The following is a 111,474-nucleotide window of genomic DNA, read 5'->3' as shown; positions in this document are numbered from 1 at the left end:
GGGGGCGCTGGATTTCGGCCTCGACGGCATCCGGCACCTGGTGCAGTGGGCCGGCTGGGACACGCGCTTCGTCGATGCCCTGCCGACCGCCATGGTCAAGCCGTTCTCCGGCAGCGCCGCCCGGGCGATGCTGATCGAGACCATGAAGACTTCCGGCGTGGACAGCTTCCCGGCCCTGGTGGCGGCGACCATCCAGGGCAGCACCGAGACCACGTTCTACGTGCTGGCGGTCTATTTCGGCGCCGTGGGCATCCAGCGGGCGCGCCATGCCGTGGGGTGCGCGCTGCTGGCGGAGTTGGCCGGGGTCGTGGCGGCGATTGGCGTTTGCTACTGGTTCTTCGGTTGACCTGAGTCGCCCGGCGGACCCTAGGGTTGGGTCGGCGTTGCGAAACGCTGGCCTTGCTCCACTGCCCAGGCCACCACGTCGGCCGTCAGCCGGTCACCGGCCCGACCGAAGCCGTCCACCACCGCCGGCACTTTCACATCGCTCAGCGGCTGGCGCACTTCAAAACGGCGACTGGCCAGGATGCGCTGGTCGAAGCTGCGCACCAGCAGCGCGTCCAGGCGAATCACCACGCTGGCCGCAGTGCCCTGGTATTCGGTCTGGAACGCCTGCAGTTGCCCGCCTAGCTCCAGGTCCGCTTGCAGGTTGCTGTCGGCAACGCTCAACAACCTGACGCGTCCATCCTGGGCGAAGCCATCGAGCAGGCGGTTGCGCAACAGCACCGGGGCTGGGTCGCTCCAGCGCGAGGCGGCGTAGCTGCTGAACAGATTGCCCTGGGGGATTACCGCGATTTTCGGGCTGTTGAGCACTTCGCTGGCCTGGGGGTTGGCCAGGCGCAGCGACCAGCTCACCGCCGTGCCCGCAGACGCCGGGGCCTGGGTGGCGGGCAAGCGATACACATCCGAAGGTTCGGCCTTGGGCAAAATCGAGCAACCGCCCACCAGGACAAATCCTGCCAGCAGGAAAAGAGGGCGGATAAACCGGTTGGACGGCTTCATGGCGTGAACTCCTTGTCCTTGTCATTGCCCAGCAAATAGCCGCTGGGGTTGGCATCCAGGCGTCGGGAGATGCCCCGCAGGGCGCTCAGGGTCTCGCGCAGTTCACGCACGGCTGGCGCCAGGGCATTGAGGCCCTGCATGCCGTTATTCAACGAGTCGCGGTTGTCGTCCAGCAGCTTGTCGAGGGTCGCGGTGCTGCGAGCCAGGGACTGCATGGCCTGGCCGGCGTTGCCGAACGCCTGTTTGCCCTGGTCGTTGAGCAAGCCATTGGCGTTGCGCATCAACGCCGTGGTCTGTTCCAGCGTGGCGCTGGCCTGTTTGCCGATGGACGCCAGTTGCTGCATGGCCTGGCGAATATCGCCGCGCTGCTCGGCAATGACCCCGGTGGTTTGTTCCAGATGCTCGAGGGTCTTGCCCAGGCTTTGGACGTTGTCCGAGGAAAACACCTCATTGGCGTTGTGCAGCAGCAGGTTGATGCTGGTCATCAAGTCATCGCTGTTGTTGAGCAGGCGGGCAATAGGCGAGGGCGCAGCGATGATCACCGGCGGTTCCCCGTCGTGCCCGGTCAGTGCCGGGCTCTGGGGCGTGCCGCCACTGAGCTGGATAATCGAGGTGCCGGTGATGCCGGTCAGTGCCAGCTTGGCCTGGGTGTCTTGCTTGACCGGGGTTTCCCCGCTCAAGCGCACCCGCGCCAGCACCCGGCGAGGGTCGTTCGGGTCCAGGCGCAGGTTGACGACGTCGCCGACCTTGATCCCGCTGTATTCCACCGAGCTGCCCCGGGACAACCCGCTGACCGCCTCGTTGAACACCACTTCGTAATACTTGAATTCGCTGTCCACGTTGGACTTGGCCAGCCACAGGCCAAACAGCAGGGCGCCAGCCACCACAATGACGGTGAACAGGCCGATCAGCACATGATGGGCTCGGGTTTCCATGTCAAACCTCGTTGGATTGTGTAGCGGCCGATAACGCCGCGCGGCCGCGAGGGCCATGGAAGTATTCGTGAATCCAGGTGTCGTCGGTTTCCGACACCTTGTCGATAACATCGGCCACCAGTACTTTTTTCTGCGCCAGCACCGCCACCCGGTCGGTGATGGTGTAGAGAGTGTCCAGGTCGTGGGTGACCAGGAACACGCTCAGGCCCAGGGCATCGCGCAGTGTCAGGATCAACTGGTCGAACGCCGCCGCACCGATGGGATCGAGGCCGGCGGTGGGTTCGTCGAGAAACAGGATGTCCGGGTCCAGGGCCAGCGCACGGGCCAGGGCGGCACGCTTGATCATGCCGCCGGACAGCGAGGCGGGGTACTTGTCGGCGGCCGATAACGGCAGGCCGGCCAAGGCCAGCTTCACCGCCGCCAGGTGCTCGGCGTCGGCCCGGCTGAGCCCGGCGTGTTCGATCAGTGGCAGGGCGACGTTTTCTGTCACGGTCAGTGACGAGAACAGCGCGCCTTTCTGGAACAACACGCCAAAGCGCCGTTCCACCCGCGAACGTTGTTCCGGGGGCAGGCTCGGCAAGTCCTCGCCGAACACCCGTACGGAACCTTCGCTGGGCCGGTTCAGGCCGACGATGCTGCGCAGCAGCACCGATTTGCCGCTGCCGGAACCGCCGACCACGGCCAGGATCTCGCCCTTGTACACGTCCAGGTCGAGGTTTTCATGCACGCTCTGGCGGCCAAAGCGATTGCACAGGCCGCGCACCTGAATCACCGCCTCGGTGGGTGGTCGCAAGGGTTGGCTCACCAGTTCATCTCCATGAAAAACAGCGCGGCCACGGCATCGAGCACAATCACCACGAAAATCGACTGCACCACGCTGGACGTGGTGTGAGCCCCGACCGATTCGGCGCTGCCACTGACCTTGAAACCTTCCAGGCAGCCCACGGCGGCGATCAGGAAGGCAAAGATCGGCGCCTTGACCATCCCCACCAGGAAATGCTGCACACCAATGTCCGACTGCAACAGCGTCAGGAACATGGCCGGGGAAATACCCAGCGACAGGGCACACACGACACCGCCGCCGATAATGCCCGAGAGCATGGCCAGGAAGGTCAGCATCGGCAGCGCCACCAACAGCGCCAGCACCCGTGGGATCACCAGCAACTCGACCGGATCGAGGCCCAGGGTGCGGATCGCGTCGATTTCTTCGTTGGCCTTCATCGAGCCGATCTGCGCGGTGAACGCGCTGGCGGTGCGGCCCGCCATGAGGATCGCCGTCAGCAACACGCCGAACTCACGCAGGAACGAGAACGCCACCAGGTCCACGGTAAAGATGCTGGCGCCGAAATCGGCCAGCACCGTTGCGCCGAGAAAGGCCACCACCGCGCCCACCAAAAACGTCAGCAGGGCGACGATGGGGGCTGCGTCCAGGCCGGTCTGTTCGATGTGAACGACCATCGGCGTCATGCGCCAACGCCTGGGGCGAAACAGGTTGCGGGCCAGGGTTTCCAGGATCAGGCCGACAAAACCCAGCAGTTGCAGGGTGTCTTGCCAGACTTTTTCCACGGCGCGGCCAATACGCGTCAGCAGTTGTGTCAGCACGCTGACCTGCGGCTCTTTCACCGGCACACAGAAGTCCGTCAGCGAGCAATAGACCGTCTGCAACAGCGCCCGCTCGGCGGCCGGCAAGCTGCAATCGGGGTGCTCGGCGGTCTTGCCCAGCCGTTCGGAGCCCAGCAGTTCCACCAGCAACGAAGCCCCGGCGGTGTCGAGGGCGCCGAGGCCGTTGAGGTCGATCAGGGTGTTCTCGTCGTATTGGCCGCGCAAGGATTCGCTCAAGCGCTTGAGCTGCGCGTAATGGGCCAGCGTCCAGTCGCCGCCGACCCAGAGCTGCGCCGGAGAGCGAGACGTGTCCAGCCGGGCTGTGCCGGTGTGGGATCCGGGGGTCATAAGCTCCATGCTCGTTCGACTTGAACAGCGCTACCTAATAGCACGACCGCCGTTATTTTGCCTCGGGTGCGTCAGCGCTCACGTTGAAACGCAGCACGCCGATCATCTGGCCATTTTCCGTCAGCACCCGCACTTGCCATTTGCCCGTCGGGTCTTGCGGGAAGTTCTGCTTGTGGGTCCAGGCGCGATAGCCTTCCTTGCGCCCGCCGTGGATGTCCAGGGCGATGCGGTCGACTTCTTTACCGTTGAACTGCCAGACGTGATAAATCCGCTCATCAAGCCCTCGCGGCGCGTTGATGGCGGTGTAGGCGTACAGGCCGTTGCCACGAATCTGGGCCGCGCTGACTTCCTTGAGGCTGGCGCCCGGCGTGCGATCTTCCAGTTGGGTGCTGATCGCCACTTCGGTCATCCACAGCGTGGCCGGTGGCACCCAGGAGCGCAGCACCCAGCCGGCGGCGCCAATCCCCAGGGTGATGCACAGGATCGCCAGGGCGTTGCGTACGGTGCGGATCGGGAAGATCGAGGCCAGGCTGGGAAACGACAGCAGCATGGCAATGCCCAGCGCCAGCTTGAAGCTCTGGTCGGTGGTCAGGTGCAGGATCACCGGCAGCGCAGTGAGCAGGGCGGCGAACAGCGTCAGCGTGTGCAACGCCAGGAACGCCCAGCGCCGGGGCGCCAGCCATTTGTAGTACAGCGGGTCGGTGATCGAAATCAGCGCCGCGATCGTCAGCAGGCCGGTGAAAATCAGCTGGCTGCTGTTCCAGGTGGTGGTAATGAAGAAAAACGGCAGGACGAAAAACAGGCTTTCCTGGTGAATCATCTGCGTGGCGTAGCGCAACAGCGGCTGGGGGATTTCCCGTTTGAAAATCCGCGCGAACAGCCGGGTCATGCTGTTCTCGACCATCAGCCAGAGCCAGCTCACCAGCATCATGATGGCGATCCAGGTCGCCAGGCCCTGCTGGCGGTCGACCAGCATGAAACTGCCGACCCCGGAAATGAAACCACCGAGCGCGATGACCCCTGGATAGCGCTTCATCAGTTCAAGGATGCGCTGGATGTAGAGAGTCAGGTTTTGCATTCAGTGGTTTCACAGTAAGTCGTAGGAAATATCCCTGACAGAGTATCGTCAGGACATCGATGTGACGAGCATTGTTGTGGCTTGGCACCGCCCTGTAGGAGCTGCCGAAGGCTGCGATCTTTTGATCTTGATCTTTCACTTGAGATTCAAGCGCCAGGGGAAAGATCGCAGCCTCGTTGCACTCGTCAGCTCCTACGTCGGCGGCGTACCTGCCACATCACCATTGCGAGCAACAGCAACCCCAGCAGACCGCTCAGCCCCCAGACGAGCTCATCGTCACTGAGCAACGGTTTCTCGATGCGCAGGTAACCCGGGTCCTTGAGCAGTTCGCGCAGGGCCACGTTGGCCTGTTCCAGGCTTACCTCCTGCAGGCGCAGGGCCGGGTTGGCGAAACGGCCGTCTTCATAATCGCCCAGGGCACCCCAGTAGTAATCGGCCAGTGCGCTGTTGCCTTGAACCGCCCAGGACTGATGGGCAATGGCCGCGCGCTTGATCCGCACGAAATCGGCGGGGTCCAGGCCGTCCTTGAGCAATCTCTTGCGCAGTTCTTCCAGCGCCTGTTCGGCTTCGGGCAAGTCTTCGCGGGACAGGTCGGCGTTCAGGCTGAAGAAGCCAACGCCGCCGAACACCTCGCGCTCGGTCCACGGTCCGTAGGACAAGCCACGGGCCAGGCGCAATTGACGGTAGAGCGCCCAGTCCAGGTAATCCTTGAGCAGGTCGAAGGTTTCGTCATGCTGCTCGTCCAGCACCGGCTCTGGGAACAGCCAGTGAAGCTTGGCGCTGTTGCCGACCAGGCCATGGATCAGGTTGCGCTTGGTGACCGCTTTGTAGCGAATCTGCGGCAGCGCCTCGTGTGGGCTGGGCTCCACCGGCTCGAGTTCGCCAAAGGCGCGCTCCAGGTAGGCCGGCAGCAGTCGGTCGAGGTCGCCGACCACGATCAGGGTCATGTTGTTCGGTGCATACCAGTCCTTGCGCACTTGTTCGAGGCGGGCGAGGGTATGGCGCTCGACCTCGGCCCGTTCCGCGCAGCGCAGGCCCAGTTCAACCGCCAACTGGTTGCTGGCCTTGTGGCCCAGGTCCTGGTGATCGAGCCAGCGTTGCAGGTGGGTGTAGTGGCCACCGTCCTCGCGTTCCACCACCCGCTTGGCCGCCTCCAGGGCTTTTTCATCGATACGGGTGCGGGTCAACAGCGCCAGCAGCAGGTCCAGGATCTTGCGTTGATTGCGCGCTGGCGCCTCTATGACGAACGTGGTGTCGGCGTTGCTCGTGAAGGCATTCCACTCGCCACCCAAGGCCTGCATGCGCTCTTCCAGGCCGCCTTCACCGCCCTCATCGACGCCGCTGAACAGCAGGTGTTCGAGCAGATGCGGCAGTTCCTTGTCGGCGCAACTGAAGTCGTCCAGGCCCACGCCGACCACCAAGCGGATCGCCACATGCCCGCGCTCGCTGCCCGGTTTGAGCATCAGTTGCATGCCGTTGGGCAACGTATAGCCTTCGACCTGGAACCGGTCCAGGGCGAACACGGGCAGTGAACCGAGCAAAAGAAAGGCGAACAACAGACAACGCATAAGGGCTTCCTGGCGGCTGAGTGGAGGTCCATGGTGCCGGGCAGGCCGTCATTGGCGGATCGTCGCCCGGAGTTGGCTCGCTCCCCCTATCGAATCTATGCGGTGTTCATGACAACGGGAGCAGGCGGGCCAGCGAACGGTTTCAGGCCCGAGCCATTGTTACTGACTGACCAATGCGCCAGTCGTTCACGGCGAATGGGTAATGTCGCTAATTTCATCCGCCACCAGTGCGCCGATCTCGGCGGTCTCCAGGACCACATAGGCACTGCCGCAAAACAGCGAATTGAGGCGTCTCATGTCGGCGATCAGCTCCAGGTGCAGGGAACTGGTCTCCAGGCTTTGCACGACCTTGCGCTGCAGGCGGCTGACATGGGCATGGGCCATGCGCCGTTCCTGCGCCCGAAAGCGACGTTTCTCACGCAGCAACTGACGGGCGCTTTCCCGGTCGGCACTGAGAAATACCGACAGCCCCAGCCGCAGGTTGGCGATCAGGTGGCTGTGCAGCCCCGCCAGTTCCTCCAGGCCCACCTCGGAAAAGGAGCGACGTTGCGAGGTCTTCTGCTGCTGGACCTTGCGCAACATGCGCTCGATCAGGTCGCTGGCCAGTTTCAGGTTGATCGCCAGCTCGATGATTTCCGCCCAGCGGCGGCTGTCCTGTTCGCTGAGGTCCTCGCGGGGCATTTGCGCCATGTACAACTTGATTGCGCTGCACAACGCTTCGACGTCGTCACTCATGCGCCGCACGTCCTGGGTCACCGCCGTCTGAGTACCCCGCAGCACGTCCAGCATGGCTTCGAGCATGCTTTCGATCAGATCGCCGATGCGCAAGGTTTCCCGGGCCGCGTTCGCCAGCGCCAGGCTTGGGGTGACGAGGGCGGTAGGGTCCAGATGTCGCGGCTTGGCCGTGCCGTTGGTGTCTGGACGTTCCGGTAGCAACCAGGCACAGAGCCGCGCCATGGGGGCGACGCTGGGCAGCAGCACCAGGCAACGCACGGTGTTGTAGAGCAGATGGAACCCAATCACCGTTTCCTGGGGGCTGAAATCCAGGCTGTCGAGCCAGCCCACCAGCGGGTCGAGCACTGGAATGATCAACAACAGCCCGATCAGCTTGTACAGCAGGCTGCCCAGTGCCACCTGGCGCCCGGCGGTGTTCTGCATGCTGGTGCTGAGGAACGCCAGTATGCCGCTGCCGATGTTGGCGCCGATCACCAGGCCGATGGCCACCGGCAGGCTGATTACCGCGGCGCCGGCCAGCGTCGCGGTCAACAGCACGGCGGCCAGGCTGGAATAGGAGATCATCGCGAACAACGCGCCGACCAAGGCATCGAGCAGGATGTCGCCGGTCAGCGAGGCGAAGATCACTTTCACGCCCTGGGCGTGGGTGATGGGCGCCGCGGCTTCGACGATCAATTGCAGGGCCAGGATGATCAGGCCCAGGCCGATGCCGACCCGACCCATTTGCCCGACGCGGGTCTGTTTGCGCGAGAGGAAAAAAATCACCCCGAGGAAAATCAGCAGCGGCGACAGCCACGACAGGTCGAGGGTCAGCACCCGTGCCATCAGCGCGGTGCCGACGTCGGCGCCGAGCATGGTCGCCAGGGCCGGGGTCAGCGCCATCAGGCCCTGGCCGACGAACGAGGTGACGAGCATGGCCGTGGCGTTGCTGCTCTGGACCATGGCCGTGACCATGATGCCGGCGACAAACGCCAGCCAGCGCCGGGACATGTTCTGGCCGATGACATGGCGCAGGTTCGAGCCATAGACCCGCAAGATCCCGGTACGCACGATATGCGTGCCCCAGATCAGCAGGGCGACGGCGGAGAGCAAATTCAGCAGGGTCAGCATGAGGAGCCCCCTGTTAGCGTCCCAAAGGGACAAATTGGCGATGCCACATTCTTCTTTCTTGTACTTAAGCTGTAGTTGGCGAACGGTTCGGGCGCCAGCATTGCACAGCTAAAGAATCGTTTGAAACAAAACTGTCATAAAAATACATCCCTCGAAAACCACCAAACCCCCTGTGGGAGCGAGCTTGCTCGCGATGGCGGTAGGTCAGTCACATTAATGCTGTCTGATCCACCGCGTTCGCGAGCAAGCTCGCTCCCACAGGTTTTGCATCCGGCCACTTTTTCGCGGGCATGAAAAAGGGGCTCCAAGAGCCCCTTCATTCATTGCCCTGTACAGTTACTGACCAGGAACGTCCTTGCGCAGTTTCACCGGGTCCTGCTGCTTGCGCTTGCGTGCAATCGCAGTGCGCATCTTGATGTTGATGGCTTCCACCGCCAGGGAGAACGCCATGGCGAAGTAGACGTAGCCTTTTGGCACATGCACGTCGAACGACTCGGCGATCAGCACGGTACCGACCACCAGCAGGAACGACAGCGCCAGCATCTTCAGCGACGGGTGCTTGTCGATGAACTCACTGATAGTGGCCGAGGCCAGCATCATCACCAGCACGGCGACGATGATCGCTGCCACCATCACCGGTACATGGGAGACCATGCCGACGGCGGTAATGACCGAGTCCAGGGAGAACACGATGTCGATGATCGCGATCTGGACGATGGTGTAGATGAATTTGCCGCCCTTGCCCGAAGGTTCGTCGTTGGTTTCATCTTCGCCTTCCAGCGCGTGGTACATCTCCTGGGAGCTTTTCCACAGCAGGAACAGGCCACCGAAGAACAGGATCAGGTCACGACCGGAGATGCCCTGGCCGAACACTTCGAACAAATCGGCGGTCAGGCGCATGACCCAGGTGATGGACAGCAGCAACAGGATCCGCGTGACCATGGCCAGAGCCAGGCCGAAGATCCGGGTGCGCGCCTGCATGTGCTTGGGCATGCGGCTGACCAGGATCGAGATCATGATGATGTTGTCGATGCCCAGGACAATTTCCAGGGCGGTCAGGGTAAAGAAGGCAACCCAGATTTCCGGGTTGGTCAGCCATTCCATGTGAGTTCCTTTGAGCGAGTGTTAGGCCGCGCCGCCGATGGCGGCGCAGCGGGCATTGCTTTTATAGAGTGCTGAACAGCGGAAAGATCCCCATCAGCAAGGCGGCGAACATTATGCACAGGCAAACCAGTACTGCCCACTTCAGGGTGAAGCGCTGGTGATCACCGAATTCGATCCCGGCCAGGGCTACCAGCAGGTAGGTCGACGGAACCAGCGGGCTTAACAGGTGGACGGGCTGGCCGACGATGGAGGCACGGGCCATTTCAACGGCGGTGATGCCGTAATGGCTGGCTGCCTCGGCGAGAACCGGTAACACCCCGTAATAAAATGCATCGTTCGACATGAAGAACGTGAACGGCATGCTCACCAGCGCGGTAATCACTGCCAGGTACGGGCCGAGGAAGTCCGGGATCACTGCCAGCAGGCTCTTGGACATGGCGTCGACCATGCCGGTGCCGGACAGGATACCGGTAAAGATACCGGCTGCGAAAATCAGCCCGACCACCGCCAACACGCTGCCGGCGTGGGCCGCAACGCGGTCTTTCTGCTGTTGCAGGCAAGGGTAGTTGACGATCATCGCGATACTGAAGGCCACCATGAACAGCACCGGCAGCGGCAACAGGCCGGCGATCAGGGTGCCCATCAGGCCCAGGGTCAACGCGCCGTTGAACCAGATCAGCTTCGGACGACGGGCGTCCGGGAACTGGGAAACGCTGATTTCGCTGTGGTCGATTTCATCGCCGACCAGATGCAATTCACCCAGGCGTGCGCGCTCGCGCTTGCCGTACATGTAGGCAATCAGCAGGATCGCCACCACACCGGCGGCCATCGCCGGAATCATCGGCACGAAGATGTCGGACGGGTCCACGTGCAGGGCACTGGCGGCACGGGCCGTCGGGCCGCCCCACGGGGTCATGTTCATCACGCCGCCGGCGAGGATGATCAGGCCAGCCATGATGCGTGGGCTCATGCCGATGCGGCTGTAGAGCGGCAGCATCGCGGCCACGCAGATCATGTAAGTGGTCGCGCCGTCACCATCAAGGGAAACGACGAGCGCCAGAACGGCGGTACCGACCGAAACTTTCAACGGGTCGCCCTTGACCAGCTTGAGGATCTTGCGCACGGCCGGGTCGAACAGGCCGGAGTCGATCATCAGGGCAAAATACAGAATCGCGAACATCAGCATCACCCCGGTCGGGGCGAGCTTGGTGATGCCTTCGAGCATCATCGGGCCGATCTTCGGCGCAAAGCCGCCGAACAGGGCGAACAGGATCGGGATGATGATCAGGGCGATCAGCGCAGACAGGCGCTTGGTCATGATCAGGAACATGAACGTGATGACCATGGCGAAGCCAAGGAAAGTCAGCATAGGAAATACTCCAGGCGTGGCGCGGCGGGCAAAGGCGAACCGGACAGGTCAGCGCGAGATGCAGGGCACGGGACGGACGGATGGAGTGGGTGCAGCGGGACGGGTAGCAGCGGACATCAGAATCACCATTGTTGTTGTTAAAAGGGCCGAACGAGCCTTGAAAACTCGCTTTGGCCGACCGGTCTTTTGCCGGTAGTGGGGGTGATCCTAATCGCGCTAGCTTTCAGCAAGCTTTCGCCGGTGATATTGGTTGGTCCAGCTTTTGTGGCGAGGGAGCTTGCTCCCGCTCGGTTGCGCAGCGACCGCAAAATCCTGGGGCCGCTTCGCAGCCCAGCGGGACTCCCTCGCCACAAAAGCCGTCAGGTGCTTGCTTTGAATGCTGAAAGATTCAACGGCCGCACCGCGCCCATCCAGATCGCATGCTCGGTGTGGTCCGTCAGGTCATCGCCGGTCTCCGGGTGCAGGAAAATCACCAGGCCCTTGCGATTGAGCGCCAGCCACGGCAGGACCACGCCGATGTACTGTGGATCGAAGGCCAGCTGACAGCTCCAGTCCGGGTGCGGGCCGACTGGGCGTTGATGGACGCGGCCCATTTTCAGCGGAAACAGTTGCGCCGCTTCCTCACACAAGGCCCGCGCCTGGTCGAGGGTGCTGGCGTCGAAATACACGTGGACGTGGTAGCCCTTGATCCGCTGCATCTGTCACTCCTTGAAAAGAGGCCGAACCCTCGCCGTTTGCCGCGGGTCAGAGCCTTTACACGCGGGATAAAGAGGAAAGCAGCCATGAAAAACGCCGAAACCCCGGTCATCAAAGTGGTGCTCTATGGTGCCATGAGCAGCCTCGGCAGTGCGTTGATGGCTGAAATGCTGCGGCGCCAGCACGAAGTCATCGCCATTCTCGACGATCTTACTGCCCTGGCTCCACGCCCGGGCCTGCGGACCAAGACCGGTGATCTTTTCGATCCCGAGCGGGTCAAGCAAAGTGTTGCCGGTGCCAGCGCCGTGGTGTGTCTGCTCAACGCGCCGGGGTTGCCGATGAACAGCGAACAAGTGGAGCGCACACTGATTCCCGGCCCGGTGGAGCAAGTATTGGCCGTGGATGCACTGATCGCCGGCATGCAGGCGGTGAATATTCCCCGGCTGTTCCTGGTGGGCGACTTTGCGGTGCTCGATGAGGAGCCGACGGACGACGATTTGCAGTGCCATGCCGCCGAAGAAGTGCTCGATGCCCTGAAGAACAGCACCTTGCAGTGGACCTTGATCAATGCACCCTATGCCGCGCCTGGCCTGGGCATCGAACATTTCAGCCAGGTCAGCACCAGCCTCGAACCCGGCATGGCCGAATCCCTGGAGCGACTCAACCGGGTGGCGGTCGGCATCGCCGATGAGCTGCGCCTGAACCTGCACGTGGGCGAGCACGTCAGCTTTGTCGCCGCCAACTAGCTGTGGACATCCTGTGGCGAGGGAGCTTGCTCCCGCTGGGCCGGTCCGACGCTTCGGGCGAAGCAGCCCCAAAAAAACGGCCACATACTCAAACAGCAATCGACGGCAACGGCAGCCCCGTGAGCGATTCGGCACTGTTGGCCTGTTCTTCCATCAGCCAATCGACGAATTGCCTGATCAACACACCGCGGCGTTTACGCTGGGGCAAGACCACGTAATACCCCAGCCGCGACAGCACCGTTTCAGCGATCGGGCGACACAGCAGCCCTTGCGCCAATAAGTTATCCACAAGGTGCCGCCAGCCGATGGCGACGCCCTGGCCGCCAATCGCCGCCTGGATGAGCAGCGTGTAGTTGTCGAAGCGCAGTTGCCCGGGTGCTGGCGGCGAGGTGATGCCCAGCTCGCGGAATACGCCGCTCCAGTCGAACCAGCTGTTGCTGTTGCCTGCGCGCAGGTGCAGCAATGGAAACTCCGCCAAGGCCTGGGCGGACAAGGGCAGGGGACGTTCCTTGAGCAGCAGCGGGCTGCACACCGGAAAGACTTCTTCGCTGAACAGCCAGCGACTTTCGCCCTGTTTGAAGCGACCGTCGCCGAACAGCACAGCAACGTCGATATCAGTGCGCAGCATGTTGTGGTTGCGTTCGCTGGTCACCAGGCTGACGTCCACCTGCGGATTGGCGGCGTGGAAGCGATGCAAGCGCGGCATCAACCAATAGGCGGCGAAGGCGAAGTCCGTGGCGACTTGCAGCACCTCATGCTGATGCTGGGCAGTGATCGCACTCAGCCCGGCATCGATGCTTTGCAAGCCGGCCTGGACCTGCTCGAACAGGATCGTCCCGGCCTCGGTCAGTTCGATGCCGCGATAGATGCGGTCGAACAACCGCGTGCCCAGTTGCTCTTCCAGGCGCTTGATCTGCTGGCTGATGGCCGGTTGCGTGGTGCCCAGCTCAATCGCCGCCGCCGTAAAGCTTTGTTGGCGTGCTGCGGCTTCAAAGGCACGGAACAGTTCCAGGGACAGGTTACCCAGGGCGTCATACATAAGCGGTGCTTATCCTAGTCATTATCCTGCATGGGCTTTACCCCAAAACCCGGGGGCTACATGCTCAATCGCAGCAATATCGCATAACTGTCTACTATGGAATGCCGCGAATACATGAAGCGCAAGAACATTCTTTTCATCATGGCCGATCAAATGGCCGCGCCAATGTTGCCGATCTACGGTCCTTCGCCGATCAAGCTGCCGAACCTGTCGCGCCTCGCCTCTGAGGGCGTGGTGTTCGATGCCGCCTATTGCAACAGCCCGCTGTGCGCACCGTCGCGTTTCACCCTGGTGAGCGGCCAGTTGCCGAGCAAGATCGGTGCGTACGACAACGCGGCGGATTTCCCGGCGGACGTGCCGACCTACGCCCATTACCTGCGTCGCCTCGGCTACCGCACGGCGCTGTCCGGCAAGATGCACTTTTGCGGGCCGGACCAGCTGCACGGCTACGAGGAGCGCCTGACCAGCGACATCTACCCGGCCGATTACGGCTGGGCGGTGAACTGGGACGAGCCGGACGTGCGGCCGAGTTGGTACCACAACATGTCGTCGGTGTTGCAGGCCGGGCCCTGTGTGCGCACCAACCAGCTGGATTTCGATGAAGAAGTGGTATTCAAGGCCCAGCAGTACTTGTTCGACCACATTCGCGAGGACGGTGACCAGCCGTTTTGCCTCACCGTATCGATGACCCACCCACACGACCCGTACACGATTCCCAAGGCGTTCTGGGATTTGTATGACGACAGCGACATCCCTTTGCCGCAGACCCCGGCGCAAACGACGCTCGACCCCCATTCCCAGCGGCTGCTGAAGGTCTATGACCTGTGGGACAAGCCAATGCCTGTGGATAAGATTCGGGATGCCCGCCGCGCCTATTTCGGCGCGTGCAGCTACATTGACAGCAACGTCGGCAAGCTCCTGCAAACCCTGGAAGACACCGGTCTGCTGGACGATACGATCATCGTGTTCTCCGGCGATCACGGGGACATGCTCGGCGAAAAGGGCCTCTGGTACAAAATGCACTGGTTCGAAATGGCTGCCCGCGTCCCGTTGCTCATCAGCGCACCGGGGCAGTTCGCCAGCGGCCGGGTGGGCGCGGCCGTGTCCACCGCCGACTTGCTGCCGACCCTGGTCGAGCTGGCCGGCGGCACGTTGGAACCGGGCTTGCCGCTGGATGGCCGTTCGCTGGTGCCGCATCTGCAAGGGCAGGGCGGGCATGACGAAGTCTTCGGTGAATACATGGCCGAAGGCACCATCAGCCCCGTGATGATGATCCGTCGCGGCCAGTGGAAATTCATCTACAGCGAAGATGACCCGTGCCTGCTGTTCGACCTGCGCAACGATCCCAAGGAACTGGAAAATCTCAGCCAATCCCTGGAGCATCAGGCCCTGTTCGCCGATTTTCTCGCTGAAGCGCGTGCCAAGTGGGACATCCCGACCATTCATCAACAGGTGCTCGCCAGCCAGCGCCGCCGTCGTTTCGTCGCCCAGGCGCTGACCCTGGGCAAACTCAAGAGCTGGGATCACCAGCCGCTGGTGGACGCCAGCCAGCAGTACATGCGTAACCACATCGACCTCGACGATCTGGAACGCAAGGCCCGTTATCCACAACCCTGCCAAAACCAATAACGTAAGGGGCAAGCCATGCAAAAGTTATCCACAGTACTGACCGCTGGGCTGTTGGCGTTGAGCAGTGTTTCGGCCTGGGCCGAGCAAAGCTGCGAAACCGTGAAGATGGCCGACCCGGGTTGGAGCGATATCGCCGCCACCAATGCCATCACCGGGTTCCTGCTGGACGGGATGGGCTACAAGGCCAAGGTCGACACCCTCGCGGTGCCGATCACCTTCGGTGGCCTCAAGGATGGCCAGGTGGATGTGTTTTTGGGTAATTGGATGCCGGCGCAGCAGGGCTTTTATGACAAGTTCGTCGCCAATGGCGACGTCACGCAACTGGCCAAGAACCTCGACGGTACCGAGTTCACCCTGGCGGTCCCGGACTACGTCTGGGATGCCGGTGTGCATAACTTTGCCGACCTGAACAAATTCGCCGACAAGTTCGACAAGAAGATCTACGGCATCGGCTCCGGCGCTCCGGCCAACCTCTCCCTGAAAGAAATCATCAAGACCAATGACTTCGGCATGGGCGAGTGGAAACTGGTGGAATCCAGCGAGCAGGCGATGCTGGCGGAAGTCTCCCGGGCGGTGAAGAAACAGAAGTTTGTGACCTTCCTCGGCTGGACCCCGCACCCGATGAACGTGCAATTGAAAATGCACTACCTCAAGGGCGGCGAGAAATACTTCGGCGACACCGGCAGCGTCTACACCCTGACCCGCAAAGGTTATGCACAGGCCTGCCCGAACGTGGGCAAGCTGCTGACCAACCTGAGCTTCACCCAGGACATGGAAAACAGCATCATGTCTGAGGTGGTGAACAACAAGGTCAGCAACGCCGATGCGGCCAAGGCCTGGATCAAGGCCAACCCGGCGGTCCTGGATAAATGGCTGGACGGTGTGAAGACCCTCGATGGCAAGGATGCGCTGGCGGCGGTGAAGGCCAAGCTCTGACGGCGGAGCACTGTCGCAAGGGGATTTATGTGGGAGCAAGGCTTGCCCGCGATGAAGACGACTCGGTCTTTCAGAGACCGAGGTGCCTGTTTCGCGAGCAAGCTTTGCTCCCACATAAATCCCCTCGCCACAGGGAGAACGGTGCCTTGTCCTGATACCCTTGTTTGCAAACCCCATCCTTGAGGCCCCATGGCAATCCCCACGCGCCGTTCACTCTTGCCTTTCCTGAGCTGGCTGCCTCGGCAGACCCGCGCCAGTGTCGGCCGTGACCTGATCGTCGGCCTGAGCGGCGCGATTCTCGCGTTGCCGCAGTCCATTGCCTACGCCCTGATTGCCGGTCTGCCACCGGAATACGGCTTGTATGCGGCGATCGTGCCGGTGCTGATCGCCTGCCTGTGGGGTTCGTCGTGGCACCTGATCTGCGGGCCCACGGCGGCGATTTCCATCGTCTTGTACGCCACCGTCAGTCCGCTGGCCGTCCCCGCCAGCCAGGACTACATCACCTTGATCCTGCTGCTGACGGTGTTGGCGGGTATTTTCCAATGGTTGCTGGGGTTGCTGCGTTTCGGGGCGCTGGTGAATTTCGTCTCGCACTCGGTGGTGCTGGGTTTCACCCTGGGCGCGGCGGTGGTCATCGCCCTGGGGCAGTTGCCGAACCTGCTGGGCCTCGACCTGCCGAACGAAGCCACGGCGTTGAGGGGCCTGCTGATGCTGGTCGACCACATCGGGGCTGTGGATAAGCCGTCGCTGCTGTTGGGGTTGGGGACCCTGGTCCTGGGTGTGGTGCTCAAGCGCTTGCTGCCGCGCTGGCCGAGCCTGTTGATAACTTTAGTCATCAGCAGCCTGGTGGTCTGGTTGTGGCCGGCGATGTTCGCGCATGTGGCGCTGGTCAGTGCCTTTGCCGGACGCCTGCCGCCGCTCACGTTGTTGCCGTTGGACCTGGAGCTGATCCTGCGCCTGCTGCCCGGGGCCGTCGCGGTGGGCATGCTCGGGCTGGTCACCAGCCTGTCCATCGCCCGCTCGCTGTCGGTACGTTCCGGGCAATTGCTCGATGCGAACCAGGAGGTGAGGGCGCAGGGACTTTCCAACATCGTTGGCGGATTTTTCTCCGGATCATTGTCGGCCGGTTCCTTTACCCGTTCCGGCCTCAGCTATGAAGCCGGGGCCTGCTCGCCCCTGGCCGGGGTGTTCTCGGCCTTGTGGGTGGCGTTGTTTGCGGTCGCCGGGGCGAACCTCATCGCGCACATCCCGATTCCGGCCATGGCCGGCAGCATTCTGCTGATCGCCTGGGGGCTGGTGGACCATCGCGGTATCCGGGCGTTGTACCGCGTGAGCCGCGCCGAATTCGTGGTGATGGGCCTGACCTGCCTGGCCACGTTGCTGCTGGAGCTGCAAACCGCCATCTACGCCGGCGTACTGGCTTCGCTGTTCTTTTACCTCAAGCGCACTTCACAGCCGCGAGTGCAGCATTTTCGCGAAGGGGAGGCGGAAATCCTGCGGGTCGGCGGCTCGATCTTTTTCGGCGCCAGCCATTACCTGCAAGCACGTCTGCAACGGTTGCAGGCGCAGCGGGTGGTCATCGATGCCCAGCAGATCAACTTCATCGATTATTCCGGGGTGGAAATGCTCCACCAGGAAGCCCGGCGCCTGCGCAGCCAGGGCCGTAGCCTGACCTTGCGCATGGCCCGGCCGCAGGTGGTGGAGGAGTTGTTGAAGCTGGAGGGGGCGCAGAAGTGCCCGATTCATTTCGAAGACTGAATTGAATCAACCCCTGTAGGAGCTGCCGAAGGCTGCGATCTTTTGATTTTGATCTTTCGCTTGAGATTCAAGTGTCTGGGGAAAGATCGCAGCCTCGTTGCACTCGACAGCTCCTACACAGCTCCTACATAGGTCCTACAGCGCCAACTGGCGGCGCAGCTCGGCCAGCACCGGCGCGGTGTCCGGGCGTACCCCGCGCCACAGGTAGAACGCTTCGCCGGCCTGTTCGGCGAGCATGCCCAGGCCATCCATCGCCACCGCCGCGCCGTGTTCCTTGGCCCAACGGCAGAACGAGGTCGGTTCCTTGCCATACATCATGTCGTAGCAAACCGTCTTGCCGGGCTCGATCAGGCTGGCGGCAATCGGCGGTACATCCCCCGACAGGCTCGCGGAAGTGGCGTTGATGATCAGGTCCACCGGCTCTTGCAGCCAGTCGAACCCGCTGGCGGAGACCGGGCCCAGGTCGGCGAACAACTCGGCCAGCAATTCGGCCTTTTCCACCGTGCGATTGGCGATGATCACCGAGGCCGGCGCTTCGGCCAGCAGCGGTTCCAGGGCACCGCGCACCGCGCCGCCAGCCCCGAGCAACAGGATGCGCTTGCCCTTGAGGCTGAAGCCGGCATTGACGGTCAGGTCCCGGACCAGCCCGGCGCCGTCGGTGTTGTCACCCAGCAGACGACCGTCGGCCAGTTTGCTCAACGTATTGACCGCCCCGGCCCGCTGGGCCCGCTCGGTCAGGCTATCGGCCAGGCGGAAGGCGTCTTCCTTGAACGGCACCGTGACGTTCGCCCCACGTCCCTGGCGGAAAAATGCTCGGGCGCAACCTACGAAATCCTCCAAGGGCGCCAGCAGCGTGCTGTAGTCCAGGGTTTGCCCGGTCTGCTCGGCAAACAGGCGATGGATCAACGGCGACTTGCTGTGGCCGATCGGGTTACCCATTACAACGTAGTGGTCCATGGACAATCCTCGTTCAGGCCGTCGCCAGCCAATCGCGATCCTGCAGGAAGTACTCGGTCAGCCGCGCTTCTTCGCTGCCCGGCTCGGCTTTCCAGTCGTAGCCCCAGCGCACTTGCGGTGGCAGGGACATCAGGATCGACTCGGTACGTCCACCCGATTGCAGCCCGAACAGGGTGCCGCGGTCGTAGACCAGGTTGAATTCCACGTAGCGCCCACGGCGAAACTCCTGGAATTCCCGCTGTTTGGCGGTGAACGCGTCGTGCTTGCGGCGGCGCACGATCGGCAGGTAGGCATCGATGTAGGCGTCGCCGATGGCGCGGATGAAGGCGAAGCAGGTGTCGAAATCCCACGCGTTCAGGTCGTCGAAAAACAGGCCGCCGATGCCCCGGGGCTCGTTGCGATGCTTGAGGTGGAAATAGCTGTCGCACCAGGCTTTGTAGCGCGGGTACACCTCAGGGCCGAACGGCGCGCAGGCCTGCTCGGCGACACGGTGCCAATGGACGCAGTCTTCCTCGACGCCGTAGTAAGGCGTCAGGTCGAAGCCGCCGCCAAACCACCAGACCGGCTCTTCGCCTTCCTTTTCGGCGATGAAAAAGCGCACGTTGGCGTGGGAGGTCGGCACGTGCGGGTTGTACGGGTGGATCACCAGCGACACGCCCAAGGCTTCGAAGCCGCGTCCGGCCAGTTCTGGCCGATGGGCACTGGCCGAGGGTGGCAGGCCGCTGCCGAAGACGTGGGAAAAGTTGACGCCGCCCTTTTCGATCACCGTGCCGTTCTCGATCACCCGCGTGCGACCGCCGCCACCGGCCGGCCGGGTCCAGGCATCTTCGACGAAGCGCGTGCCGCCGTCTTCGGTTTCCAGGGCGGCGCAAATACGGTCTTGCAGGTCGAGCAGGTAGGCTTTCACGGCCTCGGTGCGAGTGGACATGACATCACCTTGATCAGGGCTACGCTACGCGGCGTATGGCGGGCCGGTGGCAAATGGGCGCACAGGATACCACCGCACTTGCCCACACCACAGTTGACGACGGTCAAGCTTAGGAGTCCGATAGCAGGCTTGGTAAAAGTCATGCGACAAGGAGAAAGTGAAGATGGCCAAACGTATCCAGTTCAGTTCCCACGGCGGTCCCGAAGTGCTTGAGTACGTCGATTACTCGCCTGCCGAGCCCGGCCCGCAGCAGGTGCGCGTCAGCAATAAGGCGATCGGTCTGAATTTCATCGACACCTACTACCGCAGCGGCCTTTATCCGCCACCGGCGTTGCCATCGGGCCTGGGCGCCGAGGGCGCGGGCGTGGTCGAGGCGATCGGCTCGCACGTCACGCGGTTCAAGGTCGGTGACCGGGTGGCGTACGGCAGCGGCCCGCTGGGGGCCTACAGCGATGTGCATGTCTTGCCTGAGGCCAACCTGGTGCATCTGCCCGAATCCATCAGTTTCGAACAGGCGGCGGGCGTGATGCTCAAGGGCCTGACCGTGCAGTATCTGCTGCGCCAGACCTATGAACTCAAGGGTGGCGAAACCATTCTGTTCCACGCCGCCGCTGGTGGTGTGGGTTCCCTGGCCTGCCAGTGGGCCAAGGCCTTGGGCGTGAAGCTGATCGGCACCGTCAGCTCGCCGGAAAAAGCCGCCATCGCCAAATCCCACGGTGCTTGGGAAACCATCGACTACAGCAAGGAAAACGTCGCACAGCGGGTGCTGGAACTGACTGACGGCAAAAAGGTGCCCGTGGTGTACGACGGGGTTGGCAAGGATACTTGGTTGACGTCGCTGGACAGCGTCGCCCCCCGTGGCCTGGTGGTGAGCTTCGGCAACGCCTCGGGTGCGGTGGACGGTGTGAACCTCGGGATTCTCTCGGCCAAGGGCTCGCTCTACGTCACCCGCCCGACCCTGGCGACTTACGCCAACAACGCCGAAAACCTGCAGCGCATGGCCGATGAACTGTTCGCAATGATCACCAGCGGCAAACTCACGGTGGACATCAACCAGCGTTACCCACTGGCGGAAGCGGCCAAGGCCCATACCGAGTTGTCGGCGCGGCGCACGACGGGGTCGACCGTTCTCCTGCCTTGAATTACAGGGTGTTTGTGATGGCCTCATCGCGGGCAAGCCATGCTCCCACAGGGTATGTTCTGTGGAAGTAGGCCATGTTCCCACAGGCCATGCTCTGTGGAGGTAGATCTCCCACAGGCTATGTTCTGTGAAAGTAGGCCTCACTCCCACAGGTTTTACTCTGTGGGAGCAAGGCTTGCCCGCGATGAACGATGACGCGGTATCAGTCCGGGCGCACGACCTTGCCAGTCGCCAGGTCGCGAATCACGCTGGGGTTCCTGCGTCCGCCCAGGTTGCCGCCCAGCACCAGGTCGATCTGTCCGCGGAAATACTGCTCGACGCGAATCCGCGTGCGCGCCGCCGGGCGTCCTTGGGGGTTGGCCGAGGTGGACACCAGCGGCCCCACCAGCGAGCACAAGTCGCGCACGGTGGGATGATCGCTGACCCGCAGCGCGACGGTGTCGTGCACCCCGGTGATCCATTCCGGCAGCAGGTTCTGGTGCGGCACCAGCCAGGTATTGGGCCCCGGCCAGGTGCTGGCCATGCGGTCCATCCAGGTTTCGGGGAAGTCTTCGAACAGAAAGTCGAACTGGTGGATATTGTCAGCCACCAGGATCAGGCCTTTGTCGGGCAGCCGTGACTTGATCGCCAGCAGGCGTTCCACCGCCTCTTCGTTCCATGGGTCACAACCCAGGCCCCAGACCGCTTCGGTTGGATAGGCAATCACCGCCCCGGCGCGAATTTCTCGCGCGGCTTGTTGCACACGCCAACTGTTGACCATGAAAGATTCTCCCGCAACGCAAATAAGGCTGTGGGCAGTTTACCGATCTTCCCCATAAAACCTAGCGCGCAAACCAGCGTCCGTTGTCACAGGTGGCGCGGCCTTCCATCTCCAGTTCGGTCAACGCCGCCAGCACTTTGGGCAAGCCCCAGCCACTGGCGTCGGCCAGCGCCTCACTGCTCAGCGGCGCGGCATGCAGCAGGCGCAACAGCGGATGGGTCACGGGCACGGGCTCCGAGGCCGGCGGCAACCGCTGCCAACCGCGCAGCGCTTCGAGGATGTGCTCGACGGTTTCCACCAGCGCCGCCCCGTCGCGGATCAACTGATGGCAGCCCCGGGCCCCGGGGTGATGAATCGATCCAGGAATGGCATACACCTCGCGGCCCTGTTCCGCCGCCAGTCGCGCGGTGATCAGCGAACCGCTGGCGACACTGGCCTCCACCACCAGCACACCGAGGGACAAGCCGCTGATGATCCGGTTGCGCCGCGGAAAGTTGCTGGCGTGGGGCGGTGCGTCCAGCGGGAACTCCGACAACACCGCGCTGCCCTGGGCAATCATCGCGTCCGCCAGCCGACGATTGCGCTGTGGATAAAAATTTTCCAGGCCGGTGCCCAACACGCCGACGGTGCGCCCGCCAACATCCAATGCCGCCTGATGGGCTGCCGCATCGATGCCCAGGGCCAGGCCGCTGGTGATGACAAAACCGGCCCCGGCCAAGCTTCGGGAAAACGCCGCCGCAGTGTCCATGCCCGGCCGCGATGCCCGCCGACTGCCGACCATCGCCAGCTGGGGTTTTTCCAGGATCGAAGTGTCGCCAGCGACGAACAGCAGCGGCGGCGCGTCGCTGATCTGCGCCAACAGCGCCGGGTAGTCGGGTTGGTCCCACATCAGTAAATGCTGGCCCGCAGGCTCCAGCCAGGCCAGTGCGTGGGCAGCACCGTCACGCACATCCGGGTTGCGCCGCGCCTCGGCACAGGCCAGCGGCAAGCCCAGCGCGCGCCAGGCGCTGGCCGGTGCACTGATGGCCTTGGAGGCCGAGCCGAAGGCCTCCATCAGCGTCATGAAACGTTTGGGTCCCAGCTCCGGCAAGCGGTGAAGGCGTAGCCGGGCCTCCAGTTCCGCAGGGGAAACCGGCGCAGATTCAGGCAGTGGCATGTGATCAATCCTTGATCGTTATAAGCCCCGTACAAACGGGAACAAGCTGTGGATAACTCTGTTGGTAACTTGTGAGACCCGTTACGGATTACGGACCTTGTCGAGCACTGCCAACGAGCGCGATGCGTACAGCACCAGGCCATAGCTGAGCTTGTCGTAGGTGCGGAAAACCATCAGCAGGCCGGCCTGCTCGTCGGGGATCTTCACCCGCTCGCCCGTGATGCGGTCGCGTACGGTTTCACCGGTCTTCATCACCGCCAGCACATTGCCTTCGGTCAGCCCGTCGCGCCGGCCCTTGTTCAGGGTGACCACGTCCAGCGCGCCGATCTGGGTCACGCCTCGCGGCACGTCCAGGATCAACCCGTGGATGTCCGATTTCGGCGCGCTGGGCATGAAGGTCGAATTGATCGAGCGCTCTTCGCCGCTGAACAGGCGATCACCCAGGCGCACTTCCTGGGTGGTGCGTTGCAGGACCAGGGTGGTGACGTCGCCCTCGGTGGCGACCACCTCGCCGCCGCCGATGTCGTCGGCGTTGATGCCCAGGAATTCCTTGGTCTCGGGGTCGGTGTAGACCTTGCCCTGGCGGAAGATGCCGTACGCCGTCTGGTTCGCATCGAACGAGCCACGGGCGAAGACCCGATCCCCCATGCCACTGAGCACCCGTTCGGCATTGCCGGCGACGACGTAGGGAGCCTTGTTGAAATCCTCAGGCGTGTCGACGATGCGGTTGCTCAGCAGGAAGCTGTTGATGGCTTGCAGCGGAATGCTCGGGATGGCGTCGGCCACTGGCGAACTGCGAATGCGCGGCGACAGCTTGATGGTGCCGCGCGAGGCGCCGCGATTGAGGGTCAGGCGCGGCTGGCCGTTGACGTAGACCAGCGACAGGGTGTCGCCCGGATAGATCAGGTTGGGGTTTTCGATCTGCGGGTTGGCCTGCCACAGCTCCGGCCATTTCCACGGCTCGCGCAGGTACTTGCCGGAAATGTCCCACAGTGTGTCCCCCGTCACCACCGTGTATTGCTGGGGAAAACCTTCCCGAAGTTGCACTTGCCCATGCGCGATACCGGCCGAGGCCAGGAGCAGCAGGGCGAGTAGTGATTTCCTCATGCGGTGAATCCCTTTATTATGTGCGTTCGCGTAAAACGCCAGAGCCCCCGTGGCTCGCTGCTTAAGGAGCTATTCTCCACAAGCGCATCGTTTTACAACGGTAGCCTGCATCCCAAGACACGCCAGGCCAGCCACCCGACTTTACCTCACACGTGCATTTATCAAGCTTATGGCCATTTTGAACATTCTCGAATTTCCGGACCCGCGCCTGCGCACTATCGCCAAACCAGTGGCCGTAGTGGACGACGAAGTGCGTCAGTTGGTCGATGACATGTTTGAAACAATGTATGAAGCGCCAGGCATCGGCCTCGCCGCGACCCAGGTCAACGTGCACAAGCGTATCGTCGTCATGGACCTCTCCGAAGACCGCAGCGAGCCGCGGGTGTTCATCAACCCCGAGTTCGAAACCCTGACCGACGAGATGGACCAATACCAGGAAGGCTGCCTCTCGGTACCGGGCTTCTACGAAAACGTCGACCGCCCACAGAAGGTCAAGATCAAGGCCCTGGACCGTGACGGCCAGCCTTATGAACTGATCGCCGAAGGCTTGCTGGCGGTGTGCATCCAGCACGAGTGTGACCACCTCAACGGCAAGTTGTTCGTGGATTACCTGTCTACCCTCAAGCGTGACCGCATCAAGAAAAAACTGGAAAAACTTCATCGCCAGAATGCTTGATGCCCCCCTTCAAAGGCTTGCCGCGGCAAGCCTTTTTCTTTTTGCGACTGCTTTGTAATTGAGAGCTACCCATGACTGAGCCACTGCGCATCGTCTTTGCCGGCACTCCCGAATTTGCCGCCGAACACCTCAAGGCCCTGCTGGCCAGCCCCCACGACATCGTTGCGGTCTACACCCAGCCGGACCGGCCGGCCGGTCGCGGGCAAAAACTGATGCCCAGCCCGGTCAAGCAGCTGGCCCTGGAGCACGGCATCGAGGTGTTGCAGCCGCCGACCCTGCGCGATGCGCAAGCCCAGGCCGAACTGGCGGCGCTCAAGCCGGACTTGATGGTGGTGGTCGCCTACGGCCTGATCCTGCCCCAAGTGGTGCTGGACATCCCGCGCCTGGGTTGCATCAACAGCCACGCTTCGCTGCTGCCGCGCTGGCGCGGTGCCGCGCCGATCCAGCGCGCCGTGGAAGCGGGCGATGCCGAGAGTGGCGTGACCGTGATGCGCATGGAAGCCGGCCTGGACACCGGGCCGATGCTGCTCAAGGTCAGCACCCCCATCAGCGCCGACGACACCGGTGGCAGCCTGCACGACCGCCTCGCGCTGATCGGCCCGCCAGCGGTGGTCGAGGCGATTGCCGGCCTGGCCGCTGGCACGCTGGAAGGCGAGGTGCAGGACGACAGCCTGGCCACATACGCGCACAAACTGAACAAGGACGAAGCCCGCATCGACTGGAGCCGCCCAGCCGTTGAGCTGGAGCGCCTGGTGCGGGCCTTCAACCCTTGGCCGATCTGCCACAGCACCTTGAACGGCGAAGCCCTGAAAGTGCTGGCGGCGAGTTACGCCGAAGGGAAGGGCGCACCGGGTGAGATCCTCAGTGCCAGCAAGGACGGCCTCGTCGTTGCCTGCGGTGAACAGGCGCTGTGCCTGACGCGCCTGCAACTGCCCGGTGGCAAGGCACTGAATTTCAGCGACCTGTTCAACAGCCGCCGTGAGAAATTTGCCGTCGGCATCGTCCTCGGCCAAGCGGCGGACGCCTCATGAACCCACGTCTGGCCGCCGCCAAGGCACTTGCCGCCGTCCTCAGCGGCAAAGCCTCCCTCAACAGTTCCCTGCCGACCCAACTGGACAAGGTCGAAGACCGTGATCGCGGCTTCACCCAAGACCTGGCGTTCGGCACCGCCCGTTGGCAGCCGCGGCTGTCGGCCCTCGCGGCCAAGCTGTTGCAGAAGCCGTTCAAGGCCGCCGATGCCGACGTCGAGGCGCTGCTGCTGGTGGGGCTCTATCAACTGCTCTACACCCGCGTCCCGGCCCATGCCGCCATCGGCGAAACCGTGGGCTGCGCCGACAAGCTGAAGAAGCCCTGGGCCAAGGCCCTGATCAATGCCGTGTTGCGCCGTGCCCAGCGGGAAAGCGAAACCCTGCTGGCCGAGCTGGAGCACGACCCGGTGGTCCGCACGGCGCACCCGCGCTGGCTGCAAAAATCCCTCAAGGCCTTCTGGCCCGAGCAATGGGAAGCCATCTGCGCCGCCAACAACGCCCACCCGCCGATGATCCTACGGGTCAACCGTCGCCACCATACCCGCGACGCCTACCTGGCGTTGCTGGGCGAGGCGGGCATCCCGGCCATCCCGTGCCAGTACAGCCGCGACGGCATCGTCCTGGAAACCCCCGGCGATGTGCGCGCCTTGCCGGGCTTTGCCGAGGGCTGGATCAGCGTCCAGGACGAAGCCGCCCAACTGGCCGCCGACCTGCTGGAACTGGCGCCCGGCCAACGGGTGCTGGACGCCTGCTGCGCACCGGGTGGCAAGACCTGTCACATCCTCGAGGTCGAGCCGAAGCTGGCTGGCGTGGTGGCGGTGGACCTGGAAGCCAAGCGCCTGGTGCGCGTGAAGGAAAACCTCGAACGCCTGGGCCTGGAGGCCGAGCTGATCGCCGCCGATGGCCGCGACACCGCGACCTGGTGGGACGGCAAGCCGTTCCAGCGCATCCTCCTCGACGCGCCATGCTCGGCCACCGGCGTGATCCGTCGCCATCCGGACATCAAGCTTACTCGCCAGCCGGACGACATTGCCGCGCTGGCCGTGTTGCAGGGCGAACTGCTCGATGCCCTGTGGCCGACCCTGGAAGTGGGCGGCATGCTGCTCTACGCCACCTGCTCGACCTTGCCGACCGAGAACACCGAAGTGATCGAAGCCTTCCTCGCCCGCACCCCAGGCGCCCGGGAGCTGGACCTTGCCAGCCAGGCCGGCCTCAAGCAGCCTCACGGCCGGCAGTTGCTGGCCCAGGAAGGTGGTCACGACGGGTTCTACTACGCCAAGCTGATCAAGATCGCCGCCGCACGCGGTTAAGACCGATTCGATAGGAGTGACTGGATGAAAATCATCATCCTCGGCGCAGGACAAGTCGGCGGTTCGCTGGCGGAACATCTGGCCAGCGAGGCCAACGACATCACTGTGGTCGACACCGACAGTGAACGCCTGCGCGACCTCGGCGACCGTCTCGACATCCGCACCGTGCAAGGTCGCGGCTCGTTGCCGACGGTGCTGCGCCAGGCCGGTGCCGACGATGCCGACATGCTCGTCGCCGTGACCAACAGCGACGAAACCAACATGGTCGCCTGCCAGGTTGCCCACACGTTGTTCCACACCCCGACCAAGATCGCCCGGGTGCGCGAAGCGGCCTACCTGACCCGCGCCGACCTGTTCGACAACGAAGCGATCCCGGTGGATGTGCTGATCAGCCCCGAGCAAGTGGTGACCAACTACATCAAGCGCCTGATCGAACACCCCGGTGCCTTGCAGGTGATCGACTTTGCCGAAGGCAAGGCGCAACTGGTGGCGGTCAAGGCCTACTACGGCGGGCCGCTGGTGGGCCAGCAACTGCGCCAGTTACGCGAGCACATGCCGAATGTGGAAACCCGCGTTGCGGCGATCTTCCGCCGTGACCGGCCGATCCTGCCCCAGGGCGACACAGTGATCGAAGCCGACGACGAAGTCTTCTTCATCGCCGCCAAGGCGAACATTCGCGCTGTCATGAGCGAAATGCGCCGCCTGGACGAGAACTACAAGCGCATCGTCATCGCCGGCGGCGGGCAGATCGGCGAACGCCTGGCCGAAGCCATCGAAAGCCGCTACCAGGTCAAGATCATCGAGATGAACCCGGCGCGCTGCCGCTACCTCTCCGACACCCTCGACAGCACCGTGGTGCTGCAGGGCAGTGCCTCGGACCGCGACCTGTTGCTGGAAGAAAACATCGCCGACGCCGACATCTTCCTGGCCCTGACCAACGATGACGAAGCCAACATCATGTCGTCGCTATTGGCCAAGCGCCTGGGGGCGAAGAAGGTCATGACCATCATCAACAACCCGGCCTACGTCGACCTGATCCAGGGCGGCGACATCGACATCGCCATCAGCCCGCAACTGGCAACCATCGGCACCTTGCTCGCCCACGTACGCCGCGGCGACATCGTCAGCGTCCACTCCCTGCGCCGCGGCGCGGCCGAGGCCATCGAAGCCATTGCCCACGGCGATGCCAAATCCAGCAAAGTGATCGGCAAAGCCATCCGCGACATCGGCCTGCCACCCGGCACCACCATCGGCGCGATCATCCGCGACGAAGAAGTGCTGATCGCCCACGACGACACCATGATCCAGACCGGCGACCACGTGATCCTGTTCCTGGTGGACAAGAAGCACATTCGCGACGTCGAGAAGCTGTTCCATGTGGGGTTGAGTTTCTTCTGACCACCACGGATCGTTCCCACGCTCTGCGTGGGAATGCCTCTACGGACGCTCTGCGTTCGGCTCTTGAGGGGACGCAGAGCGTCCCGGGCTGCATTCCCACGCAGAGCGTGGGAACGATCTTAGTCATGAGGAGTTTTTAAAATGCTCGACTCCCTGGAAAAAATGCTCGCCAAGGGTGTGGATAACTCCCTCCTCCGCTTCGGCCTCGGCAAAGGCTACCTCGACCTAGGCGAGTTCCCCCGCGCCGCCGAACACCTCCAACGCTGCGTCGAATTCGACCCCAAGTACTCAGCCGCCTGGAAACTCCTAGGCAAGGCCCACCAAGGCCAAGGCAACCTACCGGCAGCCCGCCAAGCCTGGCAACAAGGCCTTGAAGCCGCCCGAGGCCACGGCGACAAACAAGCCGAAAAAGAAATGACCGTGTTCCTAAAAAAACTGGACCGCCACCCCTGAACGCCACGCACCTGTGGCGAGGGAGCTTGCTCCCGCTTGAGTGCGCAGCACTCACAAAAAAGCCCACCCCCAATCCACTGCCAATCCGCTAAAAGCCCAGCCGGCGCAAAATCTGTGGGAGCAAAGCTTGCTCGCGATAGCGATAGACCAGCCAAACCAGTTGTCGACTGACTTGCCCCAATCGCGAGCAAGCTTTGCTCCCACAGGGTTTGCGGCTGAACTGACCGACATTCCCCGCTCCCCGGTCCAGTAAAATGAAACAATCTGAACCCAATCCGCTCGTTGTAGTGACGCGCTAGTCAGCATCGAGGCGCAGGTAAACGGCGGCATCGGCCCGCAACGCACCCTCTCGACACTGATCATCAAGACCTGACTGGAGACGTACATGTCCGAAATTACTCAATTGGTTATTGCCTTGGTGTTGTCCTTTCTGCTCGATCGATTCCTCAAACCCTATCTGCTACGCAAGTGGCTAGGCGTGGTGATGGTGGTCGCGGGTGCGGTTGGCTGCGTTTTGGCCGCTCAGACCCGCTTGTTGGGGTTTGATCTGGGGTTGCTGTCGGTTTTTGCCGTGCCGATAGGGATGGGGTTGTTCATGAAGCGGCGGCGGTTTGAGGAGGTTGGTGTAGGGAAGAAAGGGGCTGATTGAACCTGAAAATAAATCTGCCCCCTGACTCCTAGTAAAAGTCGTAATAAAGCGCCCACTCTCCAGTTTCATTGTGCTTCCAGAACATCAGGCTCCCACTGTCGACCACGTTCAGATTGATCTTCGAGTCCGATGAAATCTGGAACACAAACTCGAAGCCTTCACCCGGATCAACACCCGACTGGCAGAACGAAGGGTAACCGCCGATCTTGTGTTCGTAGGTGTGGGTGACCAAGTCGTAATAGCTCTGGATCTTGCCCGCGCGTTCCAGCGTAAGGATTGCTTGCTCAAGGTCCTCCGGAACACCACCGCCATCCCACAATGGAAAGTCCTCCGGCACCGCTTGCGCTGTCAGTGGGAAGGGTTTGAGGAGTGTACCTGCCACCGACAGAGACTTGCGCACCAACACATCATCCGGCCCGTACTCGCGGATAACCCAATTATCCCCCATCGGCTCAAAGTGCTCGGGGAACGGGTTTGAAATGAACACCGTCAGCACACGAACCCCTGCTAGCAGAGGGCTGTTGATGGGCAGGGCGGGTAGGTAAAACTGCGCATAGGGGAGCAACGGTTGCCCCGCCTGATTAGTGGGCACCTCTTCATCCGGTCGGAACAGGAAGACATTGCCCAGCCAGCTTTCTTCATCGGTGCCGGCAGGACGAAAGCCGCCGGCAATGAGCTTCACGGCGGGGCGGGCCAGGCGTTGCTTGATTTCCTGGATTTCCATGGCGATGTAAACCTCCTTTTTACTACAAGTATTAAGACCGCAGATTGGCAGTGTACGAGAGTGGATAGCAGCGCTTCTTTGCCCGAGCTAGACCACATTAGCGTCCTTCACGGATAAGAGATTGGACCTCCTCCCACTTCCTGGGCCAATGACTTTCGAGGGCTCCTAGCGTGCCAGAGTGTCATCGATACGGCTCGGCCAGTGGAAGGAAACGATAGAGCTCGAGGGCAAGGCTGCAAAGCCGGCGGATTCTGATGCAGTTGTAGGCAAAGGCGCGAGGATACGTGGCTTGGAGGTGCGGTGGTCAGGTCCTGGCTTGGCCCACGGAAGGTGGAGAAGCAGGAGCAAGCATCCATTGCGAGTGCTATTGAAGGGGCAAATCTACGGAAAATAAATTTGTCCCCTTATTCGTCCCCTTATCCCCGCTGGGCTGCGCAGCGGCCCCAAACAGTCACACGATCTGACTGATATATTGAAAACTAACTGAGACTATCTTCCTGATAGATATCTACTTTCGGCCAAAAGTAAACGGTTGCTCAAACTGCCCGCAGGCAACCTGCTACGACGTCTCCGGCGAGTTTCGCAAATCGATCCTTTTTTTCAGTCAAGCAGCATTAGTGGCGTTTCGATTGCACGCCTTAGCTGGTAATCTCAGTTTCAATGGGGGCAGACCTTCGCCCTTTTCGCTCGTTGTGCTCTATCGAAAGGGATTTCCGAATGAATGACGTTGCTTGCGCCTATGCCACTTCTGGCTATCCGACTACAACTGCGGGGGCTTCGGAATGAAGCTTTATACGCGGTTCACCAAGCTCGTGTTCAGGTTCGACGAGGAGATTGAAGATTCTGGTATCGGAAAGCACCCGTACCATCTCAACTATGAAAGCGGGGTTTACAGGGAAGATGATCTGGTAAAGATCATTCGAGGCGCGATGCCACATTTCGCCCTTACCCCAGAGGAATACACTCGATTAAAAGACCAAGACGACATCGATGAAATGTACAGACTGGCCTTTTCCAGAATATCTAAGGCAAAAAAGAACAAGAAGGGGGATTATGGCGAGCTGCTGTTATTTCTCTTATTGCGGTCTTTTTATAAAGCCGAGAGACTGGTCACCAAAGTGAAACTAAGGAGTTCGGTTAAAGACCAGATTAAAGGGTTTGATTGCGCTCACTTTACAGTCAATGATGCGGGTGAAGTGCTCCTTTGGCTAGGTGAGGTAAAATTTTATAAGTCTTTTTCTGGCGCATTAGATGATATTGCCGAAGAGATTGTCGCGCATACGAAAGGAGAGTATCTGAAGAATGAGTTTTCGATACTCTGCCCAAATGTTGAGTTCAATAGCAATGTCGACATACCTGAATCAGTGATCGAAATTCTTGATGGAACGGTCACACTTGATGATGTAAAGATAGTGATACCTGCTCTAGTTACCTATGAGACTACGGTTCTAAAGGCATATACCTGTATTGATCAGAGCTTCAAAGAAAATATAAAGAAGCAATTCGCGAAAAAATACGAACTTATAAACTCTCGAAATATTACTATCCCATCCAATGTTGAAGTCTTCTTTTTGTTGCTCCCGTTGTCGGATGTAGACTCAATAAAATCAAAGTTGGAACAAATTGAGGCCGTCTACCAATGAGTATGTTGCTAAGGATCGCGCAGAACGCCTACGAAAGGCTGAAAATAGACGAGGAGGCGATAACCCTTGCCGACGATACTTTTGAGTTCGCGAGGCATATACGAGACATATACAAGGTTCTTCAGTCAGAGCGCTTCTATACCTTTGGCGTACAAAAACTTTGTTTCGCTTGCGAAGCCGCGACGAGCGATCCAATGATTGTTGCTCTTTTAGAACAGTGCATAAACTCATCGCGCATATTCCTTTACGAAGAGATGCTGCGAAAACGCTTGCAATACCCGCCCTCAATTGAGGGCTTTTTAGAAATAGCCCAAAAGGCATTTTATTCGCTAGAAAGCGATGTCATTTTAACAAAAGAGCAAAAGGACTTGTACGACCTTTTCATGAAGAAGAGGCGGCTAATCATAAGTGCGCCAACATCTTTTGGAAAGTCTAGAATTGTTAGGGAAATCATCTCCCATAGCTCATACGAGTGTGTGGCAGTAGTTGTACCCACCAACGCACTTTTGAACGAAACATACCAGGCCTTCAAAGCGGACGTTGGGCTTTCAAAATACTCGTTGGTATTCTCCACGCATACTGAACCTCCTGAAGGGAAGGCTATTTATATATTTACTCCTGAAAAATTTGACTTATATACAGATGAGTATGGAATTGAGTTCGATTTTTTTGTCTTCGATGAGGTCTACAAGGTAGGAAATTATGACGGGCGCTCGTCCGTTTTTTCAAGTTGTTTATACAAGGCGTACAAGCGCAGATGTGACTATTATTTGATTGGTCCCTATTTCAAAAGCTTTAGCAGGCGCTATCTAGAGCGAACATCGGGACACTTCGAAAGATTCCAGACAGACATCGTCCAAAAAGAAATAATAAATTATTTCGATGGGCAATCACCCAATTATCGAAAAATATCATTACCCGCCAGAGTCAATAAAGACGCGAGACTTAAACAAGTTCTTCAAAAAATCACAGGACCCACTATTGTGTACGCTGGTCGAAAGGATACAGCGGAGACACGCGCGAAGTTAATTTGCGAAATGCAAACTAGTTCATCGTCACGTACAAGAGAATCTGTATGTGAGCTGATTGACTATATTAAAAAAACAATATCTACGGAGTGGCGATTAATCGACTTCCTCCGCTCAGGAGTTGCGTTTCACCATGCAGGAATCCCGAAATATATACAGTCCGAAATAGTAGATTTGTTTAATGCTGGCGAATTGGATGTAATTGTTTGCACTCCGACACTAACTGAAGGGGTAAACACGACTGCTAAAAATGTAGTGTTTTTTGACACCACAAAGGCTGATCAAGATCTGACGGGCTTCGAGATCAAGAATGTAGTAGGTCGGTCGGGTAGATTTGGTCAGCATTTTGTCGGGCGTGCGATATTCCTAGAGCCGCACGCTGAGCAGGATGATATTGCCGAGATACCCTTTCCTATATTCGATTCGGAAAATCTGAGGGCAGAGGATAATATTCAAATTTCGTTAGATGATCTTAATGAAGCGGGTCGTGCCCAGAGAGATCAAATCACTGGCCTGGCTCGGTCGTTGAGTATTCCATTGGAGATTCTAAAAAAGAACAAGTATGTGCCGTTTGATAACCAAATTCGACTAATAAAGCACCTTAGGGAAAATCCCTCGATAAGACACAGCTTGTTGGGTGCTCATAACCCACCAAAGAAGGATCAAGTAGACTCAATAATTTATCTAGCTCATGACTTTCTATATTCAGATTCAGATAAACGACAGAGCTGGACTGCAGGGAATATTTCTCGGTTCGTCAAGTACCACATCTATTACAGCCCATCAATAAAGCAAATGATACAAGAGCACAACGCAGTAAAGGAAGATACAAAAATTAGGAATGTGCTTGATCTGATTTACACTTATTTTGAATATTCACTTCCCAAATATATAACTGCGTTAGAAACGATATTTAATTTTGTTTACTCGGAGAAGGTTTCCTTTTCGCTATTCGTCACCAAGCTTCAGTATGGAAGTACTGAGCCGCAAGATATACTTTTGGCAGATGCTGGCCTACCGCGATCTATCATAGCGCAGGTATCGAAAAGCTTAGAAGGAGCCGTCACTATAGAGTCGATAAAGGATCGTCTTAACCGTAACCCTGCGATTTTAAGCAAGCTAAGTGGGATTGAGATAAGGATGCTCAAGAAGCGGATTTAAATGTTAGCCATTCGCTTTCGTAGGAATCAGAGCGACAATACCAGGCAGATCGGTTCCAGATCTGCCGGTGCGGATGATTGAGAGCTATAGGATGGTTTTTCTAGCTAGGAGCATATGTGCGGTGCAGACGAATTTCTACGCACTCCATTCCCGAGCAACTCTAAAAATCAGAGCGCAATGTTGATGTTTGCAATTATTTCGATGAGTTTTCACCTTTTGCTTCAGGTGGTTTTAAGGATAAACGAACCCCAATGAATATTAATATGATGATCGTTTGTGACACCTGTGGGGCTGAGACTCATTGTCGTATAGGTATGTCCAACAGAAGATTTCAGCCTCTATCTTTTCTTTGTGAGGGATGTGGGGTAGCTATTGAGATAGATATTAAAGATATGGGCGGAAGTGTCCTACGCAACGCCAAAGAAATACCGTTCGAAAGAGATTCTATAGAAAAAAACAATCGATTTTTTATTGATTTACATTTGGATTTTCCAATCTGGAGCCAAACCTATGTGATGGGTAGAACTCCATATTTGGTAGCGTCCGGAATGGTCGACAAAGACAAAATTCTTATCAATGGAATCCCAGCTGTAGAAATATTTCGGATCAGACTCGATTTTTTGAATCACTTCGGCGAAAGATTTAATGAAGTTAAGCAGCTACTTAAATTATATTCTCGAAGCAACAAGGAGCTTTTTAGAAGGAAAGCGGTAGAGTTTTTGAAGGAGGAACATACCAATTCTCTAGCGCCGCAGGATATTAATGCTTTACTTTATACGGTACTTTCAAGGGTTACACTGGCTTTTCTTGAAGAGGAAACTGTCCGAGAAGTCTCCTGTCGTTACCCTGAAATAATAATTTACCTCGCGCAAAATCAGCGAGAGAAGCTGGATGAGTTTTATAATTATATAAAAGAGACGGGGTTCCTCAATGGTCTACAGCGGGACTGTCTAAATCTTTATGGGCGTATTTTCGAGCTAGAACTCTATTTGCGGCCAGCCATATTTCTTGATTTTTGTTCGGGTCAGGAAAGCAAAAAAAGCTCCGCGAAAATTTCAAAGCTAGGATTTGATACCTGCAAAGATATGTATAAGGATCTATCGGAAGTTGTAGGGAGGCAACTAGCTCTTGTGGCTGGAATAAACAATTTAATCCATCGCGGGGACCATAATGCTTTCTTGCCAAGCAAAGATGGCCCGGCGCTTTCCAGTCTCGACAAATTTGCAAATAAGGTGCTCTCTGAAAAACTGAAATACCTAGATGACTGCTGGTATAAGCTTGATGATGGACTATTGGATACAGATATTAGAAACTCAATTGCCCACCATACCTTTGAGTTTAATGATTCAACGCAGATGATCACTTGCTATCCTAGTAAAGAAGGGCTCCGCCAAGAAAATAAGATCGAAATAAATTTCTTAACTTTTATGCGCATGATATTAATTCAGTTTCGTGAGATGCATTACTTGCATCATCTTATTAAAGCTCTTTATTACTATGAGTATCTTATTATTAATAGGTGACGACCGCGGCTCGATTCGTGAGGGCTAAGAATAGCAGTCGACGATTAGTTGAAATGAATGCTCACGCGATACTGTGAACTCGGTTGTGTGAGTGTTGGCTTTTGGCTGTTTTCAGCTAATAGCTAGATATGACAGTGATGGGATGCGCGAAAAAAATTGAGGGTGTTTCGAGATTATTCGTCCACTTCTACGGATAGAAGCACCAAAACCCGACGCAAAACGTCGGGTTTTTTTCATTGGGGAAAAATCCTACTGCCGCGGCTCCACGTTATCCAACACCCGATTTGCCAACAACGAACTCAGCTCAATCAACTGCTGAATCCCCTGCGCCACATGACGCCTCGATCCCTCCAGATCAAACGCCAAATCACTCACCATCGCATCAGCCGAAGCCAACGTCTCAGTGAGGTTGGCAAGCAAACATTCGTTATCGAGGCCTTTCACGACGGCGTACAGCTGCCCCGGTTTGGGGTCGTCTTTGGATTTATCCGGTTTCGGTAGCAAGTAGTGATCGAGCACCCGTTTGGTGGTTTCGTCTTGCTGCTTGGCTTTGGATTTTGCGGAGGTAGAGCTGGAATCTGCTTCTGGCGGATTCGGAGTTATTTTGAACATAGGTATGTCTTCTCAGTTAGGCCGCAACCATTTCGCTACTAAACGATAGGGTGGCGGCTGTGCGCAGGTTAGTAGACCGGTGACATACCTAAAACCGGCGCGCCCGAGGGCGCCATGCGCACAGCCACCATCGAGTGCAGGCGAATGCCTAACTGATGAGACTCATGCAACCGGATGTCATCTGGGCTACTAAACCCGACCACTGATGGGCAGTGGCAGGAAGACAATAAAACCGAGGGACAAGGCGCACAAGCGGGCGGATTCTGGCGTAGTTGTAGGCAAAGGCGCAAGGATGCGTAGCTAGATGGGCGTTGTAGGCGGGGGCTGTAGGAGAGGAGTGTTTTGGCGATGCAGGTGGGTTGTTTTGCTCAATTCAGCGATACGAAATGATTTGAATCCGATCCGCCCGTTGCAGAGAATTGCCACCTTTACCCCAAAAGGATACGGGCGATGAAGTTCGAAGGGACTTTCCAATACATGGGCAATCACGGGATCGTCTTCAACGTCTCGCAGATCACCCTCACCGACAGCGAACGCGGACGCTTGCGCGAGCTGCATTTTGGCGAAGCGAAAAGCGCCCACTATGAGGTCAACAGCAAGGTCGTCGAGGTATACGACAAGATGCAGGCCAAGGGCCTGCCTTGCGTGATGATGATCGGGATCTCCAAGCCGCTCACCCGGCAACAGGGCGACGCCCTCAACGCCCAGCGCACCACGATCGCCAATCTTGCAACCACGGCCTCGACTACCGCCGCCAAGGCCGTGGCCCCCTATTACGTGGCGGCGTCTGTAGGGGCCGGTGTGCGCATGTATGCCAATGAAATCCTGCCCACCTACCATGCGGGCGACGTACTGGTCAGCATCGAGGCGCAGGTCAACGGCGGTATCGGCCCGCAACGCACCCTCTCGACATTGATCATCAAGACCTGACCGGAGACGTACATGTCCGAAATTACTCAACTGGTCATTGCCTTGGTGGTGTCCTTTCTGCTTGATCGATTCCTCAAGCCGTATCTGCTACGCAAGTGGCTAGGTGTGGCGTTGGTGGTGGCGGGTGCGGTTGGCTGCTTTGTGGCAGGTCAGAACCGCTTGTTGGGGTTTGATCTGGGGTTGCTGTCGGCTTTTGCCGTTGCGATAGGGATGGGGTTGTTCATGAAGCGGCGGCGGTTTGAGGAGGTTGATGAAAGGAAGAAAAGGGCAGATTGAATCTGAAAATTAATCCGGCCCCTTATTCATTACTTCTTCAACAGAATCGACCCAAAGCAGCCGTTCGACCTGCGTAACAGCGTACTGATAGAGTTGAATCTACCCACTGATGGTAATTGGTTGACCGGATTGTTTTTGGAGCTTGATGATGGGGTTCTCCACAACGCTGTGGGAGTGGTACGGCCAAGATGAATACAAACGAGTTATCGCGGTGTGCGAGGCAATCCCGGCTCTTGAGTTCCTGGCACTGACCTCGGACATGCAGCAGAGAACCATCCCGGATTGCCCAGCATGTGAAGCCTGGTCAGGGATGATCCTTCCGTTGAGCGAGGTTCTTTCAATCTGTGGCAGCGCGCTACCGGAGGAAATCAAGACACGGCTGCAAGACATTTGGGAGCGATGCAATAGCCTTACTGAGGCTGCATTTCACTGTCATGATCGGCTGATATTTGATCATGACGAGTGGCGACCGATCAGGGCGGCCGCCGCAGAGCTGCTGGATCTAATGGACTCGCAGGAAATCAATCCATTCCTGGATGACTTGCTATTGGATTGCATAAACGTTACTCGCGGAATAAAGCGTTGAGCATTTCTGCAATTCTATGATGGTGTATTGAACATACTCAGCCGCGTGCCCTAGAGACTTACCGCTTTTGGCCGTTTGTGGCCTATCGCTAGGAAGGACGATGACGGGGATATTCGTGAAAAGATCTCGAGGACACTTAAGGATTATTCGCCCGTTTCTCAGGCGTCAGACCCTTGGAGGAAGCTCCTTCGCTACCAGGAGGTCCAACACGTGACCGATTCCAACGTCATAATTTTCGATATGGACGGTACTGTCCTCGATTCGGCTCCCGGAATCCTTGAGAGTTTGACGTATGCCATCCGTCAACTGGGCCATGATTTTATTCCCGGCGCTGAGACGCAGAAGCTATTTGGCCCCCCGATGAACCAAATCGTCGCAAAACTCCTGGCGCCTTTTGCAGACGATCGAGTCGACGAGTGCGTCCACTTGTACCGCTCCCACTACAGGGAGCATGGGCTCTACAAAAGCCTTCCATACGCAGGCATAAGCAATGCGCTCCGTTATTTTTCGGACCGTAATTACTCGCTCTTTATTGCGACTTCGAAACGACAAGAGTTTGCTGAAAAAATGCTTACCTACAACGGATTGTTCGATGCTTTCCAGTCGACCTGCGGTACTTCGCCTGACGGTAAACTGGATGACAAGGCTGATCTGGTAAAGACGCTGCTGGCATCCCTTGCGAAGCCGCCATCCAGCGTGTTCATGATTGGCGATAAACGTGATGACATGCAGGCAGCGCAGCGAAATGCAGTAATCCCGGTGGGCGCACTGTGGGGCTATGGTGCCGTCGACGAGTTGAAAAACAGTGGGGCCCTGGCCTTGGCCGATACACCCTGGGCGTTACCCTCCATAGTTGACGGTCTGCTGCCGGCAGCTGGATATTCGGCTCGACACTAACCCCTGTGGCGAGGGAGCTTGCTCCCGCTGGCCTGCGCAGCAGGCCCCTGCATTTTTCCAGGCAAACTGCATTGTCCGGTTTTGCGGCTGCTGCGCAGCCGAGCGGGAGCAAGCTCCCTCGCCACGGGGGTGTCTGGGCTGGCGTCATCGCGAGCTTGCTCGCGATAGCTATCTAGCGGAAATGACGGTGTTCCTGAAAAAACTGGGTTGGTAGGAGCTGGTAGGAGCTGTCGAGTGAAACGAGGCTGCGATCTTTTGATTTTGATCTTTCACTCATGACTCAATTGTCTGGGGCAAGATCGCAGCCTCGTTTCACTCGACAGCTCCTACACAGCTCTTCACAGCTCCTACAGGTGGAGCGAGTCCCGCGCTACAAAGGTTGCGCCGTTATTTACGCTTGAGCATCTCCGGCAACTGCGCCACCAGCTTCTGGTTATTCAACGGCGCACGAATAAATCCGCGCTGGGTGCCGTCCGGCCCGATGACCGCGAGGTTGCCGCTGTGATCAACCGTGTAGTTGGGCTTGCTGGTGTCCGCCGGGATGAACGGGATGCTCACTGCATTTGCCAGTTTCTGCAGGTCTTCCACCGATGAAGCCGTCAGGCCTTTGAACTGCGGATCGAAGTAGCCCAGGTACTGTTTGAGTTGCTTGGGCGTGTCGCGGTTGGGGTCGACGCTGACCAGTACGATCTGCAACTTGGCCACAGCCTCGGGCGGCAGTTCGCTTTTGATCTGGCGCAGTTGGGCGAGGGTGGTCGGGCAGATGTCCGGGCAGAAGGTGTAGCCGAAGAACAGCAGGCTCCATTTGTCTTTCAACCCGTCCATCGCCACGGGCTGGCCGTCCTGGTCGGTCATCTTCACGTCCGGCAGGTTGCGGCTCTGGGGCAGCAGGATGATGCCGGCATCGATCAGCGCCGTCGGGTCGCCCTGGCCTTTGCCGGACAGCACCTTGTTGATGGTCAGGCCGAGGATCAGAGCGATCACGGCCACGAGGATGAAGACGGTTTTCTGGGTTCGAGTCATAGGCTCAACAGTAAGTAATGATCTACAAGCAGGGCGATGAACAGCAGGAACAAGTAATAAATAGAGTACTTGAAGGTGTTGATCGCCGCGTGCGGCCGACTGCCACGGTACAACACCACGGCCCATTGCAGAAACCTGGCGCCCAGCACCAGCGCGCAAACCAGGTACAGCATCCCGCTCATGTGGATCACGAACGGCATCAGGCTCACCGCCAGCAGCACCAGGGTGTACAGCAGGATATGGATCTTGGTGTAGTGCTCGCCGTGGGTCACCGGCAGCATCGGGATGTCGGCCTTGGCGTATTCCTCCTTGCGGTGAATCGCCAGGGCCCAGAAGTGTGGCGGGGTCCAGGCGAAGATGATCAGCACCAGCAGCAGCGGTTCGGCGCTGACATGACCGGTGGCCGCCACCCAGCCCAGCAGCGGTGGTGCCGCGCCAGCCAGGCCGCCGATGACGATGTTCTGCGGCGTCGCCCGTTTCAGGAAACCGGTATAGACCACCGCATAACCGAGCAACGAGGCCAGGGTCAGCCAGGCTGTCAGCGGGTTGGTGAACGCCAGCAGCAAGGCCTGGCCGATCACGGCCAGTGCCAGGGCGAAGGTCAGGGCGGCGGCCGGGGAGACTCGGCCCTCGGCCAATGGCCGTTTGTGGGTGCGGGCCATCACCGCGTCGATGCGCCGGTCCACCACATGGTTGACCGCCGCCGCGCCGCCGGCACACAGGGCGATGCCCAGGTTGCCGAACACCAGGACCGTCCACGGCACGCCGGCACGGGTGGCGAGGAACATGCCGACCAGCGAGGTGATCAGCATCAGCACCACCACTTTGGGTTTGGTCAGCTCCAGGTAATCGCGCCATATCGCTTGGCTGTGGCGTTCACCGGTCAAGGTTGCCATGGCATCTCTCCTTTTATTGTTATGGGGCTGGCGCCGTGTTTAGGCGGGTTGAACCGCCAGCGCAGCGGGACTTGATGCTTGACCCGGACCAGGCTGGTCCGGGCGTGATAGTTGACCAGCACCAGGGTCAGCAGCAGTGTCGCGCCTCCGGCGTTGTGGGCAACGGCCACCGGCAACGGCAGATGGAACAGCACGTTGCTGATGCCCAGGGTGATCTGCGCCGCCAGTGCAGCCAACACCAGCCCGGCCAGGCGGGTCATACCGACGGTCTTCAATTGCCAGGCCAGCCCCAGCAACACCACGGTCACCAGCAACGCGCCGATGCGGTGGGTCAGGTGGATGGCGGTGCGGGCGTCGCTGTCCAGTTGCCCGCCCAGGTAGTTCGGGCCGATGTGCTGGGTCAGGTGGAAGCCGTTGGCAAAATCGGCCGGTGGCAACCATTGGCCGTGGCAGGTGGGGAAATCGATGCAGGCCACGGCGGCGTAGTTGGAACTGACCCAACCGCCCAGGGCGATCTGGCCGATCACCAGCAGCAGCCCGGCCGTGGCCCAGTGTTGCAGGCGCTTGGGCACGGTCAGCGCCGGCAACACTCCGGACAAGCGCAAGGTGAGCAGGAACAGCAGGCTCAACGTCGCGAAGCCGCCGAGCAAATGCCCGGTCACCACCTGCGGCCACAGCTTCAGGGTCACGGTCCACATGCCGAACGCCGCCTGGGCGAACACCACGGCCAGCAGGAACAGCGGCAGTTTCAATGGCAGGCCGGGGTGACGGCGGTTCATCCAGGCCCGGGCGGCCAACAGGGTAATCAACAGCCCCAGGGTCCCGGCAAAGTAGCGATGGACCATCTCGTTCCAGCCTTTATGGGCCTCCACCGGGGTGTCGGGGAAATGCAGCTCGGCATGGGCCAGTTGGGCTTCGCTCTTGGGCACGCTGATGAAACCGTAGCAACCGGGCCAGTCCGGGCAGCCAAGGCCGGCGTGGGTGAGCCGGGTGTAGGCGCCCAGCAGGACGACGATCAACGCCAGCAGCGTGGCAAACAGCGCGAGGCGAAATCCAGGTTTGGCCATGTCGATGCCCTCATCCGATGTTCGACAGTTTCAGCAGGTGACGCAGGTCGTTGAGCAGGTCCTTGCCCTTGACCCGGGCGTCGTAGCGCAGCACCAGGTTGCTGTGGGGATCGATGATCCACAGTTGCGCGCCGCCGGAGCCTTGGGCGCCTTTCTGATAGGCCGGCAGGTCCAGTGGGTAGCGTTGCAATTGCGGGTATTCGCGCTGCAATTGTCCGTCATATTCAGCGTCCAGCGGTTGCGCGATAGCCAAGGCGTGGCTGGCGCGGGAGGCGTCGCGGCCAAGGCCGATCTGCACCTGCCGGGCGAGGTACACCAGTTGCCGGCAATCCACCGAGCATTCCTGCGGTGCGGTGACGAGGATCTGCCAGCGCTGTTCATCGGCCTGTACGCCAATCTCGGCGCGGGTCTGGCCGTTGCCGATCAGTTCGCCGTGGTAGCTGCGGCTGTCGGGCACCCAGAACTGGAATTTGTACATGCCGGTGGCCAGGATCATCGGGCCGACCACCCCGAGCACGATCAGCAGCAGTTGCAGGCGTCCCTTGCGACGGTTGGGCGCTACGGGCGCCTCAGACGTGTTGGTTGGATTCATGGTGTTTCCCATGGTGTCTCCCTGCGTTGTGCCATCCGAGATAAAGGAACAGGCCGAACAGTGCCGCCGCCATGGCGAACCACTGCACGGCATAGCCGAGGTGTTTTTCCGGACCCATGGCGACCACCGGCCAATCGGTCCGGTAGGCGCCGGGGCCGCTTTGTTGGCGTAATTCATAGGTGAAGCCGCTGCGGCCCAGTTCGGCCCAGAGCTTGTCCGGTTCGATGGTGGTGACCAGTCGCGGCCACGGGGCGCCGGCCGGGTCGGCGTGAAGCTGGAAGGTCGCGCCCGGGGCGACGTAGACCCAGGCCTGGAGGCTCACCGGTTGTTCCGGCGTGTTGAAGACCGGCGGGGTGCGCCGGTCAGGCCAGGGCAACCAGCCGCGATTGACCAGCAGCCACAGACCGGTGCGGTGGTCGAGGAACGGTTGCAGCAACTCGATGCCGACCTTGCCGTCGTGCTGGCGGTTATCCAGCAGGATGCTGTGCTCGGCGTCGAACTGGCCTTGCAGCGTGACCGGTCGAAAGGCCGGATCGGCGGTGTGCGCAAGCTCAGTGCTGTCCATCGGCGGCGCCACGCGGCGCTCGGCGTAATTTTCCATGAGCACGCGCTTCTGTTCGCCGCGGCTCAATTGCCAGAACCCCAGGCACACCATCACGGGCACCAGCACGGCCACCACCAGTGACGGCACGAGGCCTGGCCGGAAGCCTTTCATGGCGCCGTCCGAAAGCCGTCGAACGGGATAGCTATACTCACGTGCATCGCGTCCCCCCGGAGTGTCCCTAATGCTAAAAGCAGCCATCGTCCTGATGCTGATTGCCACGGTTGTCAGCCTGTTCAGCGGTCTGTTTTTTCTGGTCAAGGACGACAGCAATTCCAATCGCCTGGTCATCGCCCTGGCGATCCGGGTCAGCCTGGCCGCCGTCACCGTCGGCTTGATCGCCTGGGGTTTTTTCAGCGGCCAGTTGGTGTCCCACGCGCCCTGGTAGCGTTTGCCTCAGAGCACGTAGACGAAGACGAACAAGCCGATCCACACCACATCGACGAAGTGCCAGTACCAGCTCGCCGCCTCGAAGCCGAACTGATGCTCGTTGTCGAAGTGCCCGCGCATGATCCGCATCAGCATGACGAACAGGATGATCGTGCCGATGGTGACGTGGGCGCCGTGGAAACCGGTGAGCATGAAGAAGGTCGCGCCATAGACGCCGGAGCCCAGGGTCAGGCCCAGTTCCTTGTAGGCGTGCATGTATTCTTCGGCCTGGAAGCCCAGGAAGGCGCAACCCAGCAGCACGGTGATCGCCAGCCAGAGTTTCAGCGCGCCGCGATGGCCTTTTTTCAGGGCATGGTGGGCGATGGTGACGGTGACGCTGGAACTGACCAGCAGCACGGTATTGAGCAACGGTAAGCCCCAGGGGCTGATGACTTCCTTGGGCGCCGGGAAGAGTTTCGGGTCGGGGTTGTTCAGCAACGGCCAGGCGAACTCGAAGCTCGGCCAGAGCATGTGTGACAGGCCCTTGGTACCTTCACCCGCCAGGCCTGGCGCCGAGATGTTGCGCACATAGAACAGCGCACCGAAGAAGGCGATGAAGAACATCACTTCGGAAAAGATGAACCAGCTCATGCCCCAGCGGAACGAGCGGTCGAGTTGTGCGCTGTACAGCCCGGCGCGGCTTTCCTTGACCACCGCGCCGAACCAGCCGAACAGCATGTAGGCCACCAGCAGGCCGCCGACGAAAAAGATCAGCGGGCCATGGGATTCCGGGCGCGCCGCCTTCAGGTCGTTGAACCAGGTCGCCAGGCCATACACCGTGACGAACATCCCGACCGTGGCGATGATCGGCCATTTGCTCTGGGCCGGAACGTAATAGTGTTCGTGAGTTGCCATTTATTGTTCTCCTTATCGGGCACGCTATCGGTCAGTGTTTAGAGCCACCGGTGGATGACGAGCGGTGATATCGAACAGCGTGTAGGACAGCGTCAGGTGCTTCACTTCCTTGGGCATGTCCCGGTCGACGATGAAGCGCATGGGCATTTCGATGCGTTCGCCGGGTTGCAGCACTTGCTGGGTAAAACAAAAACATTCGGTCTTGTGGAAATACGCCGCGGCAGTGCTGGGCGAGATACTCGGAACCGCCTGGGCGCTCATCGGCCGGTTGGTGGGGTTGTGGGCGACGAACACCATCTCGTTCACCGCCCCCGGCTTGACCACCAGTTGGTCGCCCTTGGGGTAGAAATCCCAGACCATGTCCACCGCGTTGGTCGACAGGAACTGCACCCGCACCTGGCGGGATTCATCGACGGTCTGCTCGCCCTCGTACTGCCCGCCGGTCTTGCCGTTGATGCCGAACGCCTTGCACATCACGTCGTAGATCGGCACCAGGGCAAACCCGAAGATGAACATGGCCACCACCACCAGCAGCAGGCGGGTGACCAGTTTCTTCATCGAAATCGAATCAGCCATGATTTCCAGTCCCTACCCAGAACCCTGTGGGAGCGAGCTTGCTCGCGATAGCGGCGACTCGGTGTGTCAGACACACCGCTATCGCGAGCAAGCTCGCTCCCACACAAGGTCCCGGTGTCATTTATTTCACTTCCGGCGGCGTAGTGAAGGTGTGATACGGCGCCGGCGAAGGCACGCTCCACTCCAACCCTTCGGCACCATCCCACGGCTTGGCCGGTGCGGGCGGGCCGCCACGGATGGTCTTGATCACGATGAACAGGAAGAAGATCTGCGTGGTGCCGAACATGAACGCGCCGATGGACGAGACCATGTTGAAGTCGGCGAACTGCAGGTTGTAGTCGGGAATCCGCCGGGGCATGCCCGCCAGGCCGACGAAGTGCATCGGGAAGAACGCCATGTTCATCCCGACGAACGACAGCCAGAAGTGCAGCTTGCCGAGGGTTTCGTCATACATGTGGCCGGTCCATTTCGGCAGCCAGTAGTAGGCCGAGGCGAAGATCCCGAAGATCGCGCCGGGCACCAGCACGTAGTGGAAGTGCGCGACCACGAAGTAGGTGTCCTGGTACTGGAAGTCCGCCGGGGCGATGGCCAGCATCAGCCCGGAGAAACCACCGATGGAAAACAGGATCACGAACGCCACGGCAAACAGCATCGGCGTCTCGAAGGTCAGCGAGCCTTGCCACATGGTGCTGGCCCAGTTGAACACCTTCACCCCGGTGGGCACGGCGATCAGCAGGGTGGCGTACATGAAGAACAGCTCGCCCACCAGTGGAATGCCAACCACGAACATGTGGTGCGCCCAGACGATGAACGACAGGAACGCAATGGCGGCCGTGGCGTAGACCATCGAGGTGTAGCCAAACAACGGCTTGCGGGAGAAGGCCGGGATGATCGAGCTGACGGCACCGAAGGCCGGCAGGATCATGATGTACACCTCGGGGTGGCCGAAGAACCAGAACACGTGCTGGAACAGCACCGGGTCACCGCCGCCGGCGGCACTGAAGAAGCTGGTGCCGAAGTGGATGTCCATCAGCATCATCGTCACGCAGCCGGCCAGCACCGGCATCACCGCGATCAGCAGGAACGCGGTGATCAGCCAGGTCCAGACGAACAGCGGCATTTTCATCAGGGTCATGCCGGGGGCACGCAGGTTGAGGATGGTGGCGATCACGTTGATCGCGCCCATGATCGAGCTGATGCCCATCAGGTGGATGGCGAAGATGAAGAACGTCACGCTTTCCGGCGCATAGGTGGTGGACAGCGGGGCGTAGAAGGTCCAACCGAAGTTGGGCCCGCCACCGGCGGTGAACAACGTCGACACCAGCAGCAGGAACGCGGCCGGCAACAGCCAGAAGCTGAAGTTGTTCATGCGCGGCAGGGCCATGTCCGGCGCGCCGATCATCAACGGGATCATCCAGTTGGCCAGGCCGACGAACGCCGGCATCACCGCGCCGAAGACCATCACCAGGCCATGCATGGTGGTCATCTGGTTGAAGAACGCCGGTTCCACGATCTGCAGGCCGGGCTGGAACAGCTCGGCGCGGATCACCATGGCGAACGAGCCGCCCAACAGGAACATGGAGAACGCGAACCACAGGTACAGCGTGCCGATATCCTTGTGGTTGGTGGTCAGTACCCAGCGCATCAGGCCCTTGGCGGGGCCATGGGCGTGGTCGGCGCCGGCATGACCGTGGTCATCGATCACAGCACTCATGTCCTGTCTCCTTCGAACGAGTGGGCTGGACGGCCCGGGGCGGTGAGCCCCGACCGGTTGCGGGAACGAACGTCAGGCCGGCTCATTTGCTTTCTGCCTGTTTGAGTTCCAGCACTTCTTTAGGCGTAACCATGTCGCCCTTGTTGTTGCCCCAGGCGTTGCGTTCATAGGTCACGACTGCGGCGATATCGACTTCCGACAACTGTTTGCCGAACGCGGCCATGGCGGTGCCGGGTTTGCCGTGGTAGACGAGGCTCAGGTGATCAGCCTTGGGCCCGGTGGCGATTTTCGAGCCCTTGAGGGCCGGGAACATCGGCGGCAAGCCCTGGCCTTCGGCCTGGTGACAGGCCACGCAGGTGGTGTGGTAGATCTTGTCGCCACGTTCCTTGAGCTCGTCCAGGGTCCATTCCTTGCTGGTCAGCTCTTTAAGCTGCGCGGCTTCGGCCTTGCGTTCGCCCAGCCATTTTTCGTAGTCGGGCTTGCTCTTGACCTCCACCACGATCGGCATGAAACCGTGGTCCTTGCCGCACAGCTCGGCGCACTGGCCACGGTACAGGCCGGGCTTGTCGACGCGGGTCCAGGCTTCGTTGACGAACCCTGGGATCGCATCGCGCTTGACCGCGAAGGCCGGCACCCACCAGGAGTGGATCACGTCGGCGGAGGTCACCAGAAAGCGCACCTTGGCATCGACCGGCAGCACCAGCGGCTTGTCGACCTCCAGCAGGTAGTGCTCGCCCTTGGCGCTCTGGTTATGAATTTGTTCGGCGGGGGTCGCCAGGTTGCTGAAGAACTCGACGTCCTGGCCCAGGTACTTGTAGTGCCACTTCCATTGATAGCCAGTGACCTGGATATCGATGTCCGACTCGCTGGAGTCGTACATCTTGATCAGGGTGGCGGTGGCAGGAATCGCCATCAGCACCAGGATCACGAAGGGCACGATGGTCCAGAGGATTTCGACGCGGGTGTTTTCGTGGAAATGCGCGGCATTCTGGCCGGTTGAGCGGCGGTGCATCATCATCGACCAGAACATGGCGCCGAAGACAATGATGCCGATGACCACACAGATCCAGAAAATGGTCATGTGCAGGTCGAACACTGCATTGCTGATCTGTGTCGCTCCAGGCGCCATATTCACAGTCCAGGCCGCTTGTGCCTGACTGAAAATCGACCACAACAGGAGGCCCATCCATACGTGTGGATGTCGCGTCATTGCGGGTTCCCCTTATCGTTCTTGTTATCCCGTAGGCGTAAAGCCTGCGGCAAGGGATCGGCTATTCAGACTGCTTAATTGACTCGCCGCGCCTTGCTGCACATGCAATCGGGTGTCATCAGCTAACTCCATTCCAACCCGAGTATAGACAGCACCTGCAACCTCGCAACGCGATGGCGTAAATCGTTTGAAACAGCCGGGGCTTGCGCTAGAGCCCACGAATGGAGAAGGATGCGAACCTGAGTGATGGCAAACCGATATAACTGTGCTGTAGCAAGGAAGGGGCGGTTATGAAAATTAGGTCTTAGGAGTGTTTTTGCGCCAGCTAAGTTATGTCTTCCCTATTTCATTGCCTTTGTTTCCTGGAGTTTTCATGAACACCGCCGCATTGCGCGAGCAGATCCAAAAAGCCCAACAACACGAGGCCGAGACCGGCCAATTGACCCGCCAGCTGGAGGCCCAGTTACCGCATCTGCACGCCGCGATCCAATTGCCAGACATCGACGCGAAGGGCGTCATGACCCGTTTTGTCACCGCTTACATCGAACAAGTGCCAGACCTGCTGGACGCCGCCAACGAAGTGGCCCGCGAAGCCGGGATCGAATCGCAGATTAAGCCGGTACTGAAAATCGCCGAACAGTTTTTCCTCCAGCCACCCAAGCTGATGGAAGGCCACGTCGGTCTGGACAGCCTGCTGGATGAAGCCTACCTGGCCCATCGGCTGGTGGAGGAGGTCAACGACCTGTACATCAAGCATTTCAGCCAACCGCTGATCCCGCTGGACATGACGGTCGCCAACCTGATCGCTCACCATTTGATCGGCGAACCATTCGCCAACCAGCTGGATGAAGCCGTGCATCACGCCGTGGACGAAATGCTCGACGAAGACAGCTTTGCGCTGGAGTCGGTGGAGTCTTACCGGGAGAAACTCGGCAGCCCGGACACGGGCGCTGCCTGGAAGCGCTGGCCGTGCCTGTCGCGCCAGTTGGGCGTTGGGCTGGAGCTGGATCAGCCAGCGGCTTGATCAACCCCCACCCCTGTGTGAGCGAGCTTGCTCGCGATTGCATTGGATCAGCCACATCGCAGGTGGCTGATATACCGCTATCGCGAGCAAGCTCGCTCCCACATTGGATCTGTGGTGTTCATCAATCATGCGCCCTACACCCAACCCCTGTGGGAGCGAGCTTGCTCGCGATTGCATTGGATCAGCCACATCGCAGTTGGCTGATACACCGCTATCGCGAGCAAGCTCGCTCCCACATTTGGACTTGAGGTGTCAGGCTGAGGCGGCACCAACCCCTACCGTGGTACGCAAGCGCCCTTCCAGCCGGCGCTTGAGCCCGCGGGATTCGATCAGCAGCTTCGAACCCTTGCTGGCATTCGCCCGGCCCCATTCTTCCAGCAGCTCCAGGCACGAGTGATCGATGTAGCTCAGGTTATTGAGCGGCACATGCACGGTCGCGCCTGTCGGTATGCTGCCCAGCACCTGGGTCAGCGCCGGCACCTTGAGGAAGGTCGCGGCCCCGACCAGTCGCAGTTCCATCTCGCCTTCCTGGGGCAGGTCGATCAGGCTGATTTTCAGCCGTGAGGCTTTCCAGGCCAGTTTCGCCAGGGTCAGGCCGAAGCCGATCAGCACACCGGTCAGCAGGTCGGTGAAGATGATCGCCAACGCCGTTGCGGCGTAGGTGAACATCGGCATCCGGCCATAGCGGCCCAGGCTGCGAAACGCCTTGAGGTCCACCAGTTTGAAACCGGTGTACACCAATACCCCCGCCAGGCTCGCCACCGGAATGCTTTGCAGCACGCTGGACAGCAATAGCACGAAGAGCAACAACCACAGGCCGTGGAAAATCGTCGACATCCGCGTGGTGGCCCCGGCCTGGACGTTGGCCGAGCTGCGCACGATCACCCCAGTCATCGGCAGGGCGCCGAGCAGGCCGCAGAGCATGTTGCCGATACCTTGCGCCGACAGTTCCCGGTCGAAGTCCGCACGATCACCGCTGTGCATGCGGTCCACGGCGGCCGCCGACAACAGGGTTTCGGCGCTGGCAATGAAGGCGACCGCGAACGCGGCGACCAGCAGCGTCGGGTCGGCCAGGTTCAGCAGGTCCGCCGGGCGCAGCCAATCAATCGCTTCGGCGAGGTTCTCCGGGACTTCCACGCGCTTGACCTGCAAGGCCAGCAGCAGGCTGGCGACGGTCGTCAGGCCCACGCCCAGCAAGGCGCCGGGAACGAAGCGCAGGCTGTGGGGACGAAACTTCTCCCACAACCACATCACCGCAATCGTCGACAAACCGAGCAAGCCGGCCTGCCAGCCGAAGGACGGCAAGGCCTGGGCCACCGCCGCCGGGAACGCCGCGAGGTTATCCAGCCCTGACGGCTTGGGCGCCGCGTCGAGCATCACATGGACCTGGGACAACACGATCAGCACGCCAATACCCGCGAGCATCCCGTACACCACCGCCGGCGCGGTGACCCGGAACCAGCAGCCGAGGCGAAAGCGCCCGGCCAACAATTGCAGCAGACCGGCCAGCAACAGGATCGGCCCGAGCATGGCCACGCCATGCTCGCGCACCAATTCGAAGACCAGCACCGCCAACCCGGCGGCCGGGCCACTGACTTGCAGCTTGGAACCGGCCAGGAAACCCACCACCAGGCCACCGATGATGCCGGTGATCAGGCCTTTGGCCGGTGGCAGGCCGGACGCGATGGCAATGCCCATGCACAAGGGCAGCGCCACCAGAAACACCACCACCGAAGCCAATAGCTCCCGTGGCAGAACAGCTTTTAATTGAGCACGCATGGCGACTCTCCCGAAGTTTTCTTCAGGCATGGCAAGGCCCTACCGCGCAAATGCCGGCAAGGCTTGAACCACACAAGTTTAGGAGTGGTTAGAAGCGCGCTTTGGGCGTCGCCACCGGTATCGGATGGCTGCCATCGAGCGGCAGGAAGCGTCCCTGGTCCGCGTCATAGGCTTTGATCTCGCTGGTCTCGATGTTGTACACCCAGCCATGGATGAACAACTGACCATTGGCCATGCGCGATGCGACCGAGGGATGCGTTCGCAAATGCTGCAACTGCGCGATTACGTTCTCTTCGGTGAGGATCGACATGGTCTGTTTTTCGTCGCCACACGGACAGTTGTCGTGGACCATGGTCTTGGCCACTTCGGCGTGGCGCAGCCAGGCCTTGACCGTGGGCATTTTTTCCAGGGTGTCCGGGTTGAGCACGGCACGCATGGCGCCGCAATCGGAATGGCCGCAGACGATGATGTGCTGCACGCCGAGGGCCAGTACGGCGTATTCGATGGCGGTGGAGACGCCGCCGTTCATTTGCCCATAAGGTGGAACGACGTTGCCGACGTTACGGGTCACGAACAGGTCGCCGGGGGAGCTATGGGTGATCAACTCGGGCACGATGCGCGAATCGGCGCAGGTGATGAACATCGCCCGGGGCGTCTGGGCGGTGGCGAGTTTCTTGAAGAGTTCTTCCTGTTGCGGAAAGATCTCGTGATGGAAATGCAAAAAGCCGTCAACAATATGCTGCAGCGCTGCATCGGCGGTTTCCGCCTGGGGTTGGGCTGAAGCCGACGCAGCCAACGGCTGTTTATCCTTGTCACTCATGATTCATCCTCTTTTTGACGGTATGACGCCAGTGGCTGGTTAAAAACATCCAGGTCGACATGTCCGACCCATCAGTCACTCGCTGAACAAGGTAGCGGCCGAAACTTAACTCAAACTGAAATCGAAGGCTCTAGAACAATGATTACAGGGGTGGCAAAACACTGGCGCAGCTCATGCCCAGCGCTGTTCCAAGGTCAACTTTAATCAAATCAAGGACATCTGTCGGCCCGGCGGACAGAAGGCATCGCAATCAAGATTGTATCCGTCGCGACGCTCAAGCCCCAAGCGCTTGAGGGCCTTGGCGAAACGCTGGGCCAGCAGGTCGGCGAACGGGCCTTCACCGCGCATCCGCGCACCGAAGCGGCTGTCATACAGTTCGCCGCCGCGGCTCTGGCGCACCAGGCTCAGCACGTGGGCGGCGCGCTGCGGGTAGTGCGCCTGCAACCACTCCTCGAACAGCGGCGCGACTTCCAGCGGCAGGCGCAGCATGACGTAGGCGGCATTCTGCGCGCCGGCGGCGTGGGCTTCGGTCAGCAGGCTCTCGATCTCGCTGTCATTGATCATCGGGATCATCGGTGCACACAGCACCCCCACGGCAATGCCCGCCTCGCGCATGACCTTGATCGCCCGCAACCGCGCCTTGGGCGCCGCCGCGCGGGGTTCGAGAATACGCTTGAGCTCATCGTCCAGGGTGGTGAGGCTGATCATCACGTGCACCAGGCGTTGTTGCGCCAGCTCGGTCAGCAGGTCCAGGTCGCGCAGGATCAGCGATCCCTTGGTGACGATGGTCACCGGATGCCGATAGCGCAGCAGCACCTCGAGAATCCTGCGGGTGATCCGCTGTTCGCGTTCGATAGGTTGATAGGGATCGGTGTTGGACCCCAGTGCGATCGGCGCACATTGATAGCCACGCCGGGACAATTGCTCTTCCAGCACATCGGCGGCATTGGTCTTGGCGATCAGCTTCGTTTCGAAATCCAGCCCCGGCGACATGTCCCAATAGGCATGGCTGGGCCGCGCATAGCAGTAGATGCAGCCGTGTTCGCAGCCTCGGTACGGGTTGATCGAGCGATCGAAGGGGATATCGGACGAGGTGTTGCGGGTAATGATGGTCTTGGCCATTTCGATGCGAACTTCGGTGCCCTGGGTCGGCGGGACTTCCTGATACCAGCCGTCATCTTCGGCCACCGAGCGACTCGGGGCGAAGCGGTTGTGCGGGTTGGTCGCGGTGCCGCGGCCGCGAGGCGGAAGAGAAGCTGACATGGGAGTACTCCGAAAGCTGTATGTGCATACAGTATTCGTTGCCTTCGATTAAGGCCAGTGCCATTCAGCAGCCCGAATCCCCGATCATCGTTCACAACGCTTTGACATTCTCCTCACAGGCTTTTAACCGCAGCGAGCCGACACTGAGCCTCTTGTATCTCTCCATTTTCGGTCGTCCGTGCATGCTCAAGCTCTGTTCCCGTTCACTGCTGTGCCTGGCCTTGCTCATCGGGCTGGCCGAGATCCCCGCCCAAGCGGCCGATGCCCCTGACGCGAGGCCCGCGGAATGGGCGCAGCCGGTGGAAAAGGACTACAACCTCTACCAGATGTCACCGACGCTCTATCGCAGCTCCCTGCCGGATGGCGGAGCGTTGCCCTTGTTGAGCAAACTCAGGATCGGCACGGTCATCACCTTCCTGCCGGAGTCGGACAAGCGTTGGCTGTCCACCCCCGGCATCGAGCAAGTGCAGTTGCCCTATCGCACCAATCATGTCGATGACAGCGATATCCTCAGGGCTTTGCGCGCCGTCCAGGCGGCCGAAGCCAAGGGGCCGGTGCTGATGCACTGCAAGCACGGCTCGGACCGCACCGGCCTGGTCGCCGCCATGTACCGGGTGGTGGTGCAGGGGTGGAGCAAAGAGGATGCCTTGAACGAAATGACCGAAGGGGGCTTCGGTGACAGTCATCACTTCAAGGACGGCGTGCGCTACATGATGCAGGCCGATGTCGACAAACTCCGCGTGGCGCTGGCGAATGGCGATTGCAGCACCAGCGTCTTTGCCCTTTGCTCCCTGGAAAGCTGGGTCAATTCAACGACCCCGGCGCGTCACCTTGACCCTCAAGCGCTGGTTCCAGCACGGTGATCGGTTGCGTGTAAAAAAGCCTCGATGGACTCGGACAGCGGTCGTGAATCGCCCCGCTCGAATACCGTTTCACGCAACGCCCTGCCGGTTTCCCTATCGAATAAGCCGTTGCGCTTGAATCGTTCGAACACGACCCTGGCCAGGCTCGTGGACCATAGGTAGGTATAAATCCCGGCGGCGTAGCCTGTGACCATGTAATCCAGGCCATTGGGCCAGCGTTCGTGCATGAACACCGGTAAGTGGCCTACTTTTGCACGCACTTGCTCGAATACTTGCTGGGCGGTACGACCGTCACCGTGGCTGTGGTGCAGTTCCATGTCGAATAACGCATCGCGTATCTGCCCCGCAATGCCCCAACTGGTTTGGGTCTGTAGATAAACCCTCAACTGATCGGCGACTTTGTCCGGCAACGGTGCTCCGGTTTGGTGGTGCTTCGATATCCGGATGAGGAATTCTTTGGCGGTGCACCACTGTTCGAACAACACGCCAGCGAATTCGGCCGCGTCCCGGCTGAGCGCGGTGATGCCCGAGACGTCGCGGTATTCAACCCGGCTTAACACATGGTGCAGACAGTGCCCTAATTCGTGGAAGAGCACTCGCAGTTGCCGATAATCCAGCAACAGGGGGCGGGTGCTGGAACCGCGCGGCAACCAGCCATGCAGCACCGCGATGGGATAGCGCGGCCGGCCCTCGGCGGTGATGCGGCGGTTTCGCAGGGTAGTGGTATTGGGAAAGCCATTCTGATCCGCATATTCGAAGGGATCGAAATAAAAGTAGCCGAGGGTTTCGCCCCCCTCCCGGACTTCGAAAAGACGCACCTGCGGATGCCAGCTCGTCACGTCCTGGCGTTCGATGAAGTCCACGCCAAACAGATCCGTGGCGATCAGCAGCAGCTGGGCAAAAGTCGGTTCCAGTGCGAACCAGGCGCTGACGTCCTGCTCCGAGATACCGGCCGTTTGCCGACGAAGTTTTTCTGCCAGGTACTGCACATTCCAGGGTGTTAATTCGTTGACATGTTGCGTCTTGGCAAACGCCTCCAGTTGCTTCGCATCTTCGGCAAACACGGTTTCCTGTTGGTCTAGCTGCCCTTGCAAGAACGTCATGACGTCTTCTGGCGACTGCGCTTGCTCTGGCTCGACTGCCATCTGCGCGTAGCTTGAATAGCCCAGCAGTTTGGCGAGTGCATACCGATCCCTGAGCAATTGGCGCAGCACTTCGCCGTTGTCGTAAACCCCGGCCTGCGGCCCTTGATCCGATGCGCGGGTGCTATAGGCAGCGTACATTTGCTTGCGCAAGACAGGATCGTCGGCGTAACGGGTGACGATGCGAAACGACTCGTCGTTGAGGGTCAGCAGCCAGCCTGTGCCGCCCTTTTCACGGGCTTGCTCGGCCATGAGCTGCTTGAAGGATGACGGCAGGCCACTCAATTGGACTTCATCATGGAGTATTTTGCTCCACGCTTTGTTTGCTGCGTGCAAGTGCTCCTGGAACAAGGTCTGGGCGCCTTGGATACGTAGCTTCAGGTCATTGAGCTTCTCCGGTGACGGCGATCCCATGCCATTCTGGCGCAACCGCCGCAGGATTTTTGCCAGCGTTCGTTTTCGCACGGGGGAGAAATGCAGGGCGATCTGGCTGTTCGCCAAGCGTTGGTAAAGCTGAAACAGTTCGGGATGTTGCGTCAGCGATCGCTGGAAATCTTGCAGCCGTTGTTGGCAATCGTCCGAAACCTGTCCCCAGGCATCATCAATCCTGGTCGACGCCATGAGTTCCAATACAAAGCCGAAGCTTCTCAGGCGTGCGTGGATTTCATCCATCGCCAACACCAGGTCATCCCACGTAGGGTACGGTGTCTGGGTCTTGATGATCTCGGCGACTTTGGCACGGCTTTCGGCAATGATCTGGTCTAGCGCGGGAGAGAAGTGTTCGACGCGGATGTTTGAAAAAGGTGGCAGGACATAGGCCTGCAAGAGGGGAGCATAAGGGCGGTACATGGAGGCTTCCTGTCAGTCTGGACGTGTCAGGCCAGTCTGATGAGGAATGCATGAGGCGCTGCGGTACATATGTAACGCTTCCGGGCCGGCGGCCCGGAAGGTGATGCCAAAGATGTCAGTCGGTTTTTTTCTTCAGCTTCGGGTTGGGGAAAAACTGCACCGCCTGGACCTTGGCGTCCGGCGCCTTGAGCGCCGAGGTATTGACCCGGGTACCCAATTCCTTGGGCACCGACAGGCCTTGCTCGTTGAGTGTGTCGGAATAACCGCAGGCCACGCATTCACGGTGGGGCACGCCGTCTTCGTTCCACATCATCAATTTGTCCGGCTCGCTGCAGGCCGGGCAGACCGCCCCGGCGATAAAGCGTCGCTTGGTAATCACAGGTCCCTCACTCATGCTGCCGCGTCCTCGGTCAGGCCGCTGTGGCGCAAGAGTGCGTCAATCGACGGCTCACGGCCACGGAAGTCGACGAACAGCACCATCGGCTCCTGCGAGCCGCCACGGGCCAGGATGGCTTCACGGAAGGCTCGCCCGGTGGCCGCGTTGAGCACGCCGTCTTCTTCGAACTTGGAGAACGCGTCGGCCGACAACACTTCCGCCCATTTGTAGCTGTAGTAGCCCGCCGCATAACCGCCGGCGAAGATGTGGGCGAAGCTGTTGGGGAAGCGGTTGTAGGCCGGTGGACGCATGACCGAGACTTCGTCGCGCACGCCTTCGAGCACTTGCAGCACGCTGCGGCCATCGCCGTGGGTGGCGTGCAGCTCGAAGTCGAACAGCGAGAACTCCAACTGGCGGACCATCATCAGGCCGGACTGGAAGTTTTTCGCCGCGAGCATTTTCTCCAGCAGGTCCTGGGGCAGGGGCTCGCCGGTTTCGTAGTGGCCGGAAATCAGCGCCAGGCCTTCGGGCTCCCAGCACCAGTTTTCCATGAACTGGCTCGGCAGCTCCACGGCATCCCAGGCCACGCCGTTGATGCCGGACACGCCAGCATGTTCGACACGGGTCAGCAGGTGGTGCAGGCCATGGCCGAATTCGTGGAATAGGGTGGTGACTTCATCGTGGGTCAGCAGCGCCGGCTTGCCGCTGTCGGCCGGGGTGAAATTGCACACCAGGTTGGCGACCGGGCTTTGCAGGACGCCTTCGAAGGTGCGACGACGGTCGCGGGCGCCATCCATCCAGGCCCCGCCGCGCTTGTTGGCGCGGGCGTAGAGGTCGAAGAAGAAGCGGCCGACGTGCTGGCCGTTTTCCTTGATTTCGAACAGGCGCACGTCCGGGTGCCAGGTGTCGAAGCCTTTCAGTTCGGCGATCTCGATGCCGTAGAGGCGTTGCACGATGGCGAACAGGCCGCCCAGTACCTTGTCGATCGGGAAGTACGCACGCAGGGCTTCCTGGGCCACGCTGTAACGCTGCTGGCGCAGTTTTTCACCGTAGAAACCGCTGTCCCAGCTTTGCAGGTCGGGGCAGCCCTGTTCGGCGGCGAAGGCTTTGAGCTGTTCCAGGTCCAGGGCGGCGAACGGTTTGCTGCGCTTGGCCAGGTCCCGCAGGAAACTGAGGACCTGATCGCTGGATTCGGCCATCTTGGTCGCCAGGCTCAACTCGGCGAAGTTGGCGAAACCGAGCAATTGGGCCAGTTCCTGACGCAGGTCGAGGATCTGTTCCATCACCGGGCCGTTGTCGTTCTGGCCGGCATTCGGGCCCTGGTCCGACGCGCGGGTGCAGTAGGCGGCGTAGACTTCTTCACGCAGGGCGCGGTCTTCGGCGTAGGTCATCACCGCGTAATAGCTGGGGAATTCCAGGTTGATCAGCCAGCCGTCCAGCTCCTTGGCCTGGGCGGCCGCGGCCATTTGCGCCTTGGCCGAGTCGGTCAGGCCGGCGAGGGTTGCTTCGTTGGTGACGTGCTTGGTCCAGGCCTGGGTCGCGTCCAGCAATTGATTGGAGAAGCGGCTGCCCAGCTCGGACAGTTTGCTCTGCACTTCGGCGTAGCGCTTCTGCTGCTCCGGCGGCAGGTCGATACCCGACAGGCGGAAGTCACGCAGGGAATGTTCCAGGATGGTTTTCTGCGCCACGTCGAAACCCGCGGCTTCAGGGCTGCTCGCCAGGGCTTCGAAGGCCTGGAACAGCTCGCGGTTCTGGCCTAGCTCGGTGGAGTAGGCACTCAGTGCCGGCAGGCAGGCCTCGTAGGCTTCGCGCAGTTCAGGGCTGTTGCGCACGGCGTTCAAATGACTGACCGGGCTCCAGGCGGCGCCCAGGCGATCATTGAGCTCGTCCATCGCCAAGACCAGGCCGGCCCAGGTAGGCTGCTGGACTTGGGTCTTGAGGAGCTCGGCGATGGCAGCACGGTTGTCAGCCAGGATCTGCTCGATGGCCGGTTGCACGTGCTCGGCACGGATCGCCGAGAATGGCGGCAGGTCATAGGGCTGCAAAAGAGGGTTGTTCACGCTCACGGTCGACACCTTGGCTGGAAGAAACATGGGCCCATCTTAATTACAATCGACGTTCACCGCAGCTAGCAGCGCCTATCACCGGAAAAGAGAGAGCCTATCGTGACCCTTCGCACGTACCAGAACCACAGCCCGCGGCTAGCCCGGGGCGCTTTTGTCGACAGCACCGCGGTGGTGATCGGCGACGTCGAAATCGGCGAAGACAGCTCCGTCTGGCCGCTGACGGTCATTCGCGGCGACATGCACCGCATCCGCATCGGTGCGCGTACCAGTGTCCAGGATGGTTGCGTGCTGCACATCACCCACGCCGGGCCGTTCAATCCCGAGGGTTTCCCGTTGCTGATCGGCGATGACGTGACCATCGCCCACAAGGTCATGCTCCATGGTTGCTCCGTGGGCAGCCGGATCCTGATCGGCATGGGCAGCATCGTCATGGACGGCGCGGTGGTCGAAGATGATGTGATCATCGGTGCCGGCAGCCTGGTACCGCCGGGCAAGCGCCTGGAAAGCGGCTTTTTATATGTGGGCAGCCCGGTGAAGCAGGCCAGGCCGCTGACGGACAAGGAGCGCGCCTTCTTCACCTACAGCGCGGCGAACTACGTGAAGCTCAAGGACCTGCACCTGGCTGAAGGCTACGACCAGCCCTGATGAGGTTCATCGTGGCGAGGGAGCTTGCTCCCGCTTGAGTGCGAAGCACTCACAATTCAGTGATATTGCCCAGGAACAGCCATGCACTACCAGACTGTACTCTTCGACCTCGACGGCACCCTCACCGACCCCCGCGAGGGCATCACCCGTTCGATCCAGTTCGCCTTGAGCAAACTGGGCATCGACGAACCCGACCTGACCCGCCTCGAGCATTTCATCGGTCCGCCGCTGTTGCAGGCCTTCATGCAGTTTTACGACTTCGATGAAGCGAAGGCCTGGGAGGCGGTGAATTTCTATCGCGAACGCTTCAAGGTCACCGGCCTATACGAAAATCGCGTCTTCGACGGCGTGATGCCACTGCTGGAAACCTTGGGCGGCCAGGGGCGCCAGTTGTACATCGCCACCTCCAAACCTTGGGTGTTCGCCCGGGAAATCGCCCGCCACTTCGACTTCGCCCGGCACTTCAAGGTGATCTACGGCAGCGAACTGGACGGCACCCGCACCAACAAAATCGAGCTGATCGCTCACCTGCTGGCCGAAGAAGGCCTCGACCCGGCCACCACCCTGATGATCGGCGACCGCAAACACGACCTGATCGGCGCCCGCAGCAACGGCCTGGATGCGGCGGCGGTGGGGTATGGGTTTGGCAGCCATGAAGAACTCAGCGCCGAGGGCCCGGCATATCACTTCGAGACGGTGGATGCGTTGCATCAGGCGTTTTTGCGGCGCTAGTCATATTGCCATCGCGGGCAAGCCTTGCTCCCACAGGTATTCCATAGGCTGCTTTTGAGGGAGTAAGCCCTGCCCTATAGCGCTCAAGGCGTTGCTCTGTGGGAGCAAGGCTTGCCCGCGATGAGGCCATCATGAACGCAGCTTAAATCGGATCAGACCCATATCGCGTCCCACAATGGGTAGTCCCCTATTTTCTTAACTAAACCGGCTCGCAGAGGGTTTGCCACGATATATCGAGCGACGGTTTGCAGATCCTCCTCCTTGCGAATGGCTCGGTCATGAAATCCCTCCTGCCAAAGCGATCCTTCCCGCTGCGTCAATCGATTGAAGACAACCGTGGTCCGAGACTTTGTTCGCGCGATCAGCTTGGAGAGTTCTATACCCTGCAATTCGATCAGCCAGTGAAAATGGTCTGGCATCACCACCCAGGCCAACGAATGGGCAAATTGTTCTTCCTGAGCCTTTCGGAAGGCATCGACTACTAAGCGTCCGGTCTCGAAGCGGCCAAAAAGCGGCTCGCGGCCGCGCGTATTCACGGTCAGTAAATAGATGTGTCCAGACTGCGAATAACGTCCGGAACGTAACTGTTGGGAATGAGGCTGTGTTGTCACAAGTGATCATCCTTAATCTGTCCTTTAGTTCAAGGCTAGGACAGCAGGAGTAGATCCGACTTGGAATGTTGGAGCAGGATGTGTCTGGTCTGACGCCATCGCGGGCAAGCCTTGCTCCCACATCAGGCCCTGAACTGGCTTGGCGCCACGCCGCTCCAGCGCACGAAGGCGTGGCGGAAGCTGGCGGTTTCGCTGAAGCCCAGTCGTTCGGCGATTCGATAGATCGGCAATTGGTCCTCGCAGAGCATCTGCTTGGCCCGTTCGAAGCGCAGTTCGTCCAGCAGTTCCTGGTAGCTGCAGCCCAGGTCCTTGAGGTGGCGGCGCAAGGTGCGCGCCGAGCAGTTCATCTGCTCGGCCAGGCCTTCCAGCCCGGGGGCGGCGTTCAGTTGGGCGTCGAGCAACTGGCGGATCCGTCCCAGCCAGGCCTGGCGCCCGGTGAATTCGGTGTTCTGCCGGCGGCAACGTTCGGCCATGGCGTGATGGGTGATGGGGTCGGCCAGGGGCAGGGGTTGGTCGAGCCAGTGGCGCTCGAAGGCGAACGCGTTATCGACGCTGTCGAAGCGTACCGGGCAATCGAAGAGCGCGGCGTAGCGCGCCTGGTAATCGGGCGCCGGATGTTCGAAGCGTGCCGCACGCAAGGGCAGTGCATGACCAAGGAGGTCGTTACAGATGACCCTCAGCGAAACCATGCAGAACTCGGCATTGAACACCGCCAGGGCCGGGTTCTCCCGATAATCGCTGGCGCTGAACCAGATGTACTGGCCGTCATCGTCCAGGTTCAGTTCGAAGAGTGTTCCCAATAGCGCCGGATAGCGCAGCGCCAGGCGCAAGGCGTCACCTAAGGTGGCACTGGTGAGCAGGGCATAGCCGAGCATGCCGTAGGACGAAACGTGCATGCGCAGGCCCAGCTCCAGGCCGATGTCGCGCTTGAGCGCCACGGCGTTGGCGCAGACCTGCATCTCCTGGTTGGTGGTGATGCGCGTATCGGCCCGGCTCAGGTCCGCCGCGCTGATGCCGCTGCCGGCCAGCAATGCCTCACTGGACAGCCCTTGGTTCTTGAAGGTGCTCAGCACCAGGGAGACGGCGTTGAGGGTGGTGAGGTGGGAATGAAGCATGTCCGTTTCCAGCCTGGGGAAGGTTGGAAACGGAGCAAGTTATATGCCGGGTGAAAATCGAAGGTTCAACACAACCTCTAATGTGGGAGTAGACCTGTGGGAGCAAAGCTTGCTCGCGAAGAACGATGACGCGACCTTACAGTTGATCTGTGTCGCCTGCATCGCGAGCAAGCTTTGCTCCACAGGTTTTGCAGCGTCTAAGCTCAGCTCAGCTCGCCACACAGGTCCAGCTCTACCAGCCGCCGAACCTCTTCCACCGGCAGCCCTGCGCCAATCAAGGCGTGCAACTTGCCGAACGCGGCTTCGCGGGTCATGCCGCCGCCGGACAGCACGCCAACGCCACGCAAGCGACTGCCAGCTTCGTAAACGTCCAGCTCGACGCCACCTTCATGGCATTGGGTCACTGCCACGACTACCACGCCGCTGTCCCGCGCCCGCTCGAGGCTGGCGAGGAAGGCCGGGTTGTCGCTCGGCCCGGTGCCGCTGCCGTAGCATTCCAGCACCAGGCCCTGGATGCCGCTGCCCAGCAGGCCGTCCAGGATCTCGGCGCTGATGCCGGGAAACAGCGGCAGCGCCGCGATGTTCGCCAGTTGCTTGGGCTGGTTGTAATTCAACTGCGCCGGCAGCGAGGAGGCTTTGACGCCGCCGCCCTGGCGTTCGAGGCGCTTGAACGGGTGACGACCGAAGCTGCGCACCTTCGCGCAACGGGTTGGCGCCAGCAGCTCACCGTGGAAGTACAGGTGCACGCCCGGCGCCAGACCCTGGCCTAGAGCGACCAGCGCGCCGCTGAGGTTTTCCCAGGCGTCGCTGTCGGTCACGCCGGCGGGCAGCATGGAACCGGTGAAGCAGACCCGCGCATGCAGGCCCAGCAGTTGGAAGCTCATCGCCGCGGCGCTGTAGGCCAGGGTGTCGGTGCCGTGCAGGATCAGCACGCTGTCGCAGCCCTGCACGTCCACGGCATCGACCACCGCTTCGCGCAGTTGTTGCCAATAGGCTGGGGTCATGTTGGCGCTGTCGATCAGCGGCGACATTTCCCGGAAGCGCCATTGCGGGACGACGAGTTCAGGCTGGCTGTGCAGGTAATCGCGCATCCGCGCTTCGAAACCGGATGCCGGGGCCAGGCCGTGGGCGCTGGCCTGCATGCCGATGGTGCCGCCGGTATAGAGCACCATGACGTGCTGGGCGGCAGGGTAGGTCGAGCCATTCATGGGGTTGTTCTCCGAGGACGAAAACGGCAGCTTGGGTTAGCTGCCACAACATAAGGTCGAGCATGACGCCGACCTTAGGCTGTGTCACGCCGGGCGCAGGGGATGCGCCCGGTTTTTTCCAAACAGCTTCTACCGATCAGCGTTGCGCTGCGGTCGCGCCAGCAACAGCGGCGTCAGGCTTGGTGACCGGCGCCGATGGGTTGGCCGGCCAAGCATTGCGGTCCAGATCCAGGTCCGGGAACTTGCTGGAATCGAAGACAGGGGTCTTGATGCCGGCCGCACGTTGGTCATCGTAGTCACGCAGGATGCGCATGCCGACCTTGAACAGCAGGAACAGCGCGATCAGGTTCACGAACGCCAGCAGAGTCATGGTGATGTCGGCGAAGGCGAACACGGTGCTGAGGTTTTCGATGGCGCCCCAGAAAATCAGGACCAGGACCAGTGCGCGGTAGGCGATCAGGGCCTTGCGGTTCTCACCCAGCATGAAGCGCAGGTTGTTCTCGCCCAGATAGTAGTTGTAGAGGATCGAGGTGAAGACAAACAGCGCCAGGGCCACGGAGATGAACATCCGGCCCCAGTCACCCACGACGGCCGCCAGGGAGTTCTGGGTCAGGGCAATGCCGTCGCCTTCGAAGCCTGGGGTGTAGAAGCCCGACAGCAGGATCAGCAGCGCGGTGCAGGTGCAGATCACGAAGGTGTCCAGGAACACGCTGAACGCCTGTACCACACCCTGTGCTACCGGGTGCTCGACCGACGCGACGGCGGCTACGTTAGGCGCACTGCCCAGGCCGGCTTCGTTGGCGAACACGCCACGCTTGACGCCCATGACGATGGCACTGCCGATCAGGCCGCCAAAGGCCTGGTCCAGGCCGAAGGCGCTTCTGACGATGGTCGCCAGCATGGCCGGTACGTGGTCGAATTGCAGCACGATCACGTAGATGGTCACACCGATGTACACCAGGGTCTTGACCGGTACCAGCAGGTCGGCAACCTTGGCGATACGCTTGATCCCACCGATGAACACCAGACCCAGCAGCACCGCCAGGCCCAGGCCGGTGTAGGTGGTGTCGAGGCCGAAGGCGTTGTTCAGGGAGTGCGTGACCGCGTGGGCTTGCAGGCCGTTGAAGGCGAAGCCGAAGGTGATCAGCAGCAGGAACGCCATGATCATGCCCAACCAGCGTTTCTGCAGGCCGTGCTGGATGTAGTAGGACGGGCCGCCACGGAACTGGCCTTCGGAGTCGCAGCGCTTGTAGAGCTGGCCGAGGGAGCATTCGAAGAAGCTGCTGGACATGCCGACCAGGGCAGTCACCCACATCCAGAACACCGCACCAGGACCACCCAGGGTCACGGCGATGCCGACACCGGCGATGTTGCCCGCGCCGACACGGCCAGCCAGGCTGAGCATCAGGGCCTGGAAGGAACTGAGCTGGTCAGTGCTGCTTTTCAGACTGTCACGGAACACCGTGAACATGTGAAAGAAATGACGGAACTGGACGAAACGCGAGCGGATCGTGAAGTAGCCACCGAGCCCGACAATGAGCAGGATCAGCACTTTCCCTGAAAGGAAGTCGTTGATGACTTCGAGCATGAGTATTCCTCGCTGTTTTTTGTTTAAGCAAATGCTGGCCATTTGAAATATCGCGTTACATCGGTCGGCGCGCAGCGCGACAGGTGAGGCAATGTTTCGTCCCGGTCCATTTTTGCGGGTTGTTATTAGTTCGGTTTTCGCATGTTTAAGGATCTCGCTGCAGACGATCACTCATGCGAAGAGGGGCGGCACTATACCTATCAGCGCGGTGCCCGTCTGCACAGTTGTGGTGCGTCCGACGAAACGAATCCTTTGAAACACCTGGCCTTTCGGTCAGGTTTTTATGGGCGAGAGCCTGCTCGCGTTGGCTGGCGACGCGGTTTACTACGGGCAGCACGTCGTCGTTTATCGCGAGCAGGTTCCTTCCCACAGGTTCAGTCATCCTTTGCTGCTATCAATTAAAAAAAGGGCTTGGGGAAGATCCCCAAGCCCTCAAAAGGTGAGAGGTGTCTAGTCCCTCGACCTGGTGAGCGGTGTCGTGTCGATCACGCCTTGAGCGGGACCAGACGCGGAGCAATCATGTTTTCCGGGCGCAGGATGTCGTCGAGCATGGCGTCGTCGAGCAAGCCTTCTTCGCGCACCAGTTCCAGCACGCCGCGGCCACTTTCCAGGGCAATACGGGCGATGCGGGTGGCGTTTTCATAGCCGATGTACGGGTTCAGGGCGGTGACCAGGCCGATCGAGTGCTCGACCAGTTCACGACAGCGCGCTTCGTTGGCGGTGATGCCGACGATGCAGTGCTCGCGCAGCATGTCCATGGCCCGTTGCAGCAGGCGGATCGAGTCGAAGATCTTGAAGGCGATCAGCGGTTCCATCACGTTCAGTTGCAGTTGGCCGCCTTCGGCCGCGATGGTCAGGGCCAGGTCGTTGCCGATGATCTGGAATGCCACCTGGTTGACCGCTTCCGGGATCACCGGGTTGACCTTGCCGGGCATGATCGAGCTGCCTGGCTGGCGAGCCGGCAGGTTGATTTCGTTGATGCCGGTGCGCGGGCCGCTGGACAGCAGGCGCAGGTCGTTGCAGATCTTCGACAGCTTGACCGCAGTGCGCTTGAGCATGCCGGAGAACAGCACGAAGGCGCCCATGTCGGAGGTGGCTTCGATCAGGTCGGCGGCCGGAACCAGCGGCTGGCCGCTGATGGTTGCCAGGCGCTGTACGGCCAGGGCCTGGTAGCGCGGGTCGGCGTTGATGCCGGTGCCGATGGCGGTGCCGCCAAGGTTCACTTCAGTGAGCAGTTCAGGCGCCAGGGTTTTCAGGCGCGCCAGGTCTTCGCTCAGGGTGGTGGCGAAGGCGCGGAATTCCTGGCCGAGGGTCATCGGCACGGCGTCTTGCAGCTGGGTGCGGCCCATTTTCAGGACGTGGCTGAATTCTTCACCTTTGGCCGCGAACGCCTGGATCAGGCTGTCGAGGCTGGCCAGCAACGCGTCGTGGCCCAGCAGCAGACCCAGGCGGATCGCGGTTGGGTAGGCGTCGTTGGTGGACTGCGCCATGTTCACGTCGTTGTTGGGGTGCAGGTACTGGTACTCGCCTTTCTGGTGGCCCATGGCCTCCAGTGCGATGTTGGCGATGACTTCGTTGGCATTCATGTTGGTCGACGTGCCGGCGCCGCCCTGGATCATGTCCACCACGAATTCTTCGTGGAAATCGCCGCGGATCAATCGTGCACAGGCTTCACTGATGGCTGCGTGCTTGGCTTCGCTGAGCTGGCCCAGTTCGCGGTTGGCGTCAGCGGCGGCCTGCTTGACCATTGCCAGACCGACCACCAGCTTGGGGTAATGCGAGATCGGGACGCCGGAGAGACGGAAGTTGTTTACCGCTCGCAGGGTCTGGATGCCGTAATACGCTTGTGCTGGTACTTCGAGTACGCCAAGCAGGTCTTTTTCTGTGCGGAATGATGCAGCGGAGGACATGATGGAAATCATCTCGATAAGGACCCGGTCTGAGCCGGAACGCTGCGAATCCTAGGCTCTGGAAAAAAATAGGGCCAATGCTGTTAAGCACTGGCCTATGCATATTCGGCATAATGTCGGCGTGACGTCGGCGGTGCGACGAACGTGTGACCTGTTTTGGTGCGTTTAAGGGAGGCGTGATGAATCTTGAAAGCAAATGGCTTGAGGACTTCAGTGCCCTGGCCGCTACCCGCAGTTTCTCCCAGGCGGCCGAGCGGCGTTTCGTGACGCAACCGGCCTTCAGCCGGCGAATCCGCAGCCTCGAGGCGGCGCTGGGGCTGACCCTGGTCAACCGTTCGCGCACGCCCGTCGAGCTGACGGCGGCGGGGCAGTTGTTCCTGGTGACGGCGCGCACGGTGGTCGAGCAACTGGGTGAAGTGTTGCGCCATTTGCATCACCTGGAGGGCGGACAGGGCGAAGTCATACAAGTGGCCGCCGCCCACTCCCTGGCGCTGGGTTTCTTCCCGCGCTGGATCGCCCAGTTGCGCAACGAAGGGATGAACATCGCCACGCGGCTGGTGGCGACCAACGTCGGCGATGCTGTCCACGCCTTGCGTGAAGGGGGCTGCGACCTGATGCTGGCCTTCTACGATCCGGATTCGGCCATGCAGATGGACCCGGAGATTTTCCCGTCGCTGCACCTGGGCCAGACCGAGATGCTCCCGGTGTGCGCCGCCGATGCCGATGGCAAGCCGCTGTTCGACCCTGAAGGCGAGGCCAGCGTGCCGCTGCTGGCCTACAGCGCCGGGGCCTTCCTCGGGCGTTCGGTCAACCAGTTGTTGCGCCAGCGGGCGCTGCGATTCACCACGATCTACGAGACGGCCATGGCCGACAGCCTCAAGAGCATGGCCCTGGAAGGCCTGGGTATCGCCTGGGTGCCGCACCTGAGCGTACGCGCCGAACTGGCCCGGGGCGAACTGGTGATCTGCGGCGGCCCGCAATGGCACGTGCCGTTGGAGATCCGCTTGTACCGCTGCGCCCTGGTGCGCAAGGCCAATGTGCGGTTGTTGTGGCGCAAGCTCGAAGGCGGCGTGGCGCAGGGTGCTATTGGATCTTGAATCCAACGCAGTCCCCTTTGTGGGATGTCACTGATATCAGGGGCACCACCGAGCCCTTGTGGGAGCGAGCTTGCTCGCGATGACGGACTGACATTCACAGTTGCATTGACTGACCTATCGCTATCGCGAGCAAGCTCGCTCCCACAGGGGATTTGTGGTGTTCCGACGCTGACCTGAGAGTCAATAAAACCGCCACTTCATCGCAAATGACAGATGGTCGGCGAAAGTGCGTTTAACGCACCATTTTCGGTATACTGCCCGGCCTTCGGTCGGCTTGCCCGGCCATAATTCGTACAACAAGCCACGCCGGTTTCCTGCGTGGCTTGTTGTTTTTTGACGCGCCTGCGGGCGCCCAGAGAGAAGAGGCACGACGATGAGTGCACTGGTTGGCGTGATCATGGGCTCCAAGTCCGATTGGTCCACCCTTAGCCACACCGCCGATATGCTGGAAAAGCTCGGCATCCCTTACGAGGTGAAAGTGGTCTCCGCCCACCGTACCCCGGACCTGCTGTTCCAGTACGCCGAAGAGGCCGAGGCGCGTGGCATCGAGGTGATCATCGCCGGTGCCGGTGGCGCCGCCCATTTGCCAGGCATGTGTGCGGCCAAGACCCACCTGCCGGTGCTGGGCGTGCCGGTCCAGTCTGCGATGCTTTCGGGCGTCGATTCGTTGCTGTCGATCGTGCAGATGCCAGCCGGCATCCCGGTCGCGACCCTGGCCATCGGCAAGGCTGGCGCGATCAACGCGGCCCTGTTGTCGGCGAGCATCCTGGGCGCCAAGCATCCACAATTTCATACCGTGCTGAAAAAATTCCGCGCTGAGCAGACAGACAGCGTCCTGGACAATCCAGACCCACGCATTGCCTGAGGTTGTTGACGAATGAAGATCGGTGTAATCGGTGGCGGCCAGTTGGGTCGCATGTTGGCCCTGGCAGGTACGCCGCTGGGGATGAACTTCGCTTTCCTGGACCCGGCGCCGGACGCCTGTGCTAGCGCGTTGGGTGAGCACCTGCGGGCCGACTACGGCGACCAGGATCACCTGCGTCAATTGGCTGATGAAGTTGACCTGGTGACCTTCGAGTTCGAAAGCGTCCCGGCCGAGACCGTGGCTTTCCTGTCCCAGTTCGTCCCGGTCTACCCGAGCGCCGAAGCCTTGCGGATCGCCCGCGACCGCTGGTTCGAAAAGAACATGTTCAAGGACCTGGGCATTCCCACGCCGGCTTTTGCCGACATTCAGTCCCAGGCCGACCTGGACGCCGCCGTCGCTGCCATCGGCCTGCCTGCCGTGCTCAAGACCCGTACCCTGGGTTACGACGGCAAGGGCCAGAAAGTCCTGCGCAAGCCTGAAGACGTGGTCGGTACGTTCGCCGAACTCGGCAGCGTGGCCTGCCTGCTGGAAGGCTTCGTGCCGTTCACCGGGGAAGTCTCGCTGATCGCCGTGCGTGCCCGTGACGGTGAAATCCGTTTCTATCCGCTGGTGCACAACACCCACAAGGACGGCATCCTCAAGCTGTCCGTCGCCAGCACCGATCATCCGTTGCAGGCCCTGGCCGAAGACTATTCCAGCCGGGTGCTCAAGCAGCTCGATTATGTCGGCGTGATGGCGTTCGAGTTCTTTGAAGTGGACGGCGGCCTCAAGGCCAACGAAATCGCCCCTCGGGTACACAACTCCGGGCACTGGACCACCGAAGGCGCCGAGTGCAGCCAGTTCGAAAACCACCTGCGGGCGGTGGCCGGGCTGCCGCTGGGGTCGACCGCCAAGGTCGGTGAGAGCGCGATGCTCAACTTCATCGGCAAGGTGCCGGACAGCGAGAAAGTCCTGTCGATCGCTGACTGCCATTTGCATCACTATGGCAAGGCGTTCAAGGCCGGGCGCAAGGTCGGTCACGCCAACCTGCGTTGCGCGGACCGGGCGACGTTGGCGCAGCAGATCATCAAGGTCGAGACGCTGATCGCCGAGCAATAATCTGCAACATCGGTGGAACCATTCGTCGGCTAATCTCTCTCATGGCTAAGTGCCAAAGTCTGTCTAGGCTTTGGCATAGCTATCCAACCAGAGGGCAATGCCATGGGAATCATCGGAACCATTTTTATCGGCTTGATCGTTGGCCTGCTGGCACGCTTCCTGAAACCGGGCGATGACAGCATGGGCTGGATCATGACCATCCTGCTCGGTATCGGCGGTTCGTTGGCGGCCACGTACGGCGGCCAGGCCCTGGGTATCTACCAGGCCGGCCAAGGTGCTGGTTTCATCGGGGCCCTGGTGGGCGCGGTGGTATTGCTGGTGATCTACGGCCTGATCAAAAGAAACTGATTCAAATGCGACAAAGCCCTCTCTGCCTGGCGCGCAGAGGGGGCTAGAATGCTCGGCGTTTCACTTTCCACTCATTGCCGAGCCCTTTCATGCGCCGTCTAGTGTTGACCCTTCTTCTGCTGGGCAGTGGCCTGGCCCATGCTGCCGAGCTGCCGGAAACCGACTGGCTCGAACTGATGCCCAAGTCGGACCAGAAAGCCCTCGAGGCCATGCCCGAGATCGACCACGACTCCCCCGAAGCCAATGGCACCTTCACCGAAAAAGGTGGCCTGAAGCAAAGCAAAGGCTTGCCGGCGGTGATGTATTCGACCAAGACCGTGGCGTCGATGAACGACAAGCATATCCGCATCGGTGGTTACCCGGTGCCGCTGGAAACCGACGCCAAGGGCCGCAGCACGCTGTTTTTCCTGGTGCCTTACCCTGGCGCCTGCATCCACGTCCCACCGCCACCGCCAAATCAGTTGGTGCTGGTGCGCTATCCCAAGGGCCTGAAGCTGGATGACATCTATACACCGCTGTGGGTGACCGGCACGCTGAAGATCGAAAAAGTCGACAACGATCTGGCGAGTGCGGCGTATGCGCTGGAGGCGGAGAAGGTGCGGGTGGTGCAGGAGGCGGATTTGTAATAGGCCTGTTGGCCTGACACAAATCCCAATGTGGGAGCGAGCTTGCTCGCGATGGCGGTGTGTCAGTCGACGCTGATGTTGACTGTCATGGCGCTATCGCGAGCAAGCTCGCTCCCACAGGTTTTTTTGGTGTGGCTTAGAGCGGCTTGCTGCCGATGCTCACGCCCAGGGTATGGCTGGCCTGCGGCAACAACGTCACCACATCGTCCATCACGTTCGCCGTCTCGATGCACAGCATGCGCTGCCAGCCGTCGTCGGCCATGTCGCTGAAGGCCTTGGCGCGTTCGGTCCAGGGGTTCCAGATCACCGCCGAACGTGAGCCGCTGCTGGTCAGCTCGATCCGGCGTTCCCACTGCGGGTCGATGATGCTCAGCTTTGGCGGGGTATCGAGGTAGATGCGGTCGGTCTCGCCAGCAAAGTGCAGGTTGCCGGCCTGGGTGACGGTTTTCCAGTCGTCCAGGGTCTCGATGTAGCTCAGGCCATCGACCCCTTCGACCTGCACGTTGCGCACGTCGCTCACGGCAAAGTAGCTGTGCAGCGCCTGGCTGAGGCTGACGGTTTCGCTGCCACGGTTATGGCTGGTGAGGCGGATATGCAGTTGCTCGTCCATCACGATGGCCAGCGTCAGGTCGACCTGATGAGGCCAGCCCGCAAGGCCGTTCTCGGGGTAGGGCAGCACGAATTCCACCTTGAGGCTTGCGCCTTCGGCTTCGATGCCCTTCAACTCCCAATCCATCGTCCGCACCAGGCCGTGGGCGGTGGCCGGATCGTTGCTCACGCGCATGGCCTGTACGCTGTCGGGGTTGCGCGTCAGGTTGCCGAACCACGGCCAGCACACCGGCACGCCCGCGCGGATGCTCTTGCCGGCCTTGAACGTGGCCTGGTCGTTGAGCCAGATCAGCGGCGGCTGGCCGTCCACTTGATAACTGAGGATATGCGCGCCTTGTTGGGCCACCAGCAACTCGGCCTGGCCGTGGCGGATGCGCCAGGCGTTCAGTTCATCCAGTTTGACGGCTTCGACGTTGGGCGTAGGCATGTTGCAAATCTCGCTCGGGAACAGGGACTGCAATGGACCGCAAAACGGCCGCCGTGTTTAACGGGCGCGCGGCGGAACCGAGCGGGTGCGACCGCTGCCGTCGATGGCGACGAAGACAAATACCGCCTCGGTCACCTTGCGCCATTCACTGGACAGCGGGTCGTCGCTCCAGACTTCGACCATCATCTGGATCGAACTGCGGCCGATTTCCAGCGCCTGGGTATAAAAGGAAAGCTGCGCCCCCACTGCCACCGGCACGAGGAACGCCATGCGATCGATCGCCACGGTGGCCACGCGTCCGCCGGCCACTTTGCTGGCCATGGCGGTACCGGCCAGGTCCATCTGGGACACCAGCCAGCCGCCGAAAATATCGCCGAAGCCGTTGGTCTCGCGAGGGAGCGCGGTGATTTGCAGGGCCAGGTCGCCTTGCGGGATTGGATCTTCTTGTTCGAGCTCTATCATGCCGGGGGGGCCTCTGACCCGTAACGCTGTCTTGTACTTCAGGTGAATAGCCGTCTTTGTAAAAAACGATTCAGCCCGAACATACTGCGTTCGTCACGTTTTTCGTAAAGGCGTGCCAAAGGGAAACTCTGCGAAACCGGCTGGTTTTGGTACTACACCACCAACGACGTTTTCGCACAGCAACCCCTTACAGAGTACTGCAAGGTTGCGAGTATATCGGGCCATAGACGTCGAGACGACCACTCGGTTCTGATTTTGACTATCAAATACGCACCTCTATGTGCTTTTTCGAACAATTTGCTATCGTGCCGGACCTGCCCAGGCCCCCAACCCGTGTCAACAGGGTTGCAGAACCAACTATAAGAGAAGCCCTTGCCATGACCACTGCGCCTTCGAGCACGGCGACGCCCGCACAACCGGCACGTCCATTGACCCGCAACGATTACAAGACCCTGTCGCTTTCTGCCTTGGGCGGTGCGCTGGAGTTCTACGATTTCATCATTTTCGTGTTCTTTGCCACCGTGGTCGGCAAATTGTTCTTCCCTGCCGAAATGCCCGAGTGGCTGCGCTTGATGCAGACGTTCGGCATTTTTGCCGCCGGTTACCTGGCCCGGCCGCTGGGCGGGATCGTCATGGCTCACTTCGGTGACCTGCTGGGGCGCAAGAAGATGTTCACCCTGAGCATTTTCATGATGGCGGTGCCGACCCTGATCATGGGCCTGCTGCCCACTTATGCACAGATCGGCATGTGGGCGCCCATCCTGCTGTTGCTGATGCGGGTGATCCAGGGCGCGGCCATCGGCGGGGAAGTGCCGGGCGCCTGGGTATTCGTTTCCGAACACGTTCCGGCGCGCCACATCGGCTATGCCTGCGGCACGCTGACCTGCGGCCTGACGGCGGGGATTTTGTTGGGGTCGCTGGTCGCCACGGCGATCAACAGCATTTATACACCGGTGGAAGTGGCCGATTACGCCTGGCGGATCCCGTTCCTGCTGGGTGGCGTGTTCGGGCTGTTTTCGGTGTATCTGCGCCGCTGGTTGCACGAAACCCCGGTGTTCGCCGAGCTGCAACTGCGCAAGGCCCTGGCAGAGGAAGTGCCGCTGCGGGCCGTGCTGCGTGATCACCGCGGCGCCATCGCCATTTCCATGCTGTTGACCTGGCTGCTGTCGGCCGGCGTCATTGTGGTCATCCTGATGACACCGACCGTGCTGCAGACGGTGTACCACTTCAGTCCGACCACTGCGTTGCAGGCCAACAGCCTGGCGATCGTGTTCCTGAGTTTCGGTTGCATCGGTGCGGGTGTGCTGGCCGACCGTTTCGGCGCCGGCCGGGTGTTTGTCTTCGGCAGTGGTTTGCTGTTGATCACCTTCTGGACCTTCTACCACTGCCTGTTCGATCACCCCGAATGGCTGTTCCCGCTGTATGCCTTGAGTGGCTTGCTGGTAGGTACCATCGGCGCGGTGCCTTATGTCATGGTCAATGCTTTCCCGGCCGTGGTGCGTTTCAGCGGCTTGTCGTTCTCCTACAACCTGGCCTATGCAATCTTCGGCGGATTGACGCCGATGATCGTGACCCTGCTGTTGAAAGAGAGCTCGATGGGGCCGGCGTATTACGTAGCGGCCATCTGTGGGATCGGGGTTGTGGTGGGCGGTTATCTCTGGAAGAAGGGGCGCTAGGTCTGGCCTCATCGCGAGCAAGCTCGCTCCCACAAGGGTTCTGCGTTCACCGCAAAGCCCCTGTGGGAGCGAGCTTGCTCGCGATGGGGAACGCCACAGAATCATCCTGCAAAACTCGATACTGGCCTTTCATCCAATTGTCATATTTCAGCCATAGAGTGTTCACACGGCTTACCGATACTTGGCCGACTTAACACACCCTATCTGCTAGGAGTAAGGCATGAAACTGAAGCGTTTGATGGCGGCAATGACTTTTGTCGCTGCTGGCGTTGCGACTGCCAACGCGGTTGCCGCTGTTGACCCTGCGATCCCGAGCTACACCAAGACCACTGGTGTATCGGGCAACCTGTCCAGCGTCGGCTCCGATACCCTGGCCAACCTGATGACCTTGTGGGCCGAGAACTACAAGAAAGAATACCCGAACGTAAACATCCAGATTCAGGCCGCCGGTTCCTCCACCGCGCCACCTGCGCTCACCGAAGGCACCTCCAACCTGGGCCCGATGAGCCGCAAGATGAAGGACAACGAGCTGCAAGCCTTCGAACAGAAGTACGGCTACAAGCCAACCGCTATCCCGGTTGCCGTGGACGCCCTGGCAGTATTCGTACACAAGGACAACCCGATCCAGCACCTGACCATGGAACAGGTCGATGCGATCTTCTCGTCGACTCGCCTGTGCGGCGCGAAAGCCGACGTGAAAACCTGGGGCGACCTGGGTGTGACCGGCGACCTGGCCAACAAGCCAGTGCAACTGTTCGGTCGTAACTCGGTATCCGGCACCTACGGCTACTTCAAGGAAGAAGCCCTGTGCAAAGGCGACTACAAGCCAAACGTCAACGAACAACCAGGCTCGGCTTCGGTCGTGCAGTCGATCAGCTCTTCGCTGAACGGCGTTGGTTACTCGGGCATCGGCTACAAGACCGCCAGCGTGAAGACCGTGGCCCTGGCCAAGAAAGGCAGCACTGAGTTCATCGAAGACACCGAAGAAAACGCCCTGAACGGCAAGTACCCGCTGTCGCGCTTCCTCTACGTTTACGTCAACAAGGCACCGAACAAGCCTCTGGCCCCGCTGGAAGCCGAGTTCGTGAAGCTGGTCCTGTCCAAGCAAGGCCAGGAAGTTGTAGTCAAGGACGGTTACATCCCGTTGCCAGCCAAAGTAGCCGCCAAGGCACTGGCTGACCTGGGTCTGTCGGAAGGCGGCAGCGTCGCCAAGAAGTAATACCTGAGCCCGGGCCGAAGTCCGGACTCCTGTGGGAGCGGGCTTGCTCGCGAAGAGGTCAGTGCATTCAACAGGGATGTTGACTGACTTTGCGAGCAAGCTGTCCCACAACCCCAAATTCCTGTCCGCTGCCGGTTCCCTCGGCGGCGGATTTGTTGCGTCACTGCATTGTCATCTTTCTGTCATACAGGATCGCTAGGGTGTGCGCATGAATGATCTGGCCAATTCCACAATGACTACGACTTCCCCTCCCAAGCGCATTGACTTCAATACGCCTGAGCTGCAACGCAAGCGCCGTATTCGCGCGCTCAAGGATCGCCTGACCCGCTGGTACGTGCTGGTCGGCGGCCTCGCTGTCCTGGCTGCCATTACGTTGATCTTCTTCTTCCTGGCCTACGTGGTGCTGCCCCTGTTCCAGGGCGCGGACCTGACCGCCAAGGACTCGATCACCCCGGCCTGGATGCAAGACGCCGGCAAACCCTTGATGATCTCCATCGAAGAACAGAACCAGGTCGCCATGCGGATTTCCGACAAGGGCCAGGCGCTGTTCTTCGACCTCAGCAGTGGCGCCGAACTGCGCCGCGTCGACCTGCCGATTCCGGCCGGCGCCAGCGTGACCGCCATTGGCGAAGACCAGCCCGGCAGCCCGCTGGTGGCAATCGGTCTGTCCAACGGCCAGGCCCTGGTATTCCGCCACACCTATAAGGTCAGCTACCCGGATGGCAAGAAAACCATCTCGCCTGCCGTCGAATACCCTTACGGCGAGACGCCCATCGCATTGAACGAACAGGGCGCGGCCCTGGAACATGTCAGCCTCAACGCCACCGATTCGACCCTGCTGCTGGCCGGCTCCAGCGGTGCCCAGCTGCAAGTGCTGTCGCTCACCAGCGAAGAAAACATGATGACCGGTGAGGTCACCAGCGAGCAGACCCGCATCGACCTGCCGCAGATGACCGAGCCGGTGAAGAACATCTTCGTCGACCCGCGTCAGCAATGGCTGTATGTGGTCAACGGGCGTGCCCAGGCCGACGTGTTCAGCCTGCGGGACAAGAGCCTCAACGGCCGCTACAAACTGCTCGAGAACGCCGACGCCCAAGTCACCGCCGCCACCCAGCTGGTGGGCGGGATCTCGCTGATCATCGGCGACTCCAAGGGTGGCCTGGCCCAGTGGTTCATGGCCCGCGATCCGGACGGCGAGTTGCGCTTCAAACAGATTCGTACGTTCCAGATGGGCAGCACGCCGATTGTTGAAATCAGCGCCGAAGAGCGTCGCAAGGGCTTCGTTGCGCTCGACGCGGCCGGCAAGCTTGGTGTGTTCCACAGCACCGCCCACCGCACCTTGTTGGTGGACCAGGTGGTCGATGGCCAAGGCCTGTTCGGCATGTCGCCACGGGCCAACCGCCTGATCGTTGAACAGGGCGGCAAGCTGCAACCGCTGACGCTGGACAACCCGCACCCGGAAGTTTCGTGGAGCGCGCTGTGGAGCAAGGTCTGGTATGAAAACTACGACGAACCCAAGTACGTCTGGCAATCGACCGCCGCCAATACCGACTTCGAACCCAAGCTGAGCCTCTCGCCGCTGACCTTCGGTACCCTGAAAGCGGCGTTCTACGCGATGCTGCTGGCCGCGCCGCTGGCGGTCGCCGCGGCGATCTACACCGCCTATTTCATGGCCCCGGGCATGCGCCGCAAGGTCAAGCCGGTGATCGAACTGATGGAAGCCATGCCGACGGTGATCCTCGGCTTCTTCGCCGGCCTGTTCCTGGCGCCGTACGTCGAAGGGCATCTGCCAGGTATTTTCAGCCTGCTGATGTTGCTGCCAATCGGCATCCTGGTCGCCGGTTTCGTCTTCAGCCGCCTGCCGGAATCCATTCGCCTGAGAGTGCCGGATGGCTGGGAAAGCGCCCTGTTGATCCCGGTGATCCTGTTCGTGGGCTGGCTCTCGCTGTACATGAGCCCGTACATGGAAGCCTGGTTCTTCGGCGGCGACATGCGCATGTGGATCTCCCATGACCTGGGCATCACCTACGACCAGCGCAACGCTCTGGTGGTCGGTCTGGCGATGGGCTTCGCGGTGATCCCGAACATCTACTCCATCGCCGAAGACGCCGTGTTCAGCGTGCCGCGCGGCCTGACCCTGGGCTCCCTGGCCCTCGGTGCCACGCCGTGGCAGACCATGACCCGCGTGGTCATCCTCACCGCCAGCCCCGGTATCTTCTCGGCGCTGATGATCGGCATGGGCCGTGCGGTGGGCGAGACCATGATCGTGTTGATGGCCACCGGTAACACGCCGGTCATGGAAATGAACCTGTTCGAAGGCTTGCGCACCCTGGCGGCCAACGTGGCGGTGGAGATGCCCGAGTCGGAAGTCGGCGGCAGCCATTACCGCGTGCTGTTCCTGTCGGCCCTGGTGTTGCTGTTGTTCACCTTCGTCATGAACACCCTCGCCGAGCTGATCCGTCAGCGTCTGCGCAAGAAATATTCGTCGCTTTAAGAAAGGTAGAAGTCTGTGAAACAGAACTCCCTGAAAGGATGGTTCAAGAGCGGCGCCCCCGGCGTCTGGATCAGCGGTGGCGCGGTGTCCATCGCGGTCATCATGACCATTGGGCTGCTGGCGGTGATCGCCGTGCGCGGCCTGGGCCACTTCTGGCCGGCGGACCTGGTCCATGCCAACTACAACGTGCCGGGCATGCCTGCGCACCTGGTGGTCGGCGAAGTCGTACAGAAAGAAGAAGTGCCGCGCGAGCGCCTGAAAAGTGCCGGCCTGCCGGTGCCGGACGAAGGCCCGGAGTTCATGACCCGCGAACTGATCAAGGTGGGTAACCGGGACCTGAACGGTACTGACTTCACCTGGATTGTCGGCGAGTGGCTGACCAACCAGACCACGCCGCCGGAACTGATGGCGATCGAGCGCCGTGAGTGGGGCAACTTCTACGGCTACCTGGTCAACGTCAAGGAAGACGGCAAGGTCATCGCCGAAGGCGAGGCCGCCTGGCCGCAACTGCAGGCTCGCGTACAGCGGGTCAACCAGTTGGCCGCCGAGCTCAAGACCCTGGAAAAAGTCGACATCGGTGCAATCAACGCTGGCCTGGAGCGCATCCGCCTGCACGGTCGTAAACTGGAGCTGGACGGCAAGCTCGACGCCGCCGCCCAAGCCGACCTGGAAAGCGAGCGTGCCGAACTCAATGCCCGTTACAAGGATATCGAAGCGCGCCTGTCCGACCTGCATGCGCAATTCAACCGCGACAGCCTGACCGCCCGCGATGCCAACGGCAAGGAAGTGGAAATCGGTATCGGCAAGGTAGTACACGCCTATCAACCGAACGGCATGGGCACCTTTACCAAACTCGGTTTCTATTTCAGCAAGGTCTGGGAATTCCTTAGCGACGACCCTCGTGAAGCCAACACCGAAGGCGGCATCTTCCCGGCGATTTTCGGCACCGTGATGATGACGCTGATCATGGCGATGATCGTGACGCCGTTCGGTGTATTGGCGGCGGTCTACCTGCGTGAATATGCCCGCCAGGGCCCGATGACCCGCCTGATTCGCATCGCGGTGAACAACCTCGCCGGCGTTCCAGCCATCGTCTACGGTGTGTTTGGCCTGGGCTTCTTCGTCTACGTGCTGGGTGGTTCGGTCGACCGCTTGTTCTTCCCCGAGGCCTTGCCGGCACCGACCTTCGGTACCCCGGGCCTGCTCTGGGCGTCCCTGACCCTGGCGCTGTTGGCGGTGCCGGTGGTGATCGTGGCCACCGAGGAAGGCCTGGCGCGGATCCCGCGTACCGTGCGCGAAGGCTCCCTGGCCCTCGGCGCGACCAAGGCCGAGACCCTGTGGAAAATCGTCCTGCCCATGGCGAGCCCGGCGATGATGACCGGCATGATCCTCGCCGTGGCCCGTGCCGCCGGTGAAGTGGCGCCGTTGATGCTGGTAGGCGTGGTGAAACTGGCCCCGTCGCTGCCGCTGGACGGCAACTACCCGTACCTGCACCTGGACCAGAAGATCATGCACCTGGGCTTCCATATCTATGACGTGGGCTTCCAGAGCCCGAACGTCGAAGCGGCGCGACCGCTGGTGTACGCCACGGCGCTGCTGCTGGTGCTGGTGATCGCCACGCTCAACCTGTCGGCGGTGTGGATCCGTAACCACCTGCGCGAGAAGTACAAGGCACTGGATAGTTGATTGCACATTGATTTTCTGTGGGAGCGAGCCTGCTCGCGATGGCATCACCTCGGTTCAAAGCCAGACCGAGTCGCCTGAATCGCGAGCAGGCTCGCTCCCACACATACACAGATTGGCATGGCCACGCAGTGGTTAACCGAACCGAATTTGTTAGCACAGGGAGCCTCCCATGCAACACGAAGCACATACACACGGCATCAACATGTCGGCCCTGGGCCGCGACAAGCAGAGCCTGGACCTGGCCCAGGAAACCGTCGCCATCGAAGTGCCCGGCCTGAACCTGTTCTACGGCGAGAAGCAGGCGCTGTATGACGTCAGCCTGAACATCCCGAAACAGCGCGTCACCGCGTTCATCGGCCCGTCGGGCTGCGGCAAGTCGACCTTGCTGCGCACCTTCAACCGCATGAACGACCTGGTGGACGGCTGCCGCGTCGAAGGGGAAATCAACCTCTACGGCAACAACATCTACCGCAAGGGCGAAGACGTGGCCGAGCTGCGTCGTCGCGTGGGCATGGTGTTCCAGAAGCCCAACCCGTTCCCGAAAACCATCTACGAGAACGTGGTCTACGGCTTGCGCATCCAGGGCATCAACAAGAAGCGCATCCTCGACGAAGCCGTGGAATGGGCGCTCAAGGGCGCGGCGCTGTGGGATGAGGTCAAGGACCGCCTGCATGAGTCGGCCCTGGGCCTGTCCGGCGGTCAACAGCAGCGTCTGGTGATCGCCCGCACCATCGCCGTGGAGCCGGAAGTGCTGCTGCTCGACGAACCCTGCTCGGCCCTGGACCCGATCTCGACGCTGAAAGTCGAAGAACTGATCTACGAGCTCAAGTCCAAGTTCACCATCGTCATCGTGACCCACAACATGCAACAGGCGGCGCGGGTTTCCGACTACACCGCGTTCATGTACATGGGCAAACTGGTGGAATTCGGCGATACCGATACGCTGTTCACCAATCCGGCCAAGAAGCAGACCGAGGACTACATCACCGGTCGCTACGGCTAGTCGAGGCAGCTGCATAGCTGCACTGCGCTATCAGGATCAACATTTAACTGCTTGAAGCTTGCAGCTTGAAGCTTGCAACTTTCGCGGAGCGAACAAGATGATTTCGAAGGAAGGCCTTACTCACCACATTTCCGCACAGTTCAACGCTGAGCTTGAGGAAGTGCGCAGTCACTTGCTGGCCATGGGCGGGCTGGTGGAAAAGCAGGTCAACGATGCGGTGACCGCGCTGATCGAGGCCGACTCCGGCCTGGCCCAGCAGGTGCGTGAAATCGATGACCAGATCAACCAGATGGAGCGCAACATCGACGAGGAGTGCCTGCGTATCCTGGCCCGTCGTCAGCCGGCGGCTTCCGACCTGCGCCTGATCATCAGTATCTCCAAGTCGGTGATCGATCTTGAGCGGATCGGCGACGAAGCCACCAAGATCGCCCGTCGTGCCATTCAGTTGTGCGAAGAAGGCGAGGCGCCGCGCGGTTACGTCGAGGTTCGCCACATTGGCGACCAGGTGCGCAACATGGTGCGCGATGCACTGGACGCCTTTGCCCGCTTCGACGCCGACCTGGCGTTGTCGGTGGCCCAGTACGACAAGATCATCGACCGCGAATACAAGACCGCCCTACGCGAGCTGGCGACTTACATGATGGAAGACCCGCGCTCCATCTCCCGGGTGTTGAGCATCATCTGGGTGCTGCGTTCTCTGGAGCGTATCGGCGATCATGCGCGCAACATCTCGGAACTTGTCATCTACCTGGTGCGCGGCACCGATGTCCGGCATCTGGGACTCAAGCGCATGAAGGAAGAAGTTGAGGGCACCTCGTCCGAAACTGCTAATGTTCCGAGCGAAACTGACGATAAGTAAGATTGCCAGGAAAAGTGCCCGGCCTTCTGGTCGGGCTTTTTTTTGGGTTTTTTTTAATCGAAAGCAGCACCCCGCGAACGAAAAGTCCCGGCGTGACTGAAGGTTTTTGGCAATGTGCCATCAGTAAAAGCGGTATGCTTGCCGGGATTTTTTAGAGGTGTATCTGGATGAGTAAGGTCAGTGTGTTGGTCGTGGACGATGCTTCGTTCATTCGTGACCTGGTGAAGAAGTGCCTGCGCAACTACTTCCCGGGCGTGCGCATCGAAGACGCGGTGAACGGCAAGAAAGCCCAAGCCCTGCTGGCTCGCGAAGCGTTCGACCTGGTGTTGTGCGATTGGGAAATGCCGGAAATGTCCGGCCTGGAACTGCTGACCTGGTGTCGCCAGCAGGACAACCTCAAGGGCATGCCGTTCGTGATGGTCACCAGCCGCGGCGACAAGGAAAACGTGGTCCAGGCGATCCAGGCCGGCGTTTCCGGCTACGTCAGCAAGCCGTTCACCAACGAGCAGCTACTGACCAAGGTCAAGCAGGCCCTGCATAAGGTCGGCAAGCTCGACACGCTGATGAACAGCGCCCCGACCAAGATGAACTCGGCGTTCGGCAATGACTCCCTGAGCGCCCTGACGGGCGGCAAGGCTCCGGTTGCCGCTGTGGCTTCGGCCCCTGTCGTGAATCCTTTTGCCAAGCCGGTCGCTGCTCCCGCCGCCGCTACTGCCCCGGCCCGTGGCTTGCTCAACAGCCCACCGGTCAAGGCGCCGGTAGCCGCCACCGCTTCGTCGGCCAACCGCGGCCAGGGCCAGTTGCGCCTGTCCAGCGGCACCCAGCAATGCGTGATCAAGGCCCTGAGCCTCAAGGAAGCGCTGCTGGTGGTCAAGCGCACCGACACCCTGCCACAAGTGCTCGAAAGCGCCGTGCTGGACATGGAGCAGGGCGACAACGCCGAGACCGCGCGTCTCAACGGCTACCTGCACGCCATCGTCGCCCATGAACAGACGCCCGACAGCGAATGGTTGCAACTGACGTTCCGCTTCGTCGACAAAGACCCGCAGAAACTCGACTACATCTCCCGCCTGATCGCCCGCGGCACCGCGCAGAAGCACTTCGTACCTGGCGCTTGATTCGGCGGCGCCCTTGAGTCCGCTATCGCGAGCAAGCTCGCTCCCACACTCGGTTCAGTGAACACTGAAGATCCCTGTGGGAGCGAGCTTGCTCGCGATGGGGCCATAAGATCCAACACCGAGCGTTGATCCAATTTTGAAACATCCGTCGACTACGCTGGTCCATCCCAGCTGCTAGGCTGCTGTGCAGGCCTTCATTTTTCGACAGAACCTTTGCCCATGCTCGCTCCCCTGCTGTTTGCCTGTGGTCTTGTCCTGGCCTCCACCTCGGCCGTGGCCATGACGATCTACAAATCCACCGACGCCAATGGCGTGGTGTCCTATAGCGACCGCCCCAGCAAGGGCGCCCAAGTGTTCGTGTTCCGCGACCGCATGGTCGAGCGCCTGGAGCGACAGGTATTCCTCGATATCAAGAAACAGAACGGCGCGGACGCGGTGTTCGTGCGCAACGACCTGTATGCGCCGGTGGAGATCGAGTTGAGTTTCGCCGGGCTTCGCAACGTCAGCGGGGCACCGAGCCGGCCGATTCGCCGGGTGCTGCCGGCGCGCAGCAACCTGCGCCTGGCGCTGCTCACGGCCACTGCGCCCGGGAGGCCGCTGGTCTACACCCCAAGGTTCGAATATTCCCTGGGCGACCCCGCAGGCGCGGCACAGGCCTATCAGTACCCGTTGCCGTGGCGTGGCGGGCCGTTCCGGCTGAGCCAGGGTGCCAACGGCCAGTATAGCCATTACGGCCCGAAGAACCGCTACGCCATGGACATTGCCATGCCCGTGGGCACGCCGATCATCGCGGCGCGGGGCGGCGTGGTCATCAAGACCGAAAACGAGCAGACCGGCCGCGGGGACGACCCTTCGGGCAACTTCGTGCGGGTGCTGCACGATGACGGGACCATGGGCGTCTACCTGCACTTGCAGAAAGGTTCGGTGAGCGTACGGGAAGGGCAGCGGGTCGGGGTGGGCGCGCCGTTGGCGTTGTCGGGCAATACCGGCAACAGCTCAGGCCCGCACCTGCATTTCGTGGTGCAGCGCAATACCGGCCTGGGGCTGGTGTCGATTCCCTACCAGTTCAATCAACCGGTGGGCGACCTGCCCAACTTTGCGTTGGGCAAGCAATAGCACTGGAGATTCGAGGGGCTTTTGTGGTGGAGGGATTTATCTGTGGGAGCAAGGCTTGCCCGCGATGAAAGCGACTCGGTCTTTCTGCTCTGTAGGAGCTGGCGAAGCCTGCGATCTTTTGATCTTTCGCTTGAGATTCAAGTGTCAGGGGAAAGATCGCAGCCTCGCTTCGCTCGTCAGCTCCTACAGACTCAATCGAGCATCAACACCTTCGCCAGAATGATCTTCGGCCCTTTCATCTTCTTGATGATGATCCGCAGGCCTTCGACTTCCAGCACTTCTTCCTCTTCCGGCACGCGCTTGAGGGTTTCATAGACCAACCCGGCCAGGGTTTCGGCTTCGATGTGGTCCAGGTCGATCCCCAGCAGGCGCTCGACCTTGAACAGCGGTGTATCACCGCGTACCAGCAGTTTGCCCGGCTGGTAGGCCAGGATGCCGCGTTCGGCCTTGCGGTGTTCGTCCTGGATGTCACCCACCAGCACTTCCAGCACGTCTTCCATGGTCAGGTAGCCGATGATGTTGCCGTCGGCTTCCTCGACCAAGGCGAAGTGCGAGCCGCCCTTGCGGAACTGCTCCAGCAATTGCGACAGCGGCATGTGCCGCGACACGCGCTCCAGTGGCCGGGTCAGTTCGGCCAGGTTGAACGACTCGGGAATGTGATCCAGGGCCGCCAGTTCCAGCAGCAGGTCCTTGATGTGCAGCAGGCCGACGAACTCCTGGCGCTCGCTGTCATACACCGGGTAACGGCTGAACTTGTGGCGACGGAACATCGCCAGGATTTCCTTGAGCGGCGCGTTGAACTCCAGCGTCACCAGGTCTTCCCGGGAGTTGGCCCAGTCCACCACTTCCAGCTCGCCCATTTCCACGGCCGAGGCCAGCACGCGCATGCCCTGGTCGCTCGGGTCCTGGCCACGGCTGGAGTGCAGGATCAGTTTCAGTTCTTCGCGGCTGTAATGGTGTTCGTGATGCGGGCCGGGCTCGCCTTGGCCGGCGATGCGCAGGATGGCGTTGGCGCTGGCGTTGAGCAGGTAGATCGCCGGGTACATGGCCCAGTAGAACAGGTACAGCGGCACGGCGGTCCACAGCGACAGCAGCTCGGGTTTGCGAATGGCCCAGGATTTGGGCGCCAGTTCACCGACCACGATGTGCAGGTACGAAATGATGAAGAACGCGGTGAAGAACGACACGCCCTTGATCACTTCCGGCGACTGTACGCCGACCGCGCCCAGCAACGGCTCGAGGATATGGGCGAACGCCGGCTCACCGACCCAGCCCAGGCCCAGCGAGGCCAGGGTGATACCCAACTGGCACGCCGACAGGTAAGCGTCGAGCTGGCTGTGAACGGTGCGCAGGATGTGCCCGCGCCAGCCGTTCTGCTCGGCAATGGCTTCGACCCGGGTCGAGCGCAACTTGACCATGGCGAATTCGGCCGCAACGAAAAAACCGTTGAGCAAAACCAGGATCAGAGCAAAAAGAATCATGCCGAATTCGGCGAAGAGTGTGAGGAGGGACAAGCCAGGGGAAGGGTCCATGATGGAGTTTTGCGGGTTCCGTATAGTCGTAGGAATTGAAAGTGAGCGCCTGAAAAGGCAGGCGCAAGTCAGTCAATGTAGCGACTGACTCGGCGATTGCCTAGGGGGCGGGCTTAATCAGCGGGGCGAGCGAGGCGTGCACGAACCACCTGGGTCGGAGCGAAATGGCAGGTAAAGGTGCTGCCATGGCCGGGTACGCTGCTGATTTCCATGCGGGCGCGATGGCGCAGCAGGACGTGTTTGACGATGGCCAGGCCCAGCCCGGTGCCGCCGGTATTGGAGTTGCGGCTGGAGTCGACACGGTAGAAGCGTTCGGTCAGGCGCGGCAGGTGTTTGCTGTCGATGCCAATGCCCGAATCGCGCACGCTCAGGTGCGCGCCTTGCTCATCGCCCCACCAGCGCACATGGATCCGGCCTTGCTCACGCGTGTATTTGACCGCGTTGAACACCAGGTTGGAAAACGCACTGCGCAGTTCCGCCTCGCTGCCTTTGAGCTGCACGGCCGCGTCGGCTTCCAGGGTGATGGTCTGCTGCTTGGAGCCGGACAGTTCCTGCGCATCTTCGACAATGGTTTGCAGCAGGTCGTCGATGGGCACTGGCTGGTTGTCCGACGGGTAATCGGTGGCTTCCAGCTTCGCCAGCAGCAACAAGTCGTTGAGCAGGGTCTGCATGCGCCCGCTTTGCTGGTGCATCTGCTGCAAGGCCCGGCTCCAGCGCGGGTTCACTTCCTCGACGTTGTCGAGCAGGGTTTCCAGGTAACCACAGATCACCGTCAACGGCGTGCGCAGTTCGTGGGAAACGTTGGCGATGAAGTCCTTGCGCATCTGTTCCAACTGATGGATGCGCGTGACGTCGCGCACCAGCATCAAATGCTCATTGTTGCCATAGCGGGTGATGTACAGCTGGATGCGTAGCCGATCATTGGTGGGCGAAGGAATCTCCAGCGGCTCGGCGTAACTGGCCTGCTCGAAATATTCCTTGAAGCGCGGATGACGCACCAGGTTGGTCACCGGCTGGCCGCTGTCCTGTGGCGTCTTGAGGCCCAGCAGGGTCTCGGCGGCGCGGTTCCACCACTCCAGGTTGCCGTCGCTGTCGAGCATGATCACCGCGTCTTTCAGCGCGGCGGTGGACTCCTGGACCCGGTCGATCACCGCTTGCAGGCGCCCGCGAACGCGCTGGTCGCGCCGTTGCAGGTGGTAGATGCTGTCGAACACCTCACCCCACAGGCCATAGCCGTCGGGCGGGGCTTCGTCGGGTTGGTGCAGGCGCAGCCATTCATGCAGGCGCAGCAATTGCTTGAGTGTCCAGGCCAGGTAAAGCCCCAGGCCCGCGGCCAGGCTCCAACCGTAATAACCACTGATCAGGCCGATCAGCAAACAGCCGGTCACCAGCAACAACATGTGGCGAATCAGGGTGCCATGCCAGTTTTGGTTCACGTGACGCGCGTCCTTGTCAGCTTTGTCGGGCGGTAAGGGCTCGGATCAGGCCTTGGTCGAAAAACGATAACCGGTGCCGCGCACGGTTTGTACCAGATTTTCATAGGCATCGCCGAGGGCCTTGCGCAGGCGCCGGATGTGCACGTCCACGGTGCGCTCCTCGACATAGACGTTGCCGCCCCAGACCTGGTCCAGCAGTTGGCCGCGGGTGTAGGCACGTTCCTGGTGAGTCATGAAAAACTGCAGCAGGCGGTATTCGGTCGGGCCCATCTCGGCGGGTTTGCCATCAATGGTCACGCGGTGGCTGATCGGGTCGAGCAGCAGGCCACCGACTTCGATGGGGGCTTCGCCATCGGTCGGCCCGGCGCGTCGCAGCACGGCCTTCAGGCGCGCCACCAACTCCCGTGGGGAAAATGGCTTGGTGATGTAGTCGTCGGCGCCGACTTCCAGGCCCTGGATCTTGTTGTCCTCTTCGCCCTTGGCGGTGAGCATGATGATCGGAATATCACCGGTCAGCTCGTCGCGCTTGAGGCGTCGCGCCAGTTCGATGCCTGACGTGCCGGGCAACATCCAGTCCAGCAGGATCAGGTCGGGTTTGCGGTCGACGATGATGGCGTGGGCCTGTTGAGAGTTTTCTGCTTCCATGCAGTCATAGCCGGCCATCTCCAACGCAACGGCGATCATCTCGCGGATGGGCGCCTCGTCGTCGACGATCAGAATGCTCCTGCCAACCATGGGGTAATCCTCTTGTCATTTAACTGTCTTGCGCCGCATTAGATAACGGAATTATTGCAGTCGTGTGACAGTTATTTCGGGGGGCGGCGGTGAAAGGGATCCTGGACTAAGCTTTTCAGTCCGAATCCTGACAACCACACAAGAAGGTTTCCATGAATTACTTCACCCAATCCATCAAGGTACTGGCGGTAACGGCTGCCCTGGCGCTGCCAACATTGGCGTTCGCGGCTGAACCGGCGATGGAAAAAGACGGCATGTTCACTGATCACAAAGGCATGACGTTGTACACGTTTGCCAAAGACTCAGGTGGCAAGTCGATGTGCAACGACAAATGCGCTGCCAATTGGCCACCGCTCAAGGCTGAAGGCGGCGACAAGTCCATGGGCGAATGGACGGTGATCAACCGTGATGACGGTACGAAGCAGTGGGCCTACGATGGGAAGCCGCTGTACACCTTTGTGAAGGACACTAAAGCTGGAGACATGACGGGTGATGGCTTGATGGACGGCGCCTGGAAGGTCGCCAAGCCCGATTGACGAGCCCAGCCAAGATGCTTTTTGTGGCGAGGGAGCTTGCTCCCGCTGGGCTGCGAAGCAGCCCCAAGATTTAGCGGTCGCTGCGCAACCGAGCGGGAGCAAGCTCCCTCGCCACAAAGGCCTTCATGACCCAAGGTTCACCGCTGGATCAGCAGCCTCAGCGCAACGCGTAATCCAGCACAATCCCCACGAAAATCGCCAACCCGGCCCAATGGTTGTGCAGGAACGCCTTGAAGCAGCGCATCCGGTCCCGGCCGCGGGTGTACCAGAACTCCCAGGCGAAGCATGCGGCAGCGGCCACCAGCCCCAGGTGGAACCAGCCGCCCAGTTGGAATTTTGACCCGGCCAGCAGCAGGCAGCCCAAGGCCAGGCCTTGCAACGTCAGGATGATCACCCGGTCGGCATCGCCAAACAGGATCGCCGTGGACTTCACGCCAATGCGCAGGTCATCGTCCCGGTCGGTCATCGCGTAATAGGTGTCGTAGCCCACCGTCCACAGCAGGTTGGCGATGTACAGCAACCAGGCGGCGGCCGGCAGATGACCGGTTTCGGCGGTGAACGCCATCGGCATGCCCCAGGAGAACGCCGCGCCCAGGACCACTTGCGGGTAGTAGGTATAGCGTTTCATGAACGGGTAGCTGAACGCCAGCGCCAAGCCACCGAGGGAGAGCAGGATGGTCGGGGCGTTGGTGCACAGCACCAGCAGGAAACTCACGCTCATCAGCACGGCGAAGAACACCAGCGCCTCTTTCGAACTGATCTTGCCGCTCACCAGCGGGCGCTGCTCGGTGCGCTTGACGTGACCGTCCACCTTGCGGTCGGCCCAGTCATTGATCACACAGCCGCCGGCGCGGGTCAGCACCACGCCGAGGACGAAGATCACCACGTTGGCGATGGACGGCGAGCCTTCACCGGCAATCCACAGCGCCCACAACGTCGGCCACAGCAGCAGGTAGATGCCGATGGGCTTGTCCATGCGGGTCAGTTGCACGAAGTCCCAGGCCCGCGGGTTCAGGCGGTTCAAGGATTTGAGCAGTTGCACGTACATCAGAAGTTCTCCGAATAGGCGCGGGCGACGGTCCACAGGCGCGGCAGGAAAATTTCCGCCACCAGCACGCTCAACGCGCCGCGGTCGAAACGTGAGCGGCGACCCCACAGCCCGCTGGCGCGCACTTCTTCCGGCAACCCGGCATCGGGGTAATGGCACACTTCGATGGCTCGGCGCTGGAACGCCTGGTCGCAAAACAGCAATTCCCCCAGGGAACGGCTACCCAGTTCGTCCATCTGCAAGCCGTCACCCTGCAAGGCGCTGCGCGCCGCCACACTGCGGGCGAACACCCACGGCTGGTCATGGCCGCGCAGATACACCTCGCGTACCCAGCCCTCGCTGCCCTCGGCCAGGTCCAGGGCGGCGCATTCGTCGGCGCGCAATGGCTGCCAGCCTTCGAACAGTGGTGTCACGCTGAAATGGCCGTCCGACAGGCGTGTGAGGCGCCGGGTCAGGGAGCCTTCGTCGAACAGCCAGTCGAGGACACCCGCATCGGGGCGAGGCGACAGCAGGGGCTGGGGCAGCCATTGGAGTGTTGGAAATATCGAATTTGTATGCGGCACAGAGGTCTTGAATGGCAGCAAATGAGGGCGCGAGCTTACCATGTCGGTCGGTGATTTTGACCGGCCCGGCCGGCTGCCCGGCTGATCGTGCTTGCATCTGTCGCAACCGATCAGTACAAAACGGCCCTGAGCCGGAAAATACCGGCCAAGGCCTGACATCTTGAGGAAGTATTGGAATGAAGAAGTGGCAATGTATCGTCTGCGGCCTGATCTACAACGAAGCTGACGGCTGGCCTGATGATGGCATCGCGCCCGGCACTCGCTGGGAGGACGTCCCGGCAGACTGGCTGTGCCCGGACTGCGGCGTCGGCAAAATGGATTTCGAAATGATCGAAATCAACTGATCGTTCCTCACCTGCATGGAGAGCATCAAATGGAGAGCAACATGAGTGCACCTGTCGTCATCGTCGGTACAGGCCTGGCCGGTTACAACCTGGCCCGGGAGTTTCGCAAGCTCGACGGCGAAACCCCGCTGCTGCTGATCACCGCGGACGACGGTCGCTCGTATTCCAAGCCGATGCTCTCCACAGGCTTTGGTAAAAACAAGGATGCCGACGGCCTGAGCATGGCCGAACCGGGCGCGATGGCCGAGCAACTCAAGGCCGAAGTACGTACCCACACCCGTATCAGTGGCATCGATCCGGGCCACAAACGGCTGTGGATCGGCGAAGAAGCGGTGAACTACCGTGACCTGATCCTGGCGTGGGGCGCCGAAACCGTGCGCGTACCGGTGCAGGGCGATGCGGCGGAGCTGATCTTCCCGATCAACGACCTGGAAGACTACGCACGCTTCAGGGCCGCGGCCGCCGGCAAGCGCCGGGTGTTGTTGCTCGGCGCTGGCCTGATCGGCTGCGAGTTCGCCAACGACCTGAGCCTGGGTGGCTACGAAGTGCAGTTGGTGGCACCGTGCGAGCAAGTGATGCCGACGCTGTTGCACCCGGCCGCTGCCGCAGCGGTCCAGGCTGGGCTGGAAAGCCTTGGCGCGCGTTTCCACCTGGGCCCGGTGCTCAACCGCTTGCAGAAGGTCGCAGATGGGCTGGAGGCGCACCTGTCCGACGGCCAGGTGATTGCCTGCGACCTGGTGGTCTCGGCCATCGGCCTGCGCCCACGCATCGATCTGGCAGCCGCGGCAGGCCTGGTGGTCAACCGCGGTGTCGTGGTCGACCGGCACCTGAAAACCTCTCACGCCAACATCTACGCCCTGGGTGACTGCGCCGAGGTCGATGGCTTGAACCTGCTGTATGTCATGCCGCTGATGAGCTGCGCCCGGGCCCTGGCCCAGACCCTGGCCGGCAACCCGACGGCCGTCAGCTACGGCGCCATGCCGATTACTGTAAAAACCCCGGTGTGCCCACTGGTGGTGTCGCCACCACCGCGAGGTAGCGAGGGCGTGTGGAGCGTCGAAGGGCAGGGCGCGGACATCAAGGCGCTATGCCGCGACGCTCAAGGCAATCTGCTGGGCTACGCCCTGACAGGCACGGCGGTGATGGAGAAACTGGCACTGAACAAGGCGCTTCCACCCCTGCTGGCGTAAATACTGGTCGTTCTGTCGCAAAAACCCTACTTTTGGTCCCACAAAGGTCGCCCGGCCACTGGCGCGGTTTTCGGCACCGTGCCATCCTCACTTCCGTCTGCCGCAGAGTAGAGCCTGCGGCGCCTTAGGGGCCGTTCCAAAGAGAACGGCACGGACATAACAACAAAAAAACCGTCAAAGGGGCTTCATTCATGCGTAAACCAGAACTCGCCGCCGCCATCGCGGAAAAAGCAGACCTCACCAAAGAACAAGCCAACCGCGTCCTCAACGCCGTCCTCGAAGAAATTACCGGCGCCCTGCACCGCAAGGACAGCGTCACCCTGGTGGGCTTCGGCACTTTCCTGCAACGCCACCGCGGCGCCCGCACTGGCAAAAACCCACAGACCGGTGAGCCGGTGAAGATCAAGGCCAGCAACACCGTTGCCTTCAAACCAGGCAAATTCTTGAAAGACAGCGTCAACCCGTAATTGCTGCATGTACCTCAGCCAGGGGGAAGAAAGCGGCAATCAAAAGGGCATACCGATGAATCGGTATGTCCTTTTTTGTGCTGGGTTGGCCGTGGCGAGGGAGCAAGCTCCCTCGCCCCAGGATTTGGAGATGCCCCTGTGGGAGCTAGCTTGCTCGCGATGACGTCCTAGTCAGCAGACGTTTTCGGCGCTGCCAACGCTTTCAAAGCCGCCTTGCGTTCGTCGATCGGCAATTTTCCGAGCTTTTCCACCGCTGCGTAAAACCTGATCCAGTCCCCGCCCTCCCGCCTGAACAGCGCCGCAAACGCCGGCACCCACTGGTCATACAGCCCGAACGGCAGCAACCGTGCATTGTTCAGTGGGGCATAGACCCAGGCATCGTAGCGTTTGTCGCCGGCCCATTGAGTGTCGCGCAACTGCTCATAGTCGGTGCGCAGGCGTTCGAATGCCTGTGCCTTGCGTTGGCGCATCTGTTCGGTCGGTAGGGGTTGGGTGTAGAGCTCTTCCAGGCGCTGGCGGGTGTCGAGGATCAATTGGATGAATTGGTCGCGCTGGCGCACCTGCTTGCCGTTATCCGGTGCCAGCCCGCGACTGGCGCGCCATTGCCGGCTGCCTTCCTGCTCGACGAAGGTGGCGAAGGACTCATTGAATTCGGTGTCGTCCTTTACATAAAACCGCTGGTGCGCCAGTTCATGGAAGATCAGCGTCGCCAGGCGTTCGTCGCCCCAATGCATCATCGAACTCAGGATCGGATCGTTGAACCAACCCAGTGTCGAGTAGGCCTCTACACCACCGATCGACACGTCCATGCCCTGCAAACGCTGCAATGCGGCCTCGCCACGGGCGGCTCCCTGGCTGTAATAACCGCGATAAGCCACGCAACCGGCAATGGGGAAGCAATGATTTAGCGGCGCCAGGGAAAACTCCGGCGTGGCGAAGACATTCCAGACGACGAATGGCCGGCCAATGTCCGCATACAGGCGATAGCTTTTATTGTCCGGCAAATGCAGATGATCACTGGCGAACGTCCGTGCCTCACGCGCCTGGGTCAGGTGCGTCTTCAGTCGAGCATCGCGAGCAGGGTCGGCAATGACCTGGTCGATAGGCTCCCGGGCCTGCAACAACCGCAGTTGCCCACCGACGAGCTGGCTGTAATAACCGGCGCTTGTGCAACCGTTCAGTAACAAAAGCAGGAGGCCCGGAAACAAAATCTGGAAAACACGGTCGAGTAACCGATGGCTTGAACGCGGCCTGATCAATTGGAATCACCCTGGGAAGTCTGCCCACAAGACTATCTCGCTTGCCTGGAGCTTCGCTATGCGCGTGTTGATGCTGACGAGCGGCCTGTTGCTGCTGACCGGTTGCGCCGGTTTGCCTGATCCTGATCCATCCCAAGCCTGGATCGACCTGGGAAACCAGCAGGACACCGCGCTGCAAGCGCTAAAAGTCGATGACAAGACGTCCACCGACCGGCGCTATTTCGAAGTGCAACCCGGCAGCCATGAACTGACGGTGCGTTATCAATTTGCCGTCGAGCCCGGCAACATCGGCCCGGATGCCGAGCCGCTGTGGCGTGATTGCCGGTTGCATGTGAAATTCAAGGACTTCAACGCGGGCCAACGTTACCAGTTGCAGGCCGGAAGCATCGGTTTCCGGCCATGGGCCAAGCTTTACGATCAGCAACGCAAAGTGGTGGTGCAAGGTACGCCGGCGGGCTGCCAGCAAAGTTGATTAGCGCTATGCTCAATACCTGATTTTCAGGAAACTCACTATGCGCTTACCTCTGCTGTTACTGGCCCTGGTCTCCATGAGCGGTTGTGCAACGAGCCCGCTGCCCCAGGTCGACCCGAACATGGCGTGGATCGATTTCGCTACCCCCATGCCGGGCGGCAAAATGCTGATGGCTGAGGGCCTGGATGGCCAGCGATTGCGAGACGGACGGTTCTTTCAGGTTCCACCAGGCAGCCATGAACTGAAAGTGCGCTTCGACTTCGAGGTGTTTAGCGGTGGTGGGTTGGGTATGCAAGCCGAACCGCAGGAGCGGCTGTGCTACATGCTCGTGCGTTACGACCATTTCGAGGCCGGCCAACGCTATCGATTGGAGGCTCGCAACCTGGCGTTCACGCCCAGCGCCCGGCTCTATGATGCCAAGCGTCAAATCGTGGCCGAAGAACGACAAATCAATTGCGTTCCGTAGAGCGTCCTAGCGGTCGTTCTTCTGGTAAATGATTTTCTTCGTGCCGTTTTCGCAAGTGCCCACCACCATGTTCTGGTCGTGGACTTCGTCGTTGGTGACGATTTCCAACGTGTAGGACGACACGTTATTGGCCTGGATCTTCGCTTCGATTTCCGCTTTCAGCTCTTCGCAGGATTTGGGGGCTGCAAGGGCTGATGCAGCGAATGCGCAACCGATGACCACCAGGGCTGATCGTTTCATGTTCGAATTCCTCATGGCAGCGCGCACTGCCTGTGCGCTGAAACTGCAGGCTTCATTCGATCATAATTGCGCCAGGGTAAACAGCTCGGCTGTATTCAAGAAGTCGCAGCCCTCGGCAGCGCCTGCGAAGGCTGCGCCCCCTCCATGCGTCAGTTCACCAGCGTCGCATCCAGGGTGATCTGGGCGTTCAGTACCTTGGAAACCGGGCACCCTTCCTTGGCCTTCTTGCTCAGTTCGTCGAATTGCGCCTGGCTGGCACCGGGGATTTTCGCCTTGAGCACCAACTTGACTGCCGTGATCGCGAAACCGCCATCGACCTGGTCCAGGGTCACTTCGGCGTTGGTGTCGATGCTGTCGGCCTTGAGCCCGGCATCGCCGAGGATCATCGAAAAGGCCATGGAAAAGCAGCCGGCATGGGCCGCGCCGATCAATTCCTCTGGGTTGGTGCCCTTGCCGCCTTCGAAGCGTGCCTTGAAGCCATAGGGCGCTTCGCGCAGCACACCGGTTTCCGTGGAGATGGAGCCGATACCGGTTTTCAGGTCACCTTCCCAATGAGCCGATGCTTTCTTGATGATAGCCATGTCTGCCTCCTGAAGATCCGGCGCGAGAGACGCGCCTGGGTATTTTTTTAACTGTCTGGGTTGTGAGGATAGACCGCCCGGAAAAGTTCACCTTGTCGATTAGCCGACGAATTTAGTAGGAAAATTCTTCGCGGCTATTGAAACTCGGGTATATGCCCACATTGCATGGAACACACCTTTAGAAACGGCAGGCCTTTGCCCTCGGGGAAAGCCCGGAACGCCGTTGGAGATCCCGGCCCATGAAACAGCTGTCCGAAGTGAAATTCTCAACCCTCGACCTGGTGCCTGTGCGCGCCGATGGCAATGCCGCCCAGTCCTTGCGCAACTCGCTGGACTTGGCGCAGCACGTGGAAAAATACGGTTATACCCGCTTCTGGGTGGCCGAACACCACAACATGGACGGTATCGCCAGCTCCGCGACGGCGGTGCTGCTGGGGTATCTGGCGGGGGGCACTTCGACCATTCGTGTCGGCTCCGGCGGCGTCATGTTGCCCAATCACGCGCCGTTGATCATCGCCGAACAGTTCGGCACGCTGGAAAGCCTCTACCCGGGTCGAATCGACCTGGGGTTGGGGCGTGCGCCCGGTTCCGACCAGATGACCGCCCGGGCGCTGCGTCGTGAGCGCTCCGGCAGCGCGGACGATTTCCCCGAAGACGTGGCCGAGCTGATGCGTTATCTGGGCCCACGCACCCCGGACCAACGCATCATCGCCATGCCTGGCACCGGGACCAACGTGCCGGTATGGCTGCTGGGGTCGAGCCTGTTCAGTGCGCAATTGGCCGGTGAGCGCGGTTTGCCCTACGCGTTCGCCTCCCATTTCGCACCGCGCTACATGCACGAGGCGATTCGTATCTACCGCAACCATTTCAAGCCGTCGGCAGTCCTCGACAAGCCTTATGTGATGCTCGGTGTGCCGCTGGTGGCGGCGGACACGGATGAACAGGCCGATTACCTGGCGACGTCGGTGTACCAGCGGATCCTGGCGCTGATGCGCGGCCAGAGCCTGGTGCAGCGTCCGCCGGTTGAAACCATGAACGGCCTCTGGTTGCCCCATGAAAAAGAAGCGGTTGGTGATTTCCTGGGACTGGCCATGGTCGGCGGTCCGCAGAAGATTCGCGCCAAGCTCGACGTGCTGATCGAGCAAACCCAGGCCGATGAACTGATTTTCACCAGCGACCTGTATGAACACGCCGATCGCCTGCACTCATACGAGTTGCTGGCGCAGGTCATGAAAGGCTGAATGACGCGCATAAAAAAGCCGACGCACTGCGTCGGCTTTGACGTTCGAAAAGAATCACTTTTTATAGACGATTTCTTTCGTACCGCCCTCACAGGTGCCTACGACTTTTCCGTCGGTCGCTGCGCCTTTATCGACGATTTCCAGCGAATAACCTGACACGGCCTTGGCATCCAGCTTCGCCGCGATTTCGCTTTTCAGCTCTTCGCAGGGCTTGCCGGCCGCAAATGCACCACCGGCAAGGCTCAGCAAACCCAGGGCTACCATCAACTTGTTCATCGCTCGCACTCCTTGGTCGGATCAATAGGGCAGGTATTGGAAAAACAGAATGCGCATACCATAGCGCATCGCCATTCCCTATGGCACTCCGCCAGCGTGCAAGTTCATCGTTCCTCAGCTATTCACAATCCGGAACCCGACTTTGAGGGTGACCTGAAAGTGCGCGGCCCGGCCGTTTTCGATGTGTCCGCGGGTTTCCGTGACTTCGAACCACTCCAAGTGCTTGAGGCTTTTGCTGGCCTCGGCCAGGGCGTTATTGATGGCGTCTTCAATGCTGGTGGGAGACGAGCCGACCAGCTCGACTTTTTTGTAAGTGTGATGATCACTCATGAGGTTCTCCTTGGTTGTTTTTAACAGCCTAGCAGCGATTTTTCGTCATACGTGTGTCGCCGTTTGCGCGCTGAAGTTCAGATTTACTGCACTTTCAGAAACGACCGCAGTCCCAATTCACACACGCCACTCAACCACTGCAGGAGAGAGCCACCATGGCCAGCAATTCGTTACGCAAAGCCTCGTTGCAAAGCATGGAAGCGGAGATCGAGAGTCTGCTCAAGTCGTTGGAAAGCCTGAAGGACGACGCTTCGGACGAGTCGCGTAAGACCCTCAAGTCGCTCAAGGCCAATGCCGAGAACGCCCTGAAACATTCTCGCCATCTGCTCAGCGACGCGTATGAAGAGGTCAAGGTGAAAACCCGTGAAACCGGGATCGCCACACGCGACTACGCGCAGGAACATCCATGGACCACGGCCGGCGTCGCGGTCGGTGCGCTTGGTTTGCTGGCTGCTTACTTGCTGTGCAAACGCGGTGACTGAGTCGGTTGGCTCAGCTCATGCCTGAGCCACTGGGCCAATTGCCGAGCGCGTCCATCTGCGGCGCGCTTGGGTAGCCACAACGCCAGTCGCGCCGCCGTTTCATCGAAACCCCACGGCGCGACCAGGCGACCGGCGCGCACATCCTCAGCCACCAGCGGCTCGGGCGCGATCGCCACGCCGAGCCCCGCTACGGCGGCCTCCAGCAAATAATACAGATGCTCGAATCCTTGCCCGAACTTCAATGCCCGGGGATCAAGGTCGTTTTGCTGTGCCCAGGTCGGCCACGCCTGTGGGCGGGAGGTGGTGTGCAGCAATGATTCATCCAGCAGCGCGCTGGCCGGTGCGGTCTGCAGGCGGGCGAATCCGGCGTAGTGCGGGCTCATTACGGGGCCGATCCGCTCGCTCACCAGTTCATACACCTGCATGTCGGCCGGCCAGGGTGGTTCGGCGAATACCAGCAAGGCGTCCAGTCCCGGTCGCCTGGGGTCCAGGTCGCCCTCGCCAGCGGACAGGTGCAGGCGCAAATCCGGCAGGTCGGCATTGAGCCTGCCCAGGCGGGGAATAAACCAGCGTGCCAGCAAGCTTCCCGAGCAGCCCAGGACGAACGGGGCATCGGCTGTACTTTGCGTCAGCTCCGCACAAACACCACGCAGTCGCTCGAAAGCATCGGCGCTGACATCCCGCAGGCGCATGCCGGCATCTGTGAGTTTCAAGCCGCGTCCATCCTTGATGAACAGGCTGACGCCTAAATGCTCTTCCAGCACCTTCAGCTGTCGACTTACAGCGCCATGGGTGACGTGCAGCTGTTCGGCGGCCTGGCTTACGCTGTTCAGGCGGGCGGTGGCCTCGAAGGCGCGCAAGGCATTGAGGGGGGGAAGGTCGTGGCGCATGTTATCTGTGAGTTTTTCTGACAGGTTATGGCGATCTTATCGGTTTTCAGTGGGGGATGTCAGGGGTAGAGTGAACCTCATTGTCTTTCAACGCATTTGCTTGGAGCGCCCGATGACCCAGTCCACGACCCCTTTCAACCTGCGCAGCGGTCCCGATGCCAACGGCCTGTTCGGTGCGTTCGGTGGCCGCTATGTGGCCGAAACCCTGATGCCGCTGATCCTTGATCTGGCCCGCGAATATGAAGTGGCGAAGGAAGATCCTGCCTTCATTGAGGAATTGGCCTACTTCCAGCGCGACTACGTCGGTCGTCCAAGCCCGCTCTATTTCGCCGAGCGCCTGACCGAATACTGTGGCGGTGCCAAGATCTATCTCAAGCGTGAAGAGCTGAACCACACCGGCGCGCACAAGATCAACAACTGCATCGGCCAGATCCTGCTGGCGCGGCGCATGGGCAAGAAACGCATCATCGCCGAAACCGGTGCCGGCATGCACGGCGTGGCGACCGCCACCGTGGCCGCGCGTTTTGGCCTCGATTGCGTGATCTACATGGGTACCACCGACATCGAGCGCCAGCAGGCCAACGTGTTCCGCATGAAGCTGCTGGGCGCTGAAGTGATCCCGGTGGTCGCTGGCACCGGTACCCTGAAAGATGCAATGAACGAGGCACTGCGCGACTGGGTCACCAACGTCGACAGCACGTTCTACCTGATCGGCACCGTGGCTGGCCCGCATCCGTATCCAGCGATGGTGCGTGACTTCCAGGCCGTGATCGGCAAGGAAACTCGCGATCAACTGCAAGCCCAGGAAGGTCGCCTGCCGGACAGCCTGGTGGCGTGCATCGGCGGCGGCTCCAACGCCATGGGCCTGTTCCACCCGTTCCTGGACGACAAGAGTGTCGAGATCATCGGCGTTGAAGCCGCCGGTTATGGCATCGAGACCGGTAAGCATGCAGCGAGCCTGAACGGCGGCGTACCCGGTGTACTGCACGGTAACCGCACCTTCCTGTTGCAGGATGACGACGGTCAGATCATCGACGCCCATTCGATTTCCGCAGGTCTCGACTACCCCGGTATCGGTCCGGAACACGCCTGGTTGCACGACATTGGCCGCGTCCAGTACACCTCGGTGACCGACGCCGAAGCCCTGGAAGCCTTTCACAAATGCTGCCGACTGGAAGGGATCATTCCGGCATTGGAAAGCGCCCATGCCCTGGCGGAAGTGTTCAAACGCGCACCCAATCTGCCGAAAGATCACCTGATGGTGGTCAACCTGTCCGGCCGTGGCGACAAAGACATGCAAACCGTGATGCATCACATGGAACAGTCCCAGCAGGAGAAACACTGATGAGCCGCCTGCAAACCCGTTTTGCCGAACTCAAGGAACAGAACCGCGCCGCCCTGGTGACTTTTGTCACGGCTGGCGACCCGGACTACGACACCTCGCTGGCAATCCTCAAGGGCCTGCCAGCTGCCGGTGCCGATGTCATCGAGCTGGGCATGCCGTTCACCGACCCGATGGCCGACGGCCCGGCGATCCAACTGGCGAATATTCGTGCCTTGGGCGCCCAGCAGAACCTGGCGAAAACCCTGCAGATGGTTCGTGAGTTCCGCAAAGACAACAGCGAGACTCCGCTGGTGCTGATGGGCTACTTCAACCCGATCCACCGTTATGGCGTGCAGCGTTTCATTGGCGAGGCGCTGGAATCTGGCGTGGATGGCCTGATCGTTGTGGACATGCCGCCCGAGCACAACAGCGAACTGTGCGAACCGGCCCAGGCGGCTGGCCTGGACTTCATCCGCCTGACCACGCCAACCACCGACGATGTACGTTTGCCGACGGTGCTCAACGGCAGTTCGGGCTTTGTATATTACGTGTCGGTGGCGGGTGTGACCGGTGCCGGTGCCGCGACGCTGGAGCATGTGGAAGAAGCTGTGGCGCGCCTGCGTCGCCACACCGATTTGCCGATCAGCATTGGTTTCGGCATTCGTACGCCGGAGCAGGCTGCGGCCATCGCACGATTGGCTGATGGGGTGGTGGTTGGCTCGGCGCTGATCGACCATATCGCCAATGCCGATACGTCGGAACAGGCGATTGATGGCGTGTTGAGCTTGTGTGCCGCCCTGGCTGATGGTGTGCGCAAGGCGCGTCTAGGCTGATTCCTGGTTCGGCTCAGTAGGAGCTGGCGAAGCCTGCGATCTTTTGATCTTCCGCTCCAGACTCAATGGGCAGTGAAAAGATCGCAGCCTCGCTTCGCTCGTCAGCTCCTACAGACCCAGCGGGAGCAAGCACCCTCGTCACAATGGGATCAGGGCAACTCCAACCCGCCCCCGGCCTTGTGCAGTTTGCGCAAATGCTCGCCGACCGCTTTCACATTGGCCTCGCTGGCAGCAATTTCAGCGGCGCGACTCGGCTCAAGCAATGCCCGGACTTCCTTGTCCAGGTCGCCTGTCAGCGTTTGAAGCTGTTTCTGACGCAAGCTGCTTTCCGATTCCAAGCGTTGCCACTCGCTGGGTTGCGGCAAGCCGTAGCCGCTGCTGCCCAGCAGTTCGGCCGGACGGCTCAGGAAGCCGCTGTTGGCGAGAATCTGCTGCAGCGTCGCGTTAGCCCTTTCCATGCCGCCATTCTGCAATTCACGGGCTCCGAGATAACGCTGTTTGACTTCATCCTGCGCCAACAGCAGTTGCCGACGATAGCTGGCCTGTTCCAGCAGCAACAGCGCTGCGCTGGTGCGCAGGTCGGCCTGTTCGAACCAGACGCGGCGTTCGGCGGCGTCCAGGGCCAGCCAGTCTTCCACCGTTTGCTGCTTGATCGGCAGATACTTCCTCAGCACATCGAACATCGCCTGGTAGCGCTCGCGGAATGAGTCGAATCGGTAGCCCAGGCGCAAGGCTTCCTTGGGATCATCCAGCACGCTGGTATCCGCCAGGCCTCGGCCCTTGAGGACTTCCAGCAAGCCGTTGGGCATGATGCTGTCCAGGCCGTTGAGCTGCGCGTTATTGCTGCCGCTGCGCAGCAGCTTCAAGCTTTCCACGGCGCAGTTATTGGACAGGAAGTAGTAGTTGCCGTCGTAGCTCCAATGCATTTCGGCGGCGTGCTCGACTGTCTCCTCGATCTCGGTGCGCGACAGGTTCAGCGGCACCGATGCCAGGCTGCGCAGCTCGGTCTTGGTGTATTCATCGATCACCTGGGCCAACGGCAATACGAACAGGCGCGACGGGTACTTGCCGACCAGCCCGTCCCAACTCGACAGCTGCACATCGCCGACGAAGGCGCGGTACGACAGCACCAGGTGTTGGTCCAGATCCAGTCGGCAGTCGGGGCCACGTGGGCGACCCGGTGCGCAGATCACCAGCCGGAGCATGCTGTGGCCCCAGCGGCTCACCCAGTTCTGGTTGGCTTCGGCCAGCAGGTAATCAATGGCATAGACCCGCTCGGGATCGACCTTGCCCAGTGGCGTCTTGGCGAAGTCGTTGCCGGCGTTGAGGAACGCGAACGATTTGGCGCAGGAGTCCTTGGCGGCGGGTGCCCAGCCGAAGTGTTCCTGGTAATAGCGATACAGGGCGGGGCGTCGGCAGGCGTAGCTCGGGTCGAGGAGAAAGTACTCCATGTTGACCGCGACGAACTCCTTGGGGCTGCTCGTTTCATAGAGATCCGGGCTGCGGACGACTTGGCGGTTGTGCTGTTCCCGCTCACCGCGCCGGCCGACGTATTGTGGCCAGCCGGCGAGGTCCAGCAACCGAGGATCATCGCTGAGGGTGAAGCGGCGGTCGTTCTGGCCCCGGCATTCATCGGGAAGGCCGATCAAGCCGGCGCTGCTGTTGCGTCGAGTGCAACGCTGGATCAGCGCACGCTCGGCATCTGGCCATAGACGCGAGCGGTCATAAATGTGGGTCAGTTCGTGCAGGACGGTGGCGAGCATTTCCCGTCGCACGGTGCCGTGGGGGCGATGGGTCTTTTGCGTCGCGGCGCTACCGTCGACAAGGCTGTCGAGCAGGTTGCTGTTGAGGTCCAGTTGCGACACCAGCGAGGCCTGGCCGTAGGCGTTGGCCGGCATCTGGTCGGTCCAGCCGACGTTGATGCGTCGGTCCAGCTGCTCGATGAAGCGCGGCGGCAGCGCCTGCATGGCTTCATCGAGCAGCGCCTGGCTGGCCTGCTGTTGCGCCGGGCTCAGCCCTTCGGTGTTGAGGTGCAGTTGCAGGCCGGCCTGGGCCATGCTGCCCGTGAGCAGCAAGACCCCGGCCGCCAGCCAGGCGGCGAACCGCCTCACAATGCGAGGATGGCTTCGGCGAGAACCTGGTCACTGGCGTCGCGGGCTTCCGGCACGCGGGTGCGCAAGGTGTCGAAGGCGGCCTCGAGATGAGCGCCACGAATTTCACCATTGCTGGCGACAAAACTGGCCGCATCGTCGTGGGCTTCGCGGACGATTTTCGAATCACGGATGGAGGTGGTGGTGTCGGAAGTGAAATCAATCGTGCGCTGGGAAGCGCGAACGATGATGTTACTGGTGGCTACCAGGGTATGTGCCTGGGCCACATCGGCCAACACCAGCAGGCCTAGGGCGGCAGCAATCAGCGGGCTACGCATGGAACGACTCCGGAGAAATAAGGATAACTATTGGACGAGAATTGCTTGTGCCAGTTCAAGGTCGCTGACGTGAAGTTTTGGCTGGGTCCGGCGCAGGTAATCCAGGGCCGATTCCAGTTGTGCACCTCGCAACTGCCCGTCGCTGGCAATGAAGGCCGCAGCGTCATCGTGAGCGGCGACGATCAGTTTATGGTCGAAGGGCGCAGAGGTCACCATGCTCGTGGCATAGCCGCTGAGCACCACTTGCTGGGTGGACACATCGAAAGCATGGGCCGGAACAGACCAGCAAAAAACTACGAAGAAAGACGCGATGAACAGATCTGAGTAAAAACGCATGGGACTCGACGGTTGATGGCGAGCCCGAAGGCTAGCGCAAACCTGCGGACCAGAGCCAGCGTTGAAACATCGGAACACCATTTGGCGCCCGATGTTTCATGTTGCATCAGATCACCAGGATGGCCTGGGCCAGTTGTGCATCGGTGGCGTTGAGCTGTGGTGCCTGCTGGCGGATGTAATCCAGGGCACTTTCCAGTTTCACACCACGGATGGCGCCTTCGCTGGCCACGAAGCTGGCAGCGTCATCACGGGCGGCTTGAACGATCTTGTTGTCCCGCAATGATGAGGTTGCATCGGAGGTCGCGTCGGACGAGGCCTTGAGTGCGCCGACAATGGAGTCAGTGGTGACGATAAAGCTGCTGGCGTTGGAGTGGGCGGCTACGGCCAGCAGGGCAACTGCGCTGAGCAGGCGAAGACGGATCATGAGGAAACTCCTTGAAGGATGAGGTGATGCCGGTGCGTGTAGCTGGAAGAAGAGACGCATGCTCGACTCGCTTCGCCACGTTGGCATCGATATTAGGACAGAACGCGTTGGCTGACAGCCCTTGCGGTGGTCATCGGCAGCATGATGCCCGCATTGGGCGCTACGGCTCAAGATGAACTGTACTGGTATATTTTTAAATTATACGAAACTGTTATCTCTCTCCGGTCTTCCAAAAAAACGGGCCCGGAAACGACAAGACCCGTCGCGGTTTCCCGCGACGGGTCTTGTTTGTTCAATTCGGTGCTGGCGGTGGACCCGGTGGGTCAGGGCCAGCGACGCTGAGTTAGCGCCAGAACGGCTTGCTCAGCTCTTCGTAACGTTGTGCTTCGCTGATACCGGCGTCAGCCAGCAGGCGCGAATCCAGACGAGCCAGTTGGTGGCGGCTGGCGATGCGGCGCTGCCACAACATCAGGTTAGCGATAACACGAAGAGGCAGGGAAGCCTGGTTTTTTTCAGCTTTGTCTTCGAAAAACAGCTCGGAACTGAGTGTACGTTCCATGGTTGACATCCTTCCGCTTGTGGCGGGATTAGGTAGTGGTTTAACTGGTGCCCATGATCCTCTCGTTTGGCCAGTCTCTCTAGATACAGTTCACCTGTATTGTGAGAGACCAGTTAACTGTTAAAGAGCGGTGTACTGGTCAATATTGAAGCAACTGTACTTGTCTGCACGATATTGGTGCGTTTTAGGTGAGTGTCCGATGTTTTGTGGGAAAAGACTGTAAGAAAACACCGGTACAGCAGTACAGTTTTTGTCGCATCAGGCTCGAGTGACGGCCTTCAATCAAAACTGTATTTGCGATAGCGGTGATCCAGCTGTATCAGACGGCCAACATGCGCCCGGTTTCTTCGAGGTTGACGTGCCAACTCAGTGCATCGCGCAGGATATGCGGGGTATGCCCACCCAGGGCGCACGCGGCTTCGAAATAATCATTCAACGCTTGGCGGTAGGACGGGTGCACGCAGTTGTCGATGACCACCCGTGCCCGCTCCCTTGGCGCCAGGCCACGCAGGTCGGCCAGGCCGATCTCGGTCACCAGGATGTCGACATCGTGTTCGGTATGGTCCACATGGCTGACCATCGGCACGACACTGGAAATGGCGCCGCCCTTGGCAATCGACTTGGTGACGAAAATCGCCAAGTGGGCGTTGCGGGCGAAATCCCCCGAACCGCCAATGCCATTCATCATCCGAGTGCCGCAGATATGGGTGGAGTTGACGTTGCCGTAGAGGTCGAACTCCAGCGCGGTGTTGATACCAATGATGCCGAGGCGGCGTACGACTTCGGGATGGTTGGAGATTTCCTGCGGGCGCAGGACCAGTTTGTCCTTATATCTTTCCAGGTTTCCGAATACATCGGCGTTGCGTCGACTCGACAGCGTGATAGAGCTGCCGGAGGCGAAGCTCAGCTTGCCAGCGTCGATCAAGTCAAATGTCGAGTCCTGCAGGACCTCGGAATACATGGTCAGGTCTTCGAACGGGGAATCGATCAGCCCGCACATCACGGCGTTGGCGATGTTGCCAATCCCGGCCTGCAAGGGCCCGAGCTTGTTGGTCATGCGCCCGGCTGCAACTTCCTGCTTGAAGAAGTCGATCAGGTGATCGGCGATGGCCTGGGTGTCGCTGTCCGGAGGCGCGACGGTCGAAGGCGAGTCCCCTTGGTTGGTGATGACAATGGCGGCAATTTTTTCCGGCGGGATCGGGATGGCGGGGCTGCCAATACGGTCGTCGACTTTCACCAGGGGGATGGGGGTGCGGGTCGGGCGATAAGTCGGGATATAGATGTCGTGCAGCCCTTCCAGGTTCGGGTTGTGGGCCATGTTGATCTCGATGATCACTTGCCGGGCGAAGATGGCGAAACTGGCCGAGTTACCTACCGATGTGGTCGGTACGATATGCCCTTGCTCGGTGATGGCCACCGCTTCGATCACGGCAATGTCGGGCAGCTTGAGCTGGCCGTTGCGCAGTTGTTCAACGGTTTCCGAGAGATGCTGGTCGATGAACATCACCTCGCCTGCGTTGATCGCTTTGCGCAACGTGCTGTCGACCTGGAATGGCATGCGTCGCGCCAGCACGCCGGCCTCGGTGAGTTCCTTGTCGAGGTCGTTACCCAGGCTCGCACCCGTCATCAGGCTGATTTTCAGCGGAGTGACTTTGGCGCGCTCAGCCAGGGCGTGGGGCACTGCTTTCGCTTCTCCGGCGCGGGTAAAGCCGCTCATGCCGACGGTCATGCCGTCCTGAATCAACAAGGCTGCTTCGGCAGCACCCATCACTTTATCCAATAACGAAGGCAAGCGGATGCGATCACGGTACATAGGTTGTTATCTCGGGCTGGAAAGCAAGATGCGCAGTCTAGTGAATTCGCGCGGTGCCCGACCCGCTACAAAGGTCGCATTTAAGGCCTCTATTACGGGCGTTTCAGGCAAAACATTATTACCGGATCGGTAACGTTAGGCCTTGATACAAATCAAAACGCCCCGACGAGTCGGGGCGTTGATGGCGAAGCCGTGAGCGTTATTCCACTGCTTTGACCATGTCCTCGATGACCTTCTTGGCGTCACCGAACACCATCATGGTCTTGTCGAGATAGAACAGCTCGTTGTCCAGGCCCGCATAGCCGCTGGCCATCGAGCGCTTGTTGACGATGATGGTCTTGGCCTTGAAGGCCTCGAGGATCGGCATGCCGGCAATCGGCGACTTCGGATCGTTCTTCGCCGCCGGGTTGACCACGTCGTTGGCGCCCAACACCAGCACCACATCGGCCTGGCCGAACTCGGAGTTGATGTCCTCCATCTCGAAGACCTGGTCGTAAGGCACTTCGGCCTCGGCCAGCAGCACGTTCATGTGCCCAGGCATGCGACCGGCCACCGGGTGGATCGCGTATTTGACGGTTACGCCGTGGTGGGTCAGCTTCTCGGTCAGTTCTTTCAGCGCGTGCTGCGCCCGTGCCACCGCCAGGCCGTAGCCCGGGACGATGATCACCGTGTCGGCGTTGGTCAGCAGGAAGGTCGCGTCGTCAGCCGAGCCAGATTTCACTGGGCGGGCTTCTTTGGAGCCAGCCGGGCCAGCAGCATCTGCTGTGTTGCCGAAACCGCCGAGCAACACGTTGAAGAACGAACGGTTCATCGCCTTGCACATGATGTACGACAGGATCGCACCGCTCGAACCTACCAGCGAACCGGCGATGATCAGCATCGAGTTGTTCAGCGAGAAGCCAATGCCCGCTGCGGCCCAGCCGGAATAGCTGTTGAGCATCGAGACCACCACCGGCATGTCCGCGCCGCCGATCGGGATGATGATCAGCACGCCCAGTACAAAGGCCAGGGCCAGCATCAAGGCGAACGCGCCGAGGTTGCCAGTGAACATGAAGGTCAGGCCCAGGCCCAGCGTTGCCAGGCCCAGGATCAGGTTGAGCTTGTGCTGGCCACCAAACTGTACCGGTGCGCCCTGGAACAGACGGAACTTGTACTTGCCCGAGAGCTTGCCAAAGGCGATCACCGAACCGGAGAAGGTAATTGCACCAATGGCTGCGCCGAGGAACAGTTCCAGGCGGTTACCGGCCGGAATCGAATCACCCAGTTGCTTGACGATGCCCAGGGATTGCGGCTCGACGACTGCTGCTACAGCAATGAACACCGCCGCCAGGCCGATCATGCTGTGCATGAATGCCACCAGCTCCGGCATCTTGGTCATCTCGACGCGCTTGGCCATGACTGAGCCGGCGGTGCCGCCGATCAGCAGGCCGACGATGACGTAGCCGATGCCGGCAGTTGCCAGCTCGGCACCGAGCTTATAGATGAGGCCCACAGTGGTGAGCACCGCCAGCGCCATGCCGAGCATGCCGAACAGGTTGCCACGGCGTGAGGTGGTGGGGTGCGACAGGCCTTTGAGGGCCTGGATGAAGCAGATCGACGCGATCAGGTAGAGCGTCGTTACCAGGTTCATGCTCATTACTTGGGCGCCTCTTCTTTTACGGCTTTCGGGGCTTTTTTCTTGAACATCTCAAGCATGCGGCGCGTCACCAGGAAGCCACCGAATACGTTGACCGCGGCCAGGGCCACGGCGAGGGTTCCCATGGTCTTGCCCAGAGGCGTTACGGTCAGCGCGGCAGCGAGCATGGCGCCGACGATCACGATCGCCGAAATGGCGTTGGTTACCGCCATCAACGGCGTGTGCAGCGCGGGTGTTACGTTCCAGACCACGTGATAACCGACATAAATTGCCAGCACAAAGATGATCAGGTTGTAGATACCGGGGGAGATAAGCTCTTCCATTGTCTGAATCCCTGCTTAGGCGTTTTTGCGGATGACTTGGCCGTCGCGGCACATCAGGCACGCGGCAACGATGTCGTCTTCCAGGTTCACGTCGAACTGACCTTCCTTGGTGAAGACCAGCTTCAGGAAGTCCAGCAGGTTGCGGGCGTACAGCGCCGAGGCGTCTGCCGCGACTTCACCGGCCAGGTTGGTCGGACCGCAAATGGTCACGCCATTCTCGATCACGACCTGGTCGGCCACGGTCAGCGGGCAGTTACCGCCCTGGGCTGCCGCGAGGTCGATGACCACCGAGCCGGGTTTCATCTGCGCGACAGTTTCGGCACTCAGCAGCGTCGGTGCCTTGCGGCCCGGAATCAGTGCGGTGGTGATGACGATGTCCGCCTGCTTGGCGCGCTCGTGCACGGCCTGGGCCTGGCGCTGCATCCAGCTGGCCGGCATCGGCCGGGCGTAACCGCCGACGCCGACGGCGCATTCACGCTCTTCGTCGGTTTCGTAAGGCACGTCGACGAACTTGGCACCGAGGGATTCGATTTGTTCCTTGACCGCCGGACGCACATCCGAGGCTTCAATCACCGCACCCAGGCGCTTGGCCGTGGCTATCGCCTGCAACCCGGCCACGCCTGCCCCGAGAATCAGCACGCGCGCCGCTTTCACGGTGCCTGCGGCGGTCATCAGCATCGGCATGAAGCGCGGGTAGTGGTGGGCGGCCAGCAGCACGGCTTTATAGCCGGCAATGTTCGCTTGAGACGACAGCACATCCAGGCTTTGGGCACGGGAGGTACGTGGCGCGGCCTCAAGGGCGAAAGCGGTAATACCGCGTTCGGCCAGCTTGGCGATGGTTTCGTTGTTGAACGGATTGAGCATGCCCACCAGAACGGTGCCGCTCTTGATCAGCGCCAGTTCGCTGTCGCTGGGGGCAACCACCTTGAGGATCAGCTCGGCCCCGAGTGCATCACTGGCACTGCCAATGCTTGCGCCCGCTGCCTCATAGGCACTGTCGATAACGCTGGCCTTGATGCCGGCGCCGCTTTGAACAGTGACTTTATGGCCTTGGCCGATCAACTTCTTGATGGTTTCCGGGGTAGCAGCAACCCGTGTTTCACCCGTTTGGGTTTCGAGGGGAACACCAATGTGCACGTCAAATCTCCTGCGTGATCTTATTGAGTAAACCCAGGCACTTCGGATGGTGCGGCTGGGGCGGCCGATCAGCACGATCCCGCCAAACCAGGCGGGGCGCGGCATTTTGCAGGCGAAAATTCAGCCCTTCAAGGGATTATGACGGGTGACGGAAAATTAACTACAAGTCACCCTGTGACCGAATGTCGCAATTATCGATCGGCATCCCTTGTGGGCCGTGCTTTCCAAGGATTCAGGTTCAAATTGACAACTTTTCCCATCGGCCAGATGAATAGGCCCTGATGTGTTGCGCAATATGGCTCAAAGCCATGTATTTAAACGCTTTGGAGACTACTGCACGGGCTTCATAACAGATTGACTGAATGCGACATAAACTTATATCTGTAGCGACCTTTGTTAGTTGACTACCTAAGTAAGCTTTGGGTTTTTCCTTTTTAATCAAGTAGATAGCCAGTGGCCTGCTTCACGAGCCAGTCACGAAAAGCTCGGAGAGAGGCGGATTCGACCTTTCGCTCTGGAATCATCAGGTAGTAGGCCTTGATGCTCGATAGCGCGCTGCGGTTGGCTACGACCAGTCGTTTCTCTGCCAGCTCGCGCTGGATCAAGAAGGGCGGAATCAGCGCAATGCCCATGTCGTGCATGGCCGCCTGGGCAAGCATGGAGAATAGTTCATAACGCGGGCCTGTCAGGTCTCGTGCAATGTTCAGGTTCTGGGCGTTGAACCACTGGCGCCACGCATACGGGCGAGTGGTCTGCTGGAGCAAGGGCAATTCGGCGATGGCCTCAGGTGTCAGGCTCGTCCGGCCGCCCAGTAAGGTAGGGCTGCATACCGGCATCGGATTTTCTCCCATCAGCTTGTGGGATTCGGTACCGGACCAGTCCGCATCACCAAAATAGATGGCGGCATCAAACTCTGTGTCCGCGAAGAGAAAGGGCCGTGTGCGGTTGGTCAGGTTGACGGTGACTTCCGGATGCTGCTGCTGGAAATCCTTGAGGCGTGGTAGCAGCCATTGAGTGCCGAAGGTTGGAACCACGGCCAGTTCGATCACGTTCGCACCGGTATGCCCCATCACTGAAAGAGCGTCGCGCTCGACGGCGTCCAGTTGGGTGGCAACTCGACGGCTGTAGGAAAGGCCGGCTTCGGTCAGTTTGACGCCTCGACGTGAGCGGCGGAAAAGCTCCACGCTGAGGAAGTCTTCCAGGCTGGCGATCTGTCGGCAGATAGCGCCTTGCGTAAGAGAAAGCTCGTGCGCCGCCTTGGTGAAGCTCTCATGGCGTGCAGCTGCTTCGAAACTGATCAGGGCGGTGGTGCTGGGGATTTTACGGCGCATGTACGCAAGCCTCACTCAATATCGACATAAACGGGGTTTATGGCGTTTACGGAGTGAGAAATTAGCACAAGATAGTGCGCAATCCTCGTTTGCCCTTGTAGGAAACCGCGCCTAGGATCAATCCACGATTTTCATTTAATTGGCGAGGACTCTTTCATGGCCGGTAAAGCGAGCTTCAACTGGATCGATCCATTGTTGCTGGATCAGCAGCTCACCGAAGAAGAACGCATGATCCGCGACACTGCTGAGCAGTTCGCCCAGCAGAAGCTCGCGCCGCGGGTGCTGGAAGCGTTCCGCCATGAAAAGACCGACCCGGCGATTTTTCGCGAGATGGGTGAAGTGGGCCTGCTGGGGGCAACCATTCCTGAACAGTACGGCGGCAGCGGGCTGAATTACGTCAGCTATGGCCTGATCGCTCGTGAAGTCGAGCGCGTCGACTCCGGTTATCGCTCGATGATGAGTGTGCAGTCCTCGCTGGTCATGGTGCCGATCAATGAATTCGGTACCGAGGCGCAAAAACAGAAGTATCTGCCGAAGCTGGCGTCTGGTGAATGGATCGGTTGCTTTGGTCTGACCGAGCCGAACCATGGTTCCGACCCGGGCGCGATGATTACTCGTGCGCGCAAAGTGGAAGGTGGCTACAGCCTGACGGGTAGCAAAATGTGGATTACCAACAGTCCGATCGCCGACGTCTTTGTCGTCTGGGGTAAGGACGACGCTGGCGACATCCGCGGCTTCGTCCTTGAGAAGGGCTGGAAGGGGCTGAGTGCGCCAGCTATTCATGGCAAGGTCGGCCTGCGCGCCTCCATTACTGGCGAAATCGTGATGGACAACGTATTCGTTCCGGAAGAGAACATCTTCCCGGATGTCCGTGGCCTGAAGGGCCCGTTTACCTGCCTGAACTCGGCGCGTTATGGCATCTCCTGGGGGGCCTTGGGAGCCGCTGAGTTCTGCTGGCATACCGCTCGCCAGTACACGCTGGACCGCCAGCAGTTTGGGCGTCCGCTGGCTGCCAATCAGTTGATTCAGAAGAAGCTGGCCGACATGCAGACCGAAATCACGCTGGCCCTGCAGGGATGCTTGCGCCTGGGGCGTATGAAAGATGAGGGTACCGCGGCGGTCGAGATCACTTCGATCATGAAGCGCAACTCGTGCGGCAAATCCCTGGATATCGCTCGCATGGCGAGGGACATGCTGGGCGGCAACGGTATTTCCGATGAGTTCGGCATCGCTCGTCATCTCGTGAACCTGGAAGTCGTAAACACCTACGAAGGTACGCACGACGTTCACGCTCTGATCCTGGGGCGTGCGCAAACCGGTATCCAGGCGTTCTATTAATAGGGGAACGTTCATGGGCGCGCTTTCGCATCTGCGGGTATTGGATTTATCGAGGGTCCTGGCCGGGCCGTGGGCCGGACAGATCCTGGCGGACCTGGGGGCTGATGTCATCAAGGTCGAGCGTCCCGGCAATGGTGACGACACGCGCGCCTGGGGACCTCCTTTCCTGAAGGATGCCCGAGGCGAGAACACGACCGAGGCTGCTTATTATCTGTCGGCCAATCGCAACAAGCAGTCGGTGACCATCGATTTCACGCGTCCAGAGGGGCAGCGGCTGGTGCGAGAGCTGGCGGCCAAGTCCGACATCCTGATCGAGAACTTCAAGGTTGGCGGGCTCGCGGCTTATGGTCTGGACTATGAGTCGCTAAAGGCGATCAATCCGCAATTGATCTATTGCTCGATCACTGGGTTTGGCCAGACGGGCCCTTATGCCAAGCGTGCCGGGTATGACTTCATGATTCAGGGGCTGGGGGGGCTGATGAGCCTGACTGGCCGCCCTGAGGGCGATGACGGGGCGGGACCGGTGAAGGTGGGGGTCGCGCTGACGGATATCCTCACGGGGCTGTATTCGGCTGCTGCTATTTTGGCGGCGCTGGCTCATCGGGATCATGCCGGCGGCGGCCAGCACATCGATATGGCCTTGCTGGATGTTCAAGTGGCTTGCCTGGCCAATCAGGCGATGAATTACCTGACCACAGGTAATGCGCCGAAGCGGTTGGGCAATGCTCATCCGAACATCGTGCCCTATCAGGATTTTCCTACCGCCGATGGCGATTTCATCCTTACGGTGGGTAATGACGGCCAGTTCCGAAAGTTTTCTGAGGTTGCCGGTCAACCGCAATGGGCTGACGATCCGCGTTTTGCCACAAACAAACTGCGGGTGGCGAATCGGGCGGTGTTGATTCCGTTGATTCGCCAGGCGACAGTGTTCAAGACCACTGCCGAGTGGGTGACTCAATTGGAGCAGGCGGGCGTGCCGTGTGGGCCAATCAACGACCTTGCCCAGGTGTTTGCCGATCCTCAGGTGCAGGCGCGTGGATTGGCGATGGAATTACCTCACGTACTGGCAGGTAGCGTGCCGCAGGTGGCCAGTCCGATTCGACTCTCCGAGACGCCGGTGGAATATCGCAATGCGCCCCCTTTATTGGGGGAGCATACGTTGGAGGTGTTGCAGCGAGTGTTGGGGCTGGACGAAGCCGCGGTGATGGCGTTCAGGGAGGCGGGGGTTCTTTGAGTCTTCTCTTCTATATAGAGGGCGGTTCTTAAGGGCGAAAGCAGCGGGTTTGCCAGTGTTGCGCAACTTATTGATAGAAAAGCTAAAAAAGGTGTTGACGGCAGATTCTGGAAGTCTATAATTCGCCCCACTTCCGGCGCAGTCGAAACGGAAAACTCCTTGAGATTCAATGAGTTAAGTAGGTTTCGAAGGTGTTGGGCTTCAGTTCATCGAGGCCCGGAAGGAGCAGGTAGAGCGGTGTTGTTTGGCTCTATCGGCGATTCGATCTTCTCGGTCGAAAGCGGTGAAAAAGAGGTGTTGACAGCAGCGAGTAACGCTGTAGAATTCGCCTCCCGCTAACGAGAGATCGGAAGCGCAAGTGGTTGAAGTTGCAAAGGAAACTTTGAAAACTTCTGAAAATAACCGCTTGACAGAT

110 protein-coding genes (1 of these 110 only partly in view) are annotated in these 111,474 nt (G+C 60.3%); 49 read left to right on the top strand and 61 right to left on the bottom strand.

Annotated elements, in window-relative coordinates:
- Positions 1–346, top strand: the final stretch of a protein-coding gene (locus AB4Z20_RS00550; RefSeq protein WP_253470621.1) for a nucleoside recognition domain-containing protein. The gene continues 884 nt to the left of window position 1, outside the view; 346 of the gene's 1,230 nt are visible here — the last part of the coding sequence; its start codon lies beyond the left edge, outside the window; it ends in the stop codon at positions 344–346.
- A 20-nt stretch (positions 347–366) separates the two neighbouring features.
- Here the strand turns inward: AB4Z20_RS00550 and AB4Z20_RS00545 are convergent, their stop codons facing one another.
- The 10 genes from AB4Z20_RS00545 to AB4Z20_RS00500 all read right to left on the bottom strand — a co-directional run bounded on the left by AB4Z20_RS00545 (position 367) and on the right by AB4Z20_RS00500 (position 11,549).
- Positions 367–1,002 carry an ABC-type transport auxiliary lipoprotein family protein gene (locus AB4Z20_RS00545; RefSeq protein WP_442089126.1) on the bottom strand — a complete coding sequence of 212 codons (636 nt, stop codon included), beginning with the start codon at positions 1,000–1,002 and terminating at the stop codon, positions 367–369.
- Entirely contained in the window at positions 999–1,937 is a 939-nt protein-coding gene (locus AB4Z20_RS00540; protein WP_214511162.1) for an MlaD family protein, read from the bottom strand. The genes AB4Z20_RS00545 and AB4Z20_RS00540 overlap by 4 nt, the downstream gene beginning before the upstream one ends.
- 1 nt (position 1,938) lies before the next feature.
- On the bottom strand, positions 1,939–2,742 hold the full coding sequence (locus AB4Z20_RS00535) for an ABC transporter ATP-binding protein (protein ID WP_442089125.1): 804 nt from the start codon (positions 2,740–2,742) through the stop codon (positions 1,939–1,941).
- Positions 2,739–3,887 (bottom strand): ABC transporter permease, encoded by a 1,149-nt coding sequence (locus tag AB4Z20_RS00530; protein ID WP_214511163.1) that lies wholly within the window; start codon positions 3,885–3,887, stop codon positions 2,739–2,741. Before AB4Z20_RS00530 ends, AB4Z20_RS00535 begins: the two co-directional genes overlap by 4 nt.
- Positions 3,888–3,939: 52 nt before the next feature.
- Positions 3,940–4,965 (bottom strand): DUF5924 family protein, encoded by a 1,026-nt coding sequence (locus AB4Z20_RS00525; RefSeq protein WP_003196268.1) that lies wholly within the window; start codon positions 4,963–4,965, stop codon positions 3,940–3,942.
- A 185-nt stretch (positions 4,966–5,150) separates the two neighbouring features.
- Positions 5,151–6,533, bottom strand: coding sequence for a M16 family metallopeptidase (locus AB4Z20_RS00520; protein WP_442089124.1), 1,383 nt, complete (start codon positions 6,531–6,533; stop codon positions 5,151–5,153).
- Between the two features lie 186 nt (positions 6,534–6,719).
- Entirely contained in the window at positions 6,720–8,378 is a 1,659-nt protein-coding gene (locus AB4Z20_RS00515) for a Na/Pi cotransporter family protein (protein ID WP_442089123.1), read from the bottom strand.
- 336 nt (positions 8,379–8,714) lie between these two features.
- Positions 8,715–9,482 (bottom strand): TerC family protein, encoded by a 768-nt coding sequence (locus AB4Z20_RS00510; RefSeq protein ID WP_253470635.1) that lies wholly within the window; start codon positions 9,480–9,482, stop codon positions 8,715–8,717.
- 61 nt (positions 9,483–9,543) lie between these two features.
- Positions 9,544–10,851, bottom strand: a complete 1,308-nt coding sequence (locus tag AB4Z20_RS00505; RefSeq protein WP_003196275.1) for a CitMHS family transporter — start codon at positions 10,849–10,851, stop codon at positions 9,544–9,546.
- Between the two features lie 359 nt (positions 10,852–11,210).
- The gene (locus AB4Z20_RS00500) at positions 11,211–11,549 is read right to left on the bottom strand and encodes a DOPA 4,5-dioxygenase family protein (RefSeq protein WP_320389690.1); all 339 of its coding nucleotides are present in this window, start codon (positions 11,547–11,549) and stop codon (positions 11,211–11,213) included.
- A gap of 84 nt (positions 11,550–11,633) precedes the next feature.
- Here AB4Z20_RS00500 and AB4Z20_RS00495 point away from each other — a divergent pair, with 84 nt between their 5' ends.
- Positions 11,634–12,293, top strand: a complete 660-nt coding sequence (locus AB4Z20_RS00495; protein WP_442089122.1) for an NAD(P)-dependent oxidoreductase — start codon at positions 11,634–11,636, stop codon at positions 12,291–12,293.
- An 88-nt stretch (positions 12,294–12,381) separates the two neighbouring features.
- Here AB4Z20_RS00495 and AB4Z20_RS00490 read toward each other — a convergent pair whose 3' ends face one another.
- Positions 12,382–13,332 (bottom strand): choline sulfate utilization transcriptional regulator, encoded by a 951-nt coding sequence (locus AB4Z20_RS00490; protein ID WP_014335842.1) that lies wholly within the window; start codon positions 13,330–13,332, stop codon positions 12,382–12,384.
- Between the two features lie 114 nt (positions 13,333–13,446).
- On the opposite strand from AB4Z20_RS00490, the gene betC reads away from it, so the two are divergent.
- The 3 genes from betC (at position 13,447) to AB4Z20_RS00475 (ending at position 17,655) form a co-directional block, all read left to right on the top strand.
- Positions 13,447–14,961: a choline-sulfatase gene (betC, locus tag AB4Z20_RS00485; protein ID WP_442089121.1), complete on the top strand. Its 1,515-nt coding sequence runs from the start codon at positions 13,447–13,449 to the stop codon at positions 14,959–14,961.
- 15 nt (positions 14,962–14,976) lie between these two features.
- The gene (gene choX, locus AB4Z20_RS00480; RefSeq protein WP_018602678.1) at positions 14,977–15,897 is read left to right on the top strand and encodes a choline ABC transporter substrate-binding protein; all 921 of its coding nucleotides are present in this window, start codon (positions 14,977–14,979) and stop codon (positions 15,895–15,897) included.
- Between the two features lie 189 nt (positions 15,898–16,086).
- On the top strand, positions 16,087–17,655 hold the full coding sequence (locus AB4Z20_RS00475; RefSeq protein ID WP_018602676.1) for a SulP family inorganic anion transporter: 1,569 nt from the start codon (positions 16,087–16,089) through the stop codon (positions 17,653–17,655).
- 135 nt (positions 17,656–17,790) lie between these two features.
- Here AB4Z20_RS00475 and aroE read toward each other — a convergent pair whose 3' ends face one another.
- Positions 17,791–18,612, bottom strand: coding sequence for a shikimate dehydrogenase (gene aroE, locus AB4Z20_RS00470; protein ID WP_442089120.1), 822 nt, complete (start codon positions 18,610–18,612; stop codon positions 17,791–17,793).
- Positions 18,613–18,625: 13 nt separating this feature from the next.
- Positions 18,626–19,540, bottom strand: coding sequence for an oxygen-dependent coproporphyrinogen oxidase (gene hemF / locus AB4Z20_RS00465; protein ID WP_442089119.1), 915 nt, complete (start codon positions 19,538–19,540; stop codon positions 18,626–18,628).
- A 163-nt stretch (positions 19,541–19,703) separates the two neighbouring features.
- Between hemF and AB4Z20_RS00460 the strand changes: the two genes are divergently transcribed.
- On the top strand, positions 19,704–20,681 hold the full coding sequence (locus tag AB4Z20_RS00460) for an NADPH:quinone reductase (RefSeq protein ID WP_320389694.1): 978 nt from the start codon (positions 19,704–19,706) through the stop codon (positions 20,679–20,681).
- Between the two features lie 202 nt (positions 20,682–20,883).
- Here AB4Z20_RS00460 and AB4Z20_RS00455 read toward each other — a convergent pair whose 3' ends face one another.
- The 3 genes from AB4Z20_RS00455 to AB4Z20_RS00445 all read right to left on the bottom strand — a co-directional run bounded on the left by AB4Z20_RS00455 (position 20,884) and on the right by AB4Z20_RS00445 (position 23,704).
- Positions 20,884–21,441, bottom strand: a complete 558-nt coding sequence (locus AB4Z20_RS00455; protein WP_018603585.1) for an L-threonylcarbamoyladenylate synthase — start codon at positions 21,439–21,441, stop codon at positions 20,884–20,886.
- A 61-nt stretch (positions 21,442–21,502) separates the two neighbouring features.
- On the bottom strand, positions 21,503–22,597 hold the full coding sequence (gene dprA, locus AB4Z20_RS00450; protein WP_442089118.1) for a DNA-processing protein DprA: 1,095 nt from the start codon (positions 22,595–22,597) through the stop codon (positions 21,503–21,505).
- 81 nt (positions 22,598–22,678) lie between these two features.
- Positions 22,679–23,704, bottom strand: coding sequence for a LysM peptidoglycan-binding domain-containing protein (locus AB4Z20_RS00445; protein WP_442089117.1), 1,026 nt, complete (start codon positions 23,702–23,704; stop codon positions 22,679–22,681).
- 169 nt (positions 23,705–23,873) lie between these two features.
- Between AB4Z20_RS00445 and def the strand changes: the two genes are divergently transcribed.
- From def to AB4Z20_RS00415, 6 genes are all read left to right on the top strand, one after another.
- Positions 23,874–24,380 carry a peptide deformylase gene (def, locus tag AB4Z20_RS00440; protein WP_003196300.1) on the top strand — a complete coding sequence of 169 codons (507 nt, stop codon included), beginning with the start codon at positions 23,874–23,876 and terminating at the stop codon, positions 24,378–24,380.
- A 71-nt stretch (positions 24,381–24,451) separates the two neighbouring features.
- Positions 24,452–25,411, top strand: coding sequence for a methionyl-tRNA formyltransferase (gene fmt, locus AB4Z20_RS00435; RefSeq protein WP_442089116.1), 960 nt, complete (start codon positions 24,452–24,454; stop codon positions 25,409–25,411).
- Positions 25,408–26,718, top strand: coding sequence for a 16S rRNA (cytosine(967)-C(5))-methyltransferase RsmB (gene rsmB / locus AB4Z20_RS00430; RefSeq protein ID WP_442089115.1), 1,311 nt, complete (start codon positions 25,408–25,410; stop codon positions 26,716–26,718). Before fmt ends, rsmB begins: the two co-directional genes overlap by 4 nt.
- Positions 26,719–26,742: 24 nt before the next feature.
- Positions 26,743–28,116, top strand: coding sequence for a Trk system potassium transporter TrkA (gene trkA / locus AB4Z20_RS00425; protein ID WP_442089114.1), 1,374 nt, complete (start codon positions 26,743–26,745; stop codon positions 28,114–28,116).
- Between the two features lie 141 nt (positions 28,117–28,257).
- Positions 28,258–28,569 carry a tetratricopeptide repeat protein gene (locus tag AB4Z20_RS00420; RefSeq protein WP_442089113.1) on the top strand — a complete coding sequence of 104 codons (312 nt, stop codon included), beginning with the start codon at positions 28,258–28,260 and terminating at the stop codon, positions 28,567–28,569.
- Between the two features lie 385 nt (positions 28,570–28,954).
- Positions 28,955–29,218 (top strand): hypothetical protein, encoded by a 264-nt coding sequence (locus AB4Z20_RS00415; RefSeq protein ID WP_442089112.1) that lies wholly within the window; start codon positions 28,955–28,957, stop codon positions 29,216–29,218.
- A 28-nt stretch (positions 29,219–29,246) separates the two neighbouring features.
- On the opposite strand, the gene AB4Z20_RS00410 is transcribed toward AB4Z20_RS00415, so the two are convergent.
- A complete protein-coding gene (locus AB4Z20_RS00410) occupies positions 29,247–29,942 on the bottom strand; it encodes a DUF1963 domain-containing protein (protein ID WP_442089111.1) in 696 nt (231 codons plus the stop codon).
- A 782-nt stretch (positions 29,943–30,724) separates the two neighbouring features.
- On the opposite strand from AB4Z20_RS00410, the gene AB4Z20_RS00405 reads away from it, so the two are divergent.
- The 3 genes from AB4Z20_RS00405 (at position 30,725) to AB4Z20_RS00395 (ending at position 35,297) form a co-directional block, all read left to right on the top strand.
- A complete protein-coding gene (locus AB4Z20_RS00405; RefSeq protein WP_442089110.1) occupies positions 30,725–31,585 on the top strand; it encodes a HamA C-terminal domain-containing protein in 861 nt (286 codons plus the stop codon).
- Positions 31,582–33,774 (top strand): helicase-related protein, encoded by a 2,193-nt coding sequence (locus AB4Z20_RS00400; protein WP_442089109.1) that lies wholly within the window; start codon positions 31,582–31,584, stop codon positions 33,772–33,774. Before AB4Z20_RS00405 ends, AB4Z20_RS00400 begins: the two co-directional genes overlap by 4 nt.
- Positions 33,775–34,025: 251 nt before the next feature.
- Positions 34,026–35,297 (top strand): hypothetical protein, encoded by a 1,272-nt coding sequence (locus AB4Z20_RS00395; protein WP_442089108.1) that lies wholly within the window; start codon positions 34,026–34,028, stop codon positions 35,295–35,297.
- Positions 35,298–35,546: 249 nt separating this feature from the next.
- Here AB4Z20_RS00395 and AB4Z20_RS00390 read toward each other — a convergent pair whose 3' ends face one another.
- Positions 35,547–35,909, bottom strand: coding sequence for a DUF6124 family protein (locus AB4Z20_RS00390; protein ID WP_053184871.1), 363 nt, complete (start codon positions 35,907–35,909; stop codon positions 35,547–35,549).
- Between the two features lie 450 nt (positions 35,910–36,359).
- Between AB4Z20_RS00390 and AB4Z20_RS00385 the strand changes: the two genes are divergently transcribed.
- The 4 genes from AB4Z20_RS00385 to AB4Z20_RS00370 all read left to right on the top strand — a co-directional run bounded on the left by AB4Z20_RS00385 (position 36,360) and on the right by AB4Z20_RS00370 (position 38,598).
- On the top strand, positions 36,360–36,839 hold the full coding sequence (locus AB4Z20_RS00385; RefSeq protein ID WP_442089107.1) for a hypothetical protein: 480 nt from the start codon (positions 36,360–36,362) through the stop codon (positions 36,837–36,839).
- 12 nt (positions 36,840–36,851) lie between these two features.
- Complete coding sequence (locus AB4Z20_RS00380) at positions 36,852–37,115, top strand: hypothetical protein (RefSeq protein ID WP_320389705.1); 264 nt, start codon at positions 36,852–36,854, stop codon at positions 37,113–37,115.
- A 148-nt stretch (positions 37,116–37,263) separates the two neighbouring features.
- Positions 37,264–37,701, top strand: coding sequence for a hypothetical protein (locus tag AB4Z20_RS00375; protein ID WP_320389706.1), 438 nt, complete (start codon positions 37,264–37,266; stop codon positions 37,699–37,701).
- A gap of 210 nt (positions 37,702–37,911) precedes the next feature.
- Positions 37,912–38,598, top strand: coding sequence for an HAD hydrolase-like protein (locus AB4Z20_RS00370; protein ID WP_442089106.1), 687 nt, complete (start codon positions 37,912–37,914; stop codon positions 38,596–38,598).
- A gap of 387 nt (positions 38,599–38,985) precedes the next feature.
- Here AB4Z20_RS00370 and AB4Z20_RS00365 read toward each other — a convergent pair whose 3' ends face one another.
- Genes AB4Z20_RS00365 through AB4Z20_RS00345 form a run of 5 tightly spaced genes read right to left on the bottom strand, consistent with a single transcriptional unit; the run spans position 38,986 to position 42,891 of the window.
- On the bottom strand, positions 38,986–39,621 hold the full coding sequence (locus AB4Z20_RS00365) for an SCO family protein (protein ID WP_253470685.1): 636 nt from the start codon (positions 39,619–39,621) through the stop codon (positions 38,986–38,988).
- Positions 39,618–40,517, bottom strand: coding sequence for a heme o synthase (gene cyoE, locus AB4Z20_RS00360; protein WP_013691978.1), 900 nt, complete (start codon positions 40,515–40,517; stop codon positions 39,618–39,620). Before cyoE ends, AB4Z20_RS00365 begins: the two co-directional genes overlap by 4 nt.
- A complete protein-coding gene (locus tag AB4Z20_RS00355) occupies positions 40,505–41,584 on the bottom strand; it encodes a COX15/CtaA family protein (RefSeq protein WP_442089105.1) in 1,080 nt (359 codons plus the stop codon). The genes cyoE and AB4Z20_RS00355 overlap by 13 nt, the downstream gene beginning before the upstream one ends.
- 10 nt (positions 41,585–41,594) lie before the next feature.
- A complete protein-coding gene (locus AB4Z20_RS00350) occupies positions 41,595–42,188 on the bottom strand; it encodes a hypothetical protein (RefSeq protein WP_028237726.1) in 594 nt (197 codons plus the stop codon).
- Positions 42,154–42,891 (bottom strand): SURF1 family protein, encoded by a 738-nt coding sequence (locus AB4Z20_RS00345; protein WP_442089104.1) that lies wholly within the window; start codon positions 42,889–42,891, stop codon positions 42,154–42,156. Before AB4Z20_RS00345 ends, AB4Z20_RS00350 begins: the two co-directional genes overlap by 35 nt.
- 70 nt (positions 42,892–42,961) lie before the next feature.
- Here AB4Z20_RS00345 and AB4Z20_RS00340 point away from each other — a divergent pair, with 70 nt between their 5' ends.
- Positions 42,962–43,165 carry a twin transmembrane helix small protein gene (locus AB4Z20_RS00340; RefSeq protein ID WP_003196325.1) on the top strand — a complete coding sequence of 68 codons (204 nt, stop codon included), beginning with the start codon at positions 42,962–42,964 and terminating at the stop codon, positions 43,163–43,165.
- Positions 43,166–43,173: 8 nt separating this feature from the next.
- On the opposite strand, the gene AB4Z20_RS00335 is transcribed toward AB4Z20_RS00340, so the two are convergent.
- The 4 genes from AB4Z20_RS00335 to coxB form a co-directional block, all read right to left on the bottom strand.
- Positions 43,174–44,061 carry a cytochrome c oxidase subunit 3 gene (locus tag AB4Z20_RS00335; RefSeq protein ID WP_214511186.1) on the bottom strand — a complete coding sequence of 296 codons (888 nt, stop codon included), beginning with the start codon at positions 44,059–44,061 and terminating at the stop codon, positions 43,174–43,176.
- 24 nt (positions 44,062–44,085) lie between these two features.
- On the bottom strand, positions 44,086–44,637 hold the full coding sequence (locus AB4Z20_RS00330) for a cytochrome c oxidase assembly protein (RefSeq protein WP_013691983.1): 552 nt from the start codon (positions 44,635–44,637) through the stop codon (positions 44,086–44,088).
- 121 nt (positions 44,638–44,758) lie between these two features.
- Positions 44,759–46,351 carry a cytochrome c oxidase subunit I gene (gene ctaD / locus AB4Z20_RS00325; protein WP_003196332.1) on the bottom strand — a complete coding sequence of 531 codons (1,593 nt, stop codon included), beginning with the start codon at positions 46,349–46,351 and terminating at the stop codon, positions 44,759–44,761.
- 82 nt (positions 46,352–46,433) lie between these two features.
- Positions 46,434–47,561 (bottom strand): cytochrome c oxidase subunit II, encoded by a 1,128-nt coding sequence (gene coxB / locus AB4Z20_RS00320; protein ID WP_214511187.1) that lies wholly within the window; start codon positions 47,559–47,561, stop codon positions 46,434–46,436.
- 373 nt (positions 47,562–47,934) lie between these two features.
- On the opposite strand from coxB, the gene AB4Z20_RS00315 reads away from it, so the two are divergent.
- Positions 47,935–48,585 (top strand): hypothetical protein, encoded by a 651-nt coding sequence (locus AB4Z20_RS00315; RefSeq protein WP_014335872.1) that lies wholly within the window; start codon positions 47,935–47,937, stop codon positions 48,583–48,585.
- Positions 48,586–48,837: 252 nt separating this feature from the next.
- Here AB4Z20_RS00315 and AB4Z20_RS00310 read toward each other — a convergent pair whose 3' ends face one another.
- The 3 genes from AB4Z20_RS00310 to AB4Z20_RS00300 form a co-directional block, all read right to left on the bottom strand.
- Complete coding sequence (locus AB4Z20_RS00310; RefSeq protein WP_258690126.1) at positions 48,838–50,364, bottom strand: SulP family inorganic anion transporter; 1,527 nt, start codon at positions 50,362–50,364, stop codon at positions 48,838–48,840.
- Positions 50,365–50,452: 88 nt separating this feature from the next.
- Complete coding sequence (locus tag AB4Z20_RS00305) at positions 50,453–51,184, bottom strand: carbonic anhydrase (RefSeq protein WP_018600861.1); 732 nt, start codon at positions 51,182–51,184, stop codon at positions 50,453–50,455.
- 204 nt (positions 51,185–51,388) lie between these two features.
- Positions 51,389–52,447 (bottom strand): PA0069 family radical SAM protein, encoded by a 1,059-nt coding sequence (locus AB4Z20_RS00300; protein ID WP_003196342.1) that lies wholly within the window; start codon positions 52,445–52,447, stop codon positions 51,389–51,391.
- 182 nt (positions 52,448–52,629) lie between these two features.
- On the opposite strand from AB4Z20_RS00300, the gene AB4Z20_RS00295 reads away from it, so the two are divergent.
- Entirely contained in the window at positions 52,630–53,310 is a 681-nt protein-coding gene (locus AB4Z20_RS00295) for a phosphatase domain-containing protein (RefSeq protein ID WP_258691282.1), read from the top strand.
- Here the strand turns inward: AB4Z20_RS00295 and AB4Z20_RS00290 are convergent.
- The 3 genes from AB4Z20_RS00290 to prlC all read right to left on the bottom strand — a co-directional run bounded on the left by AB4Z20_RS00290 (position 53,286) and on the right by prlC (position 57,770).
- Positions 53,286–55,124 carry a M3 family metallopeptidase gene (locus AB4Z20_RS00290; RefSeq protein ID WP_442089103.1) on the bottom strand — a complete coding sequence of 613 codons (1,839 nt, stop codon included), beginning with the start codon at positions 55,122–55,124 and terminating at the stop codon, positions 53,286–53,288. The genes AB4Z20_RS00295 and AB4Z20_RS00290 overlap by 25 nt on opposite strands.
- Before the next feature lie 292 nt (positions 55,125–55,416).
- Positions 55,417–55,695: a YheV family putative zinc ribbon protein gene (locus AB4Z20_RS00285; RefSeq protein WP_018600854.1), complete on the bottom strand. Its 279-nt coding sequence runs from the start codon at positions 55,693–55,695 to the stop codon at positions 55,417–55,419.
- Positions 55,692–57,770, bottom strand: a complete 2,079-nt coding sequence (gene prlC / locus AB4Z20_RS00280; RefSeq protein ID WP_442089102.1) for an oligopeptidase A — start codon at positions 57,768–57,770, stop codon at positions 55,692–55,694. The genes AB4Z20_RS00285 and prlC overlap by 4 nt, the downstream gene beginning before the upstream one ends.
- A gap of 72 nt (positions 57,771–57,842) precedes the next feature.
- Between prlC and AB4Z20_RS00275 the strand changes: the two genes are divergently transcribed.
- The gene (locus AB4Z20_RS00275; RefSeq protein WP_024617709.1) at positions 57,843–58,388 is read left to right on the top strand and encodes a gamma carbonic anhydrase family protein; all 546 of its coding nucleotides are present in this window, start codon (positions 57,843–57,845) and stop codon (positions 58,386–58,388) included.
- A gap of 81 nt (positions 58,389–58,469) precedes the next feature.
- Positions 58,470–59,120 (top strand): HAD family hydrolase, encoded by a 651-nt coding sequence (locus tag AB4Z20_RS00270; RefSeq protein WP_253470696.1) that lies wholly within the window; start codon positions 58,470–58,472, stop codon positions 59,118–59,120.
- Positions 59,121–59,272: 152 nt separating this feature from the next.
- Here the strand turns inward: AB4Z20_RS00270 and AB4Z20_RS00265 are convergent, their stop codons facing one another.
- The 5 genes from AB4Z20_RS00265 to aspA form a co-directional block, all read right to left on the bottom strand.
- Positions 59,273–59,731 (bottom strand): REP-associated tyrosine transposase, encoded by a 459-nt coding sequence (locus tag AB4Z20_RS00265; protein WP_442089101.1) that lies wholly within the window; start codon positions 59,729–59,731, stop codon positions 59,273–59,275.
- Positions 59,732–59,853: 122 nt separating this feature from the next.
- Complete coding sequence (locus AB4Z20_RS00260; RefSeq protein WP_258690129.1) at positions 59,854–60,846, bottom strand: AraC family transcriptional regulator; 993 nt, start codon at positions 60,844–60,846, stop codon at positions 59,854–59,856.
- A gap of 203 nt (positions 60,847–61,049) precedes the next feature.
- Positions 61,050–62,054 carry an asparaginase gene (locus AB4Z20_RS00255; protein ID WP_253470700.1) on the bottom strand — a complete coding sequence of 335 codons (1,005 nt, stop codon included), beginning with the start codon at positions 62,052–62,054 and terminating at the stop codon, positions 61,050–61,052.
- Between the two features lie 136 nt (positions 62,055–62,190).
- Complete coding sequence (locus AB4Z20_RS00250) at positions 62,191–63,642, bottom strand: alanine/glycine:cation symporter family protein (RefSeq protein ID WP_214511196.1); 1,452 nt, start codon at positions 63,640–63,642, stop codon at positions 62,191–62,193.
- A 485-nt stretch (positions 63,643–64,127) separates the two neighbouring features.
- Complete coding sequence (gene aspA / locus AB4Z20_RS00245) at positions 64,128–65,552, bottom strand: aspartate ammonia-lyase (RefSeq protein ID WP_186708252.1); 1,425 nt, start codon at positions 65,550–65,552, stop codon at positions 64,128–64,130.
- A 179-nt stretch (positions 65,553–65,731) separates the two neighbouring features.
- Between aspA and AB4Z20_RS00240 the strand changes: the two genes are divergently transcribed.
- From AB4Z20_RS00240 to AB4Z20_RS00220, 5 genes are all read left to right on the top strand, one after another.
- Positions 65,732–66,649 (top strand): LysR substrate-binding domain-containing protein, encoded by a 918-nt coding sequence (locus AB4Z20_RS00240; RefSeq protein WP_018604704.1) that lies wholly within the window; start codon positions 65,732–65,734, stop codon positions 66,647–66,649.
- 373 nt (positions 66,650–67,022) lie between these two features.
- Positions 67,023–67,514, top strand: coding sequence for a 5-(carboxyamino)imidazole ribonucleotide mutase (purE, locus tag AB4Z20_RS00235; RefSeq protein WP_018604706.1), 492 nt, complete (start codon positions 67,023–67,025; stop codon positions 67,512–67,514).
- 12 nt (positions 67,515–67,526) lie between these two features.
- On the top strand, positions 67,527–68,612 hold the full coding sequence (locus AB4Z20_RS00230; RefSeq protein WP_063323554.1) for a 5-(carboxyamino)imidazole ribonucleotide synthase: 1,086 nt from the start codon (positions 67,527–67,529) through the stop codon (positions 68,610–68,612).
- Between the two features lie 102 nt (positions 68,613–68,714).
- Complete coding sequence (locus tag AB4Z20_RS00225; protein ID WP_003196372.1) at positions 68,715–68,960, top strand: GlsB/YeaQ/YmgE family stress response membrane protein; 246 nt, start codon at positions 68,715–68,717, stop codon at positions 68,958–68,960.
- Between the two features lie 89 nt (positions 68,961–69,049).
- The gene (locus AB4Z20_RS00220) at positions 69,050–69,586 is read left to right on the top strand and encodes a DUF3299 domain-containing protein (RefSeq protein ID WP_214511198.1); all 537 of its coding nucleotides are present in this window, start codon (positions 69,050–69,052) and stop codon (positions 69,584–69,586) included.
- A gap of 136 nt (positions 69,587–69,722) precedes the next feature.
- Here the strand turns inward: AB4Z20_RS00220 and AB4Z20_RS00215 are convergent, their stop codons facing one another.
- Together AB4Z20_RS00215 and AB4Z20_RS00210 are read right to left on the bottom strand one after the other, a co-directional pair.
- Positions 69,723–70,622: a D-hexose-6-phosphate mutarotase gene (locus tag AB4Z20_RS00215; RefSeq protein ID WP_258690130.1), complete on the bottom strand. Its 900-nt coding sequence runs from the start codon at positions 70,620–70,622 to the stop codon at positions 69,723–69,725.
- 57 nt (positions 70,623–70,679) lie between these two features.
- On the bottom strand, positions 70,680–71,084 hold the full coding sequence (locus AB4Z20_RS00210; RefSeq protein ID WP_003177184.1) for an acyl-CoA thioesterase: 405 nt from the start codon (positions 71,082–71,084) through the stop codon (positions 70,680–70,682).
- Positions 71,085–71,461: 377 nt separating this feature from the next.
- Between AB4Z20_RS00210 and AB4Z20_RS00205 the strand changes: the two genes are divergently transcribed.
- From AB4Z20_RS00205 to AB4Z20_RS00170, 8 genes are all read left to right on the top strand, one after another.
- Positions 71,462–72,760 carry an MFS transporter gene (locus tag AB4Z20_RS00205; RefSeq protein WP_442089100.1) on the top strand — a complete coding sequence of 433 codons (1,299 nt, stop codon included), beginning with the start codon at positions 71,462–71,464 and terminating at the stop codon, positions 72,758–72,760.
- A 220-nt stretch (positions 72,761–72,980) separates the two neighbouring features.
- Positions 72,981–73,979: a phosphate ABC transporter substrate-binding protein PstS gene (locus tag AB4Z20_RS00200; RefSeq protein ID WP_072347557.1), complete on the top strand. Its 999-nt coding sequence runs from the start codon at positions 72,981–72,983 to the stop codon at positions 73,977–73,979.
- Between the two features lie 460 nt (positions 73,980–74,439).
- Positions 74,440–76,473: an ABC transporter permease subunit gene (locus AB4Z20_RS00195; protein ID WP_253478351.1), complete on the top strand. Its 2,034-nt coding sequence runs from the start codon at positions 74,440–74,442 to the stop codon at positions 76,471–76,473.
- A gap of 15 nt (positions 76,474–76,488) precedes the next feature.
- Complete coding sequence (gene pstA, locus AB4Z20_RS00190) at positions 76,489–78,159, top strand: phosphate ABC transporter permease PstA (protein ID WP_253470704.1); 1,671 nt, start codon at positions 76,489–76,491, stop codon at positions 78,157–78,159.
- Between the two features lie 169 nt (positions 78,160–78,328).
- Complete coding sequence (pstB, locus tag AB4Z20_RS00185) at positions 78,329–79,162, top strand: phosphate ABC transporter ATP-binding protein PstB (protein ID WP_072411200.1); 834 nt, start codon at positions 78,329–78,331, stop codon at positions 79,160–79,162.
- Between the two features lie 97 nt (positions 79,163–79,259).
- Positions 79,260–80,021 (top strand): phosphate signaling complex protein PhoU, encoded by a 762-nt coding sequence (phoU, locus tag AB4Z20_RS00180; RefSeq protein WP_253470706.1) that lies wholly within the window; start codon positions 79,260–79,262, stop codon positions 80,019–80,021.
- 167 nt (positions 80,022–80,188) lie between these two features.
- Positions 80,189–81,139 carry a response regulator gene (locus AB4Z20_RS00175; protein ID WP_442089099.1) on the top strand — a complete coding sequence of 317 codons (951 nt, stop codon included), beginning with the start codon at positions 80,189–80,191 and terminating at the stop codon, positions 81,137–81,139.
- A gap of 219 nt (positions 81,140–81,358) precedes the next feature.
- Entirely contained in the window at positions 81,359–82,255 is an 897-nt protein-coding gene (locus tag AB4Z20_RS00170) for a peptidoglycan DD-metalloendopeptidase family protein (protein WP_214511204.1), read from the top strand.
- A 191-nt stretch (positions 82,256–82,446) separates the two neighbouring features.
- Here AB4Z20_RS00170 and AB4Z20_RS00165 read toward each other — a convergent pair whose 3' ends face one another.
- From AB4Z20_RS00165 to phoB, 3 genes are all read right to left on the bottom strand, one after another.
- Positions 82,447–83,787, bottom strand: coding sequence for a hemolysin family protein (locus AB4Z20_RS00165; protein ID WP_214511205.1), 1,341 nt, complete (start codon positions 83,785–83,787; stop codon positions 82,447–82,449).
- 113 nt (positions 83,788–83,900) lie between these two features.
- A complete protein-coding gene (gene phoR / locus AB4Z20_RS00160; RefSeq protein WP_253478354.1) occupies positions 83,901–85,187 on the bottom strand; it encodes a phosphate regulon sensor histidine kinase PhoR in 1,287 nt (428 codons plus the stop codon).
- 81 nt (positions 85,188–85,268) lie between these two features.
- Entirely contained in the window at positions 85,269–85,958 is a 690-nt protein-coding gene (gene phoB, locus AB4Z20_RS00155) for a phosphate regulon transcriptional regulator PhoB (RefSeq protein WP_003177195.1), read from the bottom strand.
- Between the two features lie 152 nt (positions 85,959–86,110).
- Between phoB and AB4Z20_RS00150 the strand changes: the two genes are divergently transcribed.
- The gene (locus tag AB4Z20_RS00150) at positions 86,111–86,494 is read left to right on the top strand and encodes a COG4315 family predicted lipoprotein (protein WP_253470710.1); all 384 of its coding nucleotides are present in this window, start codon (positions 86,111–86,113) and stop codon (positions 86,492–86,494) included.
- 157 nt (positions 86,495–86,651) lie between these two features.
- Here AB4Z20_RS00150 and ubiA read toward each other — a convergent pair whose 3' ends face one another.
- Positions 86,652–87,542: a 4-hydroxybenzoate octaprenyltransferase gene (gene ubiA / locus AB4Z20_RS00145; RefSeq protein ID WP_046064708.1), complete on the bottom strand. Its 891-nt coding sequence runs from the start codon at positions 87,540–87,542 to the stop codon at positions 86,652–86,654.
- The gene (locus tag AB4Z20_RS00140) at positions 87,542–88,105 is read right to left on the bottom strand and encodes a chorismate--pyruvate lyase family protein (protein WP_253470712.1); all 564 of its coding nucleotides are present in this window, start codon (positions 88,103–88,105) and stop codon (positions 87,542–87,544) included. Before AB4Z20_RS00140 ends, ubiA begins: the two co-directional genes overlap by 1 nt.
- A 176-nt stretch (positions 88,106–88,281) precedes the next feature.
- On the opposite strand from AB4Z20_RS00140, the gene AB4Z20_RS00135 reads away from it, so the two are divergent.
- The 3 genes from AB4Z20_RS00135 to AB4Z20_RS00125 all read left to right on the top strand — a co-directional run bounded on the left by AB4Z20_RS00135 (position 88,282) and on the right by AB4Z20_RS00125 (position 90,106).
- A complete protein-coding gene (locus AB4Z20_RS00135; protein WP_003177199.1) occupies positions 88,282–88,449 on the top strand; it encodes a rubredoxin in 168 nt (55 codons plus the stop codon).
- 41 nt (positions 88,450–88,490) lie between these two features.
- Positions 88,491–89,639: an NAD(P)/FAD-dependent oxidoreductase gene (locus AB4Z20_RS00130; protein ID WP_253470714.1), complete on the top strand. Its 1,149-nt coding sequence runs from the start codon at positions 88,491–88,493 to the stop codon at positions 89,637–89,639.
- A gap of 191 nt (positions 89,640–89,830) precedes the next feature.
- The gene (locus AB4Z20_RS00125; RefSeq protein WP_003177201.1) at positions 89,831–90,106 is read left to right on the top strand and encodes an HU family DNA-binding protein; all 276 of its coding nucleotides are present in this window, start codon (positions 89,831–89,833) and stop codon (positions 90,104–90,106) included.
- 167 nt (positions 90,107–90,273) lie between these two features.
- Here the strand turns inward: AB4Z20_RS00125 and AB4Z20_RS00120 are convergent, their stop codons facing one another.
- On the bottom strand, positions 90,274–91,365 hold the full coding sequence (locus tag AB4Z20_RS00120) for an aminopeptidase (protein ID WP_442089098.1): 1,092 nt from the start codon (positions 91,363–91,365) through the stop codon (positions 90,274–90,276).
- Between the two features lie 58 nt (positions 91,366–91,423).
- Here AB4Z20_RS00120 and AB4Z20_RS00115 point away from each other — a divergent pair, with 58 nt between their 5' ends.
- Both AB4Z20_RS00115 and AB4Z20_RS00110 read left to right on the top strand, forming a co-directional pair.
- Positions 91,424–91,837 carry a PA0061/PA0062 family lipoprotein gene (locus AB4Z20_RS00115; protein ID WP_442089097.1) on the top strand — a complete coding sequence of 138 codons (414 nt, stop codon included), beginning with the start codon at positions 91,424–91,426 and terminating at the stop codon, positions 91,835–91,837.
- Positions 91,838–91,877: 40 nt separating this feature from the next.
- Positions 91,878–92,303: a PA0061/PA0062 family lipoprotein gene (locus AB4Z20_RS00110; protein WP_442089096.1), complete on the top strand. Its 426-nt coding sequence runs from the start codon at positions 91,878–91,880 to the stop codon at positions 92,301–92,303.
- Positions 92,304–92,309: 6 nt separating this feature from the next.
- On the opposite strand, the gene AB4Z20_RS00105 is transcribed toward AB4Z20_RS00110, so the two are convergent.
- Positions 92,310–92,543: a DUF1161 domain-containing protein gene (locus AB4Z20_RS00105; RefSeq protein ID WP_003196417.1), complete on the bottom strand. Its 234-nt coding sequence runs from the start codon at positions 92,541–92,543 to the stop codon at positions 92,310–92,312.
- A gap of 149 nt (positions 92,544–92,692) precedes the next feature.
- Positions 92,693–93,124: an OsmC family protein gene (locus AB4Z20_RS00100; RefSeq protein ID WP_003196419.1), complete on the bottom strand. Its 432-nt coding sequence runs from the start codon at positions 93,122–93,124 to the stop codon at positions 92,693–92,695.
- Between the two features lie 239 nt (positions 93,125–93,363).
- Between AB4Z20_RS00100 and AB4Z20_RS00095 the strand changes: the two genes are divergently transcribed.
- Positions 93,364–94,365 carry an LLM class flavin-dependent oxidoreductase gene (locus AB4Z20_RS00095; RefSeq protein ID WP_072349123.1) on the top strand — a complete coding sequence of 334 codons (1,002 nt, stop codon included), beginning with the start codon at positions 93,364–93,366 and terminating at the stop codon, positions 94,363–94,365.
- Between the two features lie 54 nt (positions 94,366–94,419).
- Here AB4Z20_RS00095 and AB4Z20_RS00090 read toward each other — a convergent pair whose 3' ends face one another.
- On the bottom strand, positions 94,420–94,641 hold the full coding sequence (locus AB4Z20_RS00090; protein ID WP_253470731.1) for a DUF1161 domain-containing protein: 222 nt from the start codon (positions 94,639–94,641) through the stop codon (positions 94,420–94,422).
- A 114-nt stretch (positions 94,642–94,755) separates the two neighbouring features.
- The gene (locus tag AB4Z20_RS00085) at positions 94,756–94,971 is read right to left on the bottom strand and encodes a dodecin (protein ID WP_003196424.1); all 216 of its coding nucleotides are present in this window, start codon (positions 94,969–94,971) and stop codon (positions 94,756–94,758) included.
- Positions 94,972–95,126: 155 nt separating this feature from the next.
- Between AB4Z20_RS00085 and AB4Z20_RS00080 the strand changes: the two genes are divergently transcribed.
- On the top strand, positions 95,127–95,453 hold the full coding sequence (locus AB4Z20_RS00080; protein ID WP_003196426.1) for a DUF883 family protein: 327 nt from the start codon (positions 95,127–95,129) through the stop codon (positions 95,451–95,453).
- On the opposite strand, the gene AB4Z20_RS00075 is transcribed toward AB4Z20_RS00080, so the two are convergent.
- Positions 95,426–96,343 (bottom strand): LysR family transcriptional regulator, encoded by a 918-nt coding sequence (locus AB4Z20_RS00075; protein ID WP_253470733.1) that lies wholly within the window; start codon positions 96,341–96,343, stop codon positions 95,426–95,428. The two genes, AB4Z20_RS00080 and AB4Z20_RS00075, sit on opposite strands and share 28 nt — an antisense overlap.
- 112 nt (positions 96,344–96,455) lie before the next feature.
- Between AB4Z20_RS00075 and trpB the strand changes: the two genes are divergently transcribed.
- Positions 96,456–97,688 (top strand): tryptophan synthase subunit beta, encoded by a 1,233-nt coding sequence (trpB, locus tag AB4Z20_RS00070; RefSeq protein WP_092150691.1) that lies wholly within the window; start codon positions 96,456–96,458, stop codon positions 97,686–97,688.
- Positions 97,688–98,500: a tryptophan synthase subunit alpha gene (gene trpA / locus AB4Z20_RS00065; RefSeq protein WP_058544931.1), complete on the top strand. Its 813-nt coding sequence runs from the start codon at positions 97,688–97,690 to the stop codon at positions 98,498–98,500. Before trpB ends, trpA begins: the two co-directional genes overlap by 1 nt.
- Before the next feature lie 149 nt (positions 98,501–98,649).
- Here trpA and AB4Z20_RS00060 read toward each other — a convergent pair whose 3' ends face one another.
- The 10 genes from AB4Z20_RS00060 to AB4Z20_RS00015 form a co-directional block, all read right to left on the bottom strand.
- The gene (locus AB4Z20_RS00060; protein ID WP_442089095.1) at positions 98,650–100,611 is read right to left on the bottom strand and encodes a DUF7844 domain-containing protein; all 1,962 of its coding nucleotides are present in this window, start codon (positions 100,609–100,611) and stop codon (positions 98,650–98,652) included.
- On the bottom strand, positions 100,608–100,928 hold the full coding sequence (locus AB4Z20_RS00055) for a DUF2388 domain-containing protein (RefSeq protein WP_003187020.1): 321 nt from the start codon (positions 100,926–100,928) through the stop codon (positions 100,608–100,610). The genes AB4Z20_RS00060 and AB4Z20_RS00055 overlap by 4 nt, the downstream gene beginning before the upstream one ends.
- A gap of 27 nt (positions 100,929–100,955) precedes the next feature.
- On the bottom strand, positions 100,956–101,264 hold the full coding sequence (locus AB4Z20_RS00050; protein ID WP_253470737.1) for a DUF2388 domain-containing protein: 309 nt from the start codon (positions 101,262–101,264) through the stop codon (positions 100,956–100,958).
- Between the two features lie 106 nt (positions 101,265–101,370).
- A complete protein-coding gene (locus AB4Z20_RS00045) occupies positions 101,371–101,688 on the bottom strand; it encodes a DUF2388 domain-containing protein (protein WP_212798431.1) in 318 nt (105 codons plus the stop codon).
- A 343-nt stretch (positions 101,689–102,031) separates the two neighbouring features.
- A complete protein-coding gene (locus AB4Z20_RS00040; protein ID WP_003187014.1) occupies positions 102,032–102,247 on the bottom strand; it encodes a DUF1127 domain-containing protein in 216 nt (71 codons plus the stop codon).
- A gap of 319 nt (positions 102,248–102,566) precedes the next feature.
- Complete coding sequence (locus AB4Z20_RS00035; protein ID WP_442089094.1) at positions 102,567–104,060, bottom strand: acetyl-CoA hydrolase/transferase family protein; 1,494 nt, start codon at positions 104,058–104,060, stop codon at positions 102,567–102,569.
- A 199-nt stretch (positions 104,061–104,259) separates the two neighbouring features.
- Positions 104,260–105,696, bottom strand: coding sequence for an NAD(P)(+) transhydrogenase (Re/Si-specific) subunit beta (locus tag AB4Z20_RS00030; protein WP_253470741.1), 1,437 nt, complete (start codon positions 105,694–105,696; stop codon positions 104,260–104,262).
- Positions 105,696–106,019 carry an NAD(P) transhydrogenase subunit alpha gene (locus AB4Z20_RS00025; RefSeq protein ID WP_003187010.1) on the bottom strand — a complete coding sequence of 108 codons (324 nt, stop codon included), beginning with the start codon at positions 106,017–106,019 and terminating at the stop codon, positions 105,696–105,698. The genes AB4Z20_RS00030 and AB4Z20_RS00025 overlap by 1 nt, the downstream gene beginning before the upstream one ends.
- Positions 106,020–106,034: 15 nt before the next feature.
- The gene (locus AB4Z20_RS00020; RefSeq protein WP_258690136.1) at positions 106,035–107,156 is read right to left on the bottom strand and encodes a Re/Si-specific NAD(P)(+) transhydrogenase subunit alpha; all 1,122 of its coding nucleotides are present in this window, start codon (positions 107,154–107,156) and stop codon (positions 106,035–106,037) included.
- Between the two features lie 434 nt (positions 107,157–107,590).
- The gene (locus tag AB4Z20_RS00015; RefSeq protein WP_214511220.1) at positions 107,591–108,487 is read right to left on the bottom strand and encodes a LysR family transcriptional regulator; all 897 of its coding nucleotides are present in this window, start codon (positions 108,485–108,487) and stop codon (positions 107,591–107,593) included.
- Positions 108,488–108,643: 156 nt separating this feature from the next.
- Here AB4Z20_RS00015 and AB4Z20_RS00010 point away from each other — a divergent pair, with 156 nt between their 5' ends.
- Both AB4Z20_RS00010 and AB4Z20_RS00005 read left to right on the top strand, forming a co-directional pair.
- Positions 108,644–109,825 (top strand): acyl-CoA dehydrogenase, encoded by a 1,182-nt coding sequence (locus tag AB4Z20_RS00010; RefSeq protein WP_014335919.1) that lies wholly within the window; start codon positions 108,644–108,646, stop codon positions 109,823–109,825.
- A gap of 13 nt (positions 109,826–109,838) precedes the next feature.
- A complete protein-coding gene (locus AB4Z20_RS00005; RefSeq protein ID WP_442089093.1) occupies positions 109,839–111,059 on the top strand; it encodes a CaiB/BaiF CoA transferase family protein in 1,221 nt (406 codons plus the stop codon).
- The last annotated feature ends 415 nt before the right edge of the window (positions 111,060–111,474 follow it).

Source organism: Pseudomonas sp. KB_12 (assembly GCF_052114545.1).
In the GTDB taxonomy this organism is placed as follows: Bacteria; Pseudomonadota; Gammaproteobacteria; order Pseudomonadales; family Pseudomonadaceae; genus Aquipseudomonas; species Aquipseudomonas brassicacearum.
The sequence above is the reverse complement of the archived record's forward strand: the minus strand, read 5'-3'. Positions and strand labels throughout refer to the sequence as shown.

Excerpts from the sequence above, each read along its gene's own strand:
- rsmB (WP_442089115.1), top strand. The coding sequence starts at position 25,408 with ATGAACCCACGTCTGGCCGCCGCCAAGGCACTTGCCGCCGTCCTCAGC.
- AB4Z20_RS00135 (WP_003177199.1), top strand. The coding sequence starts at position 88,282 with ATGAAGAAGTGGCAATGTATCGTCTGCGGCCTGATCTACAACGAAGCT.
- phoB (WP_003177195.1), bottom strand. The coding sequence starts at position 85,958 with ATGGTTGGCAGGAGCATTCTGATCGTCGACGACGAGGCGCCCATCCGC.
- AB4Z20_RS00380 (WP_320389705.1), top strand. The coding sequence starts at position 36,852 with ATGTCCGAAATTACTCAACTGGTCATTGCCTTGGTGGTGTCCTTTCTG.
- AB4Z20_RS00490 (WP_014335842.1), bottom strand. The coding sequence starts at position 13,332 with ATGTATGACGCCCTGGGTAACCTGTCCCTGGAACTGTTCCGTGCCTTT.
- AB4Z20_RS00100 (WP_003196419.1), bottom strand. The coding sequence starts at position 93,124 with ATGGCTATCATCAAGAAAGCATCGGCTCATTGGGAAGGTGACCTGAAA.
- AB4Z20_RS00540 (WP_214511162.1), bottom strand. The coding sequence starts at position 1,937 with ATGGAAACCCGAGCCCATCATGTGCTGATCGGCCTGTTCACCGTCATT.
- dprA (WP_442089118.1), bottom strand. The coding sequence starts at position 22,597 with ATGCCACTGCCTGAATCTGCGCCGGTTTCCCCTGCGGAACTGGAGGCC.
- AB4Z20_RS00365 (WP_253470685.1), bottom strand. The coding sequence starts at position 39,621 with ATGACTCGAACCCAGAAAACCGTCTTCATCCTCGTGGCCGTGATCGCT.
- AB4Z20_RS00500 (WP_320389690.1), bottom strand. The coding sequence starts at position 11,549 with ATGCAGCGGATCAAGGGCTACCACGTCCACGTGTATTTCGACGCCAGC.
- AB4Z20_RS00110 (WP_442089096.1), top strand. The coding sequence starts at position 91,878 with ATGCGCTTACCTCTGCTGTTACTGGCCCTGGTCTCCATGAGCGGTTGT.
- AB4Z20_RS00055 (WP_003187020.1), bottom strand. The coding sequence starts at position 100,928 with ATGCGTAGCCCGCTGATTGCTGCCGCCCTAGGCCTGCTGGTGTTGGCC.
- coxB (WP_214511187.1), bottom strand. The coding sequence starts at position 47,561 with ATGACGCGACATCCACACGTATGGATGGGCCTCCTGTTGTGGTCGATT.
- AB4Z20_RS00035 (WP_442089094.1), bottom strand. The coding sequence starts at position 104,060 with ATGTACCGTGATCGCATCCGCTTGCCTTCGTTATTGGATAAAGTGATG.
- AB4Z20_RS00095 (WP_072349123.1), top strand. The coding sequence starts at position 93,364 with ATGAAACAGCTGTCCGAAGTGAAATTCTCAACCCTCGACCTGGTGCCT.
- AB4Z20_RS00405 (WP_442089110.1), top strand. The coding sequence starts at position 30,725 with ATGAAGCTTTATACGCGGTTCACCAAGCTCGTGTTCAGGTTCGACGAG.
- betC (WP_442089121.1), top strand. The coding sequence starts at position 13,447 with ATGAAGCGCAAGAACATTCTTTTCATCATGGCCGATCAAATGGCCGCG.
- AB4Z20_RS00080 (WP_003196426.1), top strand. The coding sequence starts at position 95,127 with ATGGCCAGCAATTCGTTACGCAAAGCCTCGTTGCAAAGCATGGAAGCG.
- AB4Z20_RS00085 (WP_003196424.1), bottom strand. The coding sequence starts at position 94,971 with ATGAGTGATCATCACACTTACAAAAAAGTCGAGCTGGTCGGCTCGTCT.
- AB4Z20_RS00290 (WP_442089103.1), bottom strand. The coding sequence starts at position 55,124 with ATGGATGAAATCCACGCACGCCTGAGAAGCTTCGGCTTTGTATTGGAA.
- AB4Z20_RS00305 (WP_018600861.1), bottom strand. The coding sequence starts at position 51,184 with ATGAGTGACAAGGATAAACAGCCGTTGGCTGCGTCGGCTTCAGCCCAA.
- ctaD (WP_003196332.1), bottom strand. The coding sequence starts at position 46,351 with ATGAGTGCTGTGATCGATGACCACGGTCATGCCGGCGCCGACCACGCC.
- AB4Z20_RS00310 (WP_258690126.1), bottom strand. The coding sequence starts at position 50,364 with ATGCGTGCTCAATTAAAAGCTGTTCTGCCACGGGAGCTATTGGCTTCG.
- AB4Z20_RS00210 (WP_003177184.1), bottom strand. The coding sequence starts at position 71,084 with ATGATAGAGCTCGAACAAGAAGATCCAATCCCGCAAGGCGACCTGGCC.
- AB4Z20_RS00345 (WP_442089104.1), bottom strand. The coding sequence starts at position 42,891 with ATGAAAGGCTTCCGGCCAGGCCTCGTGCCGTCACTGGTGGTGGCCGTG.
- AB4Z20_RS00330 (WP_013691983.1), bottom strand. The coding sequence starts at position 44,637 with ATGGCTGATTCGATTTCGATGAAGAAACTGGTCACCCGCCTGCTGCTG.
- AB4Z20_RS00030 (WP_253470741.1), bottom strand. The coding sequence starts at position 105,696 with ATGAGCATGAACCTGGTAACGACGCTCTACCTGATCGCGTCGATCTGC.
- AB4Z20_RS00225 (WP_003196372.1), top strand. The coding sequence starts at position 68,715 with ATGGGAATCATCGGAACCATTTTTATCGGCTTGATCGTTGGCCTGCTG.
- AB4Z20_RS00400 (WP_442089109.1), top strand. The coding sequence starts at position 31,582 with ATGAGTATGTTGCTAAGGATCGCGCAGAACGCCTACGAAAGGCTGAAA.
- AB4Z20_RS00215 (WP_258690130.1), bottom strand. The coding sequence starts at position 70,622 with ATGCCTACGCCCAACGTCGAAGCCGTCAAACTGGATGAACTGAACGCC.
- cyoE (WP_013691978.1), bottom strand. The coding sequence starts at position 40,517 with ATGGCAACCTTGACCGGTGAACGCCACAGCCAAGCGATATGGCGCGAT.
- AB4Z20_RS00530 (WP_214511163.1), bottom strand. The coding sequence starts at position 3,887 with ATGACCCCCGGATCCCACACCGGCACAGCCCGGCTGGACACGTCTCGC.
- aroE (WP_442089120.1), bottom strand. The coding sequence starts at position 18,612 with ATGGACCACTACGTTGTAATGGGTAACCCGATCGGCCACAGCAAGTCG.
- AB4Z20_RS00495 (WP_442089122.1), top strand. The coding sequence starts at position 11,634 with ATGAAAAACGCCGAAACCCCGGTCATCAAAGTGGTGCTCTATGGTGCC.
- AB4Z20_RS00420 (WP_442089113.1), top strand. The coding sequence starts at position 28,258 with ATGCTCGACTCCCTGGAAAAAATGCTCGCCAAGGGTGTGGATAACTCC.
- AB4Z20_RS00505 (WP_003196275.1), bottom strand. The coding sequence starts at position 10,851 with ATGCTGACTTTCCTTGGCTTCGCCATGGTCATCACGTTCATGTTCCTG.
- trpA (WP_058544931.1), top strand. The coding sequence starts at position 97,688 with ATGAGCCGCCTGCAAACCCGTTTTGCCGAACTCAAGGAACAGAACCGC.
- AB4Z20_RS00335 (WP_214511186.1), bottom strand. The coding sequence starts at position 44,061 with ATGGCAACTCACGAACACTATTACGTTCCGGCCCAGAGCAAATGGCCG.
- AB4Z20_RS00200 (WP_072347557.1), top strand. The coding sequence starts at position 72,981 with ATGAAACTGAAGCGTTTGATGGCGGCAATGACTTTTGTCGCTGCTGGC.
- AB4Z20_RS00130 (WP_253470714.1), top strand. The coding sequence starts at position 88,491 with ATGAGTGCACCTGTCGTCATCGTCGGTACAGGCCTGGCCGGTTACAAC.
- trpB (WP_092150691.1), top strand. The coding sequence starts at position 96,456 with ATGACCCAGTCCACGACCCCTTTCAACCTGCGCAGCGGTCCCGATGCC.
- AB4Z20_RS00105 (WP_003196417.1), bottom strand. The coding sequence starts at position 92,543 with ATGAAACGATCAGCCCTGGTGGTCATCGGTTGCGCATTCGCTGCATCA.
- AB4Z20_RS00410 (WP_442089111.1), bottom strand. The coding sequence starts at position 29,942 with ATGGAAATCCAGGAAATCAAGCAACGCCTGGCCCGCCCCGCCGTGAAG.
- AB4Z20_RS00340 (WP_003196325.1), top strand. The coding sequence starts at position 42,962 with ATGCTAAAAGCAGCCATCGTCCTGATGCTGATTGCCACGGTTGTCAGC.
- AB4Z20_RS00515 (WP_442089123.1), bottom strand. The coding sequence starts at position 8,378 with ATGCTGACCCTGCTGAATTTGCTCTCCGCCGTCGCCCTGCTGATCTGG.
- ubiA (WP_046064708.1), bottom strand. The coding sequence starts at position 87,542 with ATGTACGTGCAACTGCTCAAATCCTTGAACCGCCTGAACCCGCGGGCC.
- AB4Z20_RS00115 (WP_442089097.1), top strand. The coding sequence starts at position 91,424 with ATGCGCGTGTTGATGCTGACGAGCGGCCTGTTGCTGCTGACCGGTTGC.
- AB4Z20_RS00250 (WP_214511196.1), bottom strand. The coding sequence starts at position 63,642 with ATGCTCGAAGTCATCAACGACTTCCTTTCAGGGAAAGTGCTGATCCTG.
- purE (WP_018604706.1), top strand. The coding sequence starts at position 67,023 with ATGAGTGCACTGGTTGGCGTGATCATGGGCTCCAAGTCCGATTGGTCC.
- AB4Z20_RS00260 (WP_258690129.1), bottom strand. The coding sequence starts at position 60,846 with ATGCTTCATTCCCACCTCACCACCCTCAACGCCGTCTCCCTGGTGCTG.
- AB4Z20_RS00150 (WP_253470710.1), top strand. The coding sequence starts at position 86,111 with ATGAATTACTTCACCCAATCCATCAAGGTACTGGCGGTAACGGCTGCC.
- phoR (WP_253478354.1), bottom strand. The coding sequence starts at position 85,187 with ATGTTGTTGCTGGTGACCGGCTGTTTGCTGATCGGCCTGATCAGTGGT.
- aspA (WP_186708252.1), bottom strand. The coding sequence starts at position 65,552 with ATGTCCTCCGCTGCATCATTCCGCACAGAAAAAGACCTGCTTGGCGTA.
- phoU (WP_253470706.1), top strand. The coding sequence starts at position 79,260 with ATGATTTCGAAGGAAGGCCTTACTCACCACATTTCCGCACAGTTCAAC.
- AB4Z20_RS00315 (WP_014335872.1), top strand. The coding sequence starts at position 47,935 with ATGAACACCGCCGCATTGCGCGAGCAGATCCAAAAAGCCCAACAACAC.
- AB4Z20_RS00545 (WP_442089126.1), bottom strand. The coding sequence starts at position 1,002 with ATGAAGCCGTCCAACCGGTTTATCCGCCCTCTTTTCCTGCTGGCAGGA.
- AB4Z20_RS00510 (WP_253470635.1), bottom strand. The coding sequence starts at position 9,482 with ATGGAATGGCTGACCAACCCGGAAATCTGGGTTGCCTTCTTTACCCTG.
- AB4Z20_RS00285 (WP_018600854.1), bottom strand. The coding sequence starts at position 55,695 with ATGAGTGAGGGACCTGTGATTACCAAGCGACGCTTTATCGCCGGGGCG.
- AB4Z20_RS00355 (WP_442089105.1), bottom strand. The coding sequence starts at position 41,584 with ATGGCCAAACCTGGATTTCGCCTCGCGCTGTTTGCCACGCTGCTGGCG.
- AB4Z20_RS00395 (WP_442089108.1), top strand. The coding sequence starts at position 34,026 with ATGAATATTAATATGATGATCGTTTGTGACACCTGTGGGGCTGAGACT.
- AB4Z20_RS00295 (WP_258691282.1), top strand. The coding sequence starts at position 52,630 with ATGCTCAAGCTCTGTTCCCGTTCACTGCTGTGCCTGGCCTTGCTCATC.
- AB4Z20_RS00195 (WP_253478351.1), top strand. The coding sequence starts at position 74,440 with ATGCAAGACGCCGGCAAACCCTTGATGATCTCCATCGAAGAACAGAAC.
- trkA (WP_442089114.1), top strand. The coding sequence starts at position 26,743 with ATGAAAATCATCATCCTCGGCGCAGGACAAGTCGGCGGTTCGCTGGCG.
- choX (WP_018602678.1), top strand. The coding sequence starts at position 14,977 with ATGCAAAAGTTATCCACAGTACTGACCGCTGGGCTGTTGGCGTTGAGC.
- AB4Z20_RS00270 (WP_253470696.1), top strand. The coding sequence starts at position 58,470 with ATGCACTACCAGACTGTACTCTTCGACCTCGACGGCACCCTCACCGAC.
- AB4Z20_RS00385 (WP_442089107.1), top strand. The coding sequence starts at position 36,360 with ATGAAGTTCGAAGGGACTTTCCAATACATGGGCAATCACGGGATCGTC.
- AB4Z20_RS00350 (WP_028237726.1), bottom strand. The coding sequence starts at position 42,188 with ATGGGAAACACCATGAATCCAACCAACACGTCTGAGGCGCCCGTAGCG.
- AB4Z20_RS00050 (WP_253470737.1), bottom strand. The coding sequence starts at position 101,264 with ATGCGTTTTTACTCAGATCTGTTCATCGCGTCTTTCTTCGTAGTTTTT.
- AB4Z20_RS00175 (WP_442089099.1), top strand. The coding sequence starts at position 80,189 with ATGAGTAAGGTCAGTGTGTTGGTCGTGGACGATGCTTCGTTCATTCGT.
- AB4Z20_RS00455 (WP_018603585.1), bottom strand. The coding sequence starts at position 21,441 with ATGGTCAACAGTTGGCGTGTGCAACAAGCCGCGCGAGAAATTCGCGCC.
- AB4Z20_RS00525 (WP_003196268.1), bottom strand. The coding sequence starts at position 4,965 with ATGCAAAACCTGACTCTCTACATCCAGCGCATCCTTGAACTGATGAAG.
- AB4Z20_RS00025 (WP_003187010.1), bottom strand. The coding sequence starts at position 106,019 with ATGGAAGAGCTTATCTCCCCCGGTATCTACAACCTGATCATCTTTGTG.
- fmt (WP_442089116.1), top strand. The coding sequence starts at position 24,452 with ATGACTGAGCCACTGCGCATCGTCTTTGCCGGCACTCCCGAATTTGCC.
- AB4Z20_RS00230 (WP_063323554.1), top strand. The coding sequence starts at position 67,527 with ATGAAGATCGGTGTAATCGGTGGCGGCCAGTTGGGTCGCATGTTGGCC.
- AB4Z20_RS00005 (WP_442089093.1), top strand. The coding sequence starts at position 109,839 with ATGGGCGCGCTTTCGCATCTGCGGGTATTGGATTTATCGAGGGTCCTG.
- AB4Z20_RS00475 (WP_018602676.1), top strand. The coding sequence starts at position 16,087 with ATGGCAATCCCCACGCGCCGTTCACTCTTGCCTTTCCTGAGCTGGCTG.
- AB4Z20_RS00415 (WP_442089112.1), top strand. The coding sequence starts at position 28,955 with ATGTCCGAAATTACTCAATTGGTTATTGCCTTGGTGTTGTCCTTTCTG.
- AB4Z20_RS00390 (WP_053184871.1), bottom strand. The coding sequence starts at position 35,909 with ATGTTCAAAATAACTCCGAATCCGCCAGAAGCAGATTCCAGCTCTACC.
- AB4Z20_RS00445 (WP_442089117.1), bottom strand. The coding sequence starts at position 23,704 with ATGAGGAAATCACTACTCGCCCTGCTGCTCCTGGCCTCGGCCGGTATC.
- def (WP_003196300.1), top strand. The coding sequence starts at position 23,874 with ATGGCCATTTTGAACATTCTCGAATTTCCGGACCCGCGCCTGCGCACT.
- AB4Z20_RS00220 (WP_214511198.1), top strand. The coding sequence starts at position 69,050 with ATGCGCCGTCTAGTGTTGACCCTTCTTCTGCTGGGCAGTGGCCTGGCC.
- AB4Z20_RS00075 (WP_253470733.1), bottom strand. The coding sequence starts at position 96,343 with ATGCGCCACGACCTTCCCCCCCTCAATGCCTTGCGCGCCTTCGAGGCC.
- AB4Z20_RS00240 (WP_018604704.1), top strand. The coding sequence starts at position 65,732 with ATGAATCTTGAAAGCAAATGGCTTGAGGACTTCAGTGCCCTGGCCGCT.
- AB4Z20_RS00520 (WP_442089124.1), bottom strand. The coding sequence starts at position 6,533 with ATGCGTTGTCTGTTGTTCGCCTTTCTTTTGCTCGGTTCACTGCCCGTG.
- pstB (WP_072411200.1), top strand. The coding sequence starts at position 78,329 with ATGCAACACGAAGCACATACACACGGCATCAACATGTCGGCCCTGGGC.
- AB4Z20_RS00125 (WP_003177201.1), top strand. The coding sequence starts at position 89,831 with ATGCGTAAACCAGAACTCGCCGCCGCCATCGCGGAAAAAGCAGACCTC.
- AB4Z20_RS00170 (WP_214511204.1), top strand. The coding sequence starts at position 81,359 with ATGCTCGCTCCCCTGCTGTTTGCCTGTGGTCTTGTCCTGGCCTCCACC.
- AB4Z20_RS00090 (WP_253470731.1), bottom strand. The coding sequence starts at position 94,641 with ATGAACAAGTTGATGGTAGCCCTGGGTTTGCTGAGCCTTGCCGGTGGT.
- AB4Z20_RS00165 (WP_214511205.1), bottom strand. The coding sequence starts at position 83,787 with ATGGACCCTTCCCCTGGCTTGTCCCTCCTCACACTCTTCGCCGAATTC.
- AB4Z20_RS00010 (WP_014335919.1), top strand. The coding sequence starts at position 108,644 with ATGGCCGGTAAAGCGAGCTTCAACTGGATCGATCCATTGTTGCTGGAT.
- hemF (WP_442089119.1), bottom strand. The coding sequence starts at position 19,540 with ATGTCCACTCGCACCGAGGCCGTGAAAGCCTACCTGCTCGACCTGCAA.
- AB4Z20_RS00460 (WP_320389694.1), top strand. The coding sequence starts at position 19,704 with ATGGCCAAACGTATCCAGTTCAGTTCCCACGGCGGTCCCGAAGTGCTT.
- AB4Z20_RS00015 (WP_214511220.1), bottom strand. The coding sequence starts at position 108,487 with ATGCGCCGTAAAATCCCCAGCACCACCGCCCTGATCAGTTTCGAAGCA.
- prlC (WP_442089102.1), bottom strand. The coding sequence starts at position 57,770 with ATGTTTCTTCCAGCCAAGGTGTCGACCGTGAGCGTGAACAACCCTCTT.
- AB4Z20_RS00045 (WP_212798431.1), bottom strand. The coding sequence starts at position 101,688 with ATGATCCGTCTTCGCCTGCTCAGCGCAGTTGCCCTGCTGGCCGTAGCC.
- AB4Z20_RS00205 (WP_442089100.1), top strand. The coding sequence starts at position 71,462 with ATGACCACTGCGCCTTCGAGCACGGCGACGCCCGCACAACCGGCACGT.
- AB4Z20_RS00375 (WP_320389706.1), top strand. The coding sequence starts at position 37,264 with ATGGGGTTCTCCACAACGCTGTGGGAGTGGTACGGCCAAGATGAATAC.
- AB4Z20_RS00255 (WP_253470700.1), bottom strand. The coding sequence starts at position 62,054 with ATGAATGGCTCGACCTACCCTGCCGCCCAGCACGTCATGGTGCTCTAT.
- AB4Z20_RS00300 (WP_003196342.1), bottom strand. The coding sequence starts at position 52,447 with ATGTCAGCTTCTCTTCCGCCTCGCGGCCGCGGCACCGCGACCAACCCG.
- AB4Z20_RS00040 (WP_003187014.1), bottom strand. The coding sequence starts at position 102,247 with ATGGAACGTACACTCAGTTCCGAGCTGTTTTTCGAAGACAAAGCTGAA.